Below are 115,343 nucleotides of genomic sequence, written 5' to 3'. Positions count from 1 at the left end.
TCTCACGCAATTCCCGTTCAAAACGGACGCCTTCATCTGCGCCCTCAGAGAGTCCTCCTTTAAAATCTGAGGAAACGGATACCGAAAGTGACTGGGCCAGGGATGATTTTTTAAGTGCCGGTTCATTAGCGTCACTGCTTCAGGAGGGTGAAGATACCGGTAAAAAAACCCCTAAAAGGACGAAGAAATGACGGTAAGGATTGCCGTATATGCCGACTGGAACCCCCTCCTTGCAGCTTTGCGCATCGGTTATCTCAATGTGCATCAGGCCGCAGGTCGTGAAATTTTTGCCTTTGAATATGATCAGGCTGCGCTGGAGCATCCTGATTTTGCCAATCTTCAGCTTGATCCACGGATAGGTTTATTCACTGGCCCCCAATATCCGGCACAAGGGCAGGATATTTTTGGTGCCTTCGCGGATACCAGTCCGGATCGCTGGGGACGGTTGTTGATGAAAAGACGGCTGGAACGGGAAAAACGCGCAGGCGTGGCCCCTGCAACTCAACGTCTGCATGAATCTGATTGCCTGCTGGGCGTTCATGACAATTTTCGTATCGGCGCGCTGCGGTTTCGGCTCAATGATGAAGGCAATTTTCTGGATGACCGTCATGATGTCGCGGCTCCTCCTTTCATTCAGATTCGCGAACTCGAAGCCGCCAGCCGGGCGCTGGAAAAGGACAGTGAAAATCAGGATGCCGCGGGTGATGAATGGTTACGTTTACTGATTGCACCGGGCGGATCGCTTGGCGGCGCCCGACCGAAAGCCAGCGTCAGCGCACCAGATGGTCATCTTTGGATAGCAAAATTCCCCAGCATTAATGACGAATATGATATCGGCGCCTGGGAACTGGTGGTCAGTACGCTGGCAAAAGCTTGTGGTCTGAATGTGCCTGAAAGCCTTGCCCGCCGCTATGCCAATCCTCACCACTGTTTTTTAGTGAAGCGTTTTGACCGGACGGCAGAGGGCCAGCGTAAACATTTTGCCTCGGCCATGACACTGACCGGCCACCAGGATGGCGATGACGCCTCTTCCGGTGTCAGCTACCTTGAGCTGGCAGCGGTACTTATTAATCAGGGCGCACAACCCAATCAGGATTTACGCGAACTCTGGTCGCGCATCGTTTTCAACTTACTGGTATCCAATACCGACGATCATCTGCGTAATCACGGCTTTCTGCTGGAACCGGGAAAAGGATGGCGTCTTGCACCGGCCTACGACATGAATCCGGTGGCACAAAGCACAGGACTGAAACTGAATATCAGCGAATCTGATAATGCGATGGATCTCGATTTAGCGCTTTCCGTCGCGCCAGTTTTTCGCATTTCAGACAGCGATGCGCAGGATATCATCTGGCGCTGCCGGCAAATCGTCAGGCAGTGGCCAACAATTGCCAGCAAAATTGGCCTCTCTGCACGCGAGCAAAGTGCGATGTCGTCAGCATTTAGGTTAGCATGACACTGTTAACCAGACGCCTGCTGACAGATAATCGGGCGATACCGTTATCGCCTGTCTACATAACAATGAATTACCGCAGTCAAACAATTAGGGAAACCGCTTAACGCTATGGTGCGCATTCTAAATCTGAACAATCCCCGCCTCGCTCAGGCGTTTGTCGATTACATGGCAACGCAGGGTTTTACACTGACCATAAAACTTGAAAGTCAGGAAGTTCAGCTCTGGCTGGAAGACGAATCCCGTCTGGAAGAGGCCGAAAAACAGGTCGCGTTGTTTGTCCGCGATCCGCTGCACCCGCGTTATCAGGAAGCCAGCTGGAAAACCGGAAAAGCGCAGCCGCATTTAAAAATGTCGCACACTCCGTTTCTTAAAAGTCTGCGCTCCCGCGCGGGTCCGCTGACCATCGGCATGATTGTGTTATGTCTGGCGGTGTTTATCCTGCAACAAATGGTGGGTGACGAATTAGTGATGAGCTGGCTGGCGTGGCCGGACAGTTCGCGCGTCTTCCAGGTGTGGCGCTGGTTCACGCCTGCCCTGATGAATTTCTCGTTTATCGCGTTACTGATTAACCTCGCCTGGTGGTGGTATCTGGCCAGCCAGATTGAGATGCATCTGGGCAGCGGAAAATTATTCACTGTCACACTGATTTCTGCCTTAATCAGCGGCTGGGGCCAGTCGATGGTCAGCGGCGTCTGGTTTGGCGGACTGTCGGGCGTGGTGTATGCGCTGATGGGTTACGCCTGGCTGACCGGGCAACTGAAACCGGAAAGCCGCTTGTACGTGCCCGGCGGATTGCTGGTTATTTCTCTGATCTTTATGTTCATCGGTTATGCCACAGGTGGCGCAGCCGTGGCTAATGCCGCACACGCCTTTGGCCTGGGTCTGGGTCTGGTGATGGCATTTGTTGATACGCGCACTCCGCGCAACAAAAAAAGTAAGTAGGGGCTCCGGGTGAAACAAACACAACGCCATGATGCGATTATCGATTTAGTCCGCCAGCAGGGTTATGTCAGTACCGAAGAGCTGGTGGAGCATTTTGCAGTCAGCCCGCAAACTATTCGCCGTGATCTCAATGACCTGGCCGAACAGAATAAAATTCACCGTCACCACGGCGGTGCGGCATTACCGTCGAGTTCCGTGAATGCGGCGTATAACGACCGTAAAGTGATGTGGTCAGAAGCGAAAGCGCGGATTGCCGCGCGCGTTGCCAGCCAGATCCCCGACGGTTCGACTTTATTTATCGATATCGGCACCACGCCGGAAGCCGTGGCACATGCGCTGCTGAATCATAAAGACCTGCGTATCGTCACCAATAATCTGAATGTCGCCACGCTGTACAGTGCGAAAGATGACTGCCGTCTGTTCCTTGCCGGCGGCGAAGTTCGCGCCCGTGATGGCGGGATCATGGGTGAAGCGACGCTCGATTTCATCTCTCAGTTCCGCCTCGATTACGGCATTCTCGGCATCAGCGGCATTGATATGGACGGCTCATTGCTCGAATTCGATTATCACGAAGCGCGAACCAAACGTGCGATTATCGAAAATTCACGCTGCGTCATGCTGGTCACTGACCATTCTAAATTTGGCCGTAACGCCATGGTAAACCTCGGTAAAATGGATTTAATTCACTACATGTTTACCGACAAACAGCCGCCGGACAGCGTAAAAAGCATTATCGATAAATACGACGTTCATCTCGAACTCTGCTGATTGTTGTTTTTTGAGGAGCGCGAATGCCGTGCTCCTGGTTTTCTTCTCCCTCCTCTTTTCTCTTTCAAACGAACAATTTCGAAAAATTCCACGCCTCACCGCGTTCGGTTTCGTACCCTCTTTGCCTTTATGCTCGAAACCGACACAAAAATGTTACCTTCATCACGCATAATTGTTTTTATTTGGTTAACGCTTGGCTTGTTTGTCGATTCTCGATTACAATCATGAGCGAAAACGAACATAAAAGAGCTATTGCGAACATCTGGAGGAAGATGACGTGGAAACCAAAGACTTGATCGTAATTGGTGGCGGTATTAATGGTACCGGCATCGCAGTAGATGCAGCTGGCCGCGGGCTGTCTGTTCTGCTGCTTGAAGCGCAAGACTTGGCCTGCGCGACCTCTTCGGCCAGTTCGAAACTGATCCACGGTGGCCTGCGCTATCTGGAACATTACGAATTCCGTCTGGTCAGCGAAGCGCTGGCTGAACGTGAAGTGCTGTTGAAAATGGCGCCGCATATTGCTTTCCCGATGCGTTTCCGTTTACCGCATCAGCCGCATTTGCGTCCGGCCTGGATGATCCGCGCCGGACTGTTCCTGTACGACCATCTGGGCAAACGCACCAGCCTGCCGGCCAGTAAGGGCCTGAAATTCGGCAGTGAATCCGTGCTGAAACCCGAACTGACCAAAGGTTTTGAATATTCAGACTGCTGGGTGGATGACGCGCGTTTAGTGGTCGTCAACGCTCAGGAAGTGGAAGAGCGTGGCGGCGAAGTCCGTACCCGCACCCGGGTGACCCGCGCATGGCGTGAAGACGGCATGTGGATGGTGGAAGCCGAAGATATCGACACCGGCAAAACCTATACCTGGCGTGCCAAAGGTCTGGTGAATGCTACCGGTCCGTGGGTAAAACACTTCTTCGACGACGGCCTGAAGCTGAAATCGCCTTACGGTATTCGTCTGATCAAAGGCAGCCATATTGTGGTGCCACGTGCGCACAATCAGCCGCAGGCTTACATTCTGCAAAACGAAGATCACCGTATTGTGTTTGTGATCCCGTGGATGGATGAATTCTCGATCATCGGCACCACCGACGTGGAATATCACGGCGATCCGAAAGACGTGAAAATCGACGATAAAGAAATCGGTTATCTGCTGAAAGTGTATAACGACCACTTTAAGAAACAGCTGACCACCGAAGACATCGTCTGGACTTATTCCGGCGTGCGTCCGCTGTGTGATGACGAATCTGATTCACCGCAAGCCGTGACCCGCGATTACACGCTCGACGTTCACGATCAGGACGGCAAAGCGCCGCTGCTTTCTGTATTTGGCGGCAAGCTGACCACCTACCGTAAACTGGCGGAACACGCGCTGGAAAAACTGGTGAAGTACTATCCGAAAGCCGGTCCGGCGTGGACCAAAACGGCCGTATTGCCGGGCGGGAAACTGAACGGCGACCGTGATACCTACAGCGCCAATTTGCGTACCCGCTTCAAATGGTTACCGGAATCACTGGCACGCCGGTATGCACGGACTTACGGCAGCCAGACGGAGCTGTTCCTGAATGACGCGACCAGCCTGGAATCGCTGGGCGAAGATTTCGGTCACGGATTCTACGAAGCGGAACTGCGTTATCTGGTGGAAAAAGAGTGGGTTTCACAGCTTGATGATGCTATCTGGCGTCGTACAAAACTCGGTATGTGGCTGGATAAAACTCAGCAACAACGCGTCGCCGAATGGCTGGAAACACACAAACAGCAGAAGAAACATTTGTCGCTGGCATCTTGAATTAGTTAGCTCCTCCCCCTGCGAAGGGTGAGGAGCTGAAAGTCCCACCTCTATTCCCGCTCTACAACTTCACCGGCTTGATATTCCAGATCTCATCGGCGTATTCCTGAATGGTACGATCCGAAGAGAAATAGCCCATGTTGGCGATGTTATGCAACGTGCGGCGCGTCCACTCTTCCGGCAGTTTATACAGCTCATCGACTTTATCCTGCGTATCGACATAACTGCGGTAATCCGCCAGCACCTGATAGTGATCACCGAGATTGACCAGCGTATCGAACAGGTTGGTGTAGCGCTTCGGCTCGGTCGGGCTGAAGACACCGGTGGCGATTTGCGTCAGCACCTGATGCAGTTCAGCGTCCTGCTCGAAATAGGTATGCGGGTTGTAACCTTTCTGGCGCAGTTCCTCGACCTGCGGCGTGGTGTTGCCGAAGATAAAGATATTGTCCTCACCCACATGTTCGAGCATTTCGACGTTGGCGCCGTCCAGCGTACCGATAGTCAGCGCGCCGTTCAGGGCAAATTTCATGTTACTGGTACCAGACGCTTCAGTACCCGCCAGCGAGATCTGCTCGGAAAGGTCGGCCGCCGGAATGATCAGCTGTGCCAGACTGACGCTGTAGTTAGGGATGAAGACGATCTTCAGTTTGTTGCCGATACGCGGATCACTGTTGATCACCGTCGCCACGTCGTTGATCAGCCGGATGATCTGTTTGGCGGCGTAATAGGCCGATGCCGCTTTACCGGCGAAAATCACCGTGCGTGGTACCCACCCGGCGTCCGGCTCTTCCAGAATACGGTTATAACGGGTGATGACGTGCAGCACGTTCATCAGCTGACGTTTGTATTCATGGATGCGTTTGATCTGCACGTCGAACAGGCTTTTCGGATCCACCACAATGTTCAGTTTCTGGGCGATATACAGCGCCAGCCGCTTTTTATTGTCCAGCTTGGCCTTGCGGATCGCCTGCAGGAAACTCAGGTAATCCAGATTCTGTTTCAGTTCCGCCAGCTGGCTGAGATCAGAACGCCAGGTCTGGCCGATGGCGTCATCAATCACCGCCGACAGCGGTTTGTTGGCCAGTGCCAGCCAGCGGCGCGGCGTCACGCCATTGGTTTTATTGCAGAAACGATCCGGATAAACGCGGGCAAAATCAGCAAACAGCGACTGCACCATCAGCTCGGAATGCAGCTCCGACACGCCGTTGACTTTGTGGCTGGCGATGACCGCAAGCCATGCCATCCGCACTTTGCGGCCATTCCCTTCATCGATTATCGAAACGCGTGACAGCAGGCCGTTATCGTTGGGAATTTTCTCCGCCACTTCTTTGAGGAAGTGATCGTTAATCTGGAAAATAATCTCCAGATGACGCGGCAGGATCTTGCCGATCATGTCTACCGGCCAGGTTTCCAGCGCTTCGCTCATCAGCGTGTGGTTGGTGTAAGAGAACACACGACACACCGTCTCCCACGCGTCTTTCCATTCGAATTTATGCTCATCGATAAGCAGACGCATCAGCTCAGGGATCGACAGCACCGGGTGCGTGTCATTGAGGTGAATAGCAATTTTATCGGCCAGATTGTCGTAAGTATGGTGCGTGGTGTAATGGCGGTTGAGGATGTCCTGCACGGTCGCCGACACCAGGAAATATTCCTGGCGTAACCGCAGCTCGCGGCCGGAATAGGTCGAGTCATCGGGATACAGAACGCGCGACACGTTTTCGGAATGGTTTTTATCTTCCACCGCCGCAAAGTAATCGCCCTGATTAAATTTACCCAGATTGATTTCGTTACTGGCCTGCGCGCCCCACAACCGCAGGGTATTGGTGGCATCAGTGTCATAACCCGGAATCACCTGATCGTAGGCGCAGGCGATGACTTCTTCGGTTTCCAGCCAGCGGGTTTTGACGCCCTCGTGCTGCACACGTCCGCCAAAACGCACTTTATAGCGGGTGTTATAACGCTGGAATTCCCACGGATTTCCGTATTCCAGCCAGTAATCTGGCGCTTCTTTTTGCTCACCGTTGATGATGCTTTGCGCGAACATGCCATATTCGTAGCGGATACCGTAACCGCGTCCCGGCAGCGCCAGCGTGGCCAGCGAATCGAGGAAGCACGCCGCCAGCCGTCCGAGGCCGCCGTTGCCTAAACCCGGGTCATTTTCTTCGCCGATCAGTTCTTCGAGATCAAAGCCCATTTCATCGAGCGCGCTTTTCAGATCGTCGTAAATCCCCATCGCCAGCAACGCATTGGAAAGGGTTCGTCCAATCAGAAACTCCATCGACAGGTAATAAACCTGCCGGACGTCCTGTGAAGTTTGCGCACGGTTAGAACGCAGCCAGCGTTCCACCATACGATCGCGAACCGCAAACAGCGTGGCGTTCAGCCAGTCATGTTGCGTCGCAATGGACGGATCTTTGCCGATAATAAACATCAGTTTATAAGCAATCGAATGCTTTAGCGCTTCGACACTGACTGTCGGTGAGTTGTAATTAAACGGTGAAGTCATAACGTTACATTCCCGATCAAGTTAGCTGCGTTCAGGGGTCAGGACATCAGGCGGTTATACAGGGTGAGATATTCCTGTGCAGCCACCTTCCAGCCAAAATCAATACCCATGGCGTGTTGTTGTACGTGTCGCCAGTGCTTAGGACGGCTCCACAAAACAAATGCGCGGCGGATCGCATTTCCGAGCGATTTCCCCGTTGCTTCTTCAAACACAAAACCACTGGCAGTTCCGTCGGCCAGATTTTCCAGCGCACAATCGACCACCGTGTCGGCCAGCCCGCCGGTACGACGTACCAGCGGCAAGGTGCCGTATTTGAGTCCGTAAAGTTGGGTTAATCCGCACGGCTCGAAACGGCTCGGCACCATGATGACGTCTGCGCCGCCGATGATGCGGTGGGAAAACGCTTCGTGATAACCGAGCTGCACGCCGACCTGCCCCGGATTGTCCGCCGCTGCCGCCAGGAATGCCTGTTGCAACACTGCGTCACCCGCGCCTAACAGCGCCAGCTGTCCGCCGCGTTCGAGTAAATCCGGCAAGGCTTCAAGCACCAGATCCAGTCCTTTCTGGCTGGTCAGGCGGCTGACGACCGCAAACACCAGACGCGAATCATCCACATCCAGCCCCATCGCCCGTTGCAGATAGGCTTTGTTGACCGCTTTGGATCGCAAATCATCAGCGTCGTAACGCGCCGACAGCAGCACGTCGTCGCGCGGCTGCCAGATGGCTTCATCAACGCCGTTAAGAATACCAGTCAGGCGCCCCTGCATTTCACGCTCCAGCAGCAGCGATTCCATGCCGTAACCAAACTCCGGCCGGGTAATTTCTTTGGCGTAGGTCGGGCTGACAGTGGTCACGTGATCGGAATAGAACAGACCGGCTTTCAGGAAAGAAATCTGGCCGTAGAATTCCAGCCCGTGCATCTGGAAGAATTCGCGCGGGATATAAAGTTCATCGAGATGATGCGCGAAGAACAGCCCCTGAAACGCCAGATTATGCACCGTAAACACGGTACGTACCGGCGCGTTTCGGGCGCGGATATAGGCGGAACACAGCCCGGCGTGCCAGTCGTGAGAATGGACGATATCCGGCTTCCAGTGCGGGTCAAAATTCAGTGCCAGCTCGCAGGCCATCCAGCTCAGCAACGCAAAGCGCAGATGGTTATCCGGGTAGGCAAAAGACGATTGATCGTGATACGGGCTGCCGGGACGATCGTACAAACCGGGCACATCAATCACATAAATACCCACGCCATCAAAGTAACCCAGTGAAAGGGTGACATGCCCGGCAAAGGTCGCCAGCGTGCCGATGACCTGCGTTTCTCCCAGTCCTTTTTTGACATCAGGAAAACCTGGAATGAGCACGCGGACATCTGCGCCCTCCGCAATCTGAGCGGCGGGCAGTGCACCGGCGACGTCAGCAAGGCCGCCCGTTTTTAACAGCGGAAACAGCTCGGAACAAACATGTAAAACCTGCATTCGCGCTCCTGATTATCCCGGTCATCCCGGCAATACCGGGATGACGAAAAGTCGTGCTTTCTAATATCTGTTTATAGTTTCGCCAGCATCGCGCGCGTGACCAGCACCACGCCGCCTTCGGAACGATAGAACCGGCGGCTGTCTTCATCCGCGTTCTCGCCAATCACCATGCCTTCGGGGATCTGACAGGCGCGGTCGATGACGCATTTACGTAAGCGGCATGAACGCCCCACGTTCACATCCGGCAAAATAATCGTCGAATCAATGTTGCAGAAAGAGTTAACGCGTACCCGCGGGAACAGCACCGAATGCACCACCACTGAACCGGAGACAATCACGCCGCCAGCCACCAGCGAGTTCATGGTCATGCCGTGGCTGCCTGAGCGATCCTGCACAAATTTGGCCGGTGGTAATGGCTCCATGTGCGTGCGGATCGGCCAGTCGCGATCGTACATATCCAGCTCCGGCGTGACTGACGCCAGATCCAGATTAGCGCGCCAGTAGGCATCGAGCGTGCCGACATCACGCCAGTACGGCGGCGCGTCATCGTTTTGCGTTACGCAGGAAAGTCCGAACGGATGCGCACGGGCAACGCCCTGACGGGTCAGTTTCGGGATCAGGTCTTTGCCGAAATCATGGCTGGATTCCTCACTGGCCATGTCTTCTTCGAGCATACGAAACAGATAGTCCGCATTAAAAATGTAGATGCCCATGCTCGCCAGCGCCATATCGGGATTGCCGGGCATCGCTGGCGGGTCTTTCGGTTTTTCGACGAAACTGGTGATGTGATAATCCTCAGTGACGCCGATAACACCAAACTCGCTGGCCTCAGCTCGGGGCACTTCCAGGCAGGCGACGGTACATTCACCGCCCTTCTGCACGTGGTCGATCAGCATCCGCGAGTAGTCCATTTTGTAGATATGATCGCCCGCCAGGATCACCACAAATTCGGCGTTATAGCGGCGGATAATATCCAGATTCTGATACACCGCATCGGCGGTGCCTTTGTACCAGTGCTCGGTGCTGTGGCGTTGCTGCGCGGGCAGTAAATCCACGAACTCGTTCATTTCTTCATTGAAGAAAGACCATCCGCGCTGAATATGCTGAACCAACGTATGCGACTGATATTGCGTAATGACACCGATGCGGCGAATGCCGGAGTTCAGGCAATTCGACAGGGCAAAATCAATGATGCGGAATTTCCCGCCAAAGTGGACGGCGGGTTTTGCCCGGGTTGCGGTCAAATCTTTCAGTCTTGAACCACGTCCCCCGGCAAGGATTAACGCCACGGATTTCAGCGGCAACTGTCGTGCCAGCATGACCGGGTCCCGGTTGTCTAATGTCGCCATATCTGACTCCTTTGTTTTTATAATGACCGGCTCTGTGGAGTAAAATCTTGTAGGACACAGAGGGTTTTTGCTGCTGCCCGCCATTGCGAGCCTTCCATGACACGCCGGGGTTCCTCATCAAAAAGCACGCTGTTGAACGGCGCAACCGGCTGCCAGTTTCCCGGCGGCAGTTGCAAATCAACCTCGTGCAGCGAAGCATTGACGATAAGCAACCAGCGCTGAGACAGACAGATTTGCAGCCATTGCTGCGGCCCCTGTTCCCAGTCGCCGGGGCTCATCGGTTGCCCCTGTTGATTCAGCCATTGCACATCTTCACTGCCTTCCTGCCACCAGCGGTTTTGCGTCAGTGCCGGAATTTTCCGGCGCAGGGCAATCAGCGCAGAGGTATAGGCCGTCAGGCTTTCATCGGCATTTTCCCAGTCGAGCCAGGTCAGAGGATTGTCCTGACAATAGGCGTTGTTGTTGCCCGACTGGCTGTTACCCTGCTCGTCACCGGCCAGCAACATCGGCGTGCCCTGTGACAGAAACAGCGTCGCCAGCAAAGCACGCTGACTGAGACGGCGCTGTTGCAGAACTTGTGCAGACGCCTCCAGCCCTTCTTCGCCGTGGTTTTGGCTGAAATTTTCGTTGTGGCCGTCGCGGTTTTCTTCACCGTTAGCCTGGTTGTGTTTCTGGTTAAAACTCACGAGATCGCGCAGCGTGAAACCGTCGTGTGCCGTCAGCATATTTACGCTGGCCCAGGGTTCGCGCTGTGCGGGATTGAATTTGTCGGCAGAGGCCGCCAGACGTCCGGCAAACTGGCCGAGAGAAAGATCGCCGTGCAGCCAGAACTGACGCATATCGTCGCGCCAGATATCGCTCCATTCCGCAAACGGCGGCGGGAAATTGCCGAGCTGATAGCCGCCGGTGCCGATATCCCAGGGCTCTGCAATCAGTTTGACCTGCGAGAGAACGGCATCCTGCTTAATGGCGTTGAACAGCGGTGATTGCGCACTGAACTCCGGCGTTCTGCCAAGAACGGTGGCTAAATCAAAACGGAAACCATCGACGTGACACTCACGCACCCAGTAATTCAGACAGTCGAGAGTCCAGGCGATGACTTCATCGTCCATCAGGCGCAGCGTGTTGCCACAGCCGGTCATGTTGTTGTCGGAACCGTCTTCGTTAAGCCAGTAATAACTGGCATTGTCGATGCCGCGAAACGAGATAAAGGGTCCGTCAATATCCAGTTCAGCGCTGTGGTTGAACACCACGTCAAGGATCACTTCGATACCGGCCTGATGCAGGGCTTTAACCGCCGATTTAAACTCATTCAGCGCTGACACACCGCCCTGCCCGCTGGCATAACGCGGATCCACAGCGCACGGCGCCAGCACGTTGTAGCCCCAGTAATTACTCAGCCCCAGTTTTTGCAAACGCGGCTCATCGGCATGGTGTTGCACCGGCAAAAGTTCTATCGCCGTCACGCCCAGATGCTGTAAATATTCGAGCATGACCGGATGCGCCAGTCCGGCATAGGTGCCGCGAACCGCCGCCGGAATACGTGGGTGCTGACGGGTCAGACCGCGTACATGCGCCTCGTAAATCACCGTTTCGCCCCAGGGTTTTGCGGGCGGTTTATCATCGCCCCAGTCGAAATTCCCGGCGACGACGACAGATTTCGGCGCGACCACGGCGCTGTCTTTATCGTCCGGTGCGTCAGTGCCGCCGGTAAAGCGCACATTGTCATGCAGCACACCGTCAACGGCCCGTGCACTGGGATCAATCAGCACTTTTTTCGGGTTAAAACGATGGCCATTTTTCGGGTCAAACGGCCCGTAAACGCGGTAACCGTAACGCTGTCCGGCTTTGGCGTCGGGCAGAAAACCGTGCCACAGATTGCCGGTGTGCCCCGGTAAAGGCAGATGCTGCTCGCTGCCGGTCTCATCAAAAAGACATAATTCCACTTTCTCCGCATGCGCGGAGTACAGGCAAAAATTGACGCCGTTATCTCTGAGATGCGCGCCAAAAGGCGCGGGCTGACCAGCCGCGAGCTGTTTCATTACGCCTCCCTTCGCAAATAGACCGTCGCCAGCGGCGGGATCGTTACGCTGATGGAATGTTCACGCTGATGATGACCGGTGTTTTCGCTGTAAACGTCGCAGCCGTTGCCGACATTGCTGCCACGGTAGAAATGCGAATCGGTGTTAAGAATTTCACGGTAACGGCCAGGGCGGCTAATGCCGATGCGATAGTGCTCACGTGGCACCGGCGTGAAATTGCTGATAACGATGATTTCACCGCCGTTTTCATCGCGACGCGCGAAGGCGAAAATAGAGTTTTCATGGTCATCAACCACCAGCCATTCAAAGCCACGCGGGTTGTAATCCAGTTCATACAGCGGTGCGTTGGCCTGATACGTCAGGTTCAGGTCGCGCACCAGATGCTGCACGCCGCTGTGCCAGCCGGTCGCGTCGTCCAGCAGATGCCAGTCGAGGCTGGCGTCGAAATTCCACTCGCGCCCCTGCGCAAATTCACCGCCCATAAACAGCAGTTTTTTGCCCGGATGTGCCCACATAAAGCCGTAATAAGCGCGCAGGTTGGCAAACTTCTGCCAGACGTCGCCGGGCATTTTATCCAGCAGGGATTTTTTACCGTGTACCACTTCATCGTGCGAAAGCGGCAGCATGAAGTTCTCGCTGTAGGCGTAAAGTACGCCGAACGTCATGAGATTGTGGTGGTATTTGCGGTGAACCGGATCGAGCTGCATATACGTCAGCGAGTCGTGCATCCAGCCCAGATTCCATTTGTAGTGGAAGCCCAGTCCGTTCGCGTCCGGCGGCATGGTGACGCCCGGATAATCAGTCGATTCTTCGGCCAGCGTCACTGCGCCGCCGAGTTCCTTGCCAATCGTATGGTTGGTGTATTTCAGGAAAGAAATGGCTTCGAGGTTTTCGCGGCCACCGTAATAATTGGGGATCCACTCGCCCGCTTTACGGCTGTAATCGCGGTAAATCATCGACGCCACGGCATCTACGCGCAGACCGTCAATGCCGAAGCGTTCAATCCAGTAAAAACCATTACCTGCCAGATAGTTACGGACTTCGTGGCGGCCATAGTTATAAATCAGCGTGTTCCAGTCCTGATGATAACCTTCACGCGGATCGGCATATTCGTACAGCGCGGTGCCGTCGAACTGGGCCAGCCCGTAGGTATCGCTCGGGAAATGCCCCGGCACCCAGTCGAGGATCACATTCAGACCGGCGTTGTGCGCGGCATCGATAAAGGCTTTGAACTCCATCGGCGTGCCGAAACGACGGGTCGGCGCGTACATACCCAGCGGCTGATAACCCCAGCTACCGTCGAACGGATGCTCGTTGACCGGCATCAGTTCGATATGCGTGAAGCCCATCCATTTGGCATAGGACACTAACTGCTCGGCCAGCTCGCCATAGCTGAGCCAGAAATTATCATCGGTATGACGACGCCAGGAACCCAGATGCACTTCATAGACAGAAACGGGCTGATTCAGCGCATTCGCTTTCTTTCTGCTTTCTGAATGCGGCACAACATCCGGTAATTTACGCACGCACGAGGCGGTGTCCGGACGCATCTGCGCCTCAAAGGCATAAGGATCGGCACGCAGACTGACATTGCCACGGCAGTCGATAATTTCGAATTTATACAGCTGACCTTCGCGGACGGCAGGAATGAATAATTCCCAGATGCCGTTTTCACGGCGCTGACGCATCGGGTGACGGCGGCCATCCCAGAAGTTGAATTCACCCACCACGGAAATCCGCGTGGCGTTCGGTGCCCAGACCGCGAAACTGACGCCTTCGACATCGTCCAGCGTTTGCGGATGCGCACCGAGTTTCTCATACGGCCGCAGATGCGTACCTTCTGCCAGCAGCCAGATATCCAGCTCCTGCAACAACGTGCCGAACCGGTACGGGTCGTCAATCACATGGCGATCCTCGCCCCAGCGGACTTCCAGCTTGTAACGGAACGCATTTTTACGACGTGGGATCAGGCCGACAAAGAAACCGCGCTCGTCATAACGGCGCAGTTCTGCCACCTGCTTGCCTTTTTCTACATCAATAACCCAGACCTGATCGGCATCCGGCAACAGGGCACGTACTTCCAGCCCGGCAGCGACAGAATGCATTCCCAAAAGAGAAAAAGGATCAGCGTAGTGGCCAGATATAATTTGATTAATGACGTGCTGATCGGGAAGTACAGACATGCATTTCGTCCTATGATTAATTAAATCAATAAATCAAATAAAATCATTCAGATATTCAATACGACCGTAAGTTAAGTGTGCTCCCCTTTTTATCGTTGCATTGTGATCTGGCGGTACTTCAGTTTTGCCAAAAAATGCGCCAGTGCGCCTGTGTTCACAATTTCCAAATAAGTCTCTAATTCCGCTTCTCAAAAAGGCAGAGCTCTTCTACTAAGCATAGACAAAGATTAAAAAAGGCAGGGCGTTAAGGAGTTCAAATATGGACAAATTTTTGAAAAAGAAAAATACAGTAAAAAGCGCTGCGGACGGGGAGAGAAACGGCGGAAGTTATTGAAGGCTTAAATAAAAACGGGACACCGTGCTGGTGTCCCGCGGGGGAAATATTTACAAAGAAAACAGGGCAGTTTTCACCTTACAAAAGGATGCGCAGCATACGGCGTAAAGGCTCTGCCGCGCCCCACAGCAGCTGATCACCGACGGTGAACGCAGACAGATATTGCGGCCCCATATTCAGTTTACGCAGACGGCCAACCGGCGTGTTCATGGTGCCGGTTACCGCCGCTGGGGTCAGTTCGCGCATCGACAGTTCACGGTCATTCGGGATCACGCGAACCCAATCATTGTGCGATGCCAGCATCTGTTCGATTTCTGGAATCGACACGTCTTTTTTCAGCTTCAGGGTGAATGCCTGGCTGTGGCAGCGCAGCGCGCCGATACGGACACACAGGCCATCCACCGGAATAATGCTGGAAGTGCCGAGAATTTTGTTGGTTTCCGCCTGACCTTTCCATTCTTCTTTGGTCTGGCCGTTATCGAGCTGTTTGTCGATCCACGGGATCAGACCGCCTGCCAGCGGAACACCGAAGTTATCGGTCGGCAATGTGCCGCTGCGGGTCAGCGCAGTGACGTTACGTTCGATATCCAGAATGGCCGATGCCGGGTTTTCCAGCTCTTTCGCCACGCTGTTATGCAGCATGCCCATCTGGGTCAGCAGTTCACGCATGTGACGCGCACCGCCGCCGGATGCCGCCTGATAGGTGGCGACAGATGCCCATTCGATCAGGTCATTGGCGAACAGGCCGCCGAGCGACATCAGCATCAGGCTGACGGTACAGTTACCGCCCACAAAGGTTTTGATGCCTTTGTCGATACCCTGATGGATCACGGCGCTGTTGACCGGGTCGAGGATGATTATCGCGTCATCTTCCATTCTCAGAGAGGAAGCTGCGTCAATCCAGTAGCCGGACCAACCGATTTCACGCAGCTTAGGATAGATTTCATTGGTATAATCGCCGCCCTGACAGGTGATGATAATGTCCAGCGCACTCAGTGCGTCCAGATCATAGGCATCCTGCAAGGTCCCAGACTGACCCGTGAAAGAAGGCGCGGCCTGACCGTGCTGAGAGGTGGAGAAGAATACCGGACGGATAGCGTCGAAATCGCGTTCTTCAATCATGCGTTGCATGAGTACAGAACCAACCATTCCACGCCAGCCAACGAAACCTACATTTTTCATAATATCTGTCCTGCCCTGAGGGTGATAACTGCTTAAAACAGCCTGAACGCGCGTTTGCACCAAGCGAGTGCCTGTTTTGATGCACTGTGCCCCGTTAACGCGCGGGTCTACCACCTTACAAAATGTAGTAGAAGTGGCAAGTGAATTTAATCAATAGTGCAGCCTTTAATAGCAGCGCACCTTATAACAGGCATTTTTTCTGAGGTAGTTATGACCGAAATGATTTCAGCAACCATTTTGCTGTTTTTAATTATGGATCCGCTGGGCAACTTACCGATTTTTATGTCGGTCTTAAAACATCTCGACCCGAAACGTCGCCGGGTGGTGCTGATCCGCGAAATGCTGATCGCGCTTATCCTGATGCTGATTTTCCTGTTCGCCGGTGAAAAAATCCTGTCGTTCCTGAATCTGCGCACAGAAACTGTGTCGATTTCCGGCGGGATCATTCTGTTCCTGATTGCCATCAAAATGATTTTCCCGTCGGAAGAGAAAAGCAGCAGCGGCCTGCCTGCCGGTGAAGAACCCTTCCTCGTGCCGATGGCGATCCCGCTGGTGGCCGGTCCGTCGATTCTCGCCACGCTGATGCTGCTTTCGCACCAGTATCCGAATCAGATGAGCCACTTAACGCTGGCCCTGTTCATCGCCTGGGGCCTGTCGATGGCCATTCTTCTGCTGTCGAATTTGTTCCTGCGACTGCTCGGCGACAAAGGCGTCAGCGCCCTCGAACGCCTGATGGGCCTGATTCTGGTCATGCTCTCGACGCAGATGTTCCTCGATGGGATCAGGGCGTATTTGAAGATTTAGCGACAGCAGAAACGAAAAAGGCGAGCCACATGGCTCGCCTTTTTCGTTTCTGACGAGAAAAACCTCGCGTTGAACTCTTACCCTGTGAGAGTATTATCCTGCCATCTTGAGTCATGGAATGAGTCATATGGAATATCTGGAGTTTATCGAAACCCCGACTTTTAGCCGCAAATGCAAAGAGCTGCTGACTGAGGAGGAATATCGCCAGTTTCAGGAATACCTCACGCATTATCCCGATGCAGGGGCTTTGATCGTCGGGACGGGCGGTTGCAGAAAAGTCCGCTGGGGGAACCATCGTCGGGGGAAAAGTGCAGGTGTGCGGGCGATTTATTATTACCTGTGCGCTGATGGTCAGATTTACATGCTGCTGGTTTATCCCAAGAGTGAGAAAGATTCTCTGACGGAAAGCGAAAAATCGATTTTGAAAAACATTGTACGAAGTCTGTCGTGACACAGGAGATAGACCATGACGAAAGAATTCTTTGAAGAATTGCGACAATCCGCTGAAGAAATGGTCGCGATCCGTAAAGGTGAGATGGCACCTGCACATATCACGCGTATTTCCATGCCTGAAGTAAAACAAATTCGCACAAAAGCAGGTGTTAAACAGGATGAGTTCGCCCGGCTGCTTGGTGTTTCTCCCTCGCTGGTGCAGGCATGGGAACAACAAAAGCGTTTGCCAAATGGCGCAGCATTGAAGCTGTTGAAAATGCTGGAACTGAATCCGCAAATTATCCAGACGCTTAAAACAATTTAAAACGATGTAAAAAAGGCGAGCCACATGGCTCGCCTTTTTTATGCTAACAACGGGCCGTCAGACGACCATCGACAGCAACAGACATCCGCCCAGACCACACAGGGAGATGATGGTTTCCAGCACCGACCAGGATTTGAAGGTTTCGACAATGCTCAGGTTGAAGTACTCCTTGAACAGCCAGAAACCCGGATCGTTGACGTGTGAGAAAATCACGCTGCCGGAACCAACGGCGATCACCATCAGTTCAGGGCTGACGCCGGTGGTCGCGATCAGTGGCGCAGCAATGCCGCCCGCGGTAATCGCGGCAACGGTGGCAGAACCCAGTGCGATACGCAGCACTGCCGCAATTGACCACGCCAGCAGGATTGGCGACAGGTTGCTGCCGTGCATCAGGGCGGCGATGTATTTTTCAATCCCGCTGTCCACCAGTACCTGTTTGAACGCCCCGCCACCGCCGATGATTAACAACATCATGGCGATGATTTTGATGGAATCGCTGACAGTCGCCATCACTTCATCCATCTTACGGCCACGGTTCAGGCCGAAGGTGAAGATAGCGATGAGTACCGCAATCAGCGTGGCCATTACCGGATCGCCGAAGAACTCAGCGTAAGCCAGTACCGGATGGCCTTTCGGCAAGATCATTTCGCAGACGGCGCGAAATGCCATCAGAATAACCGGCACCAGGGACGTCGCGACACTGACGCCAAAGCCCGGCATTTCTTCTTCCGTGAAGGTTTTCGGGTTAAACAGGCCTTCCGGAACCGGTTTGTCGATCCCTTTCAGGAAACGCGCATAAACCGGGCCCGCCAGAATGACCGTCGGCACCGCCAGCAGTGAGCCATACAACAGGGTTTTGCCCATATCCGCATGGAAAATCGTGGCAATCGCTGTCGGGCCAGGGTGCGGAGGCAGGAAACCGTGCGTTACGGACAATGCAGCCGCCATCGGCACACCGACATACAGCAGTGGCAGACGCGCCGCCGCCGCCACGGTAAATACCAGTGGCAGCATCAGCACGAAGCCGACTTCATAGAACAGCGCAAAACCGACGATGAAACCGGTCAGTACAATCGCCCACTGAATGTGTTCACGGCCAAACTTTTCGATAAGCGTGGTCGCGATGCGCTGCGCACCGCCGCAATCCGCCAGCATTTTACCGAGCATGGCACCGAAGCCCATGATCAGCGCCAGACTGCCGAGCGTGCCGCCTACCCCGTTTTTGATCGACGTGATGACTTTGTCGACCGGCATTCCCTGCATGATACCCACCGCCAGCGCGACCAGGATCAGTGCAATGAAGCCATTAAGCTTAAATCGGATCATAAGTAACAACAGCAGTGCGACACCCACCGCTACAATAACTAATGGCATATTCTTTCCCCTCATGCTGTCACTGCGGTATGGCTAAAAACCGGGTGACGCATTGTTTTTAATTTTCAACATGTTGTAGGAATTAACAGTGCAACGGGTACAGACCGCGACCGCTAAAACAGCAGTGCATTCCTTTGTGATATTAGTCACATCTCCATTTGTTACCGGTATCATGATACCGGTAACATGCTAATATTAGGACTCACTACGCAGTCAAAATGTTCATTTTGGGATAGAGATCATACTTATGGCAGGACAAAGCATCATTCTGATGGGCGTGTCAGGCAGCGGTAAATCCACCGTCGGCGCGGCACTGGCCCGTGAAATTAACGCGAAATTTATCGACGGCGATGATCTTCATCCCCGCGCCAATATTCAGAAAATGGCCAGCGGTACGCCACTCAACGACGACGATCGTGCGCCGTGGTTATTGCGCCTGAACGACGCGGCTTACAGCCTGCGCCATAAAAATGAAACCGGCATTATTGTCTGTTCTGCGCTGAAACGCCGCTACCGCGATGCGCTGCGTAAAGACAACGAAGGCATGGTGTTCATCTACATGAAAGGCAGTTTTGACGTGATTGCCGACCGCCTGAAAGCCCGCGCCGGACACTTTATGCCGACCGATTTACTGCGCAGCCAGTTCGATGCGCTCGAAGAACCGGGCGAAGACGAACCGGATGTGTTGCGCGTGAATATCGATCATAAATTCGAGGGTGTGGTGGATCGTTGTATTGCGGCACTGAAGACGGTACAGAAGTAAGACTTTCTCCTCCCCCTGCGAAGGGGGAGGAGAGCCTACGCATCATATTAAGCATTATGGATATTAATTTTCAATTATGAATTTATATCCTGTTTTTTATCCAGCAAATAACTCTTATACAAAATAATTTCAGTTTTGAAAAAAGAGCAAAATAAATCAAGCGTTATTCGAAACTACAATTCACTGGATAAATTTTACTAATTTAATTCATTGAAGTTTTGCATTATTACCGCATAAAATATAGGTGTATATTATCGTTTTCTCAACGAAACGGTAATCATTATGCCTCACACGACAAAGCGTCTCTACTTCTATGCTCCCGGTGATCATTTCCATCTTGCCCCTCTTGATATGTTTGTTGTGGCAAAAAAATCAGTCAGAGAAAACGGCATTCACTGGCTGGAACCCGTCTGGTCAACAGGCCCAACTCCCGATAAAAATGGTTTGTTGATATTCACTTCTAAACTGGATGCTTTGATATATACCTTCATATTAAATAAAGGGGCAACAGAGGATTGGAATGTTTACCCTTTCAATGATGTCAGCGTGACTGAAATGATGATTGATGTAGCTCCACTGACAGAGACATATTCAATATATATTGCATTCGGTTTCAGTGTAGATAGCAAAGAGTCTCTTATATTCACCAGCGGTAGTTTACGAACCAGAAGTTTTATGCAAGGTTTCAAAATAGAAAAAGAAAGCTCTGCTTTATCTCCAATTACGCTGAAATTTGAAAACACACTTTTTCAACAAATAAATGATTACTGGAAAGATTATTATGCTGATTATTGTGATGAAATAAAAAAACAAAACGCATTAGACAGTGAGCATTTAATGCGAGTTGCCCATACTGCCATTGATAAAATTGAAAGATCTAAAAATGGGAATATAAACGATTTTGATTGTATTTCGCATTACTCAATTAACAAAGAAAAATGGATCACTTCATACTGAAAAGGATAAATAAGCATGGCAATGATCGGATATTTTATACGTCTTGGTGATAAAACCTCATGCGGCGGTAAAGTGGTAAGTGCATCAAGTCATATTATACATCACGGACTAAATTTAGCTCGTGTAGGAGATAAAGTGACATGCGGTAAAAACGAAGGTGTATTTAATCTGTTTGGTGGAATACAAAACTACACTTGCGATGGTATTCCTTGTATTGGCACACTTGAAAGTTTCGCCGGTTGCCCCTGTCGATCTAGATTATTTGCAAGTGAATTTTCATCCAGTTATTGTTTTGATTCTCCTGTTAGCGTTTCAAAGCAGAAACAGACAGTACAAGAACCTGAACAACATGCGCAGGCGGCAAAGAAACAGATAGTTTCTGAAGCGGCCCCGGAATCTATTACCTCACCTAAAGAAGAAACACCACGCATCCCAATAGATGCAGGGTTTTGTATTGTTGATCTGCCATCCAATGTAATGGATTTTGGTGACTATTTATTTTATAACCCCATCGCCGGGGCTAGAGAATTATATGATTCTCTGAACGGTAGCGGTCAGATCAAACCAGCGTCTATTCTTTTATTAGTTGACCCTGATAAACAAGACCCACAACAAATCGAAACTTTGAAAAAAGCAAAAGCAAATGTTGATACTGCATTAAGTGATTTGACTATGGAGGAAGCAACATTACTTCATAAAAATAAAGATGTAATTGATGCTTTTACTGCAAAGGGCAGTAAGATTGCAGGAATTGCTTCTGAGGTGGCTGGAAAATACTTTGAAGAAATAGAGACTATACTGAAGGATATTCAAAGAACATATGAACATGCACTGATAACAAGCGGCACTTTAATAGGTGAGCAATTTAGAGTTGAACGTGCAGTTCATTTCAAAAAGCTAAATACATTACTTAATAAATTCATGAAATATAAATTAGGAATGTCCCAATATGATGATCTTAGACGTGCATTAGGATTATCAAGTCGAAGCATAATGCACAGATGGTCACAAACTGGAGTTGCAGGTGTTGAAGGCTATGCAACTTATATAGATAAATCTGCAAAATTAATTAAAGCAATGAAGAAACTAGGTTACATAGGTATCGGCTTAGAATTCGGCAACTCGACCAATAGTGTGTATGATGCCTGCACAACTGGAAGGGAAAAAGAATGTGTTAAAAAGGCGTTTACTGAATATAGTAAATTTGGGGTGTCACAAGCTGGTAGTGCATTGGGCGGTTTTGTCGGCAATCGTGTATCAAGTGCTGTTTGCGTATGGGCGTTGGGATTAGCTACAGTAGAAGCGGCAGGCTCTGGGGCGTTGTTATGTACAGCTATTGGCTTGGCAGGTGCTGTTGTTGGCGGAGAAATAGGCGGAGCAAGTAGTGAAGATGTTGGTGAGTTTCTTGGCGAACAAATTTATGAGGCTACATTTAATGACAAATGAGGTTGTGATATTTATATTATTTATCTTAGCCGGATTGCTAAATATCATTGTCACATATTTTAACAAAGTTAGATTCACTAAATTATGTAATGCATATAAGTCTAAGTATGGATTTCTGCCACCAGAAAGAACAACGTTTAATTACTTTGATTTTAGCATTGCATATACAAAAACAATTCCAACAGGAAAAATAGCGCACGTTTATTTTCCTATTGTTTTCAAAAAAAATTATTCATGGAATAAGCGGGATAAATATGACTGGTATGATTTTGTAAATAATTATTCATTGAGTTTTAAAGTGTGGGTGATGATTGAGATATTATTAACAGCAGGGTGCTTCATATTATTAATCGCATTCGCTTTATATCATTTCTTTAAATAATTGCATTGATTAATTACAAATAAAAGACGTAGGGAAAACCTACGTCTTTTACTATTTTTCGTAACTCATACAATTGAGTATATTTTTTTAACCGAAAAACCTGACGCAGGTCACATTTTAAGACTACCCAACGAATGAGACATGGTAATTTCAAATAATAATTATGTTGCTTTACACCCACTAAAAAGATTTTTTTCTGGTTGCATCTAATCGTATTCCATTGATTTAGTTGCCGCCCTGTAGCTTACAGGCTTTCTCTTTTGCGGTGGCGGTGCGGGCAGAGGGGAAGGAGTAAAAGATCAGATACTTCCACCCGCAGATATCGTAAACCCCACATCCACCATCCTCGGCACCACTTCTTCGCCGCGTAATCTCGCCAGCAGGCGTTCGGCGGAAATCTGCCCCATTCTTTCGCGCGGCGTGAGTACGCTGGCCAGCGGCGGTTCCATTGCCTGCCCCATGTTGTGACCGTGGAAACCGGCAATCGCCATTTGTGACGGGATTTTCAGCCCCTGACGCTGACATTCAAAAAATGCGCCCGCCGCCAGGTCATCGTTGGTGCAGAAAATACTGTCGATTTTCGGCCAGTCTTTTTGCGCCTGACGCAGTAATTCCGCGCCCGCGCTGTAACTCGAGGAGCGGCTGGTCATCACGCTGTAAGGCTCCAGCCCGGATTCGCGCATCGCCTGCTCGTAACCTTGCTGTTTGATAATCGTACGTTCATCCTGACGTGCGCCGAAATACACCACATGCCGATGGCCACGGGCGATAATTTGCTGGGTCATTTGTCGGGCGGCTTCGAAGTTGTTAAATCCGACCGCCAGATCGACGCACGGCGACACGCAATCCATCATTTCCACCACCGGAATACCGGCCACTTCAATCATCTTCAGCGTTCGTGCCGTGTGATGGCGTTCGGACAAAATCAGCCCGTCGATATTGTAGGAAAGCAGTGAGGTCAGACGCTGTTCTTCGCGCTCCTGGCTGTAGCCGTAGTGCGCCAGCATGGTCTGGTAGCCGTGAATATCGGTCACGCTTTCGATGCCGCGCAGCACTTCCGCGAACACCTGGTTGGTCAGCGACGGCAGCAGCACGCCGATGGCGCGGCTTTTCGCATTGGAAAGAATATCCGGTGCGCGGTTGGGGATGTAACCCAGCTCGTCGAGCGCCGCAGAAATCTTTTCCTGCAACGCACCGGAAACCTGTTCAGGATTGCGCAAATAACGGCTGACCGTCATTTTGGTGACGCCCACCTTGTCGGCAACATCCTGGAGTACGGGTCTTTTTTTCTTGATATTCATCAATGAGATGGTGCCGCTGAAAAGGTTAAGGGATCAGAGCGTGATGTTAGCAAACAATCGCGCAGGCGGATATCCGTTGCTGCGCGACATGAGAGGTTTGTCAGGAAGGTAACGAAAGCTGGCCGCGAACCGGTGCGCTGAGACTGGCGGAGAACTGGCCGGTCAGTAACGCCATCGCACGTTGTGCCAGTGTTTCCAGCGGATAGGCAATTGCCGGAACGGCAGAAACACCCGGCGGCAGCGTGCTGTCGAGGCTGAATACCATCACATTTTCAGGCACGGCACGCCCGTGCTGTGCAAGCTGACGGAGTGCATCCTGCGCGGTGGCATCGTCCGGCACCAGCAGCGCGTTGAACGGCACGTTTTGCGCCAGCAGTTGCGACAATGCCTGTCCGCCGCTGTGTACCAGCCGCCGGTCATAAGGCAGCAGGAATTTCTCCAGCGCGAGGTGATATCCCTGCAAAATTTGCCCGGCAGTTTCATGACTCTCCGGATTGATCAGCGCAATCTGCCTGCGCCCTTGTTTGAGCACATACTGGCAGGCGGTTTCAGCCGCAAAGCTGCGGTCAAAATGAATACTGCGCGCTGAATCCGCGTCCAGACAGTCAATGGTGATGACGTTTTCAGGCAATACCGGCAACGCAAATCGCGCGCCAATCACAATCATTGCATCGCACAGACCGCGCCCGATTTCGTCCACGGAATGCGTAAGGCTTGCTGCGTCGGTGGCAAACCGCAGCAGCAAATACTTCTGATTCAGCCGCAGCTCTTTTTCCAGCGCGTGCAGATAACCGGTGGACTGGTTAATGTTTTCCGTCGCACAAATCACGCCGATACAGCCGGTAGACTGAGTCGACAGCGACTGCGCAATCACGCTCGGTTTATATTGCAGCGTTTCCACCGCCTGCATTACGGCCAGGCGGCTTTCCTCTTTGACACCGCGGCTGCCACTCAAAACACGGGACACCGTCGCTTTCGACACCTTCGCCAGCCGCGAAACGTCGTTAATGTTTGCCATGTCTTTCCTTGTGTTAATCGAAGCCGTTGTTTTTAGACACCGCCGCGAACCATTCGCCGCTTTTCTTCACTGTGCGTTTTTGGGTTTCCAGATCCAGCTGGATGAAACCATACCGGTTTTTATAGGCATTCATCCATGACCAGCAGTCAATAAATGTCCACATATGGTAGCCGAGACAGCCGCTGCCTTCCTGCAACGCCCGGTGCAGCCATTTCAGATGCCCGCTGACAAACTCAATGCGGTAATCATCGTCAATCCGGCCATCCTTTTCGAAGCGCAGTTCATGCTCCACGCCCATGCCGTTTTCAGAAATGAAACAGCGCGGATTGCCGTAGTTTTCACGCAGATTGGTGAGGATGTCGTAAATGCCCTGTTCGTAGATTTCCCAGCCACGGTGCGGGTTCATTTTACGTCCCGGCATCACGTAGTTATCGAAAAACCATTCCGGCATAAACGGACTTTCCGGATTGACCATACTGTCGCGGCACTGAATACGGCGCGGCTGGTAATAGTTGATGCCGAGTAAATCTACCACGCCCTGTTGCAGCAGTTCTTTATCGCCCTGCTGACAGGCCGGAAGCTGATCGTGTTTTTTCAGCAATTCCACCAGTTCCTGCGGATATTCACCGCGCAGCGCCGGATCGAGGAAACTGCGATTAAACATCAGATCCGCAATATTGGCGGCTTTCAGATCTGCCGGATTTTGCGAGCGCGGATACGATGGCGTGAGGTTGAGGATGATACCGATTTCACCACCGGTGTTGCGGGCACGATAGGCTTTCACCGCCAGAGAATGCGCCAGCATGGTGTGATACGCCACCGTGGCGGCACGTTTGAAATCCACCACGTTCGGGAAATGGAAGTCATACAGATAGCCGCCTTCCACCGGCACCACCGGTTCGTTGAAGGTGAACCAGTGCTTCACACGGTCGCCGAATAATTCAAAACAGGTATCGGCATAGTTGGCGTAAGCCTGCACGACGTCGCGGTTTTCCCAGCCGCCGATTTCCTGCATCGCCATCGGCATATCAAAGTGGAACAGATTGATAAACGGCTGTACGCCCTGCGCCAGCATTTCGTCGATCACCTGATTATAAAACGTGACCGCTTCCTGATTCACTTCGCCGCGTCCGTAGGGGATCAAACGCGCCCAGGAAATCGACGTGCGAAACGTGTTGTGGTTCAGCTGTTTCAGCAACGCGATGTCTTCGCGCCAGTTTTTATAAAACGTCGAGGTATCCTGCGGACCCACGTCGTTATGAAAACGCGTTGGCTGCTGTGAATACCAGTGATCCCACACCGTCGCGCTTTTGCCGTGGCTCAGGGTTTCACCTTCCGTCTGCGGCGCTGAACTGGCACTGCCCCACCAGAATTCTTTTGGAAATGCGTATTTCATTGTCATCCTCGCTGTCCGTTAGCTTTACGTTTTTAACTGAATTATTTGACTGTTTAGCTGCTTGCCGGCACGGCATTGCCCGCCGTTTGTGCCGTGGCTTTTTCCGCTTCCTGTTTCAGCAACGTACGTTCATAGGCTTTCAGGAACGGGTAGTACATTACGGCTGATAACACCATACAGAACAGGCACATAATTACCGGACTGAATGCCCAGTTTGCGGCCCATGACGCACCAATGGGCGCAGGCGTTGTCCAGGGTGTGAGCGAGACCACTTGCGCGACCCAGCCCAGTTTGGTGGCGGTATACGCAAAAATTGCGTTCAGCATCGGCACCAGTGTGAACGGCAGGAAGAACACCGGATTCATGATAATCGGCGTACCGAACAGGATTGGTTCGTTGATGTTGAAGAAGCTTGGCACCACGCCCATTTTACCAATGGTACGCAGATGCACAGCCTTGCTGCACAGCAGCAGGATCGCCAGCGGCAGGGTCGAGCCGACGCCGCCAATCAGCAGATAGTGATCCCAGAATCCTTGCAGATAGATATGTGGCAGCGGCTCGCCGTTCTGTAACGCCGTCTGGTTCAGCGCCAGATTGGTCATCCAGAACGGGTTCATGATGCCGGTCACAATCAGCGCACCGTGAATGCCTGCAAACCACAGCACCTGACAGATAAACACCGAAATCAAAATTGCCGGCAAAGAATCGGATGCGGAAACCAGCGGTGCCAGCAAATGCATTATGGCTTCAGGAATAATCATGCCAGTGGTGGACTGAATAAACAGATTCAGCGGATGCAGCGTAGCGACGATCACCACCACCGGAATGAGAATTTCAAACGAACGCGCCACGCCGGTCGGCACTTCTTTCGGCAGACGGATAGTGATGTTGCGGCGTTTGAGCAGCGCATACACTTCCGCGGCATAAATCGCCGTCAGGATCGCAGTGAAGATACCTTCGCCGGAGAAATACTGCGTCGAGATTTGTTTGTCATGATACGGCGCCGCCACCAGCAGGAACGCCATAAACGCCAGCAAGCCGGTCATGATCGGGTCGAGTTTATAGTGTTTACCGAGACTTGCGCCGATGCCCACCGAGATGAAAAATGTCATCACGCCCATGCTCAGATACCAGGGCAGCATCAGCTGCTCGCGGTATTTCAGCGACAAATCCAGCCAGCCGCGCGCGAAACCCCAGGTGGTGTCCGGCGAGAAAGGCGGGAAGATAAACACCAGCATGAATGAGCCGATAATCATGAAAGGCAACGCCGCGATAAACCCGTCACGAATGGCGATCACATGCCGCTGCTGACCGACGCTCCCCGCCAGTGGCGTGATGTGTTTTTCGATGACGTTAACCATCGCCTGATAAAGGCCACTCATACGCGGCTTCCTTCCTGTGCGATCAGGCCGTAAGCGAAGTCGAGCACGTTGTCGCCGCGCTGCATGCCGTAATCCATCATGTTGATGGTTTCGACCGGAATATTAAATTCTGCGGCTCTTTTGGATAAATCAGCCTGCATGTAACGCACCTGCGGCCCGAGCAGCACGACCTGATAGTCGCGGAATTTTTCGTCAAATTCGCTGGCACCGAACGCGTCGATCTGCACTTCTTCGCCGCGCTCTGCCGCCACTTCTTTCATTTTGCGCACTAACAAACTGGTCGACATCCCCGCCGAACAACAAAGCATGATTCTTTTCATTTTGCTTCACTCCCAGATGATTTATGTTCTGCCCGTTTCTGCTTGCTGAAGGTATTTGAGGCGTTATGGAAACCGGTTTCCACGGTTTCCGCAGAAATGTGCGAGCCTGTTCATAAAATTTCACGGAGATTGTCCGGCGATGTGAAATGTTTCACATTTTGAGCAAATGTCATTCGCGCAGGAAAAAAGTGTGGCTACAGGGAAAAAGAATAACAATTATCACCGCAGCATGAGATGACGTATCAATAAAATATTTTACGTTGTCATAAATAAAAACTAAATCCGATTAATATCATTCCCTGCGTTCAGTTAAAAATTGATATTGAATGATTTTATCCATTGAAGATTAATGAATACATTGTCCGGCATTCACCCCCTGTTTTTTTGAGGAATGCCCGATGCCGGCGTTTAAATACAGTCAAATAACCCGTTTTATTCTGCTGGCATGTTGTCTGCCCAATATTGCCGTCATGAGCGCCAGCGCGGCAAATTACACCTTGCCGCTGTTACTCACGAACAATCAAAAGCTGACCTTATCCACGAAGGATAACGAAAACATTGTTGCTGATAACCCTTTGATAAAATATGGCATACTGGTAAATAATGGCGCAGAACTGACTTTACTGGCTAACCAGTTTAACGCCACGGGTAGCCAGCTTGGCTCCTCCCTTACTGCACAAAACGGCGGTATTATTAATATCGGAAAAGATTCTGTTATTAATCACAACAGCACCCTGACCGGTATTTCGCATGCCATCACAGTTCAGGATGAAAACAGCGTATTAAATATTAATGAAGCAACGATAAACTCCAACAGTGCCGCCGTGGTGATAAATGATAATGCCACGGCAAATATGCTCAACACCACTATTAATTCCAATAATGCGGATAATGCCGTTGAAGTCAATACGGGTGCAACGCTGAATGCCACCGGATTAACCGTGAATCACCTGAGTGGAATGCCCAGCAGTTCAGCAATCGCTATCAGCAATGCCGATGCCACATTGATCAATACTTTACTTTTCTCTCAGGTTCGTCACGGAATAAATATTGACGGATCCGCCGATCGCTTTTCGAATGTCACTTACGATGGCGGAACCATCACAACAGAAAGTGATCAGAGCAACGCAGTAATACTGTCGTTCGGTAATTTACAAATGAAGAATGTCGATATCAAAACCGCCGGACAATATGGGACCGGCATGATGCTGGAAAACGGCAGTGTGGCGCAGATAAGCGGTGGGTCTATCACCGCACTGGCGAACGTAACTGACGGCATAATATTCATTGGCCCCAGCGACCTGACTCTGACTGACGGGCTGCAGATCTCCACGCCGGGCAGTGCCTCGGTTGGTCTTTCACTGCAAGCCGACCCTATGACCGCCGATCAGGTGCAAAAACTTCGCATTGATAATTCGACCATCAACAGCGGTAATGTCGGGATCAGTAAGATTTACAACGGTAACTCGCAAGTGATCATCGGCAACGCGGCCCGCATTTTAGGGATTAACGCAGCGATGACCTTTGCCGATAACGGTGCCAGCACGGTGAATGTCAGCGGTAAAAGCCAGATTATCGGCAATATTATCAATGCGACGACGGCGAAAACCGATGTCACGCTGGATGACTCCGTGCTGACCGGCGCGGTGCAAGATCTCTCCTCACTGACGCTGAATAACCAGTCGGTGTGGAATCTGACCGGCGATTCCGTCCTCGGTAATTTATCGATGGATAACAGTCTGCTGAACTTCACTCAACCGCAGCAGGGAGCCTTCCACACACTTACCACCAGCACGCTTTCCGGCAACGGTTCGCTGAATTTCAACACGCAACTGGGCAGCGATAATTCTCCCACCGATTTACTGCATGTTCAGGGTAACGCCAGCGGACAATTTGGCGTACTGGTGCGCAATGTCGGGGGCAGCGGTGCGCTGACAACAGGCGACGGGATCCGTCTGATGCAGGTGGATGGCGATGACACATCGTCACTGAAATTGCTGAGAAAAGTCAGTGCCGGGGCATACGATTATTATCTCTATAAAGGCGGCAGTACGTCGCCAAAAGACTGGTATCTGCGCACTTATCTGGAGCCGGTGCCGCCGCCGGAACCGGTGCCTGATCCTGATCCGGCACCAGAACCTACACCGCAACCGACACCGACACCGATACCCAAACCGGTGATCGCCTACCGGACGGATGTCGTGGGTTACATTGCCGCGCCCTTCCTTAACCGGCAGTACGGCTTTAGCTCAATGGGGTCTTATCACGAACGTACCGGCGACAGCGTCAAACGCGCTCAGGATGGCACATGGGCCCGCATCGGCGGGGCGCATGATAATTATGATGTGGGTCGTTTCAGTTTTGACAGCGACATTCGTTATATCCAGATCGGCAAGGATTTGTATCAGGATGAGACACCGCGCGGGAATAATGTGCATGCCGGGGTAATGATTTCGCTGGGGGATCAGAAAACCAACAGCTCGGACAGCGCCCGCGGGCTGGTGGGTGAATCCACCGATACCGGAGATGTGTCTACCGATGCTTACGGCATTGGCGGTTATTACACCGTGAAGACCGGCAGCGGCGCGTATCTGGATTTCGTCGGGCAAGTCACCGATTACCACACCGAATTCCAGAGTGAAACGCAGGCTAAACAGGACGGCTACGGCGTGGCGTTTTCAGCCGAAGGCGGCATCCCGTTGGCGATAACCCAAAGCTGGAGACTCGAACCTCAGACGCAGGTGATCTATCAGTATCTGCACATGAAAGGATTCAGTGACGGGATAGCCTCGGTGGAAAAAACCACTGACAGCAGCGTGCAGGCACGGGCCGGTGTGCGACTTTCCCATCTGCCGCAGGTGGATCAGCCGAACATTACGCCGTACCTGAACCTTGATGCGGTATCGACATTCACCGATGCCCCCGCTGTCACTATCGCCAGTACCCGTATTTCGCCTGACTTCACGCAAAGTACCTGGAAAGCGGGCGGTGGGATCACTGCGACGCTGAGCAAAAATGCCGCCTTTTATGCCAGTGCCAATTATCTGCGGGGTTTTGACGGTAAACAGGAAGGTTATCAGGGCAATATCGGTATTAACGTCAGCTTTAAATAGAGAATTCAGGACGCAAAAAAGGCGATACCCTTGCATCGCCTTATGCTTTTGACTGAACGGTTATCAGACCGGAGGCAGGTCAAACAGCAGGATTTCACTGTCTTCGTCTGCGTGAACCGACAGCGCCGTTTCATCCCAAATCGCCAGCGCATCGCTCGCCCCGGCTTTCTGGCCGTTAACGGAAACCGTGCCTTTCACCACCTGGATCCACACGCGGCGTTCAGCCTGAATCTGATAAACAGACTGTTCGTCTTTTTTCAGCGCCCAGCGGGACAATTCCATATCCTGGAACACTTTCAGCGAACCTTCACGGGCATCCGGAGAAAGCACCAGCTGGCGACCCTGCGGCGCATCGAACATGCGTTGTTCATAACGCGGTTCCAGCCCTTTCTGATTTGGAATAATCCAGATCTGATACAGGTGCAGTTTACGGTCGCTGTTACCGTTGTATTCGGAATGCGTCACACCGGTACCGGCGCTCATAATCTGAAACTCACCGGCCTGGATTTGTTCTTTATTGCCCATGCTGTCCTGATGTTCCACGGTGCCGTCGAGCACGTAGGTCAGAATTTCCATGTCTTTATGCGGATGCTTACCAAAACCCTGCCCCGCATCGATGAAATCTTCATTGATAACGCGCAGTGCAGAGAACCCCATAAACTGGGCATCGTAGTAATCAGCAAAAGAGAAGGTATGCCAGCTTTCCAGCCAGCCGTGACTTGCGTGACCGCGTTCTTGTGCTTTGCGTAAGTAAATCATGTTCAACTCTCCTCAATGTTTTCTCTAGTCTAGTCAACGGCTGAGAATAAGAAAGCGTAAAAACTTCACTCCTCTGTTCAAAAAATATGAACAAATGCCGGCGACTCATTCCAAAGGATTTGAAGAAAATTAAGGCAAATTGTTCTTCCGAAAGTTGCTTAATGACGCATCCGTACAATACTCAAATATTGAATATATTCAGGAAAATCCCTGTGACGTCTGTTTTCCGGAAATCATCATGATTAACCGCCGCGAGTTGATCGCGGGAATAACTGGCGGAGTGGTCTCCGCCGGATTATTTAAATCCGTTGAAATTAATTCGGATAATATAATTAGCGCCAGCAACATTATGGCATTAAGGCAACTCTCTGCGCCGGCAGACCGCACCTGCGCCGTGGTGTTGGGATATCACTTTGCCGGGGATGGCGCACCAAAACTGGTGTACTGGGATGCCGGTAGCGAGAAAACAGCCAATCAGGGCACCGTCATTTCTTCGCTTAAATCTGCTAAAGGCCGCTGGCTGCAATTACATAACGGCGTCATGGACTTTCGTCAGTTCGGCATATTTAACGGACAGAACGCGGCAGATGCGGCACTGAATGCGATGGTCAGTGATCCGCTTATTCACCGGATTGAAGCCCATACCTCGCTGAACTTCATATCACGCCACCGCTTTAATCGCTCGAATATCACCCTTGATTTTAATAACCACACAGTGACCGCATCGGGGCTGGAAATACTGGCTGACCCCAAAAATAATTATCTTGCCGCTATTTTTTCTTTCACAGGTCTGGCTGAAGAGCAAACCACGGTATCCGTTCTCAGGAAGCCTTTGCCTTTATTATCAGAAATCTATCCGGTAGACGACAGCAACTTATATCCTGTCGGCCAGTGGTATTGCCTGGAATCTGACAGGATGACCGGCCACTGGGAACGCAAAATACAACGACTGGTGCAGGTGACAGAACAGATTGATGAAACACATATCCGGCTTAATTACAGAAGCGGCTGGGTGCTGGAGGAACAAAGTCATCTGCACTGGCGAAAAGTCACGCCGGTGGAAAATGTCTGTATCCGGAATATGCAATATGTCGAAGAGGGGCAGCTGGCTAATAACAGTTCCCAGCCCGTCGCGCTGGTATATGCCATTTATTGCGATGTCATTAACGTTCACGCGCAGGGCACCTTCTGGTCGGTTATTTTCCGCCGCTGGAATACCTTCTTTCGCACAGAACAATGTTCGCTGCCCAACCCGCCTTCGGTTTCCTGGGGCGGCGCAGGGTATCTGACCCAACAAATTTACTGTCAGTACGGCGTGATTAGCGACTGTACAACGTCTAATGCCCGACATCTTAACGATCTGACCGCCAGCTCTTCCTGCGTGGTAAAGAACTGTCACAGCAACGGTGACAGCTCCGGTGCTTTCGTGACACACGGCCAGTATGAACATGATCTGCACTTCACAGCCAACTCTGGCATCCTGACGCTGGCCAATTCCGGCAAAGCCTGGGGTCAGTCGGCAGCACGGATTGTCATCAACCAACACCGCTGTTCCATACTGACCGCAGACACGCATGTCACGGATCTGACCTTAACGGATGTCTGTATTTACCGGAATGGGGAACAGGATAATCTCGGTATATTGCGCCTCAACTGCGACGGCCTGACGGTGCAAAACTGCACCCTCAGCGGCGAGCTGACATTACTGCAAAACAGCCGGCGCAGTATCAAAATGAACGTGTTTGAAAACTGCGGATTTGTGCTGGATCCGCGTCATGATTCCACGATCAGTAATCTGGCACCGGACGACCCGTATATTGTTTCTCATGCGGCGGCTGAAGCCCGAAATTCTATTAATGGTCGTTCGCTGGTCTATTTTTCCCATTGCCAGTTCAAAGGAACGGATAAAGATGTTTCGCTGTTAATTAAAAATAAAGATATTAACTTTAACGCCTGCCGCCTTGAAAATGTGTCCCTTATTTTAACCGCAGAGGGACCGCAGAAAATCGTGATTAATGGCGATTCCACGCTGGCCGGCGATCACATGTCCCGGCCTTTACTTTCGCGCACCGGCGACCATGCCGTGACCTGGCGGTTAGGGCCATTGCAAAGTGAAGTGACGGGTGACGAGCAGCTTCATATTGAGGTCGCCAGCGGTATTAATCATTATCAGGCACATCACGTGACATTCACGCACGGCAGGCGGTTATTTTCAGATAAGGCATTCTCCCGCCCCTCTTATTTTATCGAACAGAATAACATCCTGATAAATACCACCTCTGTTGTGCCAGCCAGTACAGGGCCGCATATTGTGGTTGAAAACACGGAGGTATAACAAAATAAAGTGGCTCACCCCTGAGCCTCATTAGGAATCTTCCATGAAAACGTTCAATTCTGTATCCGCGCTGAAGAATCATAAAATACGCCTGGATCATAATGTCTTCGTTAATGGTTATTTTCAGGCCGGTGACGGCGGCGGCGGTCATTATCACTGGGACAAAAACTGCGTTCTGCCCGCCAATAACGGCACAGTGATCAGTTCTGACCATTCGGCCAATGGTCGCTGGCGTCTTATCCATCAGGGTGTCGGCGATTTCCGCAATTTCGGCATTCTTAATGCTGATCAACCTGCTGACGATGCGCTGGATGCATTAGTGAATGATCCGCAAATCAGCCAGATTCTGGCGTTTACGGATTTGCTCTTTCAGCGCCGCCATCATTTCACACGTTCTGACATCACCCTGGATTTCCAGAACAACCGCGTTTTCACCACCGGCATTGCCAGCGCACCGGTCAATGACCCGTTTGCCGCCGTGCTGTTTTTCCAGGGCACTGTCACCGGCACGCCTGTCATTTTCACGCTGACTGAAACGTTGCAGGAACAGACGGATATTTTCCCGGTCGCGGATTCGTCACTGTTCAGCGTGGGCGACTGGTACGCGGTGCAGGTTACGCCGGTGAAAGGCGCGGCGGAACGCGAGCTGCAAAAGCTGGTGGAAATCATCGCTATTCCTGACAGTACGCATATTCAGATTGGCTATTACAACGGCTGGGAACTGCTGGCTGGCAGGGTGATCAGCTGGCAAAAAGTCGAGCCAGTTGAATTCGTTACTGTTAAAAATATGCAGTTTTCCGGCGCGGGAGATGACCAGATCACCGGCAGCCATCCGGTGGCGTTTGAATACGCGGTATATGCCAACGTCGCGGGGATCCACTCAACGGGTTCTTTCTGGCCGGTGGTGATGCGCCGCTGGAATACCCATTATCTGACGCAGCAATGCTCTCTCACCAATCCGCCGAATACGGCCTTTGGCGGTGCCGGATACCTGACACAGCAAATCTATTGTCTGTACGGCCATGTCAGTGATTGCAGCGTGGCAAATGCACGGCATTTAAATGATTTCACGGCGTCGGCGTATTGCCTGGTCGAAAATTGTCATGCCAGCGGACAAAGCGCGGAAAAAGGCCCGTTCGTCACCCACGGTCAGTACGAACACGATCTCACTTATACCGGCAACTCCGGCCTGATGACCTTTGCCAATTCCGGCGTCACCTGGGGAGGCAGCGCCAAACTTATCAATGTGCGTAAGCACGTCTGCCCGTGGTTTGTCGCCCGCTCCGGCGTGAGTGAACTGACGCTGGAAGATCTGGTGGTGATCACCAACGAGACTATCCCGCAGTCCGGGATGTTGTGGGTCAATGCCGACGGTTTGCAGATGACCGGCTGCACCGCCGATGGCCCGCTGATTATCAGTCAGGCCTCGCAACGCGCTGCGCGCCCGAACGTCATTCGTCAGTGCCAGTTTTCCCTGCCGGAGGACGGTGCGCCGGTGGTGCAAAGCAACGTGACGGCCGCTATCACCTTTACCGATACGGTGTTCAACGCCATCAGCGGACACGCATTCGACAGCACCGCACCGGTAAATTTTGTGCGCTGTACGTTTAACGCCGCCACACAGTCTGCGCCGCTGATCCTGAAATCTTCCACCCTGTCGGTTCAGGCTTCACAATTTAATCAGGTCGGCTTCACGCTTTCCGGCACTGCGCCAAAGCAAATCGATATTCTTTCCTCAAGCCTGACCCAGGCGACGTTCGATTTCACCGACGTCACTGCACAACCCGCCAGCTCACTGATGTTCCTCAATAACCGCTTATCCGGCAGCACCGTCATCGCCCAACCACCCGCCGGAAATCGGGTGATATGGCAGCAGAATATGATCCTTGCCTGACGACTAATAGCCTGAGGAACTGAGGAGTTTTTCGAAATAGTTTGAATTATGAGTAAGGTTTAGAGGAAATTTTTTCGAAATAGTTTGAGTTGTGGGCAGGCGGCCAGTAAGCAAATCCCCGGGAGCATACACAAGTATGTGACCGGGGTGAGCGAACGCAGCCAACGAACCCACGGCTCAAAATATGAAGAAAAAAAAGCCAGCGCTTAAGGCTGGCTAAGTAATACTGGAAGCAATGTGAGCAATGTCGTGCATTCATGGGGACCCGTTTGACCTTGGTGTGAGGCCATCCCCGGAACGCATGGCAATAATAATCATTATCATTCGCACTTGTAAAGCATTTTTTTTTCACCAAACATTCAATTGACAGTTTTCCTATTCCTGATAAATGTAGAGGATATTCAAACAGTAACCACAAAAAGAGGAGTGTCGCCATGAGCGAAATAGTCATTCGTCACGCTGAAGCCGCAGATGCAGAGGCGCTTCAGCACCTATACGCTCAGGTTCCTGTTTACAGCGACACACTACAACTTCCTTATCCGCCCTCCACGCTATGGTAAGACCGGCTTGCTAACGCCGCGCCCGGCCGGTTCGCGCTGGTGGCGTGCATCGACGGCAAACTGGTCGGCAATCTGACCTTAATGGTCGAGCAGCCGTGGCGACGCCGCCATGTGGCAACGTTCGGGATTGGTGTGGATACGCAATTTCAGGGGCGAGGCGTCGGCAGCAAGCTTATCGAAGCTGCCCTTGAGTTATGCGACAAATGGCTGCACGTGATCCGCGTCGAGCTGACGGTGTATGCCGATAACGAGGCTGCTATCGGGCTGTACAAAAAGTTCGGTTTCAGCATTGAAGGCCTCAGCCCGTGCTACGCCATGCGTGACGGCGAGCTGGTGGATACGCTGCATATGGGCCGCATCCGTGGCCTCCGGCAGGCGGTTTAATCGGAACTGACAGAGGCGCTGGTTTCCGGCGAGGGCTGACGTAACAGCAACCGCAGACCCAGCGCCATCGCGATACATACCAGCAAGGCCGAGCCGGGATAGATCGCATCAATCCCGGCCTGCGCCATCAGCACACCGGCCAGCGGGCCGGTAATTCCCAGAGATAAATCCAGAAACGCCGAATAGGTCGCCAGCGCGCTGCCCTGATTTTCCTGCGGCAATTTCTTCACCGCCACCACGCCCAGCGCCGGATACACCAGCGAGAATCCCACGCCGGTAATAAACGCACCGGCCATCGCAGCCCACGCGGTTGGGGCGAAAAACACCATCATCAGCCCGGCGATTTCCACCACAAAACAGGCCAGCGCCACCTGCAATCCGCCAAAACGCGTAATGCTGTTGGGCAGTAACAGCCGCATGCCGACAAACGCCACGCTGAAGAAAGTCAGCGAGAACGCCGCGCCCGACCAGCCTTTGGCGGCATAAAACAGGGTGATGAAGGTGGCGATCACACCAAAGCCGGTGGACGCCAGCGCCAGCATCATGCCGTACGGCATGATCTTGCCCAGCACCTGACGGAACGGAATTTGCGTGGACGCCGTGCCGGTTACCGGCGGTTTGCGCCATGCGGTGATTAACGCCGCCAGTGCCACCAGAATGATGCAGGCCGACAGCAGCGTCAGGCCGCCGATACTAAAAATCAGCACGCCGAGCGGTGCGCCAATGGCCATCGCGCCATACGTCACCACGCCGCTCCACGAAATCACTTTGCCGATATGCAGCGAACCTACCACGCTGATGCCCCACAGCGTCGAGCCGGTTCCGGCAAAACTTTGCCCTGCGCCCAGTAATATCCGTCCGGCGCACAACAACGCCAGGCTGACCGCCGGTGACGCATCAAATCCCAGCGCCAGCAGATAAAACACGCCGCTGAGCAGACAACCGCTCAGCCCGAACATCACCACCCTCTTCGGCCCGATTTTATCGGCATAACGTCCGGCATACGGACGGCTCAGCAGCGTGGCGAAATATTGCAGGCTGATCACCAGCCCGGCCCAGAACGCGCTGTAACCAAGATGTTCGTGGACGTAACCCGGCAAAATCGCCAGCGGCAGGCCGATGGTCAGATAGTTGGCAAAGTTGAACACCAGAATGGAGAGAATTCGCAGCGTGGTCTTGGACGGGCTGACCGCAGTAAGGTCGGGCGAAGCAGGTTCAGGCATGGAAATTCGTGTCTCACGAAGAAGGTTCAGGCATGTTGCGAAGCCGTAAATGAGTCTTTGACTTTATTAGCAATTGATGACTTTCGCAACAAATTGAACCGCTGTTTTATTCAGGCTTCCCCGTACTGCCATCAAAGTGACACATCACTGTCATGCGCCCTGATTATGGTCGGGAGACTTCAACCGGAGGACATCCTATGTTCAGCATGGATACCCTGTTTCAGGATCTCGACCCGCAGCACAAAACCCCTTCCTGGCAACGCCGTCTGTTAAAAATCTTATTCCGCGAAAAAGAATTTCACCGCTTTGCCAGTCAGTATCAGCACCTGAAAGGGATTGATATGGCCGAGCAGGTGCTGGAGCATTTTACTATTCGCTGTGAACTGACGGAACGTGACCGCGAGCAAATCCCGAGTTACGGGCCGGTGGTGATTGTCGCCAACCATCCGATTGGTACGCTCGACGGTCTGGCGCTGCTGCACGCGGTGGCGTCGGTGCGTCCGGATGTCAAAGTGGTGGCGAACCAGCTGTTGTCGCTGGTGTCCTCGCTGGGCAGTTTGATGATCCCGGTGGACAATATGGGCAACCGCACGCGGCGCAATCAGGTGACACAGATGCAGGAACACCTGGAGAATCAGGGCGTGCTGATTGTGTTCCCGGCGGGTGAAGTCTCCCGCATGAGTTCCAAAGGCGTGCGCGACGGCAAATGGCACACCGGTTTTCTGCGTCTGGCGGCCAAAGCCCGTGCGCCGGTGGTGCCGGTACATATCAGCGGCAGCAACAGCGCGCTGTTTTATCTCACGTCGATGATTTACCGCCCGCTCAGTACGCTATTGCTGGTGCATGAAATGTTCGGCCAGCGCGGCAACAGCCTGACGCTGAAAATTGGCTCACGCATTCCGTACTCCAGCTGGCACGACGGACAAATGCAGGCGGGCGATCTGGCGGCGCGTTTTCGTAAACATCTTTACCGCCTCGGCGCAGGTAAACCGGGGCTGTTCCACACTGAAACGTCAATTGCCCGTGCGGAAGATCGCGCCGTACTGAAACATGCACTGGAAGCCAGTGAAGTGCTGGGCAAAACGCCGGACGGCAAAATGATTTATCTCTATCGTCGTCACGGCGAGGATTACGTCCCCGTTCTGCGCGAGCTGGGGCGTCTGCGGGAAATTGCGTTCCGCGCCGTCGGTGAAGGCAGCGGTCGCCGCCGTGATCTCGATGGCTACGACGATGATTATTATCATCTGGTGTTATGGGATCCGCAGGCGCTGGAAATCGTCGGCGCTTACCGGTTTATCCCGACCGCCGATCAGGTCGCCAGCAAAGGACTGAACGGGATCTACAGCCAGAGTCTGTTCCAGTACGGCCATCAGATGGACCCGATTCTGGCGCAGGGCATCGAACTCGGACGCAGCTTTATTCAGCCCGCTTACTGGGGCAAACGCGGGCTGGATTACCTGTGGCTGGGCATTGGCGCGTATCTGGCGAAATATCCGCAGACGCGTTATCTGTTTGGTCCGGTGTCGATTTCCGGCGGAATGCCGCTGCCCGCCCGCGATTTGCTGGTAGCGTTTTATCGCCTGTATTTTGCGCCGGCGTTACCGCTGGCGACCTCGCGCCGCCCGTATCCGGCTTCGCTGCCCGATGTGCTGGCACAGTTTTGCGGCGACGATTATCAGGAAGATTTGCTACGTCTGAAGCGCTTACTGACCAATCTCGGATGCAGTATTCCGGCGCTGTATAAGCAGTATTCAGAACTATGTGAAAGCGGCGGCGTGCAGTTCATTGATTTCGGCAGCGACCCCGAATTCAACAACTGTATTGATGGTCTGGTGCTGGTGGATCTCAGCCAGCTAAAACCGGCAAAGTACGAACGGTATATTGCTGTGCATCACTGATTCAGCTGGCTGAACACCAGAAACGGGGCCTGCTGACCCCGTTGCTTAAAGAACGAAAATCTTACTTCGACTGATTCACATCAACCACGGAAATGGTGTAAATCACGACGTTATTCAGCGGCGATTCACCCCTGGCGTCTTTGGCTTTTTCCAGCGTCGCCGGTGGGATCACCACGGTAATCTGCCCCCCTTTGCGGATCAGTTTTACGCTGTCGCGCAGCACCGGCGGCATAGTGGCCACGCGGAAAATTTCGTTGGCATTATCGATCTTTGGTGCATCCACGACGGTGCCATCGACCAGTACCCCCTGGTAGTTCACCTGTACGGTATCGGTGTCTTTCAGCGCAGCGCCTTCCCCTTTATTGTCAATGAAATACAGCAGACCCTGCCTGGTCTTTTTGACGCCTTCGCGTTTGGCAAACGCATCGACATAGGCCTTATCTTCCGCCTGTTTCTTCTCGTTTTGCGCCTGCGTCAGCACTTTAACCTGCTCATCAAACGCGGACATGGTCGCCCGGATATCTTCGTCGGTCATTTTCCCCTGATGGGCGAACGTATCGGCGATACCCGCCAGCAGGATGTTTTTATTCAGCGTGATATGCAGGCTTTTCTGATTAGCGAGCTGCTCTTCGATAAAGTGCGCCAGCATGACACCGCTGGCATACGCGCGTTTCTGCTCTTCACTGTCGGGCATCTGCGCCGGTGCCGGGGCTATTCCGGCGGCGTTAATGCTTTCGGCGGTGACCTCTTCCGGGATGATATTTTTTGCCGGTTCCGGTGCCGGAGGCGTGATGTCTGCCGGAGCGGTTGGCAACGTCGCTTCAACAGCCGGTGCTTGGGTGGCTACTGGCTCAGGCGTCTGTTCTGGTGCGGGAACAGGTGCAGATGCAGGTGCGGGAACAGGTTCTGGATCTACGGTGGGTGCCGGAGCAGGAGCCACAACCGGTGCCGTCGCTGATGGCGTCACTGGCGCCGCGGCCGGTTCAGTTGCACTGGCAGATAGCATCATTCCTGACATCATCAGGGCACTGAACAGGTAAATTCCTTTTTTGCGGGAGAGAGACATAAGGTTCCTTGAAAGAGTTAAGTTTTACAAAACGGATAATATTGCATAACACTTGTCATACAATAATCTTCAGGATCGGATATTTTAAAATTACGTGGCGGCATTCTATATTTAACATTGAAAATATAAAGTCTTTAATATGTAAATTTTCATATAAAAATAAACCAACACTCCGATTTATCTTCGTTAAACATTATTAACCGCCAGGATCTCATTTCTATTTATAGGAATTTTCCCGTCCGGCACATTTTTCAAAATAATCATCAACCATCGCCATTTTCAGCAGCAGATCATGACCCATGTAATTACGCCCGTTGAAAGTATTTTGTAAAACGACGACCGCGTTTTTATGTTTCTTGCCGAAGCTGAAATGGCGCAGTAATGAAAAAAAACTGCAGCACTCAGGCTGCAGTTTTTCAGAGGGCGGGAAGGAAGATTAACGCTCCCTGAGCGCTTCGTTCATTTTGTTCAGCGGCTTCAGCAGATAATCAAGAATGCTTTTGTTGCCGGTTTTGATATCCACCGTCGCGATCATGCCGGGGAAAATATAAAACTTTTCGTGGTGTTTGTTTTCCAGATAATTGGCGCTGGTTTTGATATTCACCCGGTAATAGTAAACATCACGGCGCACTTCATCCTGGATCGTGTCCGGAGAAATGGTGGTCACTTCGCCGTCGAAACTGCCGTAGATGGAATAGTCATAGGCGGTAATCTTCACTTTGGCTTTTTGCCCCGGATGAATAAACGCCACATCACGCGGAGAAATCTGCGCTTCCACCAGCATCTGATCGTCGATCGGAACCAGCGTCATCAGCTTGCCATTCGGCGGGATCACGCCGCCGACGGTATTAACGTCGATATTCTTCACAATCCCTTTGACCGGCGAGAAGAATTCCAGACGATTCAGTGAGTCTTTACGCCCTAAAATCACCGAGCGCTGCGCTTCAATCTCGGCGTTGGCTTTTGCCAGCTCTTCACCGGCGCGCACGTGATACTGCGTTTCGAGATCGGTCGCCTTGCTTTCCATTTCATTAATCTGGCGTTGCAGACGCAGCACTTCCACGTCACTGGCCGCGCCCTGTTTGACCAGCGGCACGGTCATCGACAGCTCACGACGGATCAGCGTCACGCCCTGTTTCAGGCCAGTTAACTGCTTTTCCAGACTGTTGCGGCTGGAGTTATACAGTTCAGTTTCCGATTTCACCAGCTCCGGCTCGTCATCCAGCTCTTGCGGAAACACCAGCGGCGTGTTGTTGATCTGCGCCGTCAAACGCGCCGCGGTCGCCAGCGCGGCATGTAAACGCGCCACGCTTTCCTGGACGCCGGATTCGGTTTTGGTCCGGTCTAGCTGAGCCAGACGCTGCCCGCGTTCCACCACTTCGCCTTCCTGCACGTCGATGCTGTGAACAATCCCGCCTTCCAGCGACTGCACGATCTGCTCGTGAGAAGAAGGAATGACTTTACCGGTGCCGGTGGTGACTTCATCCAGGGTGTAGAAATTCGCCCACAGGAAAAAACACAGCAGCATCAGCGATAAGGCCCACACCAGAAGGGTGGAGCGTGGCAGTGCTTTTTCTGCCTGCTGGCGCTGGAATGATGTGCGTCCGTTCATCATGATGCCTCCTGTTTAACCGGCGGTTTCACGGGCTGTTGCGCCGCTGCCGGTGCCTGTCCTTTTTGCCTGAAATGCTTGTTGAGGATTTCGTCTTTATTACCGTCGAGAGAAATGCGCCCGTTATCCATGACGATGATGCGATCCACCAGCTGTAATAGCGCCAGACGGTGCGTGGCGACGACCAGCGTTTTGTCTTTTGCCCAGCCGGAGAGCTGATTGATCAGATTCCATTCAGAAATCTCATCCAGCCATGCGGTCGGTTCATCGAGCAAAAGAACCTGCGGCTGGGTGATGATATTACGCGCCAGCAACAGTGCCTGACGCTGACCGCCGGAAAGTCCGACACCGCCTTCATGAATGAGGAAATTCAGACCGTTCTCTTTTTGCTGCACAAACGTCAGCGCACCGCTGATGACCAGCGCCTGATGAATTTCTTCGTCAGTGGCCTGCGGGCGTCCCATAGTGATGTTGTCGCGCACCGACCCGAAGAACAGGCTGGCATTCTGGTTATGCAGCGCGACGTCACGGCGTAAATCCGCCGGATCAATCTGTTTAATATTGACGTTATCGAGCACCACCTGCCCTTGCTGAACCTGCTGCATACCCGCCAGCACCTGCAACAGCGTCGATTTCCCCGCCCCGTTTTTGCCCAGCACGGCGATTTTCTCACCCGGTTTGATGTGCAGTTTTGCAATGGTCAGATTGGCGACTTTCTCTTCCTCATCGTAATAAAACACCGCGTCATGCAGCGCGTAGTCGCCGGTGATTTGCGCCTTGTGGACCATCTTCTGACCGTCTTCCTGATCAATCGGGCGCTGCATCAGTTCATCCAGCCCTTTACGCGCGACTTTCGCCTGCTGCCAGCGGGAAAGTACGCCGGAAATCTGCGCCAGCGGCGCAATGGTACGTGAGGCCAGAATCGTGGTGCCGACCAGCGCACCGGTGGTCATATCGCCGCTCATCACCAGATAACACCCGACCAGCAGCACCACGGCGTAGACGATGGACTGCACTTCCTGCGTCCAGGTCATCAGCATGCTGGTCAGAAAACGCTGACGCATACTGATATCCGCCGACACTTCATTGCAGTGATTCCACTGGTTCTGAAAACGTTGTTCGGCGCGCATGAGTTTGATGTCTTCCAGAGATTCCACCGCTTCCACCAGCGAGGCATTACGCACCGCCGATTCTCGCATCCCTTCACTGGCCAGTTTCGCCAGTGGTTTCTGGATCAGTAATCCGGGGATCAGCAACAGCGGCAGCGCCAGTAATACGACAAACACCAGCGGACCGCCAATCATCCACAAAATCACCGTGAACAGCAGGAAGAACGGCAGGTCGGCCATCACGCTGATGGTGGTCGAGGTGATCAGTTCACGTACCGATTCCAGCTCGCGGATTTGCGAAATAAAGGAGCCGGTGGATTTGGAACGGGCACCGTTTTTAATGCGCAGCGCGCGGCCAAAAACGCGGTCGGAAATACGCAAATCGGCGCGTTTACCCACAACGTCCGAAATATGCACGCGCACCATGCGCATCACAAATTCAAAGGTGATCGCCAGCATCACACCGGCAAATAACACCCACAGTGTCGGGATAGATTGCGACGGCACCACGCGGTCATACACCTGCATGGAAAACAGCATGCCCGCCAGCGCCAGCACGTTGGCAATCATCGACGCCAGCATGATGTCGCTGTAACGACGCCAGTCTTTCAGTGCCAGATCCCAAAACCAGTTTTTCTTGTACGGTTTGATGTAGTTATCAACGCGCGCATCAGGAATGGTATGCAGCGGTCGCAGCAGCGTGATGCTCTGCGCCCGCTCAGAAAGTTGTTCAGACGTGAGGGTGGTTTCCAGCCCGTTATCTTCAGTAAATTGCACGGCGCACTGGCCGCTGGCGTCCAGATGTGTCACCACACCCAGCCGGCCGTTATCGAGCGTGACCACAAACGGCACACTGACCGGATCCAGATCACGCGGATGCAAATCACGCGTCACGCGCCCCAGCCCGAGTTTTTTGGCCATTTCATCAAGCACGACGTCAGCCGGTGAACCCATTTCCCACGCGATGGTGGCTTTAACGTGTTCTTCTGAATAATCCAGACGGTAGTGTTTCGCGATATCGAGCATGGCTTTCAGCCAGGCGGTGTAGCCTTTATCTAACATGGTCTCTTTTTTCATCTTCATTCTTCCCTAATTCATTCTTCCTTCACGCTCATTCCGGAACATGAACAGGCCATCCGCAGAAGCGGAACAGGGTATTTCCCCTGCTCCGCTCTGCGACTGATTAACCGACAATCAGCTGATGGTTCGCCAGCAACGTCGCCAGATCGGTATGCACGTTATTCAGCGTGGCGATGGTCGTCATCGACTGCGCTGAACCACTGCCATCCATATCCACCTTGATGACGGTATTGTTGCCTTCTGTGGTCACCGACAGGTAATCGGTGATGTTGCCCGCCGAGGCATCGAGCGTCGCCACGCCATTGACGTAGCTGGCCGAGCCCGTGCCGGTGTAACCGCCGGACTGCAACAGCTCGCTCAGATCCAGACGGTCTGAGTTCGCCGTGCCTTCCCATGTGCCGACCGTAAAGCCGTTGATGGTATCCGAGCCGTTACCGCCGGTGGCGTCAGCGCTGTCCAGCAACTTGTACAGCAGCGTGTCGTGCCCGCCGTTGCCTAAGTTGAAGGTATCGTTGCCGCCGCGCCCTTCGAACACGTTATCGCCCGCACTGCCGGTGAACACATCGTCATAGTTCGATCCGGCAATCCCTTCGATATCCCTGAAGGTTGACGTGTTGAACCCGGTGTTCTGCGCGTTACTGCTGCTCAGATCCACTGTGACGCCGCTGGTGGCATTGCGGAAATCGACGATGTCCTGACCGCCGGTGGCGCTCCATGTCGCATGGTCTGACGTGGTGCTCCAGCCGCCGGAGCCGTTGTACACATAGGTGCCGCTTTCCGCGATAAATGTATCGTTGTAGCCGGTACCGGTGATCGTCCCGCTGTTACCGCCGGTTGCCGCATCTGCGGTTAACGAGTAGCTGCTGGTGCCATCGCCTGCGGTCAGGTCATTCCAGGTCGCATTGGATGACACGCCGTTGATGTTACGTACCAGCACTGCCGAATAGGTTTCATTCGGATCCAGCCCGTAGAAATTCACCAGCGCCGAGGCATCGTTAATACCGATACCTGACTGGGCGTTGATGATCTGTGAGGCCACCAGTTCACCGGCAGAGTTATAAAGCTGCACGGTGTTGCCGTAGAACACGTTCATCCCTTCGCCGTCGAGAATGCGCAGGTGGATCGCCGTGCCGTCAGCAATCGTGCTGTTGTTAGCGATGTACACCACTTTGCCGTTAGCCTGCGATACCAGCAGATCCTGCGTCCCGTTCCAGTCGTAATCGAGGGTCGCAATCCCCGTCACGTTGACCAGTGACGAAGCCAGCGCGCTGCTGGTCCAGCCCTTGCCGGTGCCGTCGTTAAGATACAGCGTGGCCTTCTGGCTGCCGGAATAGGTGCTGAACTTGATGATGTCCATATCACCGTCACCGTCCCAGTCCACGGCGGCTGACAGATAACCGCCCGCTGACGAGTTAGTGGTGGCTGTCTCAACCTGCGTGGTGGAACTCAACAGATTGCCGTTACCGTCGTTGTAGTAGATCACCCCGCCGTAGTTGGTGGAGGAACCCGAGTTACGGCTGGTCGCCAGATACAGGTCCATGTACCCGTCTCCGTTGAAATCACCCCAGGTCATCGACGCCGCGCTGGTCTGATTGTTTTCATTCGGGACAAAGACGTTCGCCAGAACCTGCGTTTCGGTCAGCGTGCCGGAGCCATTGTTGCTGGCAACCGACAGGGCATACACGCCGCTGCGGTTGGTGTGCTGAACGATGTCCACGGTACCGTCGTTGTTGATATCCACACCGGAGATTTCACGATAAGAAATCCCGGCCAGACCTGCCGCACCATTGGTACCATCGACGGTCAGCACGCCATTGTTATTGACCAGATAGGTACGGGAGTCGCCGCCCGAATCGCCGTATGCCAGATCAATCCAGCCATCGCCGGTTTTATCGTAAGCAATCACGCCGCCCCAGTAGATCAGCACGCCCGTTCCCTGAACACCCTGCGTATACGTCCCGTCCGTATTGGCCTTCCACATCACCTGCTGATAGTTGGTGTAAATGGTTTCTGACGCATAAATATCAGACGTGCCGTTACGGTCGGTATCTGCCAGGGTATAACTCACCACATAGTTACCGCGGGAGTTGGTCAGCGTGGTGGCGGTATAGTTGTTCAGTCCCGTACTGCTGTAGTCCGACATGCCAGAAACAATGTTCCACAAGCCGTTACTGTTCAGGCTGAATGCCAGCGAGTTGGTGTAAGCGCCGCTGGCCGTGGTCGCCCAGCTGGTGTCCACCGCCGTTTCTGCATAAATCACTACCGCGCTGGTGCTGATGCCGGCATCGTTACCGTTACCTGCGCTGCTTCTGACCTGCGCGGTCACGTCATAACTTGCCAGTCCGAGCGCGCCCGGCACCTGCAGATACCAGGTGTTGTTCAGCGGATCGACCACCACGGCGCCGCCGGTTTCCGACGTGTAGGTCACGCCGTTCACCACCACCTGCACATACATCCCTTCGCCCAGTGCTTCGGACAAGGTACCGCTGATGATCGGCGTCGTATCCTGCGTAGATTCCGGCGTCACGGTGGCAATCGTGGTCGGAATCGACGTATCTACCGTCAGGGTGAAATCAGTGGACGACGTGGTGTTCCCCGCCAGATCCTGCGATTTCGCCACATAGATATACGTGCCGTCCGCCAGCGCTGAATCGGAGAAGGTCCACGCCAGACCGACCACCGTGGCGACGCCGACATACACGCCGTTACGGTAGATTTTCAGCACTTCGCCATCGGCCAGCGCCTTGCTCAGCGTGCCGCTCAGCGTCGGTGCAGTTTCATCGGTGTACGTGCCGGAACCGAACGAACCCGTGCGATCGCCTTCGTCATCGGAATACTGAACGATGGTCGCCACGGCTTCAGGGTTCAGCGTGTCAATAACCACGGTCTGGCTGCCGATGGTGCCGATGTTGCCCGCCTGATCGATAACCCGAACCTGCACGTTGTAATTACCGTCCGCCAGCACGGTGCCGGTCGCGTCATAGCTCCAGCCCAGACCGTTCACCACCACGTCAGACCAGGTTTTACCGCCGTCGAGGCTGATTTGCGCCCTTTCATCGGTGGCGAGTGCCGCGCTCAGTGAACCGGTCATCGTCAGCGTATTGTCGCTGGTGATGAAGTCACTGGCGGAATCGCCGGTATCATTGCTGATCGCTTCAATGGTGATGATTTGCGTCGGCGCGGTGGTGTCAATCGTCACCACCTGCTGCGCGGTCTGACCGACGTTCCCGGCCTGATCCACCACGCGAACCTGATACAGCGTCTGCCCGTCAGTCAGCGTGCGGCCATCAACGTAAGTCCAGGTGCTGCCCTGAAGCGTCACGGTGGTCCAGGTTGCGCCGTTATCGATGCTGATCTGCACCACTTCACCCGGACTCAGTTCCGCGCCAATTGACCCTTTGACCGTCAGCGAGGTATCGCTGGTGACAAAATCGCTGGCAGAAGAACCGGTGTCCGTCGTGATGCTGTCGATGGTCACGGTTTTGCTGCTGTCCGGCGCAGTGGTATCGACGGTAACCACTTTCGAGGTCACGTTACCGACGTTACCCGCCGCATCGACCACGCGGACGTTGTAGGTGTAATCACCGTCAGTCAGCGTGCGGCCATCGGTAAATGTCCAGCTGGTGCCGATCGTCGTCGCGTTCGCCCACGTCAGACCGCCGTCGACACTCACCTGCACCACTTCGTCGGCAGCCAGCGTTGCGCCAAGCGAACCGGTGACGGTCAGCGAGGTGTCACTGGTTACGAAGTCAGTGCTGCTCAGACCGGTATCCGTGCTGATGGCATCAACGCTGACCGTTTTGCTGCTGTCCGGTGCGGTAGTATCAATCGTGACCACCTGACTGGCGGTCGCGCCGACGTTACCGGCCAGATCCACCACCCGCATCTGGTAGTTGTAATCCCCGTCGGTCAGCGTGCGCCCGTCGATGTACGTCCAGGTCAGGCCGCTGATACTGACGTCATTCCAGGTCGTGCCACCGTCGAGGCTGATTTGTGCGTACTCATCCGCCCCCAGCGCCGCACCGAGCGTGCCGCGCAGGTTGATGGTGGTGTCGCTGGTGATAAAGTCGCTGCTGCTCAGGCCGGTATCCTGCGAAATCGCATCGATACTGATGGTCTGGCTGGCGTCCGGTGCCACGGTGTCAATCACCACCGTCTGCGACGCCGTTGATCCGACGTTACCCGCCGCGTCAATCACCCGCACGTTATAGGTGTAACTGCCATCCGCCAGCGCGCTTCCCTGCGCGTAGCTCCAGGTGGTTCCGGTCACGGTCAGCGTGGTCCAGGTCACCCCGCCATCCAGGCTGATTTGCGCGGACTCGTTGTTACCCAGAGCCGCAGACAACGCGCCTTTGAGCGTGATGGTGTTATCGCTGGTCACGAAATCGCTGGTGCTGCGACCGGTGTCATCGCTGACCGAATCAATGCTGATGGTCATCGATGGCGCGGTGGTATCGACCGCAATGTCGTGGCTGGCCGAACCGCTGTTACCGATGCTGTTGGTGACCGATGCCGTGATGCTGTAATTCTCACCATCCGCCAGCGCGTTCACGGCATTGGCGCTCAGGTTCAGCGTCCAGGTCTGATCGTTTGCCACCTGCGTGGTGTACGTCACGCCGTTCAGGGTCACGGTCACGGTCGAACCGGCCGCTGCGGTTGAGGTACCGGTAATGGCCAGCGGACCACTGTGTTCCGCCGCGCTGACCACATCGTCCTGCGCGAAGGTGTTGATGGTGATTTCAGGTACGGCACCGCTGAGGCTGACAGAAGAATCTGTCGCCGCCGGATTACCCGCCACATCTTTCACGGATGCAGTGACGGTATAACTGCCGTCTGCCGCGCCGTTGAAATCCGCCGCAGGCACATTCACGCTCCACGTGCCGCCGGTAGTGACGGTGGCGTGGTATTCGCGATTGTTAAAGGTCACGGTGACAATCTGTCCCGCTTCCGCCGACGTGGTGCCGCTGATGGTCTGACCCGCCAGCTGCTCGGTTGTGTTGATGATGTCATCACCGGCGATGGTGCTGATGGTCAGCGTTGGCGCAACCGTATCGACAATCACTGAGGTATTGGCAGATGCCGGATTCCCCGCCACGTCGGTGGTGCTGGCGGTGACCGTCAGCGTGCCGTCTTTCAGGGCGGCCACGTCGTCCGCCGGAACATTCACCGACCAGGTGCCGTTGGTATTCACGGTGGTGGTGTAGGTTTCATTGTTGAGCGTCACGCTGACCGTCTGACCCGGCTGCGCGGTAGACGTACCGCTGAGCGTCAGCGGCTGGCCCAGTTCGGCGGCATTCAACATGCCATCGGCAGTGACCGGATTGATCAGCAGCGCAGGCGCGGTAGCATCAACCACCACGTTGTGCGTCGTGCTGGCCGTATTGCCCGCCGCATCGCTGGCACTGGCGCTCACGGTGTAATTACCGTCCGCAATCGCCGCCAGATCGGTTGACGGAACGCTCAGCGTCCATGCGCCGTTCGCGCCGACTTCTGCGGTATAACTTTTCCCGTTCAGCACCACAGTCACTTCAGTACCCGTCGCCAGCATGTCGCTGCCGCCAGAAATCGTCAGGCTGGTGCCCTTTTCCGCCGCATTGATAATGTCGTCCTGCGCAATCGTGTCGATGCTCAGGCTGACCGCACTGGTATTCACGGTGATCAGGTGATCGCTGCTGCCGGTGTTCCCCGCACTGTCGGTGATGCTGACAGAAATCGTGTTCTCGCCGGAGGCCAGCCCCTTAATCACACTTGCCGGAACGCCGACACTCCAGTTACCGCTGGCATCCACCACCGTGGAATAGGTGACTCCGCCAATCACCAGCGTGACCAGGTTGCCCGGCTGGGTGCCGGTGCTGCCGCCGGTAATCACCTGTGCCTGCGAGTGTTCCGCCGCGTTGATCACATCGTCGCCCGCCACCGTATTCACGCTGACGACCGGCGCAGTGATATCAACCAGAATGGAACCGCTGACAGAAGAGCTGTTGCCCGCCACGTCTTTCACCGTCGCGTTCACAGAATAGGTGCCGTCAGTCAGTGCCGAGGCGTCCGCCGCCGGAACCGACGTGCTCCAGGTGCCGTCAGTGCCGACGGTCGCGGTGTATTCATTGCCGTTCAAAGTGACAGTGACGATCTGACCGGCTTCGGCGGTAGACGTGCCGCTCAGCACCACGTCCGCGCCCGCTTCCGCGCTGTTCAGCACGTTATCACCGGCGATGGTGTTGATGGTGATAGCTGGCGCAGAGGCATCCACTTCGGCGGTATTCGCCGCACTCGCGCTGTTACCTGCCACATTGGTAACGCTGGCGGTTGCGGTGACGTCGCCGTCTTTCAGGCTGGTCATATCGCCTGCCGGAACTTTCACGCTCCAGCTGCCGTTGTCCTGCACGGTCGCGGTGTACGTATGACCCGCAAAGTTCACGGTTACGGTCTGACCGGCTTCGACGTTTTGGGTTGAACCGCTCAGCGTCAGGTCTGCCGCTTTTTCGGCGGCATTGATCATGTCGTCCACCGCGATGGTATCCACGGAGATCGCCACGCTGCTCAGATCCACGGTGACATTATTCGAAATCGTCACTGAGTTACCCGAAGCATCGCTGCCGGTCACGCTGATATTCAACGCACCCGCTGGCCAGTTCGCCACATCAGAAGAAGGAACCGCCGCAGACCACGCGCCGTTCGCGCCGACGGTCGCCTGATAATCGACGCCGTTGATGGTCACGGTGACACTGCTGCCCGCTGCGATATCGGTGCTGGTGCCGCTGACGATCTGGTTCTGCTGGATCTCGATGCTGTTGACGACATCGTCGCCAGCCACGGTGTTGATACGCAGACCCGGCAGACCGGCGTCGATATTGATCTCGCGATCGGCGCTGCCGGTGTTGCCGTGCTGATTGGTCACGCTGGCGGAAATCGTCAGGTCGCCGTCGCCAAATCCTTTCAGGTCGGCAGAAGGTACGCTGACGCTCCAGCTCAGGTCGTTCTGCACTTCAGCGGTGTAAGTTTTGCCGCCCAGCGTAAGGGTGACGGTGTCGCCCGCTGCGGCGTTGGTAACCTTGCCGCTGATGGTCTGATCGGCGTTGATTTCAGTGGCGTTAACGATGTTATCTGTGGCGACCGGGCTGATGCTCACGGACGGCAGCGAACTGTCGACCAGAACATCGTGCGTGGTGCTGCCGGTGTTGCCCGCCGCGTCGATGCTGCTGGCGGTCAGGGTGTAATCCGCTTCGCCGAGTTTCGCGACGTCGGAAGCCGGAACGTTCAGCGTCCACGCGCCGTTGCTGACGGTCGCGGTGTAGTTCTGGCCGTTGAGATTCAGCGTAATCACGCTGCCGTCCGCGCCGTTGCTGGTACCGCTGACGGTCAGGGCTTCGCCTTTCTCGATGGCGTTGATCACGTCGTCGGCTGCAACGGTGTTAATGGTCAGAACCGGCGCAACGGTATCAACCGTGACGTCGTGTGTAATTGAACCGTCGTTGCCTGCGGCATCTTTCACAGAAGCCGTTACGGTATAGCTTCCGTCGGTCAGGGTGCTGACCACGTTCGCCGGAACCCCGACGCTCCAGTTGCCATTGGCATCCACAGCGGCGGTGTAGCTGTGGCCGTCGATGTCAACGGTCACCAGACCGCCCGCCGGAACGCCCGTGGAACCACCGGAGATCATCAGGTTCTGCTGATGCTCCTGCGCGTTGATCACGTCGTCGGCGGAAACGGTGTTAATAGTCAGAGCTGGCGCAGTGATATCCACCAGCACCGAACCGCTGACGCTGCTGCTGTTACCGGCGACATCTTTCACCGTGGCATTCACAGAGTACGTGCCATCAGTCAGCGCCGAGGCGTCCGCCGCCGGAACCGACGTGCTCCAGCTGCCGTCGGTGCCGACGGTCGCGGTGTAATCTTTGCCGTTCAGGGTGAGGGTCACCACCTGACCCGCTTCGGCGGTAGACGTCCCGCTCAGTACCACATCTGCACCGGCTTCCGCGCTGTTGAGCACATTGTCACCGGCGATGGTATTGATGGTGATGGCTGGAGCAACGGTATCAACCGTCACATCCTGTGCCGCACTGGCGCTGTTACCGGCAGTGTTGGTTACCGACACCTGAATTGAGGCATCGCCATCTTTCAGCAGGGTCATATCCGCAGCCGGAACGGTCAGGCTCCATGTCCCACCGGTTTGCACCTGAGTGGTGTAGCTGTGACCCGCAAAAATAACAGTCACCGTCTGACCAGCTTCAACGTTTAACGTAGTACCGCTCAGGGTTAAATCTGCCGCTTTCTCTGCGGCATTCAGCATGTTGTCAGTGGAAACCGTATCGATGGCGATACTGACGCTGCTGAGATCAACGGTGATGTCATTGCTGATGGTGACGCTGTTGCCCGCTGTACTGGTGCCGCTCACAGAGACCGTCAGCTCACCGGCAGGCCAGTTCGCCACGTCAGCCGCAGGAACTGCCGCTGACCACTTGCCGCCTGCGCCGACGGTCGCCGCATAATCGACGCCGTTGATGGTCACGGTCACGCTGCTGCCCGCGGCCAGACCGGTGCTGGTACCGCTGACAATCTGGTTCTGATTAATTTCGATGCTGTTGACGATATCGTCGCCGGCAATGGTGTCGATGCGCAGACCCGGGATTGCCGCATCAATGACGATATCGCGTTCACCGGAACCGCTGTTGCCGCTGGTGTTGGTCACGCTGGCGGAAATGTTCAGGCTGCCGTCGCCCATGGCGGCCAGATCGGCTGCCGGAACGGTCAGGCTCCAGGAGAGATCGTTCTGCACCTCTGCGGTGTAGGTTTTACCGCCCACGGTCACGGTGACGGTTTGTCCCGCTTCCGCATGTGTGACGGTGCCGCTGATCACCTGATCCTGCGTGATTTCAGTGGCGTTGATCACGTCATCACCGGCGACCGTATTAATGGTCACCGCCGGGCTGTCGGAGGAGGTTTGCAGCGTTTTAGCCGAAGACCCGCTGTTGCCATAAACGTCGGTGCCGCTGACGCTGACCTGATAAAGCGCCTGCCCCAGGTTCGCCAGATCGCTGGCCGGAATATCTGCACTCCAGACGCCGCCGTTGACGGTACCCTGATAGTTCAGGCCGTTAAGCGTCACGATAACTGTCGCGCCATCAGCCAGCCCTGTCACCGTACCGGTGACAGTCAGCGTGGTCTGCGCTTCGGCAGCGTTAAGAATGTTATCGCCACCCGCCATGTCATTGATGACAAATACCGGCGCAGTGGTTTCCACCGTCACGTCACGACTGGCAGAACCGGTATTTCCGGCAGTGTCCGTAACCTTCGCGGTGATGGTGTAGCTGCCATCATTCAGGCCGCTGACCACATTCGCCGGAACCCCGACGCTCCAGTTACCCGAGCCATCACTGACCGCACGGTAATCGACGTTGTTGATGGTCACCGTGACCACAGAACCCGCGTCCACACCGCTTACGGTGCCGCTGATCACCTGCGCCTGTCCGTGTTCGGTGCTGTTGATGACGTTATCGCCCGCCACGGTATTAATCGTGACTTCCGGCGCGGTCAGATCAACCTGCGCGGTGCCGGTGGCGGTCGCCGGATTACCTGCGATATCGCTGACGCTGGCGGTCAGGGTATAAGAACCGTCGCCCAGATCGGAGAACACGCTGTTCGGCACGCCGGTTGTCCAGGTGCCGTCTGCGGCTACCGTCGCGGTGTAAGTTTCACTGCCCAGCGTGATAGTGACTGTCTGCCCGGCCTGCGCCGTACTGGTGCCGCTGAGTGTGACCTCAGTACCCGCATTGATGGCGGTCAGCACATCACTGGCGCTGATGGTTTGAATAGTTACCGTCGGTGCAGACGCGTCCACTTCCGCCGTATTCGCCGCGCTGGCGCTGTTACCCGCGACGTTAGTGACGCTTGCTGTTGCGGTGACGTCGCCGTCTTTCAGGCTGGTCATGTCGCCAGCCGGAACTTTCACGCTCCAGCTGCCGTTGTCCTGCACAGTCGCGGTATAGGTGTGACCCGCGAAATTCACGGTCACGGTCTGACCGGCTTCGACGTTTTGGGTTGAACCGCTCAGCGTCAGGTCTGCCGCTTTTTCGGCGGCATTGATCATGTCGTCCACCGCGATGGTATCGACGGTGATCGCCACGCTGCTCAGATCGACGGTGACGTTGTTCGAAATCGTCACTGAGTTACCTGAAGCATCGGTGCCGGTCACGCTGATATTCAACGCACCCGCAGGCCAGTTCGCCACATCAGAAGAAGGAACCGCCGCAGACCACGCGCCGTTCGCGCCGACGGTCGCCTGATAATCGACGCCGTTGATGGTCACGGTCACGCTGCTACCTGCTGCGATATCGGTGCTGGTGCCGCTGACAATCTGGTTCTGATTAATCTCGATGCTGTTGACGACATCGTCGCCCGCCACCGTATCAATGCGCAGACCCGGCAGACCGGCGTCGATATTGATCTCACGATCGTTGGTGCCGGTGTTGCCGTGCTGATTGGTCACGCTGGCGGAAATCGTCAGGTCGCCGTCGCCAAATCCTTTCAGATCGGCAGAAGGTACGCTGACGCTCCAGCTCAGGTCGTCCTGCACTTCAGCGGTGTAAGTTTTGCCGCCCAGCGTAAGGGTGACGGTATCGCCCGCTGCGGCGTTGGTGACTTTGCCGCTGATGGTCTGATCGGCGTTGATTTCAGTCGCGTTAACGATGTTATCGGTGGCGACCGGGCTGATGCTCACGGACGGCAGCGAACTGTCGACCAGCACGTCGTGCGTCGCGCTGCCGGTGTTGCCCGCCGCGTCGGTGCTGCTGGCGGTCAGGGTGTAATCCGCTTCGCCGAGTTTCGCGACATCGGACGCCGGAACGTTAAGCGTCCACGCGCCGTTAGTAACCGTTGCGGTGTAGTTCTGCCCGTTGAGATTCAGCGTAATCACGCTGCCGTCCGCGCCGTTGCTGGTGCCGCTGACGGTCAGCGCTTCGCCTTTTTCGATGGCGTTGATCACATCGTCGGCTGCAACGGTGTTAATGGTCAGAACCGGCGCAACGGTGTCGACAGTGACGTTGTGGGTGACGGAACCGTCGTTGCCTGCGGCATCTTTCACAGAAGCCGTTAAGGTATAGCTTCCGTCGGTCAGGGTGCTGACCACGTCCGCCGGAACCCCGACGCTCCAGTTGCCATTGGCATCCACGGCGGCAGTATAACTGTGGCCGTCGATTTCAACGGTCACCAGACCGCCAGCCGGAACGCCCGTGCTGCCACCGGAGATCAACAGGTTCTGCTGATGCTCCTGCGCGTTGATCACGTCGTCGGCGGAAACGGTGTTGATAGTCAGAGCTGGTGGAGTGATATCCACCAGCACCGAACCGCTGACAGAAGAGCTGTTACCGGCGACATCTTTCACCGTGGCATTCACAGAGTACGTGCCGTCAGTCAGCGCCGAGGCGTCCGCCGCCGGAACAGAAGTGCTCCAGGTGCCGTCAGTGCCGACGGTCGCGGTGTAATCTTTGCCGTTCAGGGTGATGGTCACCACCTGACCGGCTTCTGCCGTCGACGTGCCGCTCAGTACCACATCTGCACCGGCTTCCGCGCTGTTGAGCACGTTATCACCGGCGATGGTGTTGATGGTGATGGCTGGCGCAGAGGCATCCACTTCGGCGGTATTCGCTGCGCTGGCGCTGTTACCTGCCACGTTGGTAACGCTTGCTGTTGCAGTGACGTCGCCGTCTTTCAGGCTGGTCATATCGCCTGCCGGAACCTTCACGCTCCAGCTGCCGTTGTCCTGCACAGTCGCGGTGTACGTATGACCCGCAAAGTTCACGGTCACGGTCTGACCGGCTTCGACGTTTTGGGTTGAACCGCTCAGCGTCAGGTCTGCCGCTTTTTCGGCGGCATTGATCATGTCGTCCACCGCGATGGTATCCACGGTGATCGCCACGCTGCTCAGATCGACGGTGACGTTGTTCGAGATGGTCACTGAGTTACCCGAAGCATCGCTGCCGGTCACGCTGATATTCAACGCACCCGCAGGCCAGTTCGCCACGTCCGCTGCCGGAACCGCAGCAGACCACGCGCCGTTCGCGCCAACGGTCGCCTGATAATCGACGCCGTTGATGGTCACGGTGACTGAACTTCCTGCGGCGATATCGGTGCTGGTGCCGCTGACAATCTGGTTCTGCTGGATCTCGATGCTGTTGATCACATCGTCGCCAGCAACGGTATCAATACGCAGACCCGGCAGACCGGCGTCAATGTTGATCTCACGCTCGTTGGTGCCGGTGTTGCCGTGCTGATTAGTGACGCTGGCGGAAATCGTCAGGTCGCCGTCGCCGAACCCTTTCAGATCCGCAGAAGGTACGCTGACGCTCCAGCTCAGGTCACTTTGTACTTCAGCCGTATAGGTTTTGCCGCCCAGCGTAAGGGTGACGGTATCGCCCGCCGCCGCGTTGGTGACCTTCCCGCTGATCAGCTGATCGGCGTTGATTTCCGTCGCGTTAACGATGTTGTCAGTGGCGACCGGGCTGATGCTCACGGACGGCAGCGAACTGTCGACCAGAACATCGTGCGTCGTGCTGCCGGTGTTACCCGCCGCGTCAGTGCTGCTGGCGGTCAGGGTGTAATCCGCTTCACCGAGTTTCGCGACGTCGGATGCCGGAACGTTCAGCGTCCACGCGCCGTTGCTGACGGTCGCAGTGTAGTTCTGGCCGTTGAGGTTCAGCGTAATCACGCTGCCGTCCGCGCCATTGCTGGTGCCGCTGACGGTCAGGGCTTCGCCTTTTTCGATGGCGTTGATCACGTCGTCGGCTGCAACGGTGTTAATGGTCAGAACCGGCGCAACGGTATCAACCGTGACGTCGTGCGTGACGGAACCGTCGTTGCCTGCGGCATCTTTCACAGAAGCCGTTACGGTATAGCTTCCGTCGGTCAGGGTGCTGACCACGTTAGCAGGAACCCCGACGCTCCAGTTGCCGTTCGCATCCACGGCGGCGGTGTAGCTGTGGCCGTCGATGTCAACGGTCACCAGACCGCCCGCCGGAACGCCTGTGCTGCCACCGGAGATCATCAGGTTCTGCTGATGCTCCTGCGCGTTGATCACGTCGTCGGCGGAAACGGTGTTGATAGTCAGAGCTGGCGCAGTGATATCCACCAGAACCGAACCGCTGACAGAAGAGCTGTTGCCCGCCACGTCTTTCACCGTCGCGTTCACAGAGTACGTGCCGTCAGTCAGCGCCGAGGCGTCCGCCGCCGGAACAGACGTGCTCCAGGTGCCGTCGGTGCCAACGGTCGCGGTGTAATCTTTGCCGTTCAGGGTGAGGGTTACCACCTGACCCGCTTCGGCGGTAGACGTCCCGCTCAGTACCACATCTGCACCGGCTTCCGCGCTGTTGAGCACGTTGTCACCGGCGATGGTGTTGATGGTGATAACCGGCGCAGACGCGTCCACTTCCGCCGTATTCGCTGCGCTGGCGCTGTTGCCTGCCACATTGGTAACGCTGGCGGTGGCGGTGACGTCGCCGTCTTTCAGGCTGGTCATATCTCCTGCCGGAACTTTCACACTCCAGCTGCCGTCGGTGCCAACGGTCGTAGTGTAAGTGTGACCCGCGAAGTTCACGGTCACGATCTGACCGGCTTCGACGTTTTGCGTCGACCCCGTCAGCGTCAGATCTGCCGCTTTTTCTGCCGCATTGATGATGTCGTCCACCGCGATGGTATCCACGGTGATCGCCACGCTGCTCAGATCGACGGTGACGTTGTTCGAGATGGTTACGCTGTTGCCGGACACGTCGGTGCCGGTCACGCTGATATTCAACGCACCCGCAGGCCAGTTCGCTACATCAGAAGAAGGAACCGCCGCAGACCACGCGCCGTTCGCGCCGACGGTCGCCGCATAATCGACGCCGTTGATGGTCACGGTGACTGAACTTCCCGCTGCGATGTCGGTGCTGGTGCCGCTGACAATCTGGTTCTGATTAATCTCGATGCTGTTGACGACATCGTCGCCAGCCACCGTATTGATGCGCAGACCCGGCAGACCGGCGTCGATGTTGATCTCGCGATCGTTGGTGCCGGTGTTGCCGTGCTGATTGGTCACGGATGCGCTGATAGTCAGGTCACCGTCGCCGAACCCTTTCAGATCCGCAGAAGGTACGCTGACGCTCCAGCTCAGGTCGTTCTGCACTTCAGCGGTGTAAGTTTTGCCGCCCAGCGTAAGGGTGACGGTATCGCCCGCCGCCGCGTTGGTGACCTTGCCGCTGATGGTCTGATCGGCGTTGATTTCCGTCGCGTTAACGATGTTGTCGGTGGCGACCGGGCTGATGCTCACGGACGGCAGCGAACTGTCGACCAGAACATCGTGCGTGGTGCTGCCGGTGTTGCCCGCCGCGTCAGTGCTGCTGGCGGTCAGGGTGTAATCCGCTTCGCCGAGTTTCGCGATGTCGGACGCCGGAACGTTCAGCGTCCACGCGCCGTTGCTGACGGTCGCAGTGTAGTTCTGGCCGTTGAGATTCAGCGTAATCACGCTGCCGTCCGCGCCGTTGCTGGTACCGCTGACGGTCAGGGCTTCACCTTTCTCGATGGCGTTGATCACGTCATCAGCAGCCACGGTATTGATAGTCAGAACCGGCGCAACGGTGTCGACAGTGACGTCGTGGGTCACGGAACCGTCGTTGCCTGCGGCATCTTTGACGCTTGCGCTGACGGTGTAGGAACCGTCGGTCAGGGTGCTGACCACGTCCGCCGGAACCCCGACGCTCCAGTTGCCATTGGCATCCACGGCGGCGGTGTAGCTGTGGCCGTCGATGTCAACGGTCACCAGACCGCCAGCCGGAACGCCCGTGGAACCGCCGGAGATCATCAGGTTCTGCTGATGCTCCTGCGCGTTGATCACGTCGTCGGCTGACACGGTGTTGATGGTCAGAGCTGGCGCAGTGATATCCACCAGAACCGAACCACTGACGCTGCTGCTGTTACCGGCGACATCTTTCACCGTGGCGTTCACAGAGTACGTGCCGTCGGTCAGCGCCGAGGCGTCCGCCGCCGGAACTGAAGTGCTCCAGCTGCCGTCAGTGCCAACGGTCGCGGTGTATTCATTGCCGTTCAAAGTGACAGTGACGCTCTGACCGGCTTCGGCGGTAGATGTCCCGCTCAGCACCACATCTGCACCGGCTTCCGCGCTGTTGAGCACATTGTCACCGGCGATGGTATTGATGGTGATGGCTGGCGCAGACGCGTCCACTTCCGCCGTATTCGCTGCGCTGGCGCTGTTACCCGCGACGTTAGTGACGCTTGCTGTTGCGGTGACGTCGCCGTCTTTCAAACCGGTCATATCGCCTGCCGGAACTTTCACGCTCCAGCTGCCGTCGGTGCCGACGGTTGCGGTATAGGTGTGACCCGCGAAATTCACGGTCACGGTCTGTCCGGCTTCGACGTTTTGCGTCGACCCCGTCAGCGTCAGATCTGCCGCTTTTTCGGCGGCATTGATCATGTCGTCCACCGCGATGGTATCGACGGTGATCGCCACGCTGCTCAGATCGACGGTGACGTTATTAGAAATCGTCACTGAGTTACCCGAAGCATCGGTGCCGGTCACGCTGATATTCAACGCACCCGCTGGCCAGTTCGCCACGTCCGCTGCCGGAACCGCCGCAGACCACGCGCCGTTCGCGCCGACGGTCGCCTGATAATCGACGCCGTTGATGGTCACGGTCACGCTGCTGCCCGCTGCGATATCGGTGCTGGTGCCGCTGACAATCTGGTTCTGATTAATCTCGATGCTGTTGACGATATCGTCGCCCGCCACCGTATCAATGCGCAGACCCGGCAGACCGGCATCGATATTGATCTCACGATCGTTGGTGCCGGTGTTGCCGTGCTGATTAGTGACGCTAGCGGAAATCGTCAGGTCGCCGTCGCCGAACCCTTTCAGGTCCGCAGAAGGTACGCTGACGCTCCAGCTCAGGTCACTTTGTACTTCAGCCGTATAGGTTTTGCCGCCCAAAGTAATGGTGACGGTATCGCCCGCCGCCGCATTGGTGACCTTCCCGCTGATGGTCTGATCGGCGTTGATTTCAGTGGCGTTAACGATGTTATCTGTGGCGACCGGGCTGATGCTCACGGACGGCAGCGAACTGTCGACCAGCACGTCGTGAGTCGTGCTGCCGGTGTTGCCCGCCGCGTCGGTGCTGCTGGCGGTCAGGGTGTAATCTGCTTCGCCCAGTTTCGCGACGTCGGACGCCGGAACGTTCAGCGTCCACGTGCCGTTAGTAACCGTTGCGGTGTAGTTCTGGCCGTTGAGGTTCAGCGTAATCACGCTGCCGTCGGTACCATTGCTGGTGCCGCTGACGGTCAGGGCTTCACCTTTTTCGATGGCGTTAATCACGTCATCGGCCGCAACGGTATTGATAGTCAGAACCGGCGCAACGGTGTCGACAGTGACGTCGTGCGTGACGGAACCGTCGTTGCCTGCGGCATCTTTGACGCTTGCGCTGACGGTGTAGGAACCGTCGGTCAGGGTGCTGACTACATTTGCCGGTACGCCAACGCTCCAGTTGCCGTTCGCATCAACGGCTGCCGTGTAGCTGTGTCCGTCGATTTCAACGGTGACTAATCCGCCCGCCGGAACGCCTGTGGAACCGCCGGAGATCATCAGGTTCTGCTGATGCTCCTGCGCGTTGATCACGTCGTCGGCTGACACGGTGTTGATGGTCAGAGCTGGCGCAGTGATATCCACCAGAACTGAACCGCTGACAGAAGAGCTGTTGCCCGCCACGTCTTTCACCGTGGCATTCACAGAGTACGTGCCATCAGTCAGCGCCGAGGCGTCCGCTGCCGGAACAGAAGTGCTCCAGCTGCCGTCGGTGCCAACGGTCGCGGTGTAATCTTTGCCGTTCAAAGTGACAGTGACGATCTGACCGGCTTCGGCGGTAGATGTCCCGCTCAGCACCACATCTGCACCGGCTTCCGCGCTGTTCAGCACGTTGTCACCGGCGATGGTGTTGATGGTGATGGCTGGCGCAACGGTATCAACCGTCACATCCTGTGCTGCGCCCACGCTGTTGCCCGCCGCATTGGTCACACTGACGCTGACTGTCGCGTCACCGTCTTTCAGAGTGCGCATATCCGCTGCAGGAACAGTTACGCTCCAGATGCCGTCTGTGCCAACGGTCGCGGTATAGGTGTGACCCGCGAAATTCACAGTCACGATCTGACCGGCTTCGACGTTTTGGGTTGAACCGCTCAGCGTCAGGTCTGCCGCTTTTTCTGCTGCGTTTATGATGTCGTCTGCAGCAATCGTATCAATCGCAATGGCGAGGCTGCTCAGATCAACGGTCACGTTACTGGAGATGGTGACAGAGTTGCCGGAGACATCAGAGCCGCTGACGCTTATGGCAAGCTGACCCGCAGGCCAGTTCGCCACGTCCGCTGCCGGAACCGCCGCAGACCATGCGCCGTTCGCACCCACGGTCGCCTGATAATCCACGCCGTTGATGGTCACGGTGACTGAACTTCCTGCCGCGATGTCGGTGCTGGTACCGCTGACGATCTGGTTCTGCTGGATCTCGATGCTGTTGACGATATCGTCGCCCGCAACCGTATCAATGCGCAGACCCGGCAGACCGGCGTCGATGTTGATCTCGCGATCGTTGGTGCCGGTGTTGCCGTGCTGATTGGTGACGGATGCGCTGATAGTCAGGTCGCCGTCGCCGAACCCTTTCAGGTCCGCAGAAGGTACGCTGACGCTCCAGCTCAGGTCGTTCTGCACTGTCGCGGTATAGACATTGCCACCCACGGTGACAGTAACGACATCGCCCGCCGCCGCATTGGTGACCTTCCCGCTGATCAGCTGATCGGCGTCGATTTCAGTGGCATTAATAATGTCGTCGCCTGCCGTGACTGCAATGGTGACATTCGGCAGAACGGAGTCGACAACCACGTTGTGTGTGGCTGAACCGCTGTTACCTTCAGCGTCAGTGATGCTGGCGGAAAGGGTATAGGTTGCTTCGCCGAGTTTTGAAACATCGGTGGCCGGAACGGTGACCGTCCAGTTACCGCCGGATACGGTACCAGTGTAAGTAATGCCGTTCAGCGTCAGGGTAACCGGCGTGCCATCGGCACTGTTGCTGGTCCCGCTGATTTCCAGCGCTTCACCCTTTTCAATGGCATTAATGACGTCGTCGGTGGCAACGGTATTGATTGCCAGTTCCGGCACTTCTGAAGCAACCAGTACTGATGTTGACTGCGAGCCCGTGTTGCCCGCTTTATCAGTGATGCTGACGTTGACTTCGTAACTGCCATCCGCCAGTGAACTGAACACGGACGCCGGTAAACCGACACTCCATGAGCCATCAGCTGCCAGCGTGGTGGTATAAGTCTGGCCATTAATGAGCAGCGTCACGGTGTCGCCAGCTTCTCCACCGGTACTGGTGCCGCTGACGATTTGCGCCTGAGTTTGCTCTGCGCTGTTGAGGATATTGTCACCGGCGATGGTATTGATGGTGACGAACGGAACCGTCGTATCGACCAGTACATCGTGCGTGGTGGAGGTGCTGTTCCCCGCCGTATCGCTGACCGAGGCGCTGACAGTGACATTTCCGTCTTTGAGTACGCCCGCATGGGCAGCAGGGACATCCACCGACCAGTGACCATTGGCATCCACGGTTGCGCTGTAGGCGATACCGTTAAGCAGCAGCGTCACAACCTGCCCGGCTCCGGCATCCGACGTCCCGCTGAGCGTCAGTGGCTGACCTGCTTCTGCGGCATTGAGAATATCGTCTCCCGCGACAGTGTTAATCACCAGCGCAGGAAGATGGGTATCAACCGTTAAGGTCGAGCTGGAGGTAATGGTATTGCCCGCGCGATCCACGCCGCTGACCTGAACGGTATACACGCCGTCGGCAAGGGCCTGCGCATCCGCAGCCGGGACATTGACCGACCAGCTGCCGTCTGCCGCCACGGTGGTCTGCCAGCTTGAACCATTGAGGGAAACCGTCACGGTGGTTCCCGCGGCCAGATTCGCGCTTTGGCCAGACAGGGAAACATCTGCGCCCGCTTCTGCGGCATTCAGCACGTTATCTCCGGCCAGCGTATCGACACTCAGTGACGCTTTTTCGGTCACGATGTTGAGCGTAATGGAACCCGCGCTGGTGCTGGAACCATTGCTTTCCTGAACCACAATGTAGGTATGAGATCCCGCAGACTGAGGCGCGAGCTGCGCCGTCCACTGTCCGCTGGCATCGACCAGCGTCGTCGCGATAATTTTTCCGCTGGCATCCACAATAGAAATTTCAGCCCCCGGATTACCGGTGCCGGTGAAAGTAGGACGCACGTCATCGGTCACAGCCTGATTGGCAAGAATGCCCTGGCTGTCACCCTGCGTATCCGTCACCAGGAAGGTTGGACGGGCGACTTCGACATCTTTCGTGTTATCAATGACTTTTGTTTTTTCGTCACTGCCGCCGCTGTGGCCCAGCAACGCACCCACGGCACCTGCACCCAGCACGCCAGCCAGCAAATAGGGCCATTCAACACTGACTTCCGTGGTGCTGAGCAGTAAAGGTTCGAGGCCGGCGAGGGGCGTTTCAACCGCATGAACCGTAAAGGCAGCCGTATCATGCGCCGCTGTTGCATCGGTGAAATCAATTTCGGTCAGTTGCTGATTTTCATCCTGGAAAACCAGTTTATTTTCATTATCCTGACCGATATTCTCAAAATATCCTACACAACGGATGACCGAGCCATCCTGCATATGAATAATCAGGTCATTACCGCTACGTTCATAGCTGGCGACATTTTTCACCGAGTCATGAATAACCACGATGCCCGATTCGTTCATTGCGAGTGCCGTATTTCCCTGGGCAGTGAATTCGTTCTTCAGCGACGTTTTGCGAGAGATAATATCTATGCTTCTGCTCATGATATTGTCCTTAATCCTTGTCTGTAATGTGAGGTGTTGTTTCAATGCTAAAAAACATTTTTGTTGTTGATTTAACTGCAGGTTATTTCAGATCGGGTAACGACTGTTTCTCGCCCTGACTAATTCCAAGCTGAGGCAATAAGTTATTTACCGCCGTCGTGTAATTAATCAGTGAATACCAGCTGTCGTATTTGGCGCTGACTTGTGAAAACTCAGCCTGGAAGACGTCCTGCTCTACGCTGAGTAAATCATTCAGCGTGCGCTGGTTAAGTTTATATTCGCTTTTGTACACATCGCGCGAGCGGATTGAATCCTGTAGCTGTGCCGCGCTGGCCTGCACCTGCCCTTCGGCGCCCGCCCAGTTGGCATAAGCTACTGACGCTTTTTGCAAGATATCCAGCTTGGCCTGATCAACGAGCGTCGCGGCAATATTTTTGCGCCCTTCAGCCTGACTCACGCGTGCAGAAACGGCCCCGCCCTGATAGAGCGGCGCATCCACATGTAACTGGATTTGGTTATTCCAGTACGGGTTATTATTCGTTTCGTAACGCGTCCGGCTGGCCTGCAAGCTCAGCGTCGGCAAATAATCCGATTTGGCTTTACTGACTTCATAAGAGGCAGATTCTTGCTGTGTCTGTGCAAATAAAACGGTAGGGATTTTCGAATAATCGATATTCTCCGGCACAACCGGATTATCAAAATCACTGGCGGTAAATGGCTGATAATATTTAGCCTTCACACCGGTCAGCGATTCTAATTGCGCTTTGGCCGCCGATAAACTCGCCTGATATTGTTTCAGCGTTGAACGCATCCCTGAAATACGTGATTGCGCCTGCAATACATCGGAACGGGTACTGAGTCCCGCGTCTGCACGTAATGAAGACATTCTTCTGACGTCTTCCAGAGCACGAATATTTTCCTCAACCGTGCGGGTGAGGTCCTGATATTTTAATACGTCCAGATACGCGGTCGCGGTTTGTTCGGCCACGTCAGACATTGTCGCCAGTAATTTATAGCGATAGCTTTCCTGCGTTGATTTCTGCTGGCTGACATTGGCATTTGTTTTGCCAAAATCATAAACCAGCTGAGAAAGTGTCAGACCATAGGCAGCTGCATTATTCAGGCTGTTAGAAAAATCCTGCTGGGTTGAGTTGCCGGTATTCGCCGTCAGACCCACCTGCGGATACCACGCACTTTGCGCTTCCCGGATCTGCGCCTGGCCGATACCCAGCTGATAGGCTTGCTGCGTAACAGAAGGACTGCGAGAAAATGCCTGCAAGATAGTTGATTTCAGATCAACAGAATCGAGCCCTCTCATCGCAGGTGCGTTAGCCCACGCGTTGACATTTTCTGAAACATTTGCAAAGACCACGCCAGGGAATGTCAGTAACACCCCCAAAATGCTTAACGGTATGGCAATAATCTTAGACCACTTTTTCATCTGACACTCCTGTCATTATCCTTAGGGAGAACGTCCTCGTACAGCCATTGCACAGTCCTCCAGCCCCCTGTTTCCTGTGATTCCGGTCTCATTATTACAATCTTCGCGCTGCAGAAAAAGTGGTCAAAAATTACGTAAGTAAGCAGAAATACATTCACGAAGGTGGAAAAATCCTAATGCTTACATTCATTAGGTGAATGTGATTAATGTTATAAATCAGTATGTTGTTTTTAATAAAAAAGGGAAAAATCTGATCGCCTGAAAGGCGGATTTACAGTGAAAACTGGCATCATTTTGATTGATAGCTTTACAAAACTCAGTCATATCTTAGGATAATTTGCAAAATCCTTACAAATAAATCCCTGTTATTTCCCCTTTAACAGGCATTCATGACCGTGATCCGATGGAAAAGGAGAGAATAAAAACAAATTTTCACCCACAGATTAAAAGCAACATTTTGTTAACAATGATTTAAATACAATGTAAAAACATCTTATCATCGCCCGCAATAATGATTAATCATCATCTGACAATCCTCCTTAAGTATTAGCCACCGGGTTATCGCCATTGCGAGATAAAATGGACAACCTTCGCAGAGATTTCATCCGATATTCTTTCGAAAGTTTCATGAAACGAAAATTCATGGCCTTATCTGAAGGGCATTTTTTTTGATGAGGTGATCTTCAAAACAACGATTTTAACGTCTGTTAAATCAGTTAAATTAGTAGTGAGGCGGGTCGCAGCAGTTTTCTTTTCTGGTGTCTAAGAGTGTCAGTTTTTGTACATTAACTTAAGAATGTTTAAGTATTAAACGAAGAAATTAAAAATATTCCTAGACACGTAATTTATTTTGTCAGCAATAGAAAAAATACCATCTATTATCAGTCAGTTGCACTATGGGTTTCACAAAGTTTATTTACATGATAATAAGATGATCATATTTGGTTACGTTGACGATTGCATTCTTACCCGATAGTATACCGGAAAGCTTATTTGGTAATAATAACGGAGATGTATTATCAGGTATACGCAATGATCTCTACGGAAGCCGATGCATTTAAAGGAATGGATTAATGATGCGCATTGCACTTATTGACTCATGCACATTGACATATGTAGGGTTAAAAAACCTCTTTTCTTTAATCCGCACAACTTCAGGTATTACGTTCAATCATATCAGTGCGGAAGATGCGCTGGATAAACATGCTGAAAACTTCGACGTTTATATCCTGGAACCAGGTGAGATCAGCTTCGAGTTTAATATTGATAAATTCATCTATAATTTAAAATCTAAAACACAGCAGGAAAGCAAAGTCATCATCTTCAGTGATAACATCATTGTTAACAGTAAGTTAGCTGACTTTTGCGTATGTAAAGAGAACTCATTCTCGAAAGTATACTTCTTCTTTGACAGCTTATTGAAAGGGAAATACGACTCAATCAAACCCTTTCTTGAGGACTATTTGCTCAGTAAAAACGAAGCCATTCTGCTCCGCTGCCTGTCAAAGAACCAGCGAATGAAAAGTATTGAGAAAATCACGACAATTCCAATTTCTAACCTTTATTACTACAAATACAGCGCGATGAGAAAGCTCGGTCTTAAAAGTACCAAAGAGCTGTTTCGCTACCTTAATCGTGTGCTCAATCATTCCGTGTGACACCCGGATTTCAGTATTTCATCTATAAAAAAAGCTATCGTTTATCGATAGCTTTTTTGCCTTATAAAGACGACTTTTCGAAGTATCCGGGTAAGAAAATCTGCGCCCTGATCACTGCATCAGATACTTGTACAAATCTATCGAATTTTTAAGCCCCAATTTTTTCATGGCATTTCGCTTGTGGGTACTGATCGTCTTACTGCTCTTCCCCATTTTTTGCGCCACACCCGAATTGGTCTTCATGCTTTTAATCTCACATAACACTTCGCGTTCCATTGACGTCAGACACATTCTCGCCGGATGAAATACTTCATTTTTCTTTCTGTTTAAATAGGGGCTGATTGTCATCTGATAATTAAGGTCAACAACACCGGTAATGAGCATCTTTCTCAGCACCGTCAACTCTTCCTGTTCAGAGATGAGCATATCAATGTTCTCTTCAACCAGGCGTGTCAGTCTGTCGTATTGTTCAATTTTAGTGATTACAATGACGCGCGGCGGCTTGTATAAAAAATCCATTCTCCGGATGAACTTAATCACAGAGTTGAAGTTTTCTACGTTATTATTTATCTCAATAATAATGCAGTCTACGCTCATGCCAATTCCAGATTCGTAGAACTCATTCAATGAAGAAAACAAGTTAACTTTTGAATTGACATGATTAAGGATCGACGAGAGCGTCAGCATCTCATAATAGCCAGAGTGGATAACAACTGTTTGTTTCATTTATCATTCCATTGGTAGTACTTTCCGTTTTAATTCTTTTCTGAGGAAAAATCCTAATCCTCCTGAACACGGGCTAATCTTAGTGAGGCTGTTTTGACATGTCGATAGCGAGGCGGTCGGGCGGGCGGACTTAGGAATTTTCTAAACTTATTAGATAAATCTGTAAAAAACCAAACAACTAAAAATTAAACACCATCATTTAACATTTTATTAGCATAAAACCCCAACCAGAAGTGATAAGTAGTCGCATTCTCTGTTTATATTTGCTTTCAACTCTTTTTCCAGTCTGATTGACATGGATTACATCGCTATTATTTTGATGGAGAAAATGGCAAATAATCACCAACACTCAATGATCACTAAACAAATGGCTCTTTTTATTCATTCTGGTTAGGAATTTTCTAGTTTTTTGAGTAAAAAAAATCAGAAGGCAGGATTGATTAATTTTGAGCACAAAATAACAAATTTAATATCTCATCCAGGCGGTTCTGCCGTGCAAGTGATGGGAGTTCTGATGTCGCAGGGTCTGAGGCGGGGTGTCTCACTGATCAGACAGAATGCAAAGGGCGCAGTAAAGTGCCCTTTGCATTCGAATACATTCAGCAAATCAATTATAAGAACTACTTTTATACGCTTTGGATATTTTGGTTATCCTTTTGAAATAATTTTGTTCCACTTTTAATGAGTAAATTCTTTCCCTTCCAGTAATTCTTGCATTAGCCTTAACTCGTCCTTGTAGATATACCGCAACTGATTTCCATCAGAATAAATATCCTGAGCTCCCATGAAAACCAGACATGGGAATGACTCTGGCGCAGATTCAGAAAGGGCGATGTCCAATTCTTCATCCGTGAGAATCGAGGAATTCATAGGGTTATGATTAATATTCAAATAATCTTCTACGAACCATTTTTCAAATGTCGGTTTATCAGTCAGGACTTTCATTACACCTTCTTTTCAATAGCATGGTAACGGGTGTTATTAGGCATTCCTCTGGGATAAGACACAATAGAGGTTTTTCGAAGTCGTGCTTTGAATTTTTTATATCACCTGAACTAAGTATTTGATCAAAAGAAGAATAACTGAAAAATGAACAATAAATTTGACTATAATCTCATCAAAACGCTGGTGCTGGTGTATGAAACCCGAAGCATGAGTAAATCTGCGCAAGCATTAGGAATATCATCGCCCACGCTGACCTATGCATTAAATAAACTCAGGGATTATTACGATGATCCCTTATTCATCAAATCTGTTAAAGGACTAAGAGCCACGCCGCTGGCTAACCAGCTTTATCCCTCCTTTAAAAATATTGATGAAGAAATATCCCATTCTTTGATGGTAAGTACTGATGATCCACCTGAAATTTCTAACGTTATTATCAGAACCAATACAATGATTGAATATTATTTGATTGATAAGTTATTAAAAAATAGTAAATTTCCCAAGGAGTTAAATTTTACCTTTAATAACCGTATCATGCTGGAAGACCAGCGTAGTACCGCACTGGTATCAAGAGAAGTCGATATCGATATCGGCTCAGCCATCAGGCATAACCACTCGTTCATTTCAACAAAGATTGCTCAGTCACGGATAGTGGGTTTGTGCCGGAAAGGACATCCGAGGATAAAAAACCAATTGAGCGACAAGCAGTGGATGGCAGAAGAGCATATCGTTCTCAGCTCCGCCGAAACCAGCGCTTACCTTCCTGAAAAGCTGTACGGGCTGTCTCATCAGAGGAATATCCGTTACAGGTCTAACTCACTGATTAATATGATTTACTGCATTGAAAAAAGTGATGCTGTGATGTTCTTTCCGGCATTTCTGTTAAAGCATATCCCCGTGCATTTAGGCGTGCGCAGTGTGGAAATCCCCTGGATGGAAGAAGACACTCTGGATATTTATGCTTATATCCACAGTAAGGCGAAAAATGACGAGAGACTGGAATGGATTATCCAGTTACTGAAGGAGTAGAGAATAAATGATGGGGCATTATTCTGCGAAATTACAGTTACCCGTTTTTCTACAACCAGAATGGTGACATATACCTCGCCACCGGACATGTAACCATCTGGCAATTAATAAAAAAAACTTATTTACTGTGCTGCGCCACCAAATCTTGCGCACACGCCCACGCCGAACTCCAGGCCCACTGGAAGTTATACCCGCCCAGCCAGCCGGTCACATCCACCACTTCGCCGATGAAATACAAACCGGGGACTTTCGCCGCCGCCATCGTTTTAGAAGACAACTCTTTGGTATCGACACCGCCGAGTGTCACTTCTGCCGTGCGGTAACCTTCGGTGCCATTCGGCTGCACCTGCCAGTTTTGCAGTTGTTCCACCAGTGCGGCCTGTTGCGGCACGTTCAGCTGTTTGAGCGTCACATCCGGAAGCTGTCCCAGCGTTTGCAAGCATTCCACCAGACGCTTCGGCAGTTGCATCGCCAGCGTATTCTTCAGGCTCTGATTAGGATGTTCCTGACGCTGCGTATTCAGAAACGCCGCCAGATCGACATCAGGAAGTAAGTTAACACTTACAAACTCACCAGGCTGCCAGTAGCTTGAAAGCTGTAAAACAGCCGGACCGGAAAGGCCACGGTGAGTAAACAGAATGCTTTCGCGGAATACGGTACCATCTTCGGCGGTCAGCACCGCAGGAACGGAAACGCCGGAAAGCGTCTGTAAATGTTCGAGAAGCGGCTTATGCAGGGTAAACGGCACCAGACCGGCGCGGGTCGGCAACACTTTCAGGCCAAACTGTTCCGCCAGACGGTAACCGAACGGAGAAGCGCCGAGTCCCGGCATGGAAAGTCCGCCGCTGGCAACAACAAGTGAGTGAGTACTCACAGTTGAGCCGTTCACGTTGATAATAAAGCCTTCTTCCGTTTTCTGAACGTCGGTGATTTCACTTCTCAGACGCACATCAACGTTACCCGCTTCGCACTCTTTATCAAGCATCGCCACAATCTGCTGCGCGGAGTCATCACAGAAAAGCTGGCCGAGGGTTTTCTCATGCCAGGCGATATTGTAACGGTTGACCATATCGATGAAATCCCACTGGGTGTAACGCGCCAGTGCGGACTTACAGAAATGCGGATTTTCAGAAAGATAAGCCGCCGGCTCGGCGTAAAGGTTCGTGAAGTTGCAGCGTCCGCCACCCGACATCAGGATTTTACGTCCGGTTTTTTTGCCATTATCCAGCAGCAGAACCCGGCAGCCACCCTGTCCGGCCTGTGCCGCACAGAACATACCTGCAGCACCTGCACCAATGACGACCACATCAACCTGTTCCACTTTCGGCCTCTCTTTATGAATATTCGACTACGTTTTAGATAGGGTTTCCCCCTTCTGAGCGGGCGTGCTGCCCACTGAGTGGCGCGAATTGTAAGGGACAGACGCGTCTTAAACCAGTCAGACAGCTTGCTTTCTGAACGTCGTAAGTAAATGTTTCAGCTGGCAAAGGAGGAATAAGATTTTGATAAATAAAAATTTAATTGAAACCGACGCGATTATTGAACTGTTTTTAGTCAAAAAAATGTCATATTTTCCTTTTCCCCTCACCCTGTTCTCGCAGATAATGCGCGGCGTTCATGACCACTAACTGGCGTAACAATTATGCTGCATCTATTTGCCGGGTTGGATATTCATACCGGTTCGTTGTTGATTCTCGCGTTACTGTTTGTTCTGTTCTACGAAGCGATTAACGGCTTCCATGATACGGCCAACGCAGTAGCAACCGTCATCTATACCCGGGCAATGCGTTCGCAATTAGCGGTCGTGATGGCAGGGGTATTTAACTTCTTTGGCGTTCTGCTGGGTGGTTTGAGCGTGGCCTATGCCATCGTCCATCTACTCCCAACCGATCTGCTGCTCAATGTAGGTTCCGCACATGGTCTTGCCATGGTGTTCTCTATGTTACTGGCGGCGATCATCTGGAACCTCGGCACCTGGTATTTTGGTTTGCCGGCGTCCAGTTCCCATACCCTTATCGGCGCCATCATTGGCGTAGGGCTGACCAATGCATTAATGACTCACACGTCCGTGGTCGATGCATTAAACATCCCTAAAATGATTGGTATTTTTGCTTCGCTGATTATCTCTCCGCTGGTCGGGATGATTATCGCCGGTACCATGATTTTCCTGCTCCGCCGTTACTGGAGTGGCAATAAGAAACATGCCCGTATCCACCTGACACCGGCAGAACGTGAGAAGAAAGACGGCAAGAAAAAGCCGCCATTCTGGACACGTACCGGTCTGATTCTGTCGGCTATCGGCGTGAGTTTCTCTCACGGCGCTAACGATGGTCAGAAGGGTATCGGTCTGATCATGCTGGTGCTGATTGGCGTGGCGCCAGCAGGTTTTGTGGTGAATATGAACGCGACCGGTTACGACATTACCCGTACCCGCGACGCCGTGACTCACCTCGGCCAGTATTATCAGCAACATGTTGATGCCGTGCCGCACGTGGTTGCACAGACGCCAATGGTGCCTGCACCGGACGTCAATATCGCACCGACCGATGAGCCTAAAGTGTTCCATTGCGACAGCAGCCACGCACTTGACGCTATCGGCCGCGCGCAAACACTGCTGACCAATCTTCAGTCTTACAGCGACCTGGCACCGGAAGAACGCAGCCATATGCGCCGTCTGCTGATGTGTGTTTCTGATACTGCGGATAAAGTGGCCAAGCTGCCGGAAACCTCTCCTGCGGATAAACGCTTCCTCGGCGAGCTGAAAACAGACATTCTGCAAACCGTTGAATACGCACCAATCTGGATCATCATTGCTGTCGCTCTGGCGCTGGCACTGGGTACCATGATTGGCTGGAAACGCGTGGCGACCACCATCGGTGAGAAGATTGGTAAGAAAGGCATGACGTACGCACAAGGCTTGTCTGCACAGCTGACCGCGGCCGTTTCTATCGGCGTTGCCAGCTATACGGGTATGCCGGTTTCCACCACACACGTGCTGTCTTCTGCGGTTGCAGGGACCATGATTGTGGATGGCGGCGGTGTGCAGTCGAAGACCGTGAAGAACATTGCAATGGCGTGGATCTTAACCCTACCGGTGTCGATTGTCCTTTCCGGCGTGCTGTACTGGCTTGCGCTGAAGCTGATCTGATAGCTTTCTGAACGGCATTAAAAAGGCGACCCTGCTCAGCACGGTCGCCTTTTTTGTTTCCTTTTCCACACATCCTCCCTAATTCATAACCAAAGTAACTGGAGTTGCAGCAAGGCAGCAAGCGAGAGAATCCCGATGAGCTGACACAAGTCAGTGATTCGGGTGAACGAGAGCCGCTAACGCCACTGCAGCTTCAAGTACGAAGGGTATGCTAATACCAGATCAGCATCGCTAACATACTGATTAAAATTAATCCGACCAGTGCAGTTGTCAGCATAAACTGACCGCGGACCCGTTCACAACGGCGGATAAACTCAGGATCGTGATGTTCAACATAGCGCTGAGCATAAATGTAACGCACCAGTCTTATTTGTTTGCTCGGCTGACCGTGCGACGTGAAGAATCCCCCGCCATCAACGTACTGATACAGCAGCGGATCGCACCCCCGCAGTACCACCAGCAATGCGCGCAAAGAAGAGTAATAGCGCAGCATATTCACGACACACACAAAACATAAAGCCCAAAACAGCGCAACGGGACTGATCATGATTCCCCCTCAAGGCGAACTGACACCACGCAATGCACCGGTAAAATAGCGGCGCATACCCGACGTTTCGCCCTGCCTTTCCGCAATTTCACACCCCCGGGCAAACTGCGCCCGCCCTCTTTTCGTACCACAGAAGATTGCCAAAGCAGGAGAAGCCTGCATTATTGAGTGTAGGAAACGAATCCCGAACTGTTCATATTATTTCTATCTATAGATGCCCGGATTTCGAAATGGGATCTGTATGCTTGATTTCTCTGACCATTTTGGCGCTATACTGAAGTCATGACATTCGCATGATGCTGATATTGCTATTAACCGACTTATGGAAGGAGTTTTCTTATGGCTTACAAACACATACTGATTGCTGTTGACCTCTCACCTGAGAGCAAAGTTTTAGTCGAGAAAGCGGTTTCCATGGCGCGTCCGTATAACGCCAAGGTGTCCCTGATCCACGTTGATGTGAACTATTCAGACCTGTACACCGGTCTTATCGACGTCAATCTGGGCGACATGCAGAAACGCATTTCCGAAGAGACGCACCACGCGCTGAACGAACTGTCGCAAAACGCCGGTTACCCGATTTCAGAAACCCTGAGCGGCAGCGGTGATTTAGCGCAGGTGCTGGTGGATGCCATCAATAAATATGGCGTGGATTTAGTGCTGTGCGGCCATCACCAGGATTTCTGGAGCAAACTGATGTCGTCCGCGCGTCAGCTGATCAACACCGTTCACATCGACATGCTGATCGTGCCTTTGCGCGATGAGGAAGAAGAAGCGTAAGACGTATTATTGCGTTAACGCTGACATAAAAATGCCCGCAGGTGAAAACCGGCGGGCATTTTTTATGAGATTTTAACTTGGAATTCTGGTCAATCCCTGAGCAAAAGCGTATTTTGTATATACAGAACGTTTTCATATCTGCATAAAATCAATATCTGTCTGTTTATTAAACATAATAAATTAAAATGTCAGGTATATACGGATGAAGTTTTTCATACAGGATGTATCATGAAAATCCAGTTTTCAGCGGCAGTGAAAGAGAAATTGTTCGTAAAGCACAGTGTTGTGGAGAAAGAGGTCTTCGAATGTTTTGCTAACCGTGAGGGTAATTACCTTAAGGATACCCGAGAGAAGCACCTGACGACGCCGCCCACCTTGTGGTTTATTGCTGAAACGAACAGAGGCCGGACACTTAAAATTTGCTTTGTGCCACCCTATAACGGGCTCCCGGCTCAGCTAAAATCAGCTTTCGAGCCTAACGAAATTGAAAGGCGAATTTACGCCAGTAAAGGTGCTCTTTGAAAATCGGCAGTCACGCTCCAAATTTAGAGGAAGACATTATGACGACCCGCCAGGATGCTCAGGATAATGCAGAAATGTGGGATAACCGCGAACTGGGTGCATCCGAAGAACACGCAGAAGCGGTTTCCCCGTCTGAGGCCGCTGAGTACGATGACATGATGGAACTTCAGGCAATTTCAATCAGGCTGCAAAAGTCGCTGCTCAATAACCTGAAAACTATCGCGGCACATCACCAGATTGGTTACCAGCCGATGGTCAGGGATTTGCTCACGCGCTTTGCAGAAGCTGAAATGAAAAAAATCCTGATTGAGCAGTTAAACAAGATCGACGAGGCACAACGGGATCGCGAAAAAACCGTGCCAGTCACTGAGTTTATTGAGGATTTGCGTAATCAGGCATGAAAATAAGAAACCAGAACGTTATGCAGTGCTTTCTGGTTTCTTTTTCATCTCGTTGAGATATGACAACAACGGCAGCTTTCTATAACGGCGTATAAATATCAAACCGGTGACTCTTGGTCACAACTGCGGCCTGTGCGGCGATATCAGCCATTGGCGGGGCATAGTCCGGGCGTTTTACCACGATACGTTTAGTCGCTAAGCGGCGCGCCGGTTCCAGCAGGCCGTCGGCATCTTCATCCGGGCCGACTAAACCCTGAAACACCCGCATCTCTTTCTTCACCAGCGCACTTTTCTGTTTGTGCGGATACATCGGATCGAGATACACCACTTCCGGCTTTGGCGAAAGCTCAGCAAGCGCGGTCAGACTTGAAGCATGCAGCAGCGTCATGCGCTCGCGCAACCACGGACCGATTTCCGCATCACGATAGCCACGCGCCAGCCCGTCATCAAGCAATGCCGCGACGACCGGATTGCGCTCCAGCATCCGCACTTTGCAGCCCAGAGATGCCAGTACAAACGCATCGCGGCCCAGTCCTGCGGTCGCATCGACCACATCCGGCAGATAACTGCCTTTGATACCGACGGCTTTCGCTACCGCTTCGCCACGTCCGCCGCCGAATTTGCGACGATGCGCCATCGTGCCGCCGACGAAATCGACAAAGATCGCGCCGAGTTTGGGCTCGTCGCGTTTGCGTAATTCCAGACGTTCAGGCGTCAGCACCAGCGCCATCACGGCATCAGGGTCAGACGTCAGATTCCAGCGCTGCGCCAGAACAGATAAGGCGCCTTCATCGGCGCCTTCTTCACACAGTAAACACACACTCACAGGCAGAGGTTATCCTTTGATTCCGTAGTGGCGCAGCATAGCATCCAGCTGCGGCTCACGCCCGCGGAAGCGTTTGAACAGCTCCATTGGCTCTTCGGAACCGCCGCGCGACAGAATGTTATCCAGGAACGACTGACCGGTTTCGCGGTTGAAAATCCCTTCTTCTTCAAAGCGGGAATAGGCATCGGCCGACAGCACTTCCGCCCACAGATAGCTGTAATAACCCGCCGCATAACCGCCTGCAAAGATGTGGCTGAAGGCGTGCGGGAAACGTCCCCATGAAGGTGACGGCACCACGGCAACCTGTTTCTTGATTTCTGCCAGCGTTTGCAGGATTTGCGCGCCTTTGGCCGGGTCATATTCCGCATGCATACGGAAATCGAACAGACCGAACTCCAGCTGACGCAGGATAAACAGCGCCGCCTGATAGTTCTTCGCCGCCAGCATTTTATCCAGCATCTCTTTCGGCAACGGTTCGCCGGTTTCGAAATGGCCGGAGATGAACGCCAGTGCGTCCGGCTCCCAGCACCAGTTTTCCATAAACTGACTTGGCAGCTCGACTGCATCCCACGGCACACCGGAAATACCGGCCACTCCCGGGGTATCGATGCGGGTCAGCATATGATGCAGGCCGTGACCGAACTCATGGAACAGCGTGGTGACTTCGTTGTGCGTGAACAGCGCCGGTTTGTTGCCCACCGGACCGTTGAAGTTACAGGTAAGATACGCGACCGGTTTTTGCAGTTCGCCGTCCGCTTTACGCATGCTGCCGACGCAGTCATTCATCCATGCGCCACCGCGTTTGTGCTCGCGGGCATACAGATCGAGATAGAAACTGCCGCGCAAATCGCCGGTTCCATCGAACAGATCGAAGAAACGCACGTCTTTGTGCCAGGTTTCTACGTCTTTACGTTCTTTGGCGGTGATGCCGTAAATGCGTTTCACCACTTCGAACAGCCCTTCCAGCGCACGCTGTTCAGGGAAGTACGGGCGTAGCTGCTCGTCGTTGATAGAGAACAGATGCTGTTTCTGTTTTTCACCGTAGAACGGCAAATCCCAGGCTTCCATTTCATCCACGCCGAAATGTTCTTTGGCGAAAGCTCGCAGCTGCGCCAGTTCCTGCTCGCCCTGCGGACGCGCACGTGTTGCCAGACCGCTCAGGAAGTCGATCACCTGTTTCGGGCTTTCGGCCATTTTGGTGGCGAGCGACATATCCGCGAAGGAATCAAAACCTAACAGCTGAGCCAGTTCGTGACGCAGCGCCAGTTCTTCAGCCATCACTTCACTGTTGTCCCACTTACCGGCATTCGGGCCCTGATCGGACGCACGGGTCGCGAACGCACGGTACATTTCTTCGCGCAATTCACGGTTTTCGCAGTACGTGATCACCGGCAGATAGCTTGGGATATCCAGCGTTAACAACCAGCCTTCCTGCTCTTTCGATTCCGCCAGCGCTTTCGCCGCGGCCAGTGCGCTTTCCGGCAGACCTTTCAGGTCATTCTCATCCGTGATGAGTTTGCTCCAGCCCATGGTGGCATCGAGCACGTTGTTGCTGTAGGTCGAACCCAGCTCAGACAGACGCGCGGAAATTTCGCCATAGCGTTTTTGTTTATCCATCGGCAAACCAATGCCGGATAACTCGAAATCGCGCAGCGCGTTATCAATGGCTTTTTTCTGCGCCAGGGACAGCGTGCTGAAATGTTCGCTGTCTTTTAAATCACGGTATGCCTGATACAAACCGGCATGTTGCCCGGTCCAGGTGCTGAATTCAGACAGAATGGGCAGGCATTGCTCGTAAGCTTCTCGCAGTTCCGGGCTGTTTTTCACTGCATTGAGATGCCCGATCGGCGACCAGATACGGCTCAGGCGATCGTCACTTTCGGCCAGCGGCTGACACAGGTTTTCCCACGTATAAGGCGCACCCTGCGCGACGACGCGTTCAATCGTCTGGCGGCTTTCTTCGATAGCGGATTTCATCGCAGGGACAATATGTTCTGGCTTGATCGCAGAGAAAGGTGGCAGGGCGAACGGTTTTAAGAGCGGATTCGACGCGTTTTGCTGTTCAGTCATAGGGCCAGTCCTTCGTAATAGCGTTTGGGGCTGATGCGTCTGTGGCGCACCACGCCGTGAATTCGGGTCGTCTTAAAGATGACGTAACTTCTAACATGCGGTCAAGTTATGGGGAAATCAATGGGTGGCGGCGGGATAGTCTTTAATGGATAATGCCGCGAAGCCGCAGGAGAAGCCGCACATGTTGAGTTACCGCCACAGTTTTCACGCAGGCAACCATGCCGACGTACTGAAACACACCGTTCAGAGCCTGATCATTGAATCTCTGAAAGAAAAAGAAAAGCCCTTCCTTTATCTCGACACCCACGCGGGTGCCGGGCGCTATCAGCTGAGTGGCGAACACGCCGAACGCACCGGCGAATATCTGGAAGGCATCGCGCGCATCTGGCAGCGGGACGATATTCCTGAAGAACTGGCGGCGTACATGTCTGTCGTCAATCACTTCAACCGCAATGAAAATCTGCGTTATTACCCGGGTTCGCCGCTGATTGCCCGTCAGCTGTTACGTGAAGACGACAAACTGCATCTGACCGAACTGCACCCGAGCGATTTCCCGCTGCTGCGCAGTGAATTCCAGAAAGATGACCGTACCCGCGTTGCGCGTGCCGACGGTTATCAGCAGCTGAAAGCTCAGTTGCCACCGCCTTCACGCCGTGGCCTGATCCTGATGGACCCGCCGTACGAAATGAAAACCGATTATCAGGACGTGGTAAAAGGCATTCAGGAAGGCTACAAGCGCTTTGCCACCGGCACTTACGCGCTGTGGTATCCGGTGGTGATGCGTCAGCAAATCAAGAAAATGCTGCGTGATCTCGAAGCGACCGGCATTCGCCGTATTCTGCAAATCGAACTGGGCGTCCGCCCGGACAGCGATCAGCGCGGTATGACCGCTTCCGGCATGATCGTGATTAACCCGCCGTGGAAACTCGAGCAGCAGATGAACAACGTTCTGCCGTGGCTGCTCAAAGTGCTGGTGCCATCCGGTACCGGTCATACTACGGTTAACTGGGTTGTGCCTGAGTAAGTAAAGCTTTTCCCCTCGCTGAGGCCTTTTTCAAAGGTCTCAGCTATCAAACCTATTGCAATCATTGATCCAATCTTTTCCACAACACGTTAAACTCTTAACCAAATTTTGAGATTAACGACGCTGAATCAGTGTCTCCATTTTTCACAACTTACGGATAAAACGATGACCAAACATTATGACTATCTGGCAATTGGCGGCGGCAGCGGCGGTATCGCATCAATCAACCGTGCAGCCATGTATGGGAAAAAATGCGCGCTGATCGAAGCTAAAGAGCTGGGCGGCACGTGCGTCAACGTGGGTTGTGTCCCGAAAAAAGTGATGTGGCACGCCGCGCAAATCGCTGAAGCGATCCGCAACTACGGCCCGGATTACGGCTTTGATACCACCGTGAACAGCTTCAACTGGAAAACGCTGGTCGCCAACCGTACCGCTTACATCGACCGTATCCACACCTCGTACGACAACGTGCTGGGCAAAAATAAAGTGGACGTGATCAAAGGTTTCGCCCGTTTCGTTGACGATCATACCGTTGAAGTCAACGGCGAGAAGATCACTGCGGATCACATCCTGATCGCCACCGGTGGACGTCCGAGCCATCCGGATATTCCGGGTGCAGAATACGGTATCGATTCAGACGGTTTCTTCGATCTGACCGAAATGCCAAAACGCGTTGCAGTAGTTGGCGCAGGTTACATTGCGGTAGAAATCGCCGGTGTGATGAACGCGCTGGGTGCCGAAACCCATCTGTTCGTGCGTAAACACGCGCCCCTGCGTACTTTCGATCCGCTGATGGTTGAAACGCTGGTTGAAGTAATGGAAACCGAAGGCCCTGCGTTGCATAAAGAGTCCATTCCGAAAGAAGTGGTGAAAAATGCCGACGGCAGCCTGACGCTGAAACTGGAAAACGGACAAGAATTTGAAGTCGACAGCCTGGTGTGGGCGATTGGCCGAGAACCGGAAACTGACAACTTCAACCTGAAGGCGACTGGCGTGAAAACCAACGATAAAGGTTACATCGTCGTCGATAAGTTCCAGAACACCAGCGTTAAAGGCATTTACGCCGTGGGCGATAATACCGGTGCGGTAGAACTGACTCCGGTTGCCGTTGCTGCGGGTCGTCGTTTGTCTGAGCGTCTGTTTAACAACAAACCTGACGAACATCTGGATTACAGCAACATCGCGACCGTCGTGTTCAGTCACCCGCCAATCGGTACAGTCGGCCTGACCGAACCGCAGGCGAAAGAGCAGTTTGGCGAAGACAACGTGAAAGTGTACAAATCCGCATTTACCGCGATGTACACCGCCGTCACGCAGCACCGCCAGCCGTGCCGCATGAAGCTGGTGTGCGTCGGTGCTGAAGAGAAAATCGTCGGCATCCACGGTATCGGCTACGGCATGGACGAAATGTTGCAGGGCTTCGCGGTCGCACTGAAAATGGGCGCAACCAAGAAAGACTTCGACAACACCGTCGCCATCCACCCGACCGGTGCGGAAGAGTTTGTGACTATGCGTTAATTCGCCAGTCGGTAAAAAATAAAGGCCTGAGATTTTTGATCTCAGGCCTTTTTGTTTTTCGACATTGAGCTCAGGGAAATTCAATATGAATTTCTAAGAAAAGTAAAAAAACTTAAAATTAAAACCTTTTGAATTCATGTTGATATATAGAAAACCTAAAAAAACTTAACTGAACTAGTTATTTAACTAATTAAAACAGCGTTTCAAAACCTTATCTTAGAAAAAGACAGCGCAATTCCTGTGCTGACATTAGAAGGAATTAATGAAATGGCTAAAAATGATAATGAATTTATTAATCTGGATAAATCTCAAGAGTATGAATTAAAAGACTGGCTGGAACGAAATGAGCTATCAAGAAGTCAGGACAATGTCGATGAGTTGAAAACTATTATCATCGATAAACTGAAAAAAGGTGACACCACAAAAAATGTGAAATGGTCCGAACTTGATGCTGCGTTTAAAAACCATCCAAGTTGGTTTAGCGATTTAGCACCTATGGAACACAAGAAGTAATCGTGAACTTGAGCAGCCTGCAGATTAAAATTTCACATTAAGGACATTCCTATGAGCATTAAACCTGGACCAAAACCGATTGCTGAATCAACAGGAAAAGAAGATAAAAGACAAAGAGTCACGCCAGAAAACAAACCTAAACACCCAGGTTTGAAGGAACATGAGCATAAGAAAGGCGAATAACAGAGGCGAGTCATAGCCTCCCCTCACGAGTGAGCGAACTGCTCACTCGTTTTCATTTTTGCTTTCTCAGTCCAGCAAAATCACTTTCGAACTGTCCGTCTCGAATAGCGGCCTGCAGAGGATTTTATAACTGTCGCGGTCAAAGTGCGGCACGGCGATATCAAAGGCTCTCGCTGCCGCCAGCGTTTTTACTGTGCCCAGATAAAACCAGTGATTGATGACGTGATAATCCGTCTGACCATTGGCTTCTTCAACAATTGCGATCCGACCAGGATACGGCCAGCTGCGGATTTTCAGGGTGCTGAGCGCGCTTCTGAGACGCGCCTGATGGGCTTCCGGCGTTTCTTTACCGCAACAGACGCCGGCACATTTGCCCAGTGAAAAGCGGAAACAGGCGCGATTTTTTGACAGTTTTTCCAGCCCCAGCGCGCCATAACACAGCTTTTCCTGATCGGCGATATCCCGGATTTTTTCGACTGCCGACATTTTAGTTTTAAACAGGCCAAATAAATCTTCACTGTGGGAGAAATCCACGTCATCACTGAACACAATGCTGGCCGTCAGCCCCTGAAGCCGGATGGAACACAGCTTGCGGGCGGTGCGCAGACGCTTATTGAACAGCGGACGACGGGTTTTAATCAGGTCAGATTCCAGCAATAACGCACCGACTTCACCGATCGTTTCAATGTGTTCGATATCGCGGGTCATATGCAGAAGTTTGGCTTCAGCAGGATTGCGAAAGTGCGACATCACGCGGCTGCGGATATTCACGCTTTTGCCGATATACAGCGGAAAAGCCTTATCGTCACCGTAAAAAATATAGACACCGCTGCTGCCGGGTAAATTTTCTAAGGTATGGCGAAGATGTTCAGGGTACTGATAGAGCTCGGTAAAAAGCTCTTTTTCGGGATTCCACAAAATAGCTGACCTGCTTTGACCGGATAAACGTTGTATAGAAAACAAACGGATAATACTGGTAATGTATACAGTCATCAACCTCTGGTTAACTATTTGTTGCGTTATACCTCTAAACAATACGAAATGGGGAAGCCATAACTGCCGGAAATGTTTTCCGGTATTCAACCCTTTTTAGTGGGAAAAAGAATGCGATTAAACCTTGAAGCCCTGCTGATCCTCGACGCGTTAGACCGTCACGGTACGTTTGCCGCGGCGGGTGCCAGACTGTTTAAAACCGCATCGGCACTGAGTTATACCGTGCAGAAAATGGAAAGTGATCTGAACATTAAACTGCTGGATCGCTCCGGCCATCGCGCCACATTTACCCCTACCGGCCGTCTGATGCTGGACAAAGGCCGCGTGCTGTTGCGCGCCGTCAGCGAACTGGAGCAACAGGCGCAGTACGTTGAAAGTGGCTGGGAGAGCAAACTGACCATCAGCCTTGATGCCTCCGTACCCTTCGCACTGCTTGCGCCACTGATTGACCGCTTTTACGCAGAGCATCAGCATACCCAATTATTATTCCGCCACGACGTGCTCGGCGGTTGCTGGGAAGCGCTGAGTTATGGCGAAGCTGACATCGTATTTGGTGCCGTGCAGGAACCTCTCACGCGCAGCGGCATTGAATATCGCCCGATCGGCTGGCTGGAATATGTGTTTGCCGTTGCGCCGCATCACCCGCTGGCCTCGATGCCGGAACCGCTGGTACGCGAGCAAATCCGCCAGTATCGCGCCGTAGTCGTTCACGATATGTCCCGCCACAGCACTGGCGCTGATTTGCGCGTGCTCGATGAGCAGAAAATGCTGAGCGTTCATGACTTTAACGCCAAAGTTCATGCACAAATCACCGGGCTGGGTTGCGGCTATCTGCCACGTTATCTGGCCGCGCCCCATCTGGAAAGCGGCGCGCTGGTTGAACGTCGCCTCGATTCAGAAACCCGCCGCGATCAGGCCTTTATGGCCTGGAACGACAATGCCACCGGCAACGCTGCCATGTGGTGGCGGGAGAATTTGCAGGATTTCGACGGACTGAGCACCGTCTATAGCCCGGAATAACCGGGCTATACATTCAGGCATTAACCCTGACGCTGTGGCGCTTTGTGCACCATGGTGTAGGCATAATCGACGCCCATGCCGTAGGCACCGCTGTGCTCGCGCACCAGATCCATGACTGCGTCGTAAGTCTCTTTGCGTGACCAGTCGCGCTGGTATTCGAGCAGAACCTGCTGCCAGGTCACCGGCACCGCACCGGCCTGCACCATACGGTCGATGGAACGTTCGTGAGCATCCACGCTGGTGCCGCCGGAGGTGTCGGTCACCACATACACTTCATAGCCTTCTTTCAGCGCCATCAGCGCCGGGAACGTCAGACACACTTCGGTCCACAATGCAGAGATAATCAGTTTTTTACGGCCCGTGGCTTCTACCGCTTTCACGAACGCTGCGTCTTCCCAGGAATTCATCGAGGTACGCTCAATCGGCTTCACATCAGGGTGAACCGCCAGCAGTTCCGGCCAGATGTAGCCGCTGAAACTTTCCGTTTCGACTGAGGTGTAAATCACCGGCACGTTAAAAACTTTGCCCGCTTTAGCCAGAGCGACCGTATTATTTTTAAGCTGCTGGCGATCGATATTGGCGACGCCGAATGACATTTGCGGCTGATGGTCGATGAAAATCAGGGTGGAATTCTGTGGATCCAGCAGATCGAATTTTGACATTTTCATTTCCTCTCAGAGTGCATTGTTGGGTTGTGTTTTTGTATTTAACGTTGTGTTGTTGTGCTGCTGGAATTAACAATAGGACAGGACTTCAAAAGCGGATAGCGGAAAGAATTTGGCAACTTGTTCAGATTTTTTTGACAGGAGTCAGCCTATATCAACAGTCGTCAATACAGCTTTTTTTTCAGTCAGACAGGAACAACAAAATCTTTTTTGTAATCCGCAAAATCGACGCTGAAGAAACAAAAAAGGCAGGTGATTTGATCATCACCTGCCTTTTTTATCCGACCAATTTAGTTGTCTTTAACGCCTAATATTTTGATCTTCATGATGGAAAGCGAATTCGGCGGAATTTTTCCCGGAATGCCGTCTTTGCCATACGCCAGTTCAGGCGGAATGTAGATTGTGGCTTCACCTTGCAAGCCAAGCTTAAGCACAACCTCCTGAAGAACTGCCGGAATTTCCGTCACAGCGGCGCTGATGACATTGTTGTCTTTTTCACTGGCAATGACTTTACCGTCACCCAACGTCTCAACAATCTGCAGACGAATACTCTTATCCATCGTGACTTTTGGCTGTGAGCCCGGCTTGCTAATGAGATAAATGAAGCCTGATTTTGCTTTAACTGCACCTTTGACTTTGCCCGCTTTATTCAGGATTTTCTGGTTATTCTCTTCATTCGAGGATTTTTGCTTTTCCTGACGTGAGCGAATATCAGTATCCAGACTGTTCAGCGACTCTCTCATGTCGTTTGTTGACATGCTGGACAGCTCATTCATCCGGTCAACAAAGCCTTTGATAATCACATTGCGATCAATTTTCTCACCGGCAGAAACCACCTGTTCGATTTTTGAATTCGCGGCTTGCCCCAGCAAATACCCGACAGAATAAGAGCGCCCGGTTTTCTTACTTTCTTTCGCCTGCAGTGTTTTTAGTTCTGCGTCACTGAGCAGTTCTCCGCCAGATTGTGTAACGGCCGCGATGCTGTTTGAGGCGAGATCTTTTTTGGTTTTTTCCAGTTCAGCTGTCAGCTTACTTTTCTCTTCGGCGGCGTTATTCGCAGCCTGCTGACTTTCAGTGAGCTGGCTGGTCAGGCGTTTAACCTCCTCAGAAGATTTTGAGAGTGCCGCCTGAGATATCTGATAATCGCTCTGCGATTTTTTGTTCGTGACCTCAGAAGCCGCCAGTTTTTCACTCTGGTCAGCACTTTTTTTCTGCAAATCGGCCAACTGAGTTTTCAACTGCGCTGCGTCATCCGCGGCTTGTTTGAGGGTTTTCTGCAAGGCCAGGTAGTCAGCCTGTGACTTTTTATTGGCAGCTTCTGACGCTGACAATTTGTCATTCTGCTCAGCGCTTTGTTTTTTCAGGTCAGTCAGTTGGGTTTTAATCTGGGCATTCTCATCAGCAGTTTGATTGACGCTTTTCTGCAAGGCCAGATAATCAGCCTGTGATTTTTTGATGACTGCTTCAGACACAGACAGTTTGTCATTCTGTGCATCGCCCTGTTTTTGCCTGTCTGCCAGCTGGTTTTTCAGCTGAACATTCTCATCAGCGGCCTTTTTAAGGGTTTGCTGTAAAGCCGCGTAGTCAGCCTGAGATTTTTTAGCAGCAGCATCTGACACAGACAGTTTGTCATTCTGCGCAGCGCCCTGTTTTTGCCTGTCAGCCAGCTGGTTTTTCAGCTGAACATTTTCATCAGCGGCCTTTTTAAGGGTTTGCTGTAAAGCCGCATAATCAGCCTGAGATTTTTTAGCAGCAGCATCTGACACAGACAGTTTGTCATTCTGCGTAGCGGCTTGTTTTTGCACTGCTGCCAGCTGGATTTTCAGCTGAGCATTTTCTTCAGCGGCCTGTTTGAGGGTTTTCTGCAAAGCCATAGAGTCAGCCTGAGATTTCTTATTAACCGCGTCTGACGCTGACAATTTGTCATTCCGCGCAGCGCCCTGTTTTTGCAGGTCTGCAAGCTGCGATTTCAATTGCGCATTCTCGTCTGCAGCCTTTTTGAGGTTTGTTTGCAGAGTCTGATTTTCATTCAGTGATTTGTTATTTGCAGCCACGGCAAACGCAATTTTTTCGTTCTGGCTGGCACCCTGTTTCTCCAGGGTGGACAGTTGAGTTTTCAGTTGCGCATTTTCAGCGGCAGCTTGTTTTGCGGTCATTTGCAGTTCAACCACATTGGCTTGCGATTTGTTGCCTGTACTTTCTAAAGCGTGCAATTTTTCGGCTTCTGCCCTGGATTGCTTTTGCAGCGTCTCGAACTGCGTTTTGAGCTTATGATTTTCTTCTGTCGCCTGCTGTAATGTCGCATTCAGCACCGCGAATTCCGCCAGCGATTTACCATTGGCGCGTCCAGAGGAGACCAGTTGTTCGATGCGCGCTGAGGATTGCTTTTTCACGGTATCAAGTTGCGTTTTGATCTGCGCATTCTCAGTACTTAATTTCTTAAAACTCGCCTCAAGGGTAGCAATTTCCTTCTGGGCTTTTTTGGTCGCCAGCTGAGAGGTGGCCACTTGCTCGGAGGCTTTTTTCGCTGAGCCGTCCTGACTGGTTTTAAACGCCGTTAGCTGGGCTTTCAATGCGGCATTTTCACTCATTGTCTTTTTCAAAGACTGCTGAATATCAGCCATTTCGTCTTGAGATTTTTTTGTCACCGTCTGTGCAACGGATAATTTTTCGCTCAGGCTTTCGGCTTGTTTCTGGCTACCCTGAAGCTTCTGCAACGTAGATGCCATCTGCTGGTTTTCTTGTTGTGTGTTTTTCAGCAAATTTTGCAGTTGTTTCAGTTCATCCTGCGCTTTCTTCTGCGCAAGCTTTTGGTCTGCAGATGGCGAGGCAACGGCAGGTTTGGCTTTTAATGCCTCGATCTGAACTTGTAGTTGTTGGTTTTCTTTTTGCGTATCCGCGAAGGATTTCTGCAAGGCAGCATATTGATCACGAGATTTTTCTGCTGTGGATTTTGCCGTCTCGAGGGATTTTTTTAGCTGCTCGTTAGCCTTGATATCGGCCTTGCTCTTCATCTCGCTGACATCTGCTGTGGCAGAGGGAACACGCACAGGCTGAGGTGTTTTAGGAGCTTTTTTTACCGGAGCCGGAGAAGGTTTAGGCCGAGACTGCGACGGGGGCGCGACGGCTTTTTCAACAGGTGTTTTTGGGACGACGATATCTTTTGGAGGCTGAATCAGCGGAGTGGAAGTCTTATTTTTTTCCGCAAAAACAGACGATTCCGGAGCAGAAATTAAATTTTCACTCTGCAACTGATCTAAAAGGCTCAGATTAGCATCAACGGAATCTTCAGCATGTGCCCCCTGTATGTTGATCAGTAACAGAATCAGGAAGAAAGACTTCACTCGCGCCATCATATTTTATTCACTTCCTGAGAGCGCTCGTCCATGCTCTTAAAGGTCGCACCTTTAACTCTTGCGCAGATAAGTTTCAATTTTGAGTCCAGTTCGATGTTCAGAATTTCCTGCGCATCTTTGTTTATCAGACCCTTATTCGTTTTGTAAACATCATAAGATTTTGTCAGCTGATTAAATTGTTGCTGATAAATATCAAAATCATGAGGAGAAAGACGCTGTAATGCTTTGAATTCGTTAACACAGGTATTATTCGTACCTTTATTAACTGACGTCTCTTTTATTGTAGCCACATTATTTTTTGTGCTACATGCACTCAACGCGATTAACGCAATGAGAGTCAAAGACATTGAGCAAGGCTTATTCATGTAGATTATCCTGTAGGGTTTTACTGCTAGAACAAATTATTTTCCCAGCAAAAGACCCTGTGGAACACCCACTTTCACTGAAATGATTATTTAGCAAAACCACTAATAGACAAAAAACCATTATAATCAATATATTGCACTAATAAAAAGAAAATCAGGCTTCTTTTTTATGCTAAAAAATAGAAGAAATTTTCGATTTAACGATGCCTCAGCCCATGAAAAAGGAGGCAAAAACTGACATATATCATCATTCATTTTCAGAAAACTCAGGGAATAAGTAAATACTGATTCACATTTTCGGATAAAACGGAATGCCCCTCAATCGCGATTAGGATGATTAGTACACATCATTATATCACGTGCAGAGGGAACAGACTGAGTATCGGATCTGTGGTTTTCAGGGTTAAAAACCAGCTGTGTGTTATGGCATCTATCTGGACAGCAGAGACTGCCCCGCAGCGGTGGATTTAAACGCTCTGGGAGGGAGGCCAAATTCGCGCCGGAAGCAGGTAGCAAAATAAGAGTGGTCATCAAAGCCGATGTCCTGCGCTATCGAGGTAATGGGTTTATTCGAATACAGCAGCGGGTAGAGGGAATGAAACAGGCGCAATTTGGTGAGATAACGCTGGGGTGACAAGCCGATATCTTTATCCAGGTAACGGTGCATCGTTCTGACGTTGATGGAAAACTGATCGGCCAGTTGGTTCCAGTCAATTTTCTCGTGAAAGTTAGCGTGCAGCCAACGGATAAGCCGCAGGATCCTTCTTTCATTGGTGTTGTTCTTATCATAGAAGTAGCTACAGTAGCGCAAATCTACCAGCAGCCGCAGGAACAGGCTTTCCTGTTCAATACTGCCTTTATGCTGGCTGGCAATGAGTTTATCCAGAGAGCCCTGTATCAGCAGAGCACTGTTTTTATCTAAGAAACGGTGGATGTGAAAGGATGCAAATTGCTTTGGAATAAGGGATTCAAAACCTTTTATGAGAAAAAAATGCTCCGAAGGCTGATAATAAATATTAATTAACCTCAGGTCTTGTGCGTGTTCATAAATGTGTAAATCAGTGGCCTGAGTAAAAAACAACATCCGTGGATAAATTGAATAGGGTTTGCCATTAATAATATGCAGACCAATCCCACCGGTAATCAATGTTATTTTACTGTAATTAAATTGAGTTTTAGGTGAATAATCTTGCGGCAGGCGGGACGTAATAATCACATTTTGTTGATCAGAAACAAAATAATCCTGAAAGATAGGTTTGTTCATAGTCAATACATCTTAATAAGTGTTTTTTTAGATTAACGGACGGCAGTCAGAAAATCTATATATTACGATAACCAGGCACTTCTCAATCGGGAAAAAATCAGTAAAGGCCGGCAATGCTCATTCAGGCCTTTACTGATGTAAAGAGGCACAGACCGTGCTATTCCTCCCCGAAGCCGGCATTGAATAACGCCTTTATCTCAAGAAATACCGCTTCTTCATCGGTTCCTTCACAAATGACTTCAACCTTTGCACCGCCTGTAATTCCGGCAGTCATTAAACCTATGACGCTTTTCCCCTTAATCACTTTATCACGGGAGATAAATTCTACTTTCGACTGACATTTCCCCACTATTTTAGCGATCGCACTGGCCGGGCGCGCATGGAGACCAGTTTTATTATTGAGCGTCAACGTTTCTTTGATCATAACGGTTCCCCGGATGAATAATGAATATTCCGATAAATTCCCTGTACGTTTACTGAATGATCAACATATCGCTGTGACCCGTTTTAAAATAATCATTCAGAACCGTTTTGAGCAGATAAGGCGCTTTAGGAATGGCATCTATCGTGTCACCTGCAATATGTGGGGTCAGCGTGATATTATCCAGCTGGAGTAAAGGATCGTCGGTATTGATAGGCTCATCCCAGCTCACATCCAGCGCAGCACCGGCTATACGCCTGTTTTTTAACGCATCAATAAGGTCAGCTTTATGTACAACCCCGGCCCTTGCGGTATTAATAATATAGCTCCCGGCCTTCATTTTATTGAAGACGTCTTTATTGATCATGTTTTCCGTTTCAGGTGTCAGCCGCATATGCAAAGAAAGGATATCTGATTGCGAAATGACAGAATCCATATCCAGTAATTCAACCCTCAGCCCTTCCTTTATGACGAGCGACTTATCGATAAAGGGGTCATGGGCAATCACCCTGACACCCAATGCATTAAGCCTTTTCGCCACCAGCTTGCCGATATAACCCAGGCCAATCAGTCCCACAGTATGATTGGCCAGCACTGTCTTATGTTCATCATTCGAAAAGCTTTTTCGCCATTTGCCATTTTTAATTTCATGATGCGCCCGGGCAATATTTCGGGTCTCCGCGTACATCAGGCTTAAGGTGAAATCGGCGACCGGTTCAGCATTACGGATAACATGGATAAGCGTGATATTTTTTTCCTTCACACTGTTTAATGCAATATGCTCCAGCCCGCCCCGGCATGTTCCGATAAGTTTAAGTTTTGCCGCCGTTTCCAGCATACTTTTCGACACAGGGGCAATATGCACCAGCAGGTAATCCGCGTCTTTCAGTGCTTCGGTCACGCCAGCGGGAATTTCCACCGCCTCCGGGCCGTTCTTTTCAATCAGCAGAATTTTTTCCTGAAACTTTTCCTTTTCTAAATCGGAATACCATTCGTAAGAAACGACATCCAGTTCGCTTTCATCTCTGCCGGGAAAATCAATATCTTTGGCAGCATCCCTTAATGTCGCACTGCTGACCAGCGCATCACCAATAATAACGATTTTCATATTCTGTTATCCTTTATTGAGTCAGTTGATTGGGCTCACTGCCGGTACCAGCTTGTCTTTCGAGATAAGCATGTATCGACTCTTTTTTAATGCGGACAAAAAGGTAAAACACGATATATACCACGACGCTGAGGGCGATATAGACAGGATTTTGGGTGAGGAAAATCAGGAATAATCCGCCCATAAGATGATTGGTCATTACAGCAAAACTACAAATCAACATGGCACCTACCGGCAGAACCACACCGACATCTTTAGCGACTTCAGTAAATACCGGCGCCACGGCGGTGATCATATACAATCCCCCCACACACCAGATAGTGCCTGAAATTAATGATTTAAAAATATTACCCGCTGATATCGCAATAATAAGCTCAATCATATAAGGAATAGCAATAAGGTCTACCATTGGTAACGTTTCATTACCCGGTAATATAATCGCCAGAATGAATATAATCGGAATCAACAACATTCCGGTTAACAGCGTTGCTGATTCGCCATAACCTGCCGCATCGTTAATGGCCAGGAACCAGATCCGGTCTTTGCCACTCGATTTTGCGGTTTTACGTGACGCATCGGTAATGGTAGTGAATGCAGAGGCAAACACCCCGGCGATTTTTGGGAAGATACACATGACAGCTGATGTGGCGATACCGACCTTACAGATTTCTCCCCAGGCTTCAATGCTGCCCAGACGGGTATAATTTCCGGAAATGCCGATTAGACACCCGAGTACCAGACCCAGTGTAATCGGCTCCCCCATGAAACCTAATTTGTCCTGTAAGGTCTGCGGATTCCATTTTATTTTGTCCGCGCCCAGCTTATTTAATATCCAGTCCACCCCTATCGCCAGCGGCACAGAGCAAACATGATGAGGAGCGGTCATGGTGCATCCGGGATAGCCGTAATAAACAGACCATCGTTTGGCCACTATTTCTGAGCAAACCAGAGAATAAAGATTGGATAACAGCATCAATCCAATTGCCAGATAGATATTCCCTGTCGCGATATAGAGCATCGACCCCCACAACATAAAGGAAAAGTTATTCCACATATCTGAGGGCATAAAAATATTGGTAAAACGTGTGACAAATAAAATTGTCTGAAACAGCAACCCGAGGCCTAAAAAAATCATCCCGACATTGGTTGAATAGGCAACAACACTTGTTGCCTGCCAGCCGGTATCCAGGATACGCAGTGAAATACCGGACGTTTCCACCATACGGTTAATAACAGGCGTAACGACAGGCGTGTAGGCACCAATGAGCATCCCAAATCCGGTCAGACCAATACCGGCATTAAGCCCGGCTTTAAAGGCTTTTTTGGGCGTTACTTTCATGATGATAGCAATAATATAAATGACAAAAGGCACAACAATCGCAGCACCAAATGAATTCATAATTTTCGAAAGAATGTCTAACATGCTCAAGACTCCTTACTCTGTAGATAAGGTTTCATTATCATATTAAGAACAATAATTAGGTTCTCCACAAACCAAAGCTTGTGGAGTCAGACCCACTATATTTTCAGGCTCTCAACTTCATGCAGTAATTCTTCTATAAATCCATCCTCATCGGTACCAATTAGCAACCCGACTGCATTGATGGTCGGAATGTCATACTTATCCCTCAGCGGACTGGTATGAACAATAATATCCCATTTACCTGAACTTAATTGCCCTTCTACTCCGCCGGGACTGACTTCAACGGTTTTTGCCTTATATCCGTTGACTTCAAGAATATCTTTTACTTTTTCTGCCACCATGGAACTGGTGACGGTTCCTGATCCGCAGACGGAAATAACATTAATATTTTTCATAGTTACTCTTTTTTGTCATTCAGCAGAAATTATAAAATGCCATCCCGTGGGGTGACATTAAAGGCATCAGCAAGGGCGCGAAGTTCCGCGCTGGTGATCGACTGTTTAATTCCGACGGCAGCGGAACGCAGATAAATATCGGCAGCTTTATCTACCGTTTCGACCAACCCGAAAGCGTCATCAAAATTGCTACCTGCTCCCATAATTCCGTGATGCGCCCAGATCACAATGCGGCAATACTCCATTTTGGCAGCGGAAGCCAGACCCAGATCAATGGTGCCTGCCACCATCCACGGCACAATCCCCACGCCTTCCGGGAATACCACCAGGCATTCAGTAATTTGTTGCCACAGCGTTTTTGAAAATTTCTTTTCATCCAGATCATGGGCAAATGTCATGGCAATCGTGGCATTAGCATGGGTGTGTAAAATAACGCGATGTTCAGGGTCATGTTTTAATCGTGTCGCATGGCATTTTAAATGCGAGGCCAGTTCGCTGGTCGGGCAACCACCGTTTACCAGCCCCCAGAGTTGCTGATAATGTTTTCCGTCTTCAGATATTTTTAAAATAATCAGCGTATCGGCCGGATTCTTAATGACATTGCGGAAGTATTTTCCGGAACCTGAAACCATAAATATTTTATTTTTCAGTTCAGGAAAAGGCATCGGCAATGCGACTTCTGATATCACCTGTTGTGTATCAAGGTAAGGTGCTACTTCCTCTTCCTTCAGGAGATAACTGATATTACCACCGTTTCTTTCTGCCCAGCCTTTTTCCCACAGCTTGAGCGTAATATCACACATTTCTTTAATAAAGGGAGCTTCATTAATATTATAGATAATCATAACGTCACCTTTTACAATGAATGGAAAAATTCACAAATTCCTTCGCGGGAATCAAGCTGGACCAACTGGCTAATCTTTTTTTCATCAGAAAATACGGCCATTAATGTCTGCAATAAGACGATCTGATTTTCATCCCGGGTCACGCCAAGAGAGAAAATCCAGTCTACGTCTACTTTTTCATCCGTACTGCCCATAAGCAAAAATGTCAGCGGTTTTGCGAGTTGGGTAATTGCCACGAAAGGCTTTTTTATATACAGCGGGTCTGTATGGGGTATGGCAATATTCAGGCAGGATGTCATTAACCCTGTCGGATAATGGGCTTCCCTGATAAGAATATTTTCGTGGTATGTCGCCTCAACAAATCCTTGTTTATAAAGTTTCTGGTATGAATCCGCAAAAAACGCATCCTGAGTGGTATAACTGCAATTTAAATAAACCAATTCGGGTGATATAAATCCGGTCAGCGGATTTTTTGTAGTCTCCATATTTTTCCCTCCTTATTTACGGCTCAGATGTTCTGATGCTTCCGGTCGAATTTTCTTAGAAAATCAGCGTTTCCAGACTCTCTTACCTTTTCGCGTGTCATTATCCTAAGAGTCCGAACTGGGAAATTCATTAGATCCCTGGACTCATTACTTCTAAACATGTCTGTATGATTAAAGTCGGGGTGATGAGGGTCACAACTTGCCAATGTTTCCTGGATACCGGATACGCAGAAATGAAAAAGGCATCCCCGCAAAGGAATGCCTTTTTCATTTAAGAAGGTCTGTTGAGAACGTCTTTTACTTAAACAGCGTCAGACCTCGGGCGTTTATCCAGAATCGTTTGGCTGTTTTCACCCAGCCGGGCAATAAGGAAATCAATCACGCTGCGTAGCTTGGCGGAGGGGCGACTGTCCTGATGATAAATCAGGTACAACGGCGTCGGTTTATACGACCACTGCGGCAGTACAGGCACCAGACGGCCTTGCGCAATATCATCCATCAACACGTAATCAGGTTGCAGAACAATGCCGCAGCCGCTGAGTGCGGCAATCCTGAGCGCGTTGCCCTGATTAGACATAAAGCGCCCGTTGATAAAGGCCTTAAACGTCTCGCCCTCCGGCCCGGTCAGGTCCCAGCGGTCCTGATGAAGCCAGTAAGACATCCCCAGACAACTGTAATTGCCCAACTGGTCAGGATGTTCCGGCATGCCGTGCTGTCGGATATAGTCTGGCGAAGCGGCCAGTATTCGGCGATATGGCCGTAAAGGGCGCGCGACCACACCCGGTTCGCATACCTCGCCGATCTGAATACCCAGCTCGTAATTCCCCTCCGTCAGATTGGGCACCCGGTTATCCAGATTCAGCATGACGTTTACGTCGGGATTGCGGGCCATATAAAGGCTCAGTTCCGGCACCAGACGCTGGCCGCCGAAGCTCACCGGGGCAACCATACGCACCAGTCCTTTAGGCGCGGACTGTAATTCCATCGCACTATTCTCAGCGAGCGCGACTTCCGATAAGACCCGGCGGCAGCGTTCAAAATAGAGTTGCCCGACCTCCGTCAGTTGCTGTCGCCGGGTCGTGCGATGCAACAGACGTGCGCCCAGCCGCTGCTCAATCTCCCGGATTTGCTTACCCACCATCGTGGGCGAGACGTCGCTGGCTATCGCCGCTGCCGTGAAACTGCCACATTCCACCACTCTGACAAACATCTCCATCCCGGACAATTTGCTCATGATTAACAACCCACAGGTTTCAATTCATTCAACTTAACACATATTTATTCTTATCAATCCTTACGTAGAATAGGTTTTGCCCCGCCGTGAGGGGCCTAATCAATGAGGATTTACTATGCCGATGATCCGTTTAGAAATGCTGCCAGGCCGTACCGCTGAACAAAAACGCGACTTTGCCCGCGAAGTGACCCGCGTCGCGGTGGAAACCCTTAAATGTAAGCCTGAAAGTGTCGATGTGGTGATCACTGAAATTCCTAAATCACATTGGGCAAAAGGGGGAGAACTGATGGGGGATTAATTTCCCCGGTCTGAAAATGTCAGTCGGCAGTTGTTTATTTTTAATGTGCTGACTGACGAAATAATCGTGTTGTGCCAGACGTATTTCCGCCTTAATTCGTATCAGCCTCCCGCTTTAATAAAATCAGAACGTAACTCAACCGGAACATAAAGAAATGAAAAATTCTTATTCTGCGGGCGTTTTCTGCTGCCTGATCGCCACCCTTTCATGGGGCGCGACTTTCCCGATGATGACCAGTGCGCTGAGGCACCTCGATCCTTATACTTTTACCACGTTGCGCTATGGCTTCGCCGCTATCGCGTTAGTGACTGCACTGAGATTACGTGAAGGAAAAGAGGGGCTGAATCTGAAAGGTGAACGCGCCGGTCTGGCGTGGTTATTAGGTTCAGCAGCCTTTGTCGGTTTTGGCTTTTTTGTTTTTCTCGGCCAGCAAATGGCCGGGGAAAATGGCGCGCTAACCACGTCAATTATGATGGCCACCATGCCGATGCTGGGTATTCTGGTCAATGGCGTATTACGCAAAATCGTCCCGCCCGCCGTCTCTATCGGACTGATTATGATGTCTTTCTTTGGGGTCATGACCGTGATCACCAAAGGGCACTATGCCAGCCTGTTTGATTCCCCTTCCAGCTACAAAGCCAACGCCCTGATTATTTTCGGCGCACTTTGCTGGGTTTTTTACACCGTAGGCGCGTCGTTTTTCCCGACCTGGTCGCCGCTTAAATATACCGCGTTAACCAGCGTTCTCGGGATGACCAGCGTGCTGGTATTAAACGCGCTGTTGTACATCACTGGCCTCGTGGCAGTACCCGCCGTTAGCGACTTCGTGTATGTGATCCCACATGTCTTTTACACCGCTTTTGTCGCCAGTTTTATCGGCATCCTGTGCTGGAATATTGGCAATAAAATCCTCACACCACTTAACGGAGTGTTGTTTATGGATGTTGTCCCGATTACCGCCTTCTCTATTTCAGCCATGACCGGCATCAAGCCCGGCACACCTGAAATTGCCGGTGCCTGCATCACCGGTTTTGCCCTGATCCTCAACAACCTCTATCTGCGTTACCGCACACCTAAACGGGTAGTTGTCCGCACTCAATAAAGCCACACATTGCGATGTCATCCCGATGAAGTCCCGGAAACAAAAAAACCAGAACAAAGGTTCTGGTTTTTAATGTGGTCTTTTACTGTGTACTTGCTGCCAATGTTGGCAATTACGGGTTCAGGGATTTCGTCCGCTGCGCAAAGCTCTTACGCAGTTTTTGTAATTTCGGCGGGATCACCGCCATGCAATAACGGTTCTGCTGTCCGGCGCCGTCCCAGTAATTCTGGTGATAACCTTCAGCTACGTACACTTCACCAAGCGGTTCGATGCTGGTGACAATCGGATCACTGTGGTCGTGCTGCGCGCGCAGAATTGCTGCTTCGGCTTCTGCTTTTTGCTGCTCATTCGCCGGGAAAATCGCCGAACGGTATTGCGTGCCGACGTCGTTACCCTGGCGGTTAAGCTGGGTTGGATCGTGCGTCACAAAGTGAATATCCAGCAAATCACCGTAGGTCAGTTTTTCAGGGTCAAACCCCACACGGATGGCTTCCGCATGACCGGTCGTACCGGTGCAAACCTGCTCGTAATTCGGGTTCGGACGACGCCCGCCGGTATAAACGCTTTCCACCGACTCCACACCGATGACGTCTTTAAACACCGCTTCTGTACACCAGAAACAGCCGCCACCGAAAATAGCGTATTCGATTGTCATACTGACTCCTTCACTCAGGGTATTGAGGAAATATGGGGACGGATAATGCTGAGATAAAGGTATGGCATTAAAAAAACAGAATGTGAAATGCTTATCGCCGGAAAATTATATTATTTTGCTACCGCTTATTTCCCTGTAAATAGTGTTGATATTGTGTCTGATTGATCTGCCTTTTTTTTCGTGGCAGACTCACTGGCATTGAAATACATGGAATTCCCCTATGAAAGACGTAATTGAAGGTTTCCTCAGATTCCAGAAAGAGGCGTTTCCGCAACGCTCTAAGTTATTCAAAGAACTCGCATTAAACCAAAATCCTAAGACCCTGTTTATCTCCTGTTCTGACAGCCGGTTAGTGCCGGAATTAGTCACGCAGCGTGAACCGGGCGAACTGTTTGTTATCCGTAATGCCGGTAATATTGTGCCGCCATTTGGTCCGGAACCGGGCGGCGTTTCCGCTACGGTTGAGTACGCGGTTAAAGCACTGGGCGTGAAAGATATCGTCATCTGCGGGCACTCAAACTGCGGCGCCATGAGCGCCATCGCTAACTGCACCTGTCTCGATCACATGCCTGCGGTTGCGCACTGGCTGCGTTATTCTGATGCCGCGAAAGCCATCAATGAATCCGTCGAACACGAAAACCCTGAGGCACGCGTCAACGGTATGGTGCACCAGAACGTGGTGGCTCAGCTGAGTAACCTGCGCACGCATCCTTGTGTCGCGGTCGCGCTGGCGAAAGGGGAAATCACCCTGCACGGCTGGGTGTATGATATTGAATCGGGTTGCATCGAAGCCTTTGATGCGAAAAGCGCCTCCTTTATTTCGCTGTCAGATAACCCGGAAGTTCGCGCCAGTTAATTGCCCGTTAAATAAAACATCCGGAACATTTTTAAATAATGTTCCGGATGATAAATCAGCGACTTAAGTCTTATTATATTGTTATCTTAACCTCTGCCGTAATATCCCCCTGCCTGAACGACAGTTAACCGATTTCTCTTTTACGCCACAGCGAGAATAATTGATGCCTGTTATCACGTTAGACCGTCTGGCCGATTGTCCTGCTGCTCAGTGGGATGCGCTGGTGCCTGCGCAACAGCCGTTCCTCAGCTATGCCTTTTTATCGGCACTGGAAGACAGCGGCAGCCTGGGCCCAAATTCAGGCTGGCGTCCGCAGCACCTGACCTGGCAGGAAAACGGCAACATCCTCGCCGCCATTCCCGGCTACCGCAAACGTCATTCTTATGGCGAATACGTGTTTGATCAGGGCTGGGCAGATGCCTGCCAGCGTTCCGGGATTGCTTATTACCCGAAATGGCTCGGCGCGGTGCCGTTCAGCCCGGTGACCGGCGCACGATTGCTGGGCAATGAACCGGCAGCAGTCAGTCTGTTGCAGGCGATACCAGATTATCTTCAAGAAAACGGTCTGACCGGCGCACACATCAATTTTACCGATGAACGCGCCAACCGGCTGATCGGAGCAGAACCCGTCTGGCAGCACCGGCAAGGGTTGCAGTATCACTGGCAAAACCGTGATTATCGCGATTTTCAGGATTACCTCGACGCGCTCACGTCGCGCAAGCGTAAACAGTTTCGCAAAGAACGCGAACAGGTGGCGGCGCAGGGCATTGATTTTGTCTGGCTGAAAGGCGCGCAGGTGACTGAAGCGCAATGGGATTTCGTCTACGCCTGCTACAGCAATACCTATCGCATTCGCGGTCAGTCACCGTATCTGACCCGCGCATTCTTCAGCCTGCTGGCGGAAAGAATGCCGGAGGCTATCCGCGTGGTATTCGCGCAACAAAACGGCCGCGACGTAGCGATGGCGTTCAGCTTAATCAGCGGCGATACCTTCTACGGGCGTTACTGGGGCTGTCTGGCAGAATTCGACCGGCTGCATTTTGAAACCTGTTTCTATCAGGGGATGGAATACGCGATTGCCAGCGGGCTGAGACGGTTTGATGCGGGCGCACAGGGCGAACACAAATTGCTGCGGGGCTTTGAGCCGGTGATCACCGACTCATGGCACTATTTACGTCATCCGGGTTTACGTGATGCCGTGGAAGATTTTTTAGTAGAAGAACGTGCCGGCGTGCAGCGCTGGGCCGACGAAGCCCGTGAAGTGCTGCCCTACCGGCACGACGTCTGTTAAGTGCAGGACTTAATCCATACCGACAAATCCGCCGGTCTGATGTTGCCACAGGCGCGCATAAAGCCCGCCGTGCGCCAGCAGTTCGGCGTGATTGCCCATCTCGACAATCTGCCCTTTTTCCAGCACCACCAGCCGGTCCATTTTGGCAATCGTCGATAAGCGGTGCGCAATGGCAATTACGGTTTTGCCGCCCATGAGCGTCTCCAGACTTTCCTGAATCGCCGCTTCCACTTCGGAATCCAGCGCTGACGTGGCTTCGTCCATGATCAGGATCGGCGCGTTTTTCAGTAATACGCGGGCAATCGCAATACGCTGACGCTGGCCGCCGGAGAGTTTGACGCCACGCTCACCGACATGGGCATCCAGCCCGGTTCTGCCCAGCGAATCATAAAGCTGCGGAATGAATTCATCGGCACGCGCCTGGCGGATTGCCAGCTGCAACTCTTCTTCCGTCGCTCCCGGCCTGCCGTACAGCAGGTTATCGCGGATAGAACGGTGCAGCAGCGAGGTGTCCTGCGTGATCATGCCGATTTGCGCGCGCAGGCTTTCCTGCGTGACCTCAGCAATATTCTGCTGGTCAATCACAATGCGGCCACCGTCGATGTCATACAGGCGCAGCAGCAGGTTCACCAGCGTGGATTTCCCCGCGCCGGAAGGCCCGATCAGGCCGATCTTCTCGCCGGGACGGATCGCCAGATCCAGATTGGGGATCACCTTTCCGCCTTTGCCAGAATTCTCTTTGCCGTAATTCTCTTTGCCATAATTAAATTGAATGTGATCAAAGTGGATCGCCCCCTGATCGACTTTCAGCGCTTTCGCCTGCGGTTGATCGGTGACGGTCAGCGGTTTCGCAATGGTGTGCAGGCCATCCTGAACCATGCCGATATTTTCGAAAATACCGTTCACCACCCACATGATCCAGCCAGACATATTCACGATACGGATCACCAGACCGGTCGCCAGCGCGATGGCTCCGACGCTTATCAGCGACTGCGTCCACAACCACAGCGCCAGACCCGTGGTGCTGACAATCAGCAAGCCATTGAGTGTGGTAATCGACACGTCCATGCCGGTGACCAGGCGCCCCGCCAGCTGAGTTTTCTCAGTCTGTTCGGTAATCGCTTCGCGGGCGTATTTCTGCTCCAGATCGGTATGCGCGAACAGTTTCAGCGTGGTGATATTGGTGTAACCGTCAACAATGCAGCCCATCAGTTTCGAGCGCGCTTCCGACGACTGCACCGAACGTTGCTTCACACGCGGCACGAAATAACGCAGACAAACGCCGTAACCGAATATCCAGATAATCAGCGGGATCATCAGCCGCCAGTCCGCTTCGGCAAACAGGAACAGCGCACTGGCGGCGTAAATCACCACGTGCCAGATGGCGTCCACCGCCTGCACCGCAGAATCGCGCAGCGAGTTACCGGTCTGCATAATGCGCTGGGCAATGCGTCCGGCGAAATCACTCTGGAAAAAGTTCAGGCTTTGTTTGAGGACATACTTATGATTCTGCCAGCGGATCATGCTGGTCATACCGGGGCTGATAGTCTGGTGAACCAGCAAATCATGCAGCCCGATAAATACCGGCCGCAGGATCATCGCCACCGCCGCCATCCACAACAGCTCGCCCATATGGTCGGTGAAAAAACTGCCCGGCGGAGTGTCTTTGGTCAGATCGATAATCTGACTGAGATAGCTGAACAGCGAGACTTCAATCAGCGCACAGACCAGCCCCACCACCAGCAAAATCGCAAAACTCGGCCAGACCTGGCGCAGATAATAAAGATAGAAAGGCAGAACCTGATCCGGCGGCTCAGCAGCCGGTGCCTCACGGAAGATGTCGATCATTCGCTCGAAACGGCGAAACAGCATAGCGATCCCCTTTATGATTTCCCTGTCGGCGTTGCTGGTTTCCATGCCATTTCAACGCCGTAAAGGGGAAAGCTTAGTGCAAATCACGGGGATTACAGCCGGTTATTTCTTCAGCACCGCATCTTTTTGCAGCAGCGACAACACAAACGCCAGCACCATGACGCAGGCCGCAATCAGATATACCGAGTGCAGCGCCGAGCCAAACGCCTGCAAATAATCATCGCGTATGGCGGTCGGTAATTCTTGTACTGCCTGCGCGCTGAGTGAGCGCGGAAGCACCGTGCCTTCGGGGATCAGCGCCACCAGTTGATCACGCAGAACGTGGGTGAAAATCGCGCCAAACATCGCCACGCCGATAGACCCCCCAATCGAGCGGAACAGCGTCACACCGGAGGTCGCCACGCCCATTTGTTTCATCGAAACCGAGTTCTGCACCGCCAGCACCAGCACCTGCATCACCATCCCCAGACCGAAACCGAGCACGCCGATATAGAGATACAGCATATGTACCGGCGTACTGACTTTCAGAAAGCCCAGCAGCACCATGCCGGCGAAACTCAGTAACGTACCGATAATCGGGAAAATACGATAACGGCCAATACGGCTGATCAGACGCCCGCTGACTATCGAACTGAACAGCAATGCGCCCATCAGCGGCAACAGCTGCATCCCTGCTCCCGACGGCGACGACCCTTTCACCACCTGCAGATACAGCGGCAGGAAAGTCATCGAGCCCATCAGCGACATGCCGATAATAAAGCTGATTGCGCAGCTCAGCAGGAAGGTGCGGTCGCGGAACAGACCCAGCGGAATGATTGGCTCTGCCGCCAGCGTCTCTTCGTAAATAAAGCCGCCAAGCGTCACGATACCGAAAGCCAAAATGCACCACAGCTGCGGATCCGACCACTGATACACCGTGCCGCCTTCGCTGGTGAACAAAATGATGCAGGTCAGCGCCGCCGCGAGATAACCCGCGCCGAGAAAATCGATTTCATGGCGGATGCGCGCGCTTTGCGATTTCAGCGCCACGCCAATCACCAGCAGGGCAAAAATCCCCAGCGGCAGGTTGATGTAGAAAATCCAGCGCCACGAAATATGCTCCACCAGAAAACCACCGATCAGCGGCCCGATCACCGTCGCCAGACCAAATACGCCGCCGAACAGTCCCTGATATTTCCCGCGCTCTGATGGCGGAATGACATCACCGACTGCCGCCATACTGACCACCATCAATCCGCCACCGCCCAGCCCTTGCAGGGCGCGCATCAGGATCAGCTGCGTCATGTTTTGCGCCAGTCCGCACAATACCGAACCGAGCAGGAACACAATGATCGCCGTTTGCAGCACGATTTTGCGTCCGAGCAGATCACCAAACTTACCGTATAGCGGCACCACAATTGTGGAAGCCAGCAGATAAGAGGTCACCACCCACGAGAGCTGATCCAGCCCGCCGAGCTCGCTGACGATAGTCGGCAACGCGGTAGACACAATCGTCTGGTCGAGTGCGGCCAGCAGCATCACCAGCATCAGCGCGGAGAACAGCAGCTTTATTGAAGGCTTCTCCTTCGTGACTTCGCTCTGTGCCGAATTTATTGTCGTCATGAATGACATCCTGACTTGTAATTAATTAACTGTATAATTAATATTGAAGCATCAAATTAATCTGGTCAATGGATCACCCCCCTTATGGCAGACAGAAAAATCTCAGAAACGGCGAGATCCGCACAAAAGGATCAAAAACCGGAGACGACAACCGCGCGTCGTCCGGGGCGTCCGCGCAGTGCAAAATCCGGAGCAGATAAGCGTGAACTGCTGCTGGACGCGGCTCTGAAACTGTTTGCCCAATACGGCATCGCTGAAACGCCACTGAGCATGATCGCCAAAGAAGCGGGCGTCACTACCGCCATGCTCCATTACTATTTCAGGACCCGTGAGCAGCTTCTGGACGTGATGATCGACGAACGTTTTCAGCCGGTGCGTGCAGGATTTACCGACATTTTTGAAACGCACGCCGACGATCCGCTGATGGCGATCACCCACATGGCGCAGTGCATGATTGATGCGGCAGAAAAATATCCGTGGGTGGCGCCGCTGTGGGTGCGCGAAGTCATCAGCGAAAGCGGCATGCTGAAAAAACGCATGGAAGAACGCAACGGCGACAAGAACCGCAAAATCGTGCATGAATGCATCACCCGCTGGCAGGCCGAAGGAAAACTGAACCCGGATCTTAATCCGGCATTGCTGTTTATTTCACTGTTCGGCCTGACACTGTTTCCGATGGCCTCAATGAAAATGCGTCAGGAAGGCGCGTCGCCGATTTCTCCCGATATGCTGCGCAAACACGTCGCCCTTTTGCTGTTCCACGGCGTGGCACCGCAGAAGCCGTAATTTATTTCCTCCTATTTTTTGATTATTGTCGGCATTTCACTAAATAAGTGATCAATGCCACAATTTTTCGTCTGGTGTTATTCCTCTATATTCCCTATAAGTAAACATCACACAGCAGTCATCGAAAAAAAATAGAGGCATATATGGAAATCCTGGAACAATTGAACAGTTTGGCCGTAAAAATTAAGCAGCAATCTCCACTGATTCAAACTGAAGAAGCCACAAAAAACGCATTTGTCATGCCCTTTATTAATAAAATCCTTGGATATGATGTTTTTGATCCAACCGAGGTTATTCCGGAATTTATCTGTGATGTAGGTACCAAAAAAGGTGAAAAAATTGATTACGCAATTCTCAAGGGTGGAGAGATTCAAATCCTTGTGGAGTGTAAAAAAATCGGAGAACCCCTCAACGTAAACCATGCATCTCAACTATTTCGTTATTTCCATGTAACAAACGCACGAATATCTGTTCTGACCAACGGACAAGTATATAAGTTTTTTACTGATCTCGACGCCCCTAACAAAATGGATGAAAAGCCATTTTTTGAGCTCGATCTACTTGATTTGGATGAAAATCTTGTTCCTGAACTGAACAAGCTTACTAAATCCGCCTTCGATGTTGAATCTATCGTAAATGCTGCGGGGGAGCTGAAATACGTTAGCCAGATTAAGAAAATATTTCTGACTCAGTTCACTAATCCCGAGGAAGATTTTGTTAAATTTTTTGCCTCGCGTGTTTACGACGGAATACTCACACAAAAAGTACGCGAGCAATTTAATACTCTTACCCGTAAGGCTGCGAGCCAACTGTTAAATGATCAGGTAAACGATAGGCTTAAATCAGCACTCAGCGGTACGGTGCAGAATTTACCTGCAAAAGAAACAGAAGAAGAAACTGGTGTGACACCAACAATTATAAATACGCCTGAAACGGATCAGATTGTTACTTCTGAGGAAGAGTTGGAAGGGTTCCATATCGTTAAGTCAATCATACGAACCATTGTCGATGCTAAACGCATCACGCCAAGGGATACTAAAAGTTATTTTGGCATTCTCATTGATGACAACAACAGAAAACCTATTTGCCGCCTTCATTTTAACCGCACTCAATTTTATATTGGATTGTTCGATGCTGAGAAAAATGAGACCCGACATCCGATAGATTCTTTGGATGATATCTACCAGTTTACTGAACATCTTAATAAAACAGCCCAGAGTTATGGCTGAAGAACAGAGCTTAATTTATGAGCCTGCAAAAGCAGGCTCATGATCCCTTCCACGGCGTGGCACCGCAGAAGTCATAAGCGAAATCCCCACCCGCGCGGGTAGCGCCGCGCAACTCTCTTAAATCCCTCTTTTTTGTAATGAAAAATACTGCGCAGACTCCTTTATGATGTAACGAAAATGTTGCCGTTACTCAGGGAATGCCGTTTAACATGAAGGGAATGCCGCCGTTAATTCTCGCGCTGTTAGCCAGTTCGTTAGTACTCACTATCGGACGAGGCGTCACACTGCCGTTTATCACGATTTATCTGACTGAGCACTATCATCTGTTGCCGAAAAGCGTCGGGATTATTCTCGGAGCCAGCCTGGCGATCGGCATTCTCAGTAGTCTGTACGGCGGTTATCTGGTGGATAAATTCAATCACCGGACGCTGATCACCGTCTCCGTCAGCCTGTTTGGTCTGAGCTTTTTACTGCTGCCGTTTCTGCCCAATGTGACCGGCGTTCTGCTGGTTCTGGCGCTGCTGAATGCGTCATACGCCCTGCTCAGCATCACGCTTAAAGCCTGTATCGCCAGCTGGTTGCCGGTGGAAAAGCGGGTGAAAGCCTTTTCGATGAACTATACGCTGGTGAACGTCGGCTGGGCGGTAGGTTCGTCGCTGGGCGTCTGGCTGGCGGGTTTCAGCCCGATGCTGCCGTTCGTGATTTCCGGCGTGCTGGCACTGGGCACCGTGATTTCCCTGACCTGGGGATTGCGCAATATTCCGCATAAACCGCCGCAGACCACGCCTGAACAAAAACCGCTGCCCAAACCCAATCTGCGCCAGACATTGAGCATTCTCGCGCACGACCGCCGCCTGATTTACTTCACGCTGGGCAGTACGCTGGGGTCGATAGTGTTCGGGCAGTTCGCCGGTTATCTGTCGCAGTATCTGATCCTGGTCTCGGACGCGACCTTTGCCTACAAGATTATCGGCGCAGTGATGATCACCAACGCCGTGATTGTCATCGCCTTCCAGTACGTGTTAAGCAGCCGGATGAAGCAAAATACGCTGCTGAAATGGCTGCTGCTCGGCACAATTTTCTTCATCATCGGCCTGATTGGCTTTATGACTGCCGGACAATCCGTACTGTTCTGGGTGATCGCCATGGCGATTTTCAGTTTCGGCGAGCTGATCGTCATTCCGGTGGAATACATGTTTATCGACTTTATCGCGCCGGAAAACATGAAAGGCAGTTATTACGGGATGCAGAATCTGAGCAATCTCGGCGGCGCGATAAACCCGGTGATGTGCGGTTTTCTGCTCAGTTACGCCGCCCCGCCGGTGATGTTTGTCGCGCTGATCGCCGCCTCGGTGGGCGGCCTGGTGTTCTTCTGGATGGGGCACCGGCTGGCGGCTAATACAGCGCGCGCGCCTGTTGTTTAAGGGTTTCCATCAGTCCGACATAAGGATAAGGGCCGTAGCTCAACCGACTGATACCCGCCGCAGTGAGTTCAGCCAGCGGCGGCGTCAGGCTGCTGGCCATAATATTCACCGGCAATCCTGAGACATCGCAAAGTTCGGCAATCAATCCAACGTCACTCAGACCTGGAACAAAAAACCCGCTGGCACCCGCATTCTGATAAGCAGTCAGCCGCTTTTTGACTTCGGCCATCAGCGCCGGATGTTGCGTGGCGTCAGGCTGCTGCAAAAAGACATCGGTTCGGGCATTGATAAATAGCGCAATTCCCTGAGACTCCGCCTCCTGACGAAGAGAGTTTAAAATCTCGCATTGTTCTCGTACTCCGTTCAGCGCGGATAATCCCAGTTGTTGATCCTCAACATTAATCCCCACCACACCGGCCTGCAAAAGCGCGCTCAGGTTGTCGCGGCGGGCTGCACCATAACCGGTTTCGAAATCCACCGTCAGCGGCAAACTAATAACTGAGGCAATACGTTGCACCGTGTGTAACAGGCTGGAAAAAGGCATGGCTTCGCCATCCTGATATCCCTGCGCCGCCGCACACGACCAGCTTCCGGTGGCGATGGCTTTTGCCCCCGCCTGCGCCACGGCCAGCGCGCTGCCCGCATCCCAGATGTTGTATAAAACGACCGGATTATATTTCTGGTGAAGCTCTGAAAATGCCACTGCCTGACTTTGCTGACTCATACCCTGCTCCTCGTTTAGCGGCTTAGCGCCATTCTTCGTTCGTGTTCAATCAGCCATCGCTTGCGCCATAATCCGCCGCCGTAACCGGTCAGCGAACCGTCGGCACCGATTACGCGATGACAAGGGATGAGAATTGAAATCTGGTTAGCACCGTTGGCACGTGCTACCGCGCGGGACGCCGTTGCCTGCCCGATATCTGCCGCCAGCGCGGAATAACTGCGCAGCTCACCTGCAGGAATGTCTCTGAGCGCATCCCAGACTTTACGGGTAAATAACGAGCCAAACTCTGCCAGCGGCGTGGCGAATGTGTGTGTTTCACCCGCGAAATAGGCCGTCAGCTCCTGTTCAACCTGATCAACCAGTGGCGTTCGTCCAAAAATAATTTCAGAGGATGTGAGCTGCTTCAGCCGCTCAATTTCATTCGGCAATGCCGGACGGTCAATAAACTCCAGCAGATACAGCGCCTCGCGACTGGCAATTGCCAGCATTGAACCGATGGGCGTATCCAGCCAGTCTGCTTTCAGAAACTGATGCTTTCTCGCCTGACTGGGGTTACTGCCGATTTGCCGGGTGATCGCTGCACGAAATCCGCTACCGGATCCAAAGCTGGCGTCCAGTTGCGCCTCAATCACGGCCTCACCGTTAGTCAGCGCATCGACACCTTTACCTACCCGCCGCAAACGCGCCATTTCCAGAAAGGTGATGCCAAACTGCCGTTTAAAGGCGCGGCGGACAGTGGAAGGATCGACATTCATCGCCTGCAAATCGCCCTCGCTCCATTTTCTGTCCGGCTTTTTTTCCAGCGCGGCCAGTAATTTCAGCACCAGCGGGTCTTTTTCGCCGCCCTGCATGAGCGGCCGGCAACGTTTACACGGCCGGAATCCGGCTTCCATCGCGCTGACCATCGATGGATAAAATACGGAATTTTCACGTTTAGGTTTACGCGCGGGACAGGTCAGCCGGCAGAAAATACCGGTGCTTTTCACGCCGACAAAGGCAAAGCCATCGTAAGCAGGATCACGGGCAATCAGCGCAGCATAAAGAACATCATCGTCAGGCAAATCGAACAACATGATTTCACTCGCAGACCGGAGACATGGGGAAAAGCATAGGGGAATTTGAGCAGGGGTAGCGACGTTTTTCGGGCGTTGATTTTACCTTTTTCCGTTCACTACTTACGACAAGATAATACGTGCCCGGCGTGATACCGGGCACGGCTGCTTTTACTCTTCCAGCCCGCGGTTTTTCAGCATCGGCTCAATCGACGGCGCTTTGCCACGCCAGGTTTCGTAGAGCTTTTCGAGGTCTTCGCTGTTACCACGTGAGAGGATCTGGTCGCGGAATTTCTGACCATTCTCCCGCGTCAGCCCGCCCTGTTCAGTGATACCGGCAAAGGCATCGTCGGCCAGCATTTCGGTCCACAGATAGGCGTAATATCCGGCCGCATAGCCATTACCCCAAATGTGCTGGAAATAGCTGGAACGGTAACGCGGCGGCACATACGCCAGATTCACTTTATCTTTCGCCAGTGACTCCGCTTCGAACTTATCAACGTCCTGCTGCGGGGCGTCTGCGCTCAGACTGTGCCAGTGCATATCCAGCAGCGCCGCGGCCAGCAGCTCGGTCATGTCATACCCTTTATTGAACTTACTGGCCTTTTCGATTTTGTCCTGCAAGGCCTGCGGCATCACTTCGCCAGTCTGATAATGTTTAGCGAAGTGAGTAAACACTTTCGGGTCGCTCGCCCAGTGCTCGTTAAACTGCGACGGGAATTCGACAAAATCACGCGGTGTCGCGGTACCGGAAAGACTCGGGTATTCCTGATCGGCAAACAAACCGTGCAGCGTGTGACCAAACTCGTGGAACAGGGTGATGACATCGTCCCACGACAGCAATGCCGGTTGCCCTGCCGCCGGTTTCTGGAAGTTCGCCACGTTATAAATCACCGGCTTATTACCCAGTAATTTCGACTGATCGACGTAATTGCTCATCCACGCGCCGCCGCCTTTATTATCACGCTGATAATAATCGGCATAGAAAAGCGCCATCGATTTACCGTCTTTATCGAACACCTCGAAAACCCGCACGTCGGGGTTGTATACCGGCAGGTCTTTGCGCTCTTTAAACGTGATGCCGTACAGCACGTTAGCGGCATAAAACACCCCGTTCTCCAGCACGTTATTCAGCTCGAAATACGGCTTGATCTGCGCGTCGTCCAGATCATATTTCTCTTTGCGAACCTGCTGCGCATAGTGCTGCCAGTCCCAGGCAGCCACTTTAAAGCCCCCCTTCTGTTTATCGATTTCTGCCTGAATATCCTGCGCCTCACGCTGCGCGCGGGCGGTCGCGGCTGGCACAATTTTGTGCATGAAATCCAGTGCGGCTTGCGGCGTTTTCGCCATCTGATCTTCCAGCTTCCACGCGGCATAGCTTGGGAAACCCAGCACCTGAGCCTGCTCCGCGCGGACTTTTGCCAGCTTCGCAATCAGCGTACGGGTGTCGTTGGCATCGCCTTTTTCAGCGCGATTGATGGAAGCTTCATACAGCGCTTTGCGCGTGTCACGATCATCCAGCGACTGTAATAACGGCTGCTGAGTGGTGTTTTGCAGCACCAGTAGCCAGGCGTTGTCCAGCTTGCGGTCTTTGGCGGCCTGCGCGGCAGCCGATAACTCAGCATCACTTAGCCCGGAAAGCTGCGCTTTATCTTTCACCGTCAGGCCGCCCGCTTTGGTCGCGGCCAGCAATTTGTTAGTGAACTGCGTGCTGAGCGTCGCGGCCTGCTGGTTCAGCGCCTTGAGTTTGTCTTTATCCGCATCAGAAAGATTAGCGCCTGCCAGTTCGAAATCTTTAAACGTCACGTCAATCAGGCGTTGTGATTCCGGAGAAACTTTCAGGCTGCCACGCTGGTCATACACCGCTTTCAGCCGCGCGAACAGTTTGCTGTTGAGATGAATACTGTCATCCATCGCTGCCAGTTCAGGCGACGTGTCTTCGTCGATTTTTTGCAGCGTGTCGTTGGTATTTGCGCCGGTCATCGCGCCAAAAACATTTTGTACGCGCTGCAGCATGACGCCGGATTTTTCCAGCGCCACATAAGTATTTTCAAAAGTAGGCGGCGCTGTATCGTTAGCGATTTTATCGACTTCAGCCAGTTTCTGGCGAATGCCTTCCAGAATGGCCGGCTCGTAATCGCTGTCTTTATAGAGATTAAATTGTGGCGCCTGATATTCCAGCGGGCTGGGTTTCAGAAATGGGTTATCTGCGTTGATGGCGTGATTCATAACGTGCTCCTGCATTGGTGCCGGTGCAGATGTGGGTTGTGCAGCGGCTGCGTATTGGCTGCATGCCAGAGTTAAAGAGAGAAAAAGAGGAGAGAGACGCATTTTTGGATTTTCCTTTGCCTGAGTTCCTTTAAGTCTTTGAGCATAGTAACAGGCAGGGGATTGGGCAAAATTGACAGGGTAAAATTTGCCCAAGAACTGATTCGTCCTTAATCAAGGTAGACTACTTTTCACACCGCAGGCTGTCAGTCTTCTGCCTCTGAGCTGTCTGAACCTGAGCCGAAGAAATCGCTACCATAAGCGCCTTCATCACTATCACTTGAACTGGACCTGCTCATACGTGGCTTGTAATGCTCCATATGGATTGCATATTCATCAGATTTTATGCCAACCATTTTCGGTACACGGATCTCCGGCCGGAAAAAACTGTTCACTACGTTAGACAGTTGTGCGTTATTTCTGGCAGACAGGATTATTTTCTGATCTGCTGGCGGTAAACTCCGGCAATCTAAAATAATAGAATACGTCAGTCCTAAAATGGAGAGCATCTTCCCGTTAAAAATTATCGACAGACGGTTAAACGCCCTCTTTTCTAATAGGCTAACAGCCTCCCGGCTCAGTTCTGGAATATGACATCTCGGCATCACTAATGCGACCTGATCCGTTAACACCAACGATGAATTTCGAAAAACAGGATGGGAATAGGCTATTTTATAAAATATACTGCCAAAGCGACTTGAGGATTTCAGTAATGGTGAACCCACTTCTAAAGAAAAAAACACATAACCGTCATTTCCCAACATCGAAATATCTATAGGCTGCGTGTTATCTGCATTAAACCGGATCCCCTTACTGATTAATTTTTTCCTTGAATATAAAATCAGATCGTTGTTTTTATTGACCACGTCAAGTGAATCTGTGCAGTGAACAGCATAGAAAGGTGCCTGAGTCAGGGTGTTAAAAAAACTCTGCTCCTGAATCGTCAATTTACCCAGTGCTATTCGTAATGCGTGATAGTTATGCACAGAATAATCATCTATCGTTTTCTTGCCGGGCTTCCACAGAATACCATTACGCATCATGCTCTCACTGGTTTGTGAAGACCATCTGTTGCGGGTATTGTGTAAGATCTTTTCGCCTGCTGTCTTTTTGGTGAAAACTTTTTTATCCGGTGCAAGCATATATTAATGCTCCATGCTCAAAAGTAAATAACGAAGAGATTAAAATAAAAATACCTTCATAGCCACTTACTTAATAATTAATCAGATTGAAAATATTATAAAATAAAGCAAACTGCGGATAATATAAAACCATTAACGTATCCTGGTTCTTCTGGTAACCTATTTATAACTGAAATAAAAAATTAACAGGATTGAGGATGTTCACCAATCAAGTATTTACCGATCAGCGTTTTAGCGTGAAGCAATTCACCGGCGAGACACTGGAGAACTGCCGCTTTTACCGCTGCCGGTTCGACAGCACCGATCTGTCAGAAACCGCATTTGTCGATTGTCTTTTTTACGATGATGAAGAACAAAAAGGCTGCTCTTTCCAGCATGCAAAATTGCAGGATGCCAGCTTTAAGCGTTGTGACCTGACGATGGCGGATTTCAAAAACATTCAGGCGCTGGGCTGTGAAATCCGTGAATGCAAAGCCACCGGCGCAGATTTCAGCGGTGCCAGCTTTATGAACATGATCACCTCGCGCACCTGGTTTTGCAGCGCCTTCATGACCAAAAATAACTTCAGCTACGCCAACTTCAGCAAAGTCATTCTGGAGAAATGCGAGTTATGGGAAAACCGCTGGACCGGCGCAAACGTGCAGGGCGCAAACTTAAGCGGCTCCGACCTGTCCGGCGGCGAATTCACCGAGTTCGACTGGAATAACGTCAATATCACCCATTGCGACCTGACGAATTCAGATCTGGGCGAACTGAACATCCGTAAAGTCGATCTCGTTGGCGTGAAAATCGACGACTGGCAGCAAAGCCATTTGCTGGAAAAATTGGGGATGATTGTGATCCATTCGAAATGAGAGGAGTTGAAGTGAAAGGATCCTGCATAAATAAACCGTCCCTTCATCAGGATCACATCGCAATATGCTATAACAGGCATTCGCATTAGCCACGAAATTAACCTCATGAAAGATAATAGTATTTACTCCCCGCAGGCGTCTGTGCCGGAAAAATCACGGGTGCTGGGTTGGTCTGATTTATTCTCGTTGTGGTTCTCACTCGGTATGGGCCTGATGGTGTTGCAGGCCGGGGCGATTCTGGCTCCGGGCCTCGGGCTGGCGGGTTCTCTGGCGGCGATTGTGTTGGGATCAGCCGTCGGGGTTGCGCTGCTGGCGCTGGTCGGCGTGACCGGCGGGCAAACCGGTTTGTCTTCAATGGCGTCGCTAAAGCTGAGCCTCGGAAAACGTGGCGTGGCGTTGCCGGTCTTGTTCAATCTGATCCAGCTGGTCGGCTGGGGCGCGTTTGAAATTGTGGTGATGCGCGATGCCGCCAGTCTGCTGGCAAAAGGGGCCTGGGGCGACGGCAGTTTTTGGGCGGATCCGACCCTCTGGACGTTTATTTTCGGCATCGTCGCCACCTTGCTGGCGGCCAGCGGGCCACTGGCGTTTATCCGCGTGGTGCTGCGCCGCTGGGGTATCTGGTTGCTGCTGGCGAGCTGCGCATGGCTGACCGGTTATCTGTTCCTGCACGCGGATTTATCGACGCTGTGGCATAAAGCCGGAGACGGTTCGATGCCGTTCGCGCTGGCCTGCGATATCGTGGTGTCGATGGCGTTTTCATGGCTGCCGCTGGTGTCGGATTACACCCGTTTCGGCAAATCTGCGCGACAAAATTTCTGGGGCACAGCCTGCGGATATTTCCTCGGCAGCGTGTGGATGATGTCACTCGGTGTCGCTTATACGCTGGCGTTTGTCAGCACATCGACCGATGCCAATGCGCTGCTGCTGGCGCTTTCTGGCGTTGCGCTGGGTATCCCGCTGTTGCTGATTCTGGTGGATGAACATGAAAATGCCTTTGCGGATATTCACTCTGCGGCGGTATCGGCGGGCACTTCTCTGCCGGTCAGTGTCGGTAAACTGACGCTGGGTATCGGCCTGCTGTGTACGCTGATTGCCTGGTCAGTGCCGCTGACGCAATACGAAAACTTCCTGCTGCTGATTGGTTCGGTATTTGCGCCGCTGTTCGGCGTGGTACTGACGCATCATTTTGTTCTGCGCCGGCAGACACAAAAAGACCTGAACATTTGCTCTGTCGCGGCCTGGTTTATCGGTATCGCGGTCTATCATCTGATGGCAAATCTGCTGCCTGACGTCGGCGCGACGATCCCGTCGCTTCTGGTGGCGGGACTGGTGTGCTGGGGATTAGGGCGTAAAGACTGAGTTAAGAAAACCGCCCCAAAGGGCGGTTCCTTAATGACTACAAACCAGACCCTATGTTGACGTTAATATTGATATGAGAAACGTTTACGTTCCATCCATCATTTTCCGACGTCATCAAAGAACCCAGCACAACGATCAGTGCATAAATACACTTTTTCATTGTTGCGGCCTTTTACAACCGCGTTTCACCAATAAGCACCGGGACCGACTGATGAAGGACAAGCAGAATTGGGACTGCTTGTTCCCGCGGTACTCAAGTGCTAATTCCTGAGCCCGGTGACCCGTCGCTAAACAGGTGAATTAGTCCCGGCAGAAGATTAGCATCAAGACCATTCCTGGTGTAAGGTTATTTTTCACACAGGGACTTGTCTATCTCGCCCTAATCGTGTAACTTTTCAGCGTTGGGGCTGCTTGTTTCCGCTAGTATTAAAAGGTTGATTTAGCGCTAACTGAATCACCCAACAAAAAAACCGCTCTCTGAAGCGGTTTTTTTGTGCCTGAAATCAGGAAATTACAAAGCAATATCCGCAGTCTGTTTTGGCTCTTGTTTGGCCTGAACGTCGAGCGGTCGCAGCTGAACCACGTCGGCGACCGGCGTGGTGATCATCGACGGCGTTTCCAGTTGCAGAATGCGGCTGGTTTCCAGCAGCTCTTTCTCGGTCGCTTCGATATTGCCATTCAGTTTGGTGCCATAGGACGGGATGATTTCCCGGAATTTGGCCTGCCATTCTGCACTGGCGGCTTTTTCTTTAAAGACCGTTTCCAGCAGTTTCATCATGATAGGCGCTGCGGTTGATGCACCCGGTGAAGCCCCCAGCAAGGCGGCGATACTGCCGTCCTTCGCGCTGACCACTTCGGTGCCGAGACGCAATACGCCGCCGTGTTTGCCATCTTTTTTGATGACTTGCACGCGTTGTCCGGCCACCCAGCGTTTCCAGTCTTTTTGCTCGGCCTGCGGGAAGAACTCCTTCAGCGCGGCATGACGGTCTTCATCACTGAGCATGACCTGCCCGACCAGATATTTCACCAGATCGAAGTTGCCCATGCCAACGCGGGTCATCGGCAGCAGGTTAG

At 52.2% G+C, this 115,343-nt stretch carries 80 protein-coding genes and 1 pseudogene (1 of these 81 running past the window's edge); 36 read left to right on the top strand and 45 right to left on the bottom strand.

Annotation, left to right across the window (positions count from 1 at the left end):
* From ACM615_RS21925 to glpD, 5 genes are all read left to right on the top strand, one after another.
* Positions 1-191, top strand: the end of a protein-coding gene (locus ACM615_RS21925; protein ID WP_132967020.1) for a helix-turn-helix domain-containing protein. The gene continues 298 nt to the left of window position 1, outside the view; only the last 191 of its 489 coding nucleotides appear in the window; its start codon lies beyond the left edge, outside the window; the stop codon is at positions 189-191.
* The gene (locus ACM615_RS21920) at positions 188-1,456 is read left to right on the top strand and encodes a type II toxin-antitoxin system HipA family toxin (RefSeq protein WP_431012529.1); all 1,269 of its coding nucleotides are present in this window, start codon (positions 188-190) and stop codon (positions 1,454-1,456) included. The genes ACM615_RS21925 and ACM615_RS21920 overlap by 4 nt, the downstream gene beginning before the upstream one ends.
* Positions 1,457-1,564: 108 nt before the next feature.
* The gene (gene glpG, locus ACM615_RS21915) at positions 1,565-2,398 is read left to right on the top strand and encodes a rhomboid family intramembrane serine protease GlpG (protein WP_112291924.1); all 834 of its coding nucleotides are present in this window, start codon (positions 1,565-1,567) and stop codon (positions 2,396-2,398) included.
* 9 nt (positions 2,399-2,407) lie between these two features.
* Positions 2,408-3,166 (top strand): DeoR/GlpR family transcriptional regulator, encoded by a 759-nt coding sequence (locus tag ACM615_RS21910; protein WP_112291926.1) that lies wholly within the window; start codon positions 2,408-2,410, stop codon positions 3,164-3,166.
* Between the two features lie 277 nt (positions 3,167-3,443).
* A complete protein-coding gene (gene glpD / locus ACM615_RS21905; RefSeq protein WP_112291928.1) occupies positions 3,444-4,955 on the top strand; it encodes a glycerol-3-phosphate dehydrogenase in 1,512 nt (503 codons plus the stop codon).
* A gap of 61 nt (positions 4,956-5,016) precedes the next feature.
* Here the strand turns inward: glpD and glgP are convergent, their stop codons facing one another.
* The 6 genes from glgP to asd all read right to left on the bottom strand — a co-directional run bounded on the left by glgP (position 5,017) and on the right by asd (position 16,029).
* The gene (glgP, locus tag ACM615_RS21900) at positions 5,017-7,464 is read right to left on the bottom strand and encodes a glycogen phosphorylase (RefSeq protein ID WP_113877225.1); all 2,448 of its coding nucleotides are present in this window, start codon (positions 7,462-7,464) and stop codon (positions 5,017-5,019) included.
* A gap of 38 nt (positions 7,465-7,502) precedes the next feature.
* Positions 7,503-8,939, bottom strand: coding sequence for a glycogen synthase GlgA (gene glgA, locus ACM615_RS21895; RefSeq protein ID WP_112289190.1), 1,437 nt, complete (start codon positions 8,937-8,939; stop codon positions 7,503-7,505).
* A gap of 71 nt (positions 8,940-9,010) precedes the next feature.
* The gene (gene glgC, locus ACM615_RS21890; protein WP_113877226.1) at positions 9,011-10,288 is read right to left on the bottom strand and encodes a glucose-1-phosphate adenylyltransferase; all 1,278 of its coding nucleotides are present in this window, start codon (positions 10,286-10,288) and stop codon (positions 9,011-9,013) included.
* 17 nt (positions 10,289-10,305) lie between these two features.
* Positions 10,306-12,330 carry a glycogen debranching protein GlgX gene (gene glgX / locus ACM615_RS21885; RefSeq protein ID WP_431012528.1) on the bottom strand — a complete coding sequence of 675 codons (2,025 nt, stop codon included), beginning with the start codon at positions 12,328-12,330 and terminating at the stop codon, positions 10,306-10,308.
* Positions 12,330-14,513 carry a 1,4-alpha-glucan branching protein GlgB gene (gene glgB / locus ACM615_RS21880; protein WP_129637681.1) on the bottom strand — a complete coding sequence of 728 codons (2,184 nt, stop codon included), beginning with the start codon at positions 14,511-14,513 and terminating at the stop codon, positions 12,330-12,332. Before glgB ends, glgX begins: the two co-directional genes overlap by 1 nt.
* A gap of 412 nt (positions 14,514-14,925) precedes the next feature.
* The gene (gene asd / locus ACM615_RS21875; RefSeq protein ID WP_113877229.1) at positions 14,926-16,029 is read right to left on the bottom strand and encodes an aspartate-semialdehyde dehydrogenase; all 1,104 of its coding nucleotides are present in this window, start codon (positions 16,027-16,029) and stop codon (positions 14,926-14,928) included.
* Positions 16,030-16,239: 210 nt separating this feature from the next.
* Here asd and ACM615_RS21870 point away from each other — a divergent pair, with 210 nt between their 5' ends.
* The 3 genes from ACM615_RS21870 (at position 16,240) to nadS (ending at position 17,590) form a co-directional block, all read left to right on the top strand.
* Entirely contained in the window at positions 16,240-16,833 is a 594-nt protein-coding gene (locus ACM615_RS21870; protein WP_095923864.1) for a YhgN family NAAT transporter, read from the top strand.
* Between the two features lie 127 nt (positions 16,834-16,960).
* The gene (locus tag ACM615_RS21865) at positions 16,961-17,284 is read left to right on the top strand and encodes a hypothetical protein (RefSeq protein ID WP_112289195.1); all 324 of its coding nucleotides are present in this window, start codon (positions 16,961-16,963) and stop codon (positions 17,282-17,284) included.
* 15 nt (positions 17,285-17,299) lie between these two features.
* Positions 17,300-17,590: a NadS family protein gene (gene nadS / locus ACM615_RS21860; RefSeq protein ID WP_129637682.1), complete on the top strand. Its 291-nt coding sequence runs from the start codon at positions 17,300-17,302 to the stop codon at positions 17,588-17,590.
* Positions 17,591-17,647: 57 nt separating this feature from the next.
* Here nadS and gntT read toward each other — a convergent pair whose 3' ends face one another.
* Entirely contained in the window at positions 17,648-18,964 is a 1,317-nt protein-coding gene (gene gntT / locus ACM615_RS21855) for a gluconate transporter (RefSeq protein ID WP_112289197.1), read from the bottom strand.
* Positions 18,965-19,211: 247 nt separating this feature from the next.
* On the opposite strand from gntT, the gene ACM615_RS21850 reads away from it, so the two are divergent.
* From ACM615_RS21850 to ACM615_RS21840, 3 genes are all read left to right on the top strand, one after another.
* Complete coding sequence (locus ACM615_RS21850; RefSeq protein ID WP_113877232.1) at positions 19,212-19,727, top strand: gluconokinase; 516 nt, start codon at positions 19,212-19,214, stop codon at positions 19,725-19,727.
* Positions 19,728-20,009: 282 nt separating this feature from the next.
* Positions 20,010-20,684 (top strand): hypothetical protein, encoded by a 675-nt coding sequence (locus tag ACM615_RS21845; RefSeq protein WP_431012527.1) that lies wholly within the window; start codon positions 20,010-20,012, stop codon positions 20,682-20,684.
* A 15-nt stretch (positions 20,685-20,699) separates the two neighbouring features.
* On the top strand, positions 20,700-22,130 hold the full coding sequence (locus tag ACM615_RS21840; protein WP_431012526.1) for a PAAR domain-containing protein: 1,431 nt from the start codon (positions 20,700-20,702) through the stop codon (positions 22,128-22,130).
* Between the two features lie 681 nt (positions 22,131-22,811).
* Here the strand turns inward: ACM615_RS21840 and gntR are convergent.
* From gntR to ACM615_RS21815, 5 genes are all read right to left on the bottom strand, one after another.
* Positions 22,812-23,807 carry a gluconate operon transcriptional repressor GntR gene (gntR, locus tag ACM615_RS21835; RefSeq protein ID WP_112289207.1) on the bottom strand — a complete coding sequence of 332 codons (996 nt, stop codon included), beginning with the start codon at positions 23,805-23,807 and terminating at the stop codon, positions 22,812-22,814.
* A 106-nt stretch (positions 23,808-23,913) separates the two neighbouring features.
* Positions 23,914-24,831 (bottom strand): LacI family DNA-binding transcriptional regulator, encoded by a 918-nt coding sequence (locus ACM615_RS21830; RefSeq protein WP_132967001.1) that lies wholly within the window; start codon positions 24,829-24,831, stop codon positions 23,914-23,916.
* 13 nt (positions 24,832-24,844) lie between these two features.
* Positions 24,845-26,227, bottom strand: coding sequence for a glycoside hydrolase family 1 protein (locus ACM615_RS21825; RefSeq protein WP_431012525.1), 1,383 nt, complete (start codon positions 26,225-26,227; stop codon positions 24,845-24,847).
* 53 nt (positions 26,228-26,280) lie between these two features.
* Entirely contained in the window at positions 26,281-27,609 is a 1,329-nt protein-coding gene (locus ACM615_RS21820) for a PTS sugar transporter subunit IIC (protein WP_112289201.1), read from the bottom strand.
* Positions 27,606-27,929 (bottom strand): PTS sugar transporter subunit IIB, encoded by a 324-nt coding sequence (locus tag ACM615_RS21815; protein WP_112289202.1) that lies wholly within the window; start codon positions 27,927-27,929, stop codon positions 27,606-27,608. The genes ACM615_RS21820 and ACM615_RS21815 overlap by 4 nt, the downstream gene beginning before the upstream one ends.
* Positions 27,930-28,327: 398 nt before the next feature.
* Here ACM615_RS21815 and ACM615_RS21810 point away from each other — a divergent pair, with 398 nt between their 5' ends.
* The gene (locus ACM615_RS21810; protein ID WP_431012524.1) at positions 28,328-31,042 is read left to right on the top strand and encodes an autotransporter outer membrane beta-barrel domain-containing protein; all 2,715 of its coding nucleotides are present in this window, start codon (positions 28,328-28,330) and stop codon (positions 31,040-31,042) included.
* A gap of 63 nt (positions 31,043-31,105) precedes the next feature.
* On the opposite strand, the gene ACM615_RS21805 is transcribed toward ACM615_RS21810, so the two are convergent.
* On the bottom strand, positions 31,106-31,801 hold the full coding sequence (locus tag ACM615_RS21805; RefSeq protein ID WP_431012523.1) for a pirin family protein: 696 nt from the start codon (positions 31,799-31,801) through the stop codon (positions 31,106-31,108).
* Between the two features lie 238 nt (positions 31,802-32,039).
* Here ACM615_RS21805 and ACM615_RS21800 point away from each other — a divergent pair, with 238 nt between their 5' ends.
* The 3 genes and pseudogenes from ACM615_RS21800 to ACM615_RS21790 all read left to right on the top strand — a co-directional run bounded on the left by ACM615_RS21800 (position 32,040) and on the right by ACM615_RS21790 (position 36,974).
* Positions 32,040-34,136: a hypothetical protein gene (locus ACM615_RS21800; RefSeq protein ID WP_431012522.1), complete on the top strand. Its 2,097-nt coding sequence runs from the start codon at positions 32,040-32,042 to the stop codon at positions 34,134-34,136.
* Positions 34,137-34,179: 43 nt separating this feature from the next.
* Positions 34,180-36,030, top strand: a complete 1,851-nt coding sequence (locus ACM615_RS21795; protein ID WP_431012521.1) for a hypothetical protein — start codon at positions 34,180-34,182, stop codon at positions 36,028-36,030.
* A gap of 434 nt (positions 36,031-36,464) precedes the next feature.
* Positions 36,465-36,974, top strand: a pseudogene (locus ACM615_RS21790) (GNAT family N-acetyltransferase).
* Here the strand turns inward: ACM615_RS21790 and ACM615_RS21785 are convergent.
* Positions 36,971-38,197 (bottom strand): MFS transporter, encoded by a 1,227-nt coding sequence (locus ACM615_RS21785; protein ID WP_431012520.1) that lies wholly within the window; start codon positions 38,195-38,197, stop codon positions 36,971-36,973. The pseudogene ACM615_RS21790 and the gene ACM615_RS21785 overlap by 4 nt on opposite strands.
* Positions 38,198-38,394: 197 nt before the next feature.
* Between ACM615_RS21785 and ACM615_RS21780 the strand changes: the two genes are divergently transcribed.
* Entirely contained in the window at positions 38,395-40,095 is a 1,701-nt protein-coding gene (locus tag ACM615_RS21780) for a lysophospholipid acyltransferase family protein (RefSeq protein ID WP_431012519.1), read from the top strand.
* A gap of 61 nt (positions 40,096-40,156) precedes the next feature.
* On the opposite strand, the gene ACM615_RS21775 is transcribed toward ACM615_RS21780, so the two are convergent.
* The 5 genes from ACM615_RS21775 to ACM615_RS21755 form a co-directional block, all read right to left on the bottom strand.
* Positions 40,157-41,161 (bottom strand): FKBP-type peptidyl-prolyl cis-trans isomerase N-terminal domain-containing protein, encoded by a 1,005-nt coding sequence (locus ACM615_RS21775; RefSeq protein WP_431012518.1) that lies wholly within the window; start codon positions 41,159-41,161, stop codon positions 40,157-40,159.
* Positions 41,162-41,597: 436 nt separating this feature from the next.
* Complete coding sequence (locus ACM615_RS21770) at positions 41,598-42,773, bottom strand: HlyD family type I secretion periplasmic adaptor subunit (protein WP_113877249.1); 1,176 nt, start codon at positions 42,771-42,773, stop codon at positions 41,598-41,600.
* Entirely contained in the window at positions 42,773-44,959 is a 2,187-nt protein-coding gene (locus ACM615_RS21765) for a type I secretion system permease/ATPase (RefSeq protein WP_240783269.1), read from the bottom strand. Before ACM615_RS21765 ends, ACM615_RS21770 begins: the two co-directional genes overlap by 1 nt.
* Positions 44,960-45,065: 106 nt before the next feature.
* On the bottom strand, positions 45,066-64,850 hold the full coding sequence (locus ACM615_RS21760; protein WP_431012517.1) for an Ig-like domain-containing protein: 19,785 nt from the start codon (positions 64,848-64,850) through the stop codon (positions 45,066-45,068).
* A gap of 82 nt (positions 64,851-64,932) precedes the next feature.
* Positions 64,933-66,291: a TolC family outer membrane protein gene (locus ACM615_RS21755; protein ID WP_431012516.1), complete on the bottom strand. Its 1,359-nt coding sequence runs from the start codon at positions 66,289-66,291 to the stop codon at positions 64,933-64,935.
* A gap of 1,073 nt (positions 66,292-67,364) precedes the next feature.
* Here ACM615_RS21755 and ACM615_RS21750 point away from each other — a divergent pair.
* The gene (locus tag ACM615_RS21750; protein ID WP_132966434.1) at positions 67,365-67,949 is read left to right on the top strand and encodes a hypothetical protein; all 585 of its coding nucleotides are present in this window, start codon (positions 67,365-67,367) and stop codon (positions 67,947-67,949) included.
* 111 nt (positions 67,950-68,060) lie between these two features.
* On the opposite strand, the gene ACM615_RS21745 is transcribed toward ACM615_RS21750, so the two are convergent.
* On the bottom strand, positions 68,061-68,675 hold the full coding sequence (locus ACM615_RS21745) for a helix-turn-helix transcriptional regulator (protein ID WP_113876943.1): 615 nt from the start codon (positions 68,673-68,675) through the stop codon (positions 68,061-68,063).
* A 678-nt stretch (positions 68,676-69,353) separates the two neighbouring features.
* Complete coding sequence (locus ACM615_RS21740) at positions 69,354-69,620, bottom strand: hypothetical protein (RefSeq protein ID WP_113876942.1); 267 nt, start codon at positions 69,618-69,620, stop codon at positions 69,354-69,356.
* A gap of 144 nt (positions 69,621-69,764) precedes the next feature.
* Here ACM615_RS21740 and ACM615_RS21735 point away from each other — a divergent pair, with 144 nt between their 5' ends.
* Entirely contained in the window at positions 69,765-70,649 is an 885-nt protein-coding gene (locus ACM615_RS21735; protein WP_431012515.1) for a LysR family transcriptional regulator, read from the top strand.
* Between the two features lie 118 nt (positions 70,650-70,767).
* Here the strand turns inward: ACM615_RS21735 and ACM615_RS21730 are convergent, their stop codons facing one another.
* Positions 70,768-71,970, bottom strand: coding sequence for an NAD(P)/FAD-dependent oxidoreductase (locus tag ACM615_RS21730; protein ID WP_431012514.1), 1,203 nt, complete (start codon positions 71,968-71,970; stop codon positions 70,768-70,770).
* Between the two features lie 321 nt (positions 71,971-72,291).
* Between ACM615_RS21730 and pitA the strand changes: the two genes are divergently transcribed.
* Positions 72,292-73,797, top strand: a complete 1,506-nt coding sequence (pitA, locus tag ACM615_RS21725) for an inorganic phosphate transporter PitA (RefSeq protein WP_112288043.1) — start codon at positions 72,292-72,294, stop codon at positions 73,795-73,797.
* 211 nt (positions 73,798-74,008) lie between these two features.
* Here pitA and uspB read toward each other — a convergent pair whose 3' ends face one another.
* Positions 74,009-74,344, bottom strand: a complete 336-nt coding sequence (gene uspB, locus ACM615_RS21720; RefSeq protein ID WP_112288044.1) for a universal stress protein UspB — start codon at positions 74,342-74,344, stop codon at positions 74,009-74,011.
* 339 nt (positions 74,345-74,683) lie between these two features.
* Between uspB and uspA the strand changes: the two genes are divergently transcribed.
* The 3 genes from uspA to ACM615_RS21705 all read left to right on the top strand — a co-directional run bounded on the left by uspA (position 74,684) and on the right by ACM615_RS21705 (position 76,047).
* The gene (uspA, locus tag ACM615_RS21715) at positions 74,684-75,124 is read left to right on the top strand and encodes a universal stress protein UspA (RefSeq protein WP_014333460.1); all 441 of its coding nucleotides are present in this window, start codon (positions 74,684-74,686) and stop codon (positions 75,122-75,124) included.
* Positions 75,125-75,352: 228 nt separating this feature from the next.
* Positions 75,353-75,646: an ADP-ribosyl-(dinitrogen reductase) hydrolase gene (locus tag ACM615_RS21710; protein ID WP_113876939.1), complete on the top strand. Its 294-nt coding sequence runs from the start codon at positions 75,353-75,355 to the stop codon at positions 75,644-75,646.
* Between the two features lie 38 nt (positions 75,647-75,684).
* Positions 75,685-76,047 (top strand): hypothetical protein, encoded by a 363-nt coding sequence (locus tag ACM615_RS21705; RefSeq protein WP_112288046.1) that lies wholly within the window; start codon positions 75,685-75,687, stop codon positions 76,045-76,047.
* 79 nt (positions 76,048-76,126) lie between these two features.
* Here the strand turns inward: ACM615_RS21705 and rsmJ are convergent, their stop codons facing one another.
* Both rsmJ and prlC read right to left on the bottom strand, forming a co-directional pair.
* Entirely contained in the window at positions 76,127-76,873 is a 747-nt protein-coding gene (gene rsmJ / locus ACM615_RS21700) for a 16S rRNA (guanine(1516)-N(2))-methyltransferase RsmJ (RefSeq protein WP_112288047.1), read from the bottom strand.
* A 9-nt stretch (positions 76,874-76,882) separates the two neighbouring features.
* Positions 76,883-78,943, bottom strand: coding sequence for an oligopeptidase A (gene prlC / locus ACM615_RS21695; RefSeq protein WP_431012513.1), 2,061 nt, complete (start codon positions 78,941-78,943; stop codon positions 76,883-76,885).
* 181 nt (positions 78,944-79,124) lie between these two features.
* Here prlC and ACM615_RS21690 point away from each other — a divergent pair, with 181 nt between their 5' ends.
* From ACM615_RS21690 to ACM615_RS21675, 4 genes are all read left to right on the top strand, one after another.
* Positions 79,125-79,967: a 23S rRNA (adenine(2030)-N(6))-methyltransferase RlmJ gene (locus ACM615_RS21690; RefSeq protein WP_013573521.1), complete on the top strand. Its 843-nt coding sequence runs from the start codon at positions 79,125-79,127 to the stop codon at positions 79,965-79,967.
* A 165-nt stretch (positions 79,968-80,132) separates the two neighbouring features.
* Positions 80,133-81,485: a glutathione-disulfide reductase gene (gene gorA / locus ACM615_RS21685; protein WP_431012512.1), complete on the top strand. Its 1,353-nt coding sequence runs from the start codon at positions 80,133-80,135 to the stop codon at positions 81,483-81,485.
* Positions 81,486-81,752: 267 nt separating this feature from the next.
* Positions 81,753-81,998, top strand: coding sequence for a hypothetical protein (locus tag ACM615_RS21680; protein ID WP_426785567.1), 246 nt, complete (start codon positions 81,753-81,755; stop codon positions 81,996-81,998).
* A 51-nt stretch (positions 81,999-82,049) separates the two neighbouring features.
* The gene (locus ACM615_RS21675; RefSeq protein ID WP_279919725.1) at positions 82,050-82,181 is read left to right on the top strand and encodes a hypothetical protein; all 132 of its coding nucleotides are present in this window, start codon (positions 82,050-82,052) and stop codon (positions 82,179-82,181) included.
* Positions 82,182-82,247: 66 nt separating this feature from the next.
* Here ACM615_RS21675 and cho read toward each other — a convergent pair whose 3' ends face one another.
* Complete coding sequence (cho, locus tag ACM615_RS21670; protein ID WP_132966446.1) at positions 82,248-83,099, bottom strand: excinuclease Cho; 852 nt, start codon at positions 83,097-83,099, stop codon at positions 82,248-82,250.
* Between the two features lie 186 nt (positions 83,100-83,285).
* Between cho and ACM615_RS21665 the strand changes: the two genes are divergently transcribed.
* Positions 83,286-84,194, top strand: a complete 909-nt coding sequence (locus ACM615_RS21665) for a LysR family transcriptional regulator (RefSeq protein ID WP_431012511.1) — start codon at positions 83,286-83,288, stop codon at positions 84,192-84,194.
* Between the two features lie 20 nt (positions 84,195-84,214).
* Here ACM615_RS21665 and ACM615_RS21660 read toward each other — a convergent pair whose 3' ends face one another.
* The 11 genes from ACM615_RS21660 to ACM615_RS21610 all read right to left on the bottom strand — a co-directional run bounded on the left by ACM615_RS21660 (position 84,215) and on the right by ACM615_RS21610 (position 95,755).
* Positions 84,215-84,856: a hydrolase gene (locus tag ACM615_RS21660; RefSeq protein ID WP_113876934.1), complete on the bottom strand. Its 642-nt coding sequence runs from the start codon at positions 84,854-84,856 to the stop codon at positions 84,215-84,217.
* Between the two features lie 293 nt (positions 84,857-85,149).
* A complete protein-coding gene (locus ACM615_RS21655) occupies positions 85,150-88,215 on the bottom strand; it encodes an FKBP-type peptidyl-prolyl cis-trans isomerase N-terminal domain-containing protein (protein WP_132966450.1) in 3,066 nt (1,021 codons plus the stop codon).
* The gene (locus ACM615_RS21650; RefSeq protein WP_120163488.1) at positions 88,212-88,580 is read right to left on the bottom strand and encodes a hypothetical protein; all 369 of its coding nucleotides are present in this window, start codon (positions 88,578-88,580) and stop codon (positions 88,212-88,214) included. The genes ACM615_RS21655 and ACM615_RS21650 overlap by 4 nt, the downstream gene beginning before the upstream one ends.
* 430 nt (positions 88,581-89,010) lie before the next feature.
* Positions 89,011-89,844, bottom strand: coding sequence for a helix-turn-helix domain-containing protein (locus tag ACM615_RS21645; protein WP_129637703.1), 834 nt, complete (start codon positions 89,842-89,844; stop codon positions 89,011-89,013).
* Positions 89,845-90,001: 157 nt separating this feature from the next.
* A complete protein-coding gene (locus ACM615_RS21640) occupies positions 90,002-90,268 on the bottom strand; it encodes an HPr family phosphocarrier protein (protein ID WP_120163490.1) in 267 nt (88 codons plus the stop codon).
* 49 nt (positions 90,269-90,317) lie between these two features.
* Entirely contained in the window at positions 90,318-91,373 is a 1,056-nt protein-coding gene (locus tag ACM615_RS21635) for a 2-hydroxyacid dehydrogenase (RefSeq protein ID WP_431012510.1), read from the bottom strand.
* Between the two features lie 13 nt (positions 91,374-91,386).
* Positions 91,387-92,796: a PTS galactitol transporter subunit IIC gene (locus ACM615_RS21630; protein ID WP_132966454.1), complete on the bottom strand. Its 1,410-nt coding sequence runs from the start codon at positions 92,794-92,796 to the stop codon at positions 91,387-91,389.
* Positions 92,797-92,891: 95 nt separating this feature from the next.
* Positions 92,892-93,191: a PTS sugar transporter subunit IIB gene (locus ACM615_RS21625; RefSeq protein ID WP_120163493.1), complete on the bottom strand. Its 300-nt coding sequence runs from the start codon at positions 93,189-93,191 to the stop codon at positions 92,892-92,894.
* 29 nt (positions 93,192-93,220) lie between these two features.
* Positions 93,221-94,036 (bottom strand): rhamnulose-1-phosphate aldolase, encoded by an 816-nt coding sequence (rhaD, locus tag ACM615_RS21620; protein ID WP_132966456.1) that lies wholly within the window; start codon positions 94,034-94,036, stop codon positions 93,221-93,223.
* Positions 94,037-94,047: 11 nt separating this feature from the next.
* A complete protein-coding gene (locus ACM615_RS21615; RefSeq protein WP_129637707.1) occupies positions 94,048-94,521 on the bottom strand; it encodes a PTS sugar transporter subunit IIA in 474 nt (157 codons plus the stop codon).
* A 301-nt stretch (positions 94,522-94,822) separates the two neighbouring features.
* On the bottom strand, positions 94,823-95,755 hold the full coding sequence (locus ACM615_RS21610) for a LysR family transcriptional regulator (protein ID WP_431012509.1): 933 nt from the start codon (positions 95,753-95,755) through the stop codon (positions 94,823-94,825).
* A 115-nt stretch (positions 95,756-95,870) separates the two neighbouring features.
* Here ACM615_RS21610 and ACM615_RS21605 point away from each other — a divergent pair, with 115 nt between their 5' ends.
* Together ACM615_RS21605 and ACM615_RS21600 are read left to right on the top strand one after the other, a co-directional pair.
* Positions 95,871-96,053, top strand: a complete 183-nt coding sequence (locus ACM615_RS21605; protein ID WP_095923902.1) for a 4-oxalocrotonate tautomerase — start codon at positions 95,871-95,873, stop codon at positions 96,051-96,053.
* Between the two features lie 154 nt (positions 96,054-96,207).
* Positions 96,208-97,155 carry a DMT family transporter gene (locus ACM615_RS21600; protein WP_431012508.1) on the top strand — a complete coding sequence of 316 codons (948 nt, stop codon included), beginning with the start codon at positions 96,208-96,210 and terminating at the stop codon, positions 97,153-97,155.
* A gap of 112 nt (positions 97,156-97,267) precedes the next feature.
* On the opposite strand, the gene msrA is transcribed toward ACM615_RS21600, so the two are convergent.
* The gene (msrA, locus tag ACM615_RS21595; protein ID WP_112288068.1) at positions 97,268-97,810 is read right to left on the bottom strand and encodes a peptide-methionine (S)-S-oxide reductase MsrA; all 543 of its coding nucleotides are present in this window, start codon (positions 97,808-97,810) and stop codon (positions 97,268-97,270) included.
* 220 nt (positions 97,811-98,030) lie between these two features.
* Here msrA and ACM615_RS21590 point away from each other — a divergent pair, with 220 nt between their 5' ends.
* Together ACM615_RS21590 and ACM615_RS21585 are read left to right on the top strand one after the other, a co-directional pair.
* Complete coding sequence (locus ACM615_RS21590) at positions 98,031-98,666, top strand: carbonic anhydrase (RefSeq protein ID WP_095923905.1); 636 nt, start codon at positions 98,031-98,033, stop codon at positions 98,664-98,666.
* A 163-nt stretch (positions 98,667-98,829) separates the two neighbouring features.
* Positions 98,830-99,957: a GNAT family N-acetyltransferase gene (locus tag ACM615_RS21585; protein WP_431012507.1), complete on the top strand. Its 1,128-nt coding sequence runs from the start codon at positions 98,830-98,832 to the stop codon at positions 99,955-99,957.
* A gap of 9 nt (positions 99,958-99,966) precedes the next feature.
* Here ACM615_RS21585 and ACM615_RS21580 read toward each other — a convergent pair whose 3' ends face one another.
* Positions 99,967-101,829 carry an ABC transporter ATP-binding protein gene (locus tag ACM615_RS21580; RefSeq protein WP_132966617.1) on the bottom strand — a complete coding sequence of 621 codons (1,863 nt, stop codon included), beginning with the start codon at positions 101,827-101,829 and terminating at the stop codon, positions 99,967-99,969.
* A gap of 102 nt (positions 101,830-101,931) precedes the next feature.
* Positions 101,932-103,431, bottom strand: coding sequence for an MDR family MFS transporter (locus tag ACM615_RS21575; protein ID WP_112288034.1), 1,500 nt, complete (start codon positions 103,429-103,431; stop codon positions 101,932-101,934).
* An 84-nt stretch (positions 103,432-103,515) separates the two neighbouring features.
* Here ACM615_RS21575 and ACM615_RS21570 point away from each other — a divergent pair, with 84 nt between their 5' ends.
* From ACM615_RS21570 to ACM615_RS21560, 3 genes are all read left to right on the top strand, one after another.
* Positions 103,516-104,217 carry a TetR/AcrR family transcriptional regulator gene (locus ACM615_RS21570; protein WP_113876929.1) on the top strand — a complete coding sequence of 234 codons (702 nt, stop codon included), beginning with the start codon at positions 103,516-103,518 and terminating at the stop codon, positions 104,215-104,217.
* 143 nt (positions 104,218-104,360) lie between these two features.
* Positions 104,361-105,446, top strand: a complete 1,086-nt coding sequence (locus ACM615_RS21565) for a type I restriction endonuclease (protein ID WP_431012506.1) — start codon at positions 104,361-104,363, stop codon at positions 105,444-105,446.
* Positions 105,447-105,655: 209 nt separating this feature from the next.
* Positions 105,656-106,870 carry an MFS transporter gene (locus ACM615_RS21560; protein ID WP_159281862.1) on the top strand — a complete coding sequence of 405 codons (1,215 nt, stop codon included), beginning with the start codon at positions 105,656-105,658 and terminating at the stop codon, positions 106,868-106,870.
* Here ACM615_RS21560 and ACM615_RS21555 read toward each other — a convergent pair.
* From ACM615_RS21555 to ACM615_RS21540, 4 genes are all read right to left on the bottom strand, one after another.
* Positions 106,842-107,594: an isocitrate lyase/PEP mutase family protein gene (locus ACM615_RS21555; protein WP_431012505.1), complete on the bottom strand. Its 753-nt coding sequence runs from the start codon at positions 107,592-107,594 to the stop codon at positions 106,842-106,844. The two genes, ACM615_RS21560 and ACM615_RS21555, sit on opposite strands and share 29 nt — an antisense overlap.
* Before the next feature lie 14 nt (positions 107,595-107,608).
* Positions 107,609-108,667 carry a bifunctional transcriptional activator/DNA repair enzyme AdaA gene (locus ACM615_RS21550; RefSeq protein WP_431012504.1) on the bottom strand — a complete coding sequence of 353 codons (1,059 nt, stop codon included), beginning with the start codon at positions 108,665-108,667 and terminating at the stop codon, positions 107,609-107,611.
* Positions 108,668-108,817: 150 nt separating this feature from the next.
* A complete protein-coding gene (gene dcp, locus ACM615_RS21545; protein ID WP_431012558.1) occupies positions 108,818-110,890 on the bottom strand; it encodes a peptidyl-dipeptidase Dcp in 2,073 nt (690 codons plus the stop codon).
* 230 nt (positions 110,891-111,120) lie between these two features.
* Positions 111,121-112,056, bottom strand: coding sequence for a hypothetical protein (locus tag ACM615_RS21540; protein ID WP_129637714.1), 936 nt, complete (start codon positions 112,054-112,056; stop codon positions 111,121-111,123).
* Between the two features lie 197 nt (positions 112,057-112,253).
* Here ACM615_RS21540 and ACM615_RS21535 point away from each other — a divergent pair, with 197 nt between their 5' ends.
* Entirely contained in the window at positions 112,254-112,910 is a 657-nt protein-coding gene (locus ACM615_RS21535) for a Qnr family pentapeptide repeat protein (RefSeq protein ID WP_431012503.1), read from the top strand.
* A 105-nt stretch (positions 112,911-113,015) separates the two neighbouring features.
* Positions 113,016-114,269 carry a putative hydroxymethylpyrimidine transporter CytX gene (gene cytX / locus ACM615_RS21530; RefSeq protein ID WP_431012502.1) on the top strand — a complete coding sequence of 418 codons (1,254 nt, stop codon included), beginning with the start codon at positions 113,016-113,018 and terminating at the stop codon, positions 114,267-114,269.
* 511 nt (positions 114,270-114,780) lie between these two features.
* Here cytX and ACM615_RS21525 read toward each other — a convergent pair.
* A partial coding sequence (locus ACM615_RS21525; RefSeq protein ID WP_431012501.1) for a malate:quinone oxidoreductase occupies positions 114,781-115,343 on the bottom strand: 563 nt, incomplete at its 5' end.

This window comes from Rahnella sp. PAMC25617 (genome assembly GCF_050606005.1).
Lineage (GTDB): Bacteria > Pseudomonadota > Gammaproteobacteria > Enterobacterales > Enterobacteriaceae > Rahnella > Rahnella variigena.
Note: the sequence above shows the minus strand (reverse complement) of the source record. Positions and strands in the feature narration are given on the sequence as shown.

What these genes read in the sequence shown, in the direction of transcription:
- pitA (WP_112288043.1), top strand. Translation starts at nt 72,292, where the DNA reads ATGCTGCATCTATTTGCCGGGTTGGATATTCATACCGGTTCGTTGTTG.
- ACM615_RS21815 (WP_112289202.1), bottom strand. Translation starts at nt 27,929, where the DNA reads ATGAAAAGAATCATGCTTTGTTGTTCGGCGGGGATGTCGACCAGTTTG.
- glgC (WP_113877226.1), bottom strand. Translation starts at nt 10,288, where the DNA reads ATGGCGACATTAGACAACCGGGACCCGGTCATGCTGGCACGACAGTTG.
- dcp (WP_431012558.1), bottom strand. Translation starts at nt 110,890, where the DNA reads ATGCAGGAGCACGTTATGAATCACGCCATCAACGCAGATAACCCATTT.
- ACM615_RS21690 (WP_013573521.1), top strand. Translation starts at nt 79,125, where the DNA reads ATGTTGAGTTACCGCCACAGTTTTCACGCAGGCAACCATGCCGACGTA.
- ACM615_RS21570 (WP_113876929.1), top strand. Translation starts at nt 103,516, where the DNA reads ATGGCAGACAGAAAAATCTCAGAAACGGCGAGATCCGCACAAAAGGAT.
- ACM615_RS21660 (WP_113876934.1), bottom strand. Translation starts at nt 84,856, where the DNA reads ATGTCAAAATTCGATCTGCTGGATCCACAGAATTCCACCCTGATTTTC.
- ACM615_RS21820 (WP_112289201.1), bottom strand. Translation starts at nt 27,609, where the DNA reads ATGAGTGGCCTTTATCAGGCGATGGTTAACGTCATCGAAAAACACATC.
- ACM615_RS21535 (WP_431012503.1), top strand. Translation starts at nt 112,254, where the DNA reads ATGTTCACCAATCAAGTATTTACCGATCAGCGTTTTAGCGTGAAGCAA.
- asd (WP_113877229.1), bottom strand. Translation starts at nt 16,029, where the DNA reads ATGAAAAATGTAGGTTTCGTTGGCTGGCGTGGAATGGTTGGTTCTGTA.
- ACM615_RS21630 (WP_132966454.1), bottom strand. Translation starts at nt 92,796, where the DNA reads ATGTTAGACATTCTTTCGAAAATTATGAATTCATTTGGTGCTGCGATT.
- ACM615_RS21800 (WP_431012522.1), top strand. Translation starts at nt 32,040, where the DNA reads ATGATTAACCGCCGCGAGTTGATCGCGGGAATAACTGGCGGAGTGGTC.
- ACM615_RS21785 (WP_431012520.1), bottom strand. Translation starts at nt 38,197, where the DNA reads ATGCCTGAACCTGCTTCGCCCGACCTTACTGCGGTCAGCCCGTCCAAG.
- msrA (WP_112288068.1), bottom strand. Translation starts at nt 97,810, where the DNA reads ATGACAATCGAATACGCTATTTTCGGTGGCGGCTGTTTCTGGTGTACA.
- ACM615_RS21605 (WP_095923902.1), top strand. Translation starts at nt 95,871, where the DNA reads ATGCCGATGATCCGTTTAGAAATGCTGCCAGGCCGTACCGCTGAACAA.
- ACM615_RS21705 (WP_112288046.1), top strand. Translation starts at nt 75,685, where the DNA reads ATGACGACCCGCCAGGATGCTCAGGATAATGCAGAAATGTGGGATAAC.
- ACM615_RS21555 (WP_431012505.1), bottom strand. Translation starts at nt 107,594, where the DNA reads ATGAGTCAGCAAAGTCAGGCAGTGGCATTTTCAGAGCTTCACCAGAAA.
- glgX (WP_431012528.1), bottom strand. Translation starts at nt 12,330, where the DNA reads ATGAAACAGCTCGCGGCTGGTCAGCCCGCGCCTTTTGGCGCGCATCTC.
- ACM615_RS21845 (WP_431012527.1), top strand. Translation starts at nt 20,010, where the DNA reads ATGCCTCACACGACAAAGCGTCTCTACTTCTATGCTCCCGGTGATCAT.
- cytX (WP_431012502.1), top strand. Translation starts at nt 113,016, where the DNA reads ATGAAAGATAATAGTATTTACTCCCCGCAGGCGTCTGTGCCGGAAAAA.
- glgA (WP_112289190.1), bottom strand. Translation starts at nt 8,939, where the DNA reads ATGCAGGTTTTACATGTTTGTTCCGAGCTGTTTCCGCTGTTAAAAACG.
- ACM615_RS21735 (WP_431012515.1), top strand. Translation starts at nt 69,765, where the DNA reads ATGAACAATAAATTTGACTATAATCTCATCAAAACGCTGGTGCTGGTG.
- ACM615_RS21610 (WP_431012509.1), bottom strand. Translation starts at nt 95,755, where the DNA reads ATGAGCAAATTGTCCGGGATGGAGATGTTTGTCAGAGTGGTGGAATGT.
- ACM615_RS21830 (WP_132967001.1), bottom strand. Translation starts at nt 24,831, where the DNA reads ATGGCAAACATTAACGACGTTTCGCGGCTGGCGAAGGTGTCGAAAGCG.
- ACM615_RS21825 (WP_431012525.1), bottom strand. Translation starts at nt 26,227, where the DNA reads ATGAAATACGCATTTCCAAAAGAATTCTGGTGGGGCAGTGCCAGTTCA.
- gorA (WP_431012512.1), top strand. Translation starts at nt 80,133, where the DNA reads ATGACCAAACATTATGACTATCTGGCAATTGGCGGCGGCAGCGGCGGT.
- ACM615_RS21650 (WP_120163488.1), bottom strand. Translation starts at nt 88,580, where the DNA reads ATGAATAAGCCTTGCTCAATGTCTTTGACTCTCATTGCGTTAATCGCG.
- ACM615_RS21780 (WP_431012519.1), top strand. Translation starts at nt 38,395, where the DNA reads ATGTTCAGCATGGATACCCTGTTTCAGGATCTCGACCCGCAGCACAAA.
- glgB (WP_129637681.1), bottom strand. Translation starts at nt 14,513, where the DNA reads ATGTCTGTACTTCCCGATCAGCACGTCATTAATCAAATTATATCTGGC.
- ACM615_RS21600 (WP_431012508.1), top strand. Translation starts at nt 96,208, where the DNA reads ATGAAAAATTCTTATTCTGCGGGCGTTTTCTGCTGCCTGATCGCCACC.
- nadS (WP_129637682.1), top strand. Translation starts at nt 17,300, where the DNA reads ATGACGAAAGAATTCTTTGAAGAATTGCGACAATCCGCTGAAGAAATG.
- gntT (WP_112289197.1), bottom strand. Translation starts at nt 18,964, where the DNA reads ATGCCATTAGTTATTGTAGCGGTGGGTGTCGCACTGCTGTTGTTACTT.
- ACM615_RS21770 (WP_113877249.1), bottom strand. Translation starts at nt 42,773, where the DNA reads ATGAACGGACGCACATCATTCCAGCGCCAGCAGGCAGAAAAAGCACTG.
- ACM615_RS21740 (WP_113876942.1), bottom strand. Translation starts at nt 69,620, where the DNA reads ATGAAAGTCCTGACTGATAAACCGACATTTGAAAAATGGTTCGTAGAA.
- uspA (WP_014333460.1), top strand. Translation starts at nt 74,684, where the DNA reads ATGGCTTACAAACACATACTGATTGCTGTTGACCTCTCACCTGAGAGC.
- ACM615_RS21640 (WP_120163490.1), bottom strand. Translation starts at nt 90,268, where the DNA reads ATGATCAAAGAAACGTTGACGCTCAATAATAAAACTGGTCTCCATGCG.
- ACM615_RS21565 (WP_431012506.1), top strand. Translation starts at nt 104,361, where the DNA reads ATGGAAATCCTGGAACAATTGAACAGTTTGGCCGTAAAAATTAAGCAG.
- ACM615_RS21710 (WP_113876939.1), top strand. Translation starts at nt 75,353, where the DNA reads ATGAAAATCCAGTTTTCAGCGGCAGTGAAAGAGAAATTGTTCGTAAAG.
- ACM615_RS21580 (WP_132966617.1), bottom strand. Translation starts at nt 101,829, where the DNA reads ATGCTGTTTCGCCGTTTCGAGCGAATGATCGACATCTTCCGTGAGGCA.
- ACM615_RS21590 (WP_095923905.1), top strand. Translation starts at nt 98,031, where the DNA reads ATGAAAGACGTAATTGAAGGTTTCCTCAGATTCCAGAAAGAGGCGTTT.
- ACM615_RS21655 (WP_132966450.1), bottom strand. Translation starts at nt 88,215, where the DNA reads ATGATGGCGCGAGTGAAGTCTTTCTTCCTGATTCTGTTACTGATCAAC.
- ACM615_RS21865 (WP_112289195.1), top strand. Translation starts at nt 16,961, where the DNA reads ATGGAATATCTGGAGTTTATCGAAACCCCGACTTTTAGCCGCAAATGC.
- ACM615_RS21775 (WP_431012518.1), bottom strand. Translation starts at nt 41,161, where the DNA reads ATGTCTCTCTCCCGCAAAAAAGGAATTTACCTGTTCAGTGCCCTGATG.
- ACM615_RS21760 (WP_431012517.1), bottom strand. Translation starts at nt 64,850, where the DNA reads ATGAGCAGAAGCATAGATATTATCTCTCGCAAAACGTCGCTGAAGAAC.
- ACM615_RS21870 (WP_095923864.1), top strand. Translation starts at nt 16,240, where the DNA reads ATGACCGAAATGATTTCAGCAACCATTTTGCTGTTTTTAATTATGGAT.
- ACM615_RS21665 (WP_431012511.1), top strand. Translation starts at nt 83,286, where the DNA reads ATGCGATTAAACCTTGAAGCCCTGCTGATCCTCGACGCGTTAGACCGT.
- ACM615_RS21645 (WP_129637703.1), bottom strand. Translation starts at nt 89,844, where the DNA reads ATGAACAAACCTATCTTTCAGGATTATTTTGTTTCTGATCAACAAAAT.
- ACM615_RS21675 (WP_279919725.1), top strand. Translation starts at nt 82,050, where the DNA reads ATGAGCATTAAACCTGGACCAAAACCGATTGCTGAATCAACAGGAAAA.
- ACM615_RS21750 (WP_132966434.1), top strand. Translation starts at nt 67,365, where the DNA reads ATGATGCGCATTGCACTTATTGACTCATGCACATTGACATATGTAGGG.
- uspB (WP_112288044.1), bottom strand. Translation starts at nt 74,344, where the DNA reads ATGATCAGTCCCGTTGCGCTGTTTTGGGCTTTATGTTTTGTGTGTGTC.
- ACM615_RS21560 (WP_159281862.1), top strand. Translation starts at nt 105,656, where the DNA reads ATGAAGGGAATGCCGCCGTTAATTCTCGCGCTGTTAGCCAGTTCGTTA.
- ACM615_RS21920 (WP_431012529.1), top strand. Translation starts at nt 188, where the DNA reads ATGACGGTAAGGATTGCCGTATATGCCGACTGGAACCCCCTCCTTGCA.
- ACM615_RS21810 (WP_431012524.1), top strand. Translation starts at nt 28,328, where the DNA reads ATGCCGGCGTTTAAATACAGTCAAATAACCCGTTTTATTCTGCTGGCA.
- ACM615_RS21765 (WP_240783269.1), bottom strand. Translation starts at nt 44,959, where the DNA reads ATGAAAAAAGAGACCATGTTAGATAAAGGCTACACCGCCTGGCTGAAA.
- ACM615_RS21585 (WP_431012507.1), top strand. Translation starts at nt 98,830, where the DNA reads ATGCCTGTTATCACGTTAGACCGTCTGGCCGATTGTCCTGCTGCTCAG.
- ACM615_RS21840 (WP_431012526.1), top strand. Translation starts at nt 20,700, where the DNA reads ATGGCAATGATCGGATATTTTATACGTCTTGGTGATAAAACCTCATGC.
- glpG (WP_112291924.1), top strand. Translation starts at nt 1,565, where the DNA reads ATGGTGCGCATTCTAAATCTGAACAATCCCCGCCTCGCTCAGGCGTTT.
- ACM615_RS21625 (WP_120163493.1), bottom strand. Translation starts at nt 93,191, where the DNA reads ATGAAAAATATTAATGTTATTTCCGTCTGCGGATCAGGAACCGTCACC.
- ACM615_RS21795 (WP_431012521.1), top strand. Translation starts at nt 34,180, where the DNA reads ATGAAAACGTTCAATTCTGTATCCGCGCTGAAGAATCATAAAATACGC.
- ACM615_RS21755 (WP_431012516.1), bottom strand. Translation starts at nt 66,291, where the DNA reads ATGAAAAAGTGGTCTAAGATTATTGCCATACCGTTAAGCATTTTGGGG.
- ACM615_RS21540 (WP_129637714.1), bottom strand. Translation starts at nt 112,056, where the DNA reads ATGCTTGCACCGGATAAAAAAGTTTTCACCAAAAAGACAGCAGGCGAA.
- ACM615_RS21550 (WP_431012504.1), bottom strand. Translation starts at nt 108,667, where the DNA reads ATGTTGTTCGATTTGCCTGACGATGATGTTCTTTATGCTGCGCTGATT.
- ACM615_RS21805 (WP_431012523.1), bottom strand. Translation starts at nt 31,801, where the DNA reads ATGATTTACTTACGCAAAGCACAAGAACGCGGTCACGCAAGTCACGGC.
- ACM615_RS21575 (WP_112288034.1), bottom strand. Translation starts at nt 103,431, where the DNA reads ATGACGACAATAAATTCGGCACAGAGCGAAGTCACGAAGGAGAAGCCT.
- ACM615_RS21745 (WP_113876943.1), bottom strand. Translation starts at nt 68,675, where the DNA reads ATGAAACAAACAGTTGTTATCCACTCTGGCTATTATGAGATGCTGACG.
- ACM615_RS21680 (WP_426785567.1), top strand. Translation starts at nt 81,753, where the DNA reads ATGGCTAAAAATGATAATGAATTTATTAATCTGGATAAATCTCAAGAG.
- ACM615_RS21635 (WP_431012510.1), bottom strand. Translation starts at nt 91,373, where the DNA reads ATGAAAATCGTTATTATTGGTGATGCGCTGGTCAGCAGTGCGACATTA.
- glgP (WP_113877225.1), bottom strand. Translation starts at nt 7,464, where the DNA reads ATGACTTCACCGTTTAATTACAACTCACCGACAGTCAGTGTCGAAGCG.
- ACM615_RS21615 (WP_129637707.1), bottom strand. Translation starts at nt 94,521, where the DNA reads ATGGAGACTACAAAAAATCCGCTGACCGGATTTATATCACCCGAATTG.
- prlC (WP_431012513.1), bottom strand. Translation starts at nt 78,943, where the DNA reads ATGACTGAACAGCAAAACGCGTCGAATCCGCTCTTAAAACCGTTCGCC.
- rhaD (WP_132966456.1), bottom strand. Translation starts at nt 94,036, where the DNA reads ATGATTATCTATAATATTAATGAAGCTCCCTTTATTAAAGAAATGTGT.
- ACM615_RS21850 (WP_113877232.1), top strand. Translation starts at nt 19,212, where the DNA reads ATGGCAGGACAAAGCATCATTCTGATGGGCGTGTCAGGCAGCGGTAAA.